A 115,343-nucleotide genomic window follows, 5' to 3' on the forward strand; every position below is an offset into this window, starting at 1 on the left:
CCGTCTCGCAGATCTCACGCTGGACATCAACGGTGTCGAGCGAGCAGGGCGATGACGAGGCGGCACCTCGGGCGCATCACCGACCCAACCAAGATCGGTGACGGATGGATGGTGCACCAGTGAGCACGGACGGATCCGGTCGCCCGACCGTGTCCCCGGGCGGGTCCGGTCGCCCGGCCGTCTTCCTCGTCGACGACCACGCGATGGTCCGGACCGGCGTGCGGACCGAGCTCGGCGACGCGGTCACCGTCGTCGGGGAGGCCGCCGATGTCGCCGGCGCCGTCGAGGGCATCCGCGCCGCCGTGCCCGACGTCGTCCTGCTCGACGTGCACCTGCCCGGCGGCGGGGGCCGTGCCGTGCTCGAGGAGCTGCGGGCCGAGCTGCCGTCGGTGCGCTGGCTGGCGCTGTCGGTGTCCGACGCCGCCGAGGACGTCATCGCCGTGATCCGGGCCGGCGCCCGCGGCTACGTCACCAAGACCATCTCCGGGCCGGACCTGCGCGACGCCGTCCGGAGGGTGGCCGACGGCGACGTGGTGTTCAGCCCGCGGCTGGCCGGGTTCGTGCTCGACGCGTTCGCCGCCTCGTCGTCCCCCGCGCCCGAGGACCCGGCCACCGACCCCGGCCTGGACCTGCTCAGCGCCCGCGAGCGCGAGGTCATGCAGCTCCTGGCCCGCGGCTACACCTACCGGGAGATCGGCTCGCGGCTGTTCATCTCGGTGAAGACGGTCGAGTCGCACGCGTCGAACGTGCTGCGCAAGCTGCAGCTGTCCAACCGCAACGAGCTCACCCGCTGGGCGGCCACCAACCGCCTGCTGTGAGCGGGCGAGACCTGCCCGGGCCGATCTCGTGGGCTGGTCGTCGAGCACGGTGATGCGGACGGCGGGGTACCGGGGGCGACCCGCGCGAACTCCTCGACCGGCGCCCCCGGTGTGACCGGGCTGTGTGCCCGGGCTCCGGGAGCGCGCTCGGGGTGGTCCGGAGGACGGGGGCGCGAGGCCCGGGTCGGCCGGTGTCCGCGGTACAGCCAGCAGGGCTCCCCACGCTCGTGCTGCCGGAGTCCCGTGCGGTGGTCGTCGTCCGGGAGCCGCCTGGTGCGCCGGGGTCTGGGCTCGGCTCAGGCCGTGTGCACGACCTGGAAGGCCTCGGCCAGCCGACCGTCGGGGAGGCCGAACCGGCGGGCGGTCTGCCGCATCCAGCCGCCGACGAAGCCCTCGAGGTCGGGCATGTGGCTGACCTGGGTGACGTGGCTCTTGAGCGCGGCGAACTTCAGCTCGATGACGTCGGTGACGTCGACGGCGTGGTCCGCGCGGGGGCTGGCGCCCAGCCACACCTCGGACACCGTCCAGGCATCCAGGCCCTCCTCGGCGAGCAGCTCGGGGAAGGCGAACCGGTTGCGGGCGTCGGGGTAGACCGCCCGCAGCGTCGACTCGCCGACGGTCATGTGGTCGGGGTGGCTGGCCCCGATCCGGTCCCACCACCTCTCGGGCGAGCTGGTCAGCACCCGCTGCGGCCGCACCTGCCGGATCACCCGGCTGATGTCGCGGCGCAGGTCGAGGGTCAGCTCCAGCCGGCCGTCGGGGTAGCCGAGGAAGCGGACGTCCTCGACCCCCACGGCCCCGGCCGCCGCCTGCTGCTCGGCGCGGCGCAGCGGCCCCATCCGCTCGCGCGGCGTCTCGTCGAAGCCGCCGGCGTCGCCGTCGGTGACGATGAGGTAGGTGACCTCGGTGCCGGCCGCGGCCCAGGTGGCCACGGTGCCGGCGCTGCCGAAGTCGACGTCGTCGGGGTGGGCGAGCACGCAGAGGGCCCGCTCGACGTACTCGGCGGGCGTGCGAGGCTGCGGGGAGGTCACCCGGCGGAGCCTAGGCGCCGGACGTGACATCCGGTGGCCGGGCCTCAGAGCCGGCCGCGGCCCTGGCGCAGCAGCATCATGCCGAGGGCGGCGCCGTCCCGGCCGAGAGCGGTCTGGAAGCGGGTGAGCACCTGCTGCTCGCGGGCCAGCGAGAGCCGGGTGCCGCCGGCGGCCCGGCGCAGCTCGCCGATCTGCTGGGACACGGCCAGCCGGTGCTGCACCAGCCGGATGATCTCGGCGTCGCAGGCGTCGATCTCCTCGCGGAGCTCGGCGATGCGTTCGTCGGCGGGCGCGGCGGGGGTGTCGATCGTGGCGGTCATCGCGGGGTCCCTCCGGGGCGGGCTGTCGGGCCGTCGGACCCCGGAACGAGGAACGCCCCGGGCTCCTCGGGCCCGGGGCGTCGGTTTGCGGCGGATGCTCAGCCAGCGAGAACGGACACCGGGACCCGGTGGCCGTAGTAAAAGCTGGAGGCGGTGAGCACGGCATGCAGTCTGCCACAGCCGTGGTCGTGCGCGCGACCACCCAGCCGATGGACTCAACCGCCGGGGGCGCGGGGCAGGGGCGGGGTCACCCGACCGAACTACAGTGATGTCGTCATGAACCCACCCCACGAAAACGCTCCGCTGGCGCTCCACGTTTCCGCGGGGACCCCGGGATGAGCGTCCAGCAGGCCCTCCCCGGTACCGCCGCGCTCCAGCGCTCCGCCTCCGGCCAGGGGGGGCGGGAGCTGGACCGGATGCTCGCCGGTCTCAACGGGCCCCAGCGTCAGGCCGTCGTCCACGAGGGCGGGCCGCTGCTCATCGTGGCCGGGGCCGGCTCGGGCAAGACCCGGGTGCTCGCCCACCGCATCGCCTACCTGCTCGGCGCCCGCGGTGTGCAGCCGGGCGAGGTGCTGGCGATCACCTTCACCAACAAGGCCGCCGGGGAGATGAAGGAGCGGGTGGCCGCGCTCGTGGGCCCGCGTGCCCGGGCCATGTGGGTGTCGACGTTCCACTCGATGTGCGTGCGCATCCTGCGCGCTCAAGCCGCCGAGCTCGGCCTGAAGTCGTCGTTCACGATCTACGACCAGGGCGACTCGGTGCGGCTGATGACGATGGTGGCCCGCGACCTGGACCTCGACGCCAAGCGCTACCCGGGCCGCAGCCTCGCCGCGCAGGTGTCGAACCTGAAGAACGAGCTGGTCGACGAGGAGAGCTTCACGCCGCAGACGGCGCCGGAGAAGGTGCTCGCGGAGGCGTACCGGCTCTACCAGCAGCGGCTGCGCGAGGCGCACGCGCTGGACTTCGACGACCTGATCATGACCACGGTGCACCTGCTGCAGGCGTTCCCGGACGTCGCCGAGCACTACCGCCGCCGGTTCCGACACGTGCTGGTCGACGAGTACCAGGACACCAACCACGCGCAGTACGTGCTGGTCCGCGAACTGGTCGGCACCGGGGAGGGCGGCGTGCCCCCGGCCGAGCTGTGCGTGGTGGGCGACGCCGACCAGTCGATCTACGCCTTCCGCGGCGCGACCATCCGCAACATCGACGAGTTCGAGCGGGACTACCCCGAGGCGACGACGATCCTGCTGGAGCAGAACTACCGCTCCACCCAGCGGATCCTCCGGGCGGCCAACCAGGTCATCGCCAAGAACACCGGCCGCCGTCCGAAGAACCTGTGGACCGACGCCGGCGACGGCGAGCTGATCTGCGGCTACGTCGCCGAGAACGAGCACGACGAGGCTGCCTGGGTCGCCGAGCAGATCGACGAGCTGGTCGACGAGGGAAAGGCGCAACCCAAGGACATCGCCGTCTTCTACCGCACCAACAACGCCTCCCGGGTGTTCGAGGAGGTGTTCATCCGCGTCGGCATGCCCTACAAGGTGGTCGGCGGGGTGCGCTTCTACGAGCGCAAGGAGGTCCGCGACGCGCTGGCCTACCTCAAGGTGGTGGCCAACCCGGCCGACGTGGTCAGCCTGCGCCGGGTGATCAACACGCCGAAGCGGGGCATCGGCGAGCGCGCCGAGGCCTGCGTGGAGACCTTCGCCGAGCGGGAGCGGATCGCGTTCGCCTCCGCCCTGCGCCGCTGCTCGGAGATCGACTCGCTGGCCCCCCGTTCGAGAAAGGCCGCACTCGACTTCGTCTCCCTGCTCGAGGAGTTCGAGCAGCTGGTGGAGACCGGCTCGGGCCCGGCGGCGCTGCTGGAGAGCATTCTCGACCGGACCGGTTACCTGGCGGAGCTGCAGGCGAGCACCGACCCGCAGGACGAGGGCCGGGTCGACAACCTCAACGAGCTGATCTCCGTGGCCGCCGAGTTCGAGGCGGCCAACCCCGGGGGCTCGGTCCCCGACTTCCTCGAGCAGGTGTCGCTGGTCGCTGATGCCGACCAGGTGCCTGGTGGGGTGGTGGGGTCGGGTGACGACATGGCTGGGGACGAGGCGGGCGTGGTCACCCTGATGACCCTGCACACCGCCAAGGGCCTGGAGTTCCCGGTCGTCTTCCTCACCGGCCTGGAGGACGGCGTCTTCCCGCACCTGCGCGCGCTCGGTGACCCGCGGGAGCTGGAGGAGGAGCGCAGGCTGGCCTACGTCGGCATCACCCGGGCGCAGAAGCGGCTGTTCGTCTCCCGCGCCACGGTGCGCACCAGCTGGGGGCAGCCGGCCTACAACCCGCCGTCCCGCTTCCTCGACGAGCTCCCCGGTGACACCGTGCACTGGGCGGGCAAGGAGCCCACGCCGGCGCCGAGCACGTACTCCTCGGCGCAGTCGCGGGTGGCGGCCACGGGGCTGTCCACCGGCGGGCTGCGCGGCGGCGCCGGCAACCGCCCGGTCATCTCCGTCGAGGTCGGCGATCGGGTCAGCCACGACGCGTTCGGGCTGGGCACCGTCGTCGAGGTCAACGGGGTCGGCGACAAGGCCCAGGCGACGGTCGACTTCGGCTCCGGTGGCACCAAGCGCCTCGTCCTGCGCTACGCGCCCTTGGTGAAGCTCTGAACCACTGAGCCGAGGTCGCCCAGCGTCGTGATCCGGCACGGCTCGTCGTGCGGGCCTGCGGGTCAGATGGAGACGCCGCGTTCGGCGAGGAACTCCTCGGGGTCGATCGGCTTGCCGGTCATGCCGCTGCGGTGGATCTCGTAGTGCAGGTGCGGCCCGGTCGACTGGCCCTCGCTGCCGACCTTCGCGATCGGGTCGCCGGCGTGCACGATGTCCCCGGCGGCCACGGAGTAGTAGCGCATGTGCCCGTAGACGTGCACGTTGCCGTCGGCGTCCTGGATGTAGACGGCGTTGCCGTACCCGGAGGCCCGGCCGGCCCGGATGACCACGCCGTCGGTGGCCGCCACGATCGGGGTGCCGAGCGGCGCGGCGAGGTCGATGCCGTAGTGCATGGAGCCCCAGCGCATGCAGAAGCAGGTGGTCAGCCGGCCCTGGGCTGGCAGCACGGTCTTCGGCTCCCGTGCGGCGCGGGAGGCGGCGAGCACGTCGAGGCGGGCCTGGGCCTCGGCCTCGGTGATGCCCCGGCGCACGCCGGCGTCCTCCACGTCGCCGGTCAGGCCGATGTCGGAGGCGGCCCCCAGGCCGTAGTCGGCGGCGCTGACCGAGCCTGCCGCGGGTCCGGAGCCCAGCAGGCCGGGCAGAGCGGCGACCACGGCCCCGGCGACCAGTGCGGCCAGCCACAGCGGTCCGCGCCGGCCCGGTGGCCGGGGGAGGGCGCGGCGCCGGGGGGCCGGGCGGTCCTCGGCCGCGGGGGCGCCGGGATCCCGGACGGGGGCGTCGTGGGCGCTCCGGGCAGGGACGGCGTCGGTGGCCGGCTCGCGGTCGGTCCTCGGTCGCTCCAGCAGCGCGGGCCCGGTCGAGCGAGTCACGGAGCACCTTCTTCGTGAGCGACCCTCCGAGCGGACGCCGCGAGGGCGGTCCGTCGGGGGAGCGACGGCGGTGGAGGCGTCCGGGTGGACGCCCGCCGGCTGGTACCGGCGCCGTGATCGGACCGTAACGATCAGTCAGGTCGCCGTCCGCCCCGGACACCCCCGTGTCGCCGTGTCTGCAAGAGGTGGGACGGATGGGACGACTGGGGAGGTCCTCGAGCTCAGGCGACGGCGGCGGGCGCCGGGACCGGGGTGGCGGGCGTCCGGTGGCCGGCGAGGGTCGCGGCGATCTCGTCGACCACGCCCCGGTGGAAGGGCAGCGACATGTGGCCCACCCCGCGGACCAGCACGTTGCGGGTGCGCAGGTCGGCGTGGTCGCAGCGGGCGGCGTTGGTCGGGAGCACGACCTGGTCGAGGTCGCTGTAGATGGCGGTCACCGGGGTGCGGATGCCCGGCGCCGGCCCGGCCAGCTCCCGCAGCACCGTCGACCCGGGCCGCAGCTGGCGCACCAGCGGGGTGGGCAGCAGGTGGGCCAGCACCGAGCCCTGGTGCGGCGTCCCCAGGGTCACCAGCGACTCCACGCGCGCATCGCCCTCCTGGCGTTGCACGTGGTAGCGGGCGATGAGGCCGCCGAGGCTGTGGCCCACCACGTGCACCCGCTCGTGGCCGGTCTGCTCGCAGACACGCTGCAGGTGATCGCCGAGGTCGCGCGCCCCGCGGGCGATCTCGGCCAGCAGGGGGCTGTAGTTCCAGGAGCACACGTGGGCGAAGCCGCGGCGGCGCAGGCTGCGGCGCATCACCGCGAAGATCGAGTGGTTGTCCACCAGGCCGTGCACGAGGACGACGGGGATGCGGGCGGCCAGCGGGTCGGCGGCGAACAGCGCCCGGACCTCCGGCGGCTGCTCGCCGGGCCGGCAGCGCGGGTCGAGGCGCAGCGGCTCGGTGCGCGTGCCGAGGGGGTACATGAGCACGTGGGCCCCGACGAGAGCCAGTTCGGTGATCCCCCCGGTCAGCGTCGCGCGGGTCATCAGCGAGCGCACCGCGCCCCGTGGCGCTCCCGTCCGGCCGGCGCCGGTGTGCGACGCTGGGCCGGACTCCGGGTCGCTGAGTGGACGCATCGTGCCTCCCGGTTCGTGACCGCCGGTGCAGCCCTGGTCCGACCGTCCACCGGCTGTCAGGGACCTCCCAGGGGTGCCCCGGTTGACCGAACCGTAATGCCGTCGTGTGGTGGGCGTCACACAGGCTCGGGGTCCGGAGCCGATTCGAGGCCGGACCGTGACCTGTTCGACGAAGGGGGACCCGTGGCCGCCCGCGATGGCTCCACCCGCGACCGCGGCACCCCCCCCCGGGCACGCCGCCTCCGCGCAGGGTGCGGTGCGCACCTCGACCGCCCGCCGGAGTGCCGTCCGGCGCCTCTGCCCGCGCCGGCACCCGCCGGGCCGGTCGACGGGCTCGTGGTCGGCGCGGCGCCCCGGACCGCCCGGCTGACCGGCGTGCTGCTCGTCCTCGCCGGCCTGGCCGGTGCTGTCGGCGTCTTCCCGACCCACCTCGTCGTGGGCGGCGCAGCCGGCCGCTGAGGGGCGCGCTGTGACGCCGTGCACCCCGCCACGCCGGTGCGGCGACCCGGTCTCGCGGGGGATACGGTGCCTGTTCGTGGATCTCTTCGAGTACCAGGCCCGTGACCTGTTGGCCTCGCACGGAGTGCCGGTGCTGCCCGGCGGCGTCGCCGAGACGCCCGAGCAGGCCGAGGCGATCGCACGGGAGATCGCCGCGCCCGTCGTCGTCAAGGCGCAGGTCAAGACCGGTGGCCGCGGCAAGGCCGGCGGCGTGAAGCTGGCCGCCGACGCTGACGAGGCCCGCGCCCGGGCGCAGGACATCCTCGGCCTGGACATCAAGGGCCACACCACCCACCGCGTGATGGTCGCCCAGGCCAGCGACATCGCCGAGGAGTACTACTTCTCCTACCTGCTCGACCGCGCCAACCGCACCTTCCTGGCCATGGCCAGCGTCGAGGGCGGCATGGAGATCGAGGAGATCGCGGTCAGCAAGCCCGAGGCGCTGGCCCGCATCCCCGTCGACGCCACCGTCGGCGTCGACAGCGAAAAGGCAGCGGCCATCGTCGACGCCGCCGGCTTCCCCGCCGAGGTCCGCGACCAGGTCATCGCCGTCGCCGTCCAGCTGTGGGACGTCTTCAGCGGGGAGGACGCCACCCTCGTCGAGGTCAACCCGCTGGCCAAGGCGCCCGACGGCACGGTGCTCGCCCTCGACGCCAAGGTGACCCTCGACGACAACGCCCGCTTCCGGCACCCGGAGCACGCGGCGCTGGAGGACACCGCGTCGACCGACCCGCTCGAGGCCGCCGCCAAGGAGAAGGACCTCAACTACGTCAAGCTCGACGGCGAGGTCGGCGTCATCGGCAACGGCGCCGGCCTGGTCATGAGCACCCTGGACGTCGTCGCCTACGCCGGCGAGGAGTTCGGCGGGGTCCGCCCGGCCAACTTCCTCGACATCGGCGGTGGCGCCTCGGCCGAGGTGATGGCCAACGGGCTGCAGATCATCCTGTCCGACCCGGCCGTGAAGAGCGTGTTCGTCAACGTCTTCGGCGGCATCACCGCCTGCGACGCCGTCGCCAACGGCATCGTGGCCGCGCTGCAGCTGCTCGGGGACGCGGCGACCAAGCCGCTGGTCGTCCGGCTCGACGGCAACAACGTCGAGGAGGGCCGGCGGATCCTCGCCGAGGCCGGCCACCCGCTGGTCACCCTGGTCGACACGATGGACGGCGCCGCCCGCCGGGCCGCCGAGCTCGCCGCCGCCTGACAGAAGGACCCCCTTCCTCCCCACCACTCGCAAGCTCGCGGCGGGCCCCTGGAAGGGGGCCTCAGCTTCCATTCCTGAGAACAGGACTCCCGATATGTCGATCTTCCTCAACGAGAACAGCAAGGTCATCGTCCAGGGCATGACCGGGTCCGAGGGGCGCAAGCACACCCAGCGCATGCTCGCCTCCGGGACGGCGATCGTCGGTGGCGTCAACCCGCGCAAGGCGGGTCAGAGCGTCGACTTCGAGGGCGCCAGCGTCCCGGTCTTCGGCGGCGTCGCGGAGGCGATGAAGGAGACCGGGGCCGACGTCACGGTCGTCTTCGTGCCGCCGGCCGGTGCCAAGGACGCCGTCATCGAGGCCGTCGACGCCCAGATCGGGCTGGCCGTCGTCATCACCGAGGGCATCCCGGTGCACGACTCCACCTACTCCTGGGCGCACGCCCAGGGCGGTTCGACCCGGATCATCGGCCCCAACTGCCCCGGCCTGATCAGCCCCGAGCGGTCCAACGCCGGCATCATCCCGGCCGACATCACCAAGGCCGGCCGGATCGGGCTGGTCAGCAAGTCCGGCACGCTGACCTACCAGATGATGTACGAGCTGCGCGACATCGGTTTCTCCACCTGCGTGGGCATCGGCGGGGACCCGGTCATCGGCACCACGCACATCGACTGCCTGCAGGCCTTCCAGGACGACCCGGAGACCGAGGCGATCGTCATGATCGGCGAGATCGGTGGGGACGCCGAGGAGCGGGCCGCCGACTTCATCCGGGCCAGCGTGACCAAACCGGTCGTCGGCTACGTCGCCGGGTTCACCGCGCCCGAGGGCAAGACCATGGGCCACGCCGGCGCGATCGTCTCCGGCTCGGCCGGCACCGCGCAGGCGAAGAAGGAGGCCCTCGAGGCCGCCGGCGTCCGGGTGGGGAAGACCCCGTCGGAGACCGCCCGGCTCATGCGCGACATCGTCGGCGCCTGAGCATCGTCGGCGCCTGAGCGGACGGTCGCGCCAGGGACCGTCCGCACCGGCGGCCAACCCGCTGGGCGCGTGCTCCGACGATCTCGGGCACGGCTTGCGAGAGTGGAGCCGTGGTCTCCCTGCTCGCCCGCCTGAGCCTGCCCGGGCAGCGGGACCCGGCTGCCCGCCCGCGCCGGTACGCCCCCGTGCTGGCCGCCGCGGGCGCGGTCGCGGTCTCGGTGCTCGGACTGCTCGGGCTGGGGCTCGCGCTGGTCGTCGTGCAGACCCTCGACCCCGCCGGCGGGCTGCCGGTCGGCGGGTCGGCCCGGCTGGCGGGCCGGTTGTGGCTGCTGGCCCAGGGTGGCGGCCTGACCCTCGGCTCGGGGCCGCTCGTGCTGGCCCCGCTGGTGCTGACCCTCGCCGTCACCTGGGGGCTGTCCACCGTCGGCCGCGGCGTCGTCCGGGTGTGCGACGTGACCGGTCGCCGCGCCTCGGCCGCCGTCCTCGCCGGCGTGGCGGGCACGCACACGCTCGGCTCGGTGCTGCTGGCCCTCGCCGTCGACGCGCCGGGGGCCCGCGTCGACCTGCTGCGGACCGCGGTCGGCAGCGCGGTCGTCGGCCTGCTCGCCGCCGGGTGGGGGACGGCGCGCGAGTCCGGCCTCCTCGACCTGGCGCTCGATCGCCTCCCCCCGCCGGTCCGGCCGCTCCTGCGCGGCGTGCTGGCCGGGTTCCTGACCGCCCTGGCCCTGGGGCTGGCCGTGGTCGCCGTCGCGCTCGCCGCCGACGCCCGCGGCTACGCAGCGCTGTCCGGCGCCCTCGGCGGGGCCGCCGCCGGCGCGGTCGGGCTGCTCGCGCTCTGCGTCCTGCTGCTGCCCAACGCGGCGGCCGCGGCGCTCGGGCTGGCCGCCGGCCCGGGGTTCGCCGTCGGCAGCGGCACGTACGTCTCGGTGCACGGCGTCACCCTCGGGGCCGTCCCGGCCCTGCCGCTGCTGGCCGCGCTGCCCGACACCCAGGCGGTCCCGCTGCTGGCCTTCGCGTCGCAGGTGGTGCCGGCGCTCGCCGGCCTGGTCGCGGGCGCGGCCCTCGGCCGCCGGCTGGGCGACACCGACGGCGGCTCGGTCGTCGCCGCCCTGTGGGGCGTGCTGGCCGGCGTCCTGCTGGGGATCGCCTGCGGCGTCCTCACCTGGGTCGCCGGCGGTTCGCTGGGGGACGGCGAGCTCGCGCGGATCGGGGCGCCGCCCGTGGCGACCGGCCTGGTGGTCGCCGCCCAGGCCGGTGTCGCCGCGGCCGTGAGCGCCGCGGTGACCCGCTGGCGGTCCTTCGGCTGAACGGCCCGTCCGGAGGCTCGCGCCGAGCGGGTCACGTGCTGGAACGGCCCTCCTGCAGGGTCCCGCCGCCGGCCCCGTCCAGAGGCTCAGGCCCCTTGCAGGGGCCCGCCGCGAGCCTGCGAGCGGTGGGGCGAGGGGTCCTTCTCCGAGGGATGAGGAGGACGGGGTCCTCCGACGGTGGGGGGAACGGGGTCCTCATAGGATCGCGGACGTGCCCGCACCCGAGCCGATCCCGCGGGCGCGGGTCGTCGTCCTGCTGTCCGGGACGGGCTCGCTGAGCGCGGCGCTGCTCGAGGCGACCGACGACCCGACCTACCCGGCCACGGTCGTGGCGGTGGGCAGCGACCGGGACGCTCCCGGGCTCGAGCACGCCCGGCGCCGCGGGATCCCCACCTTCGTCCGCCGGCTGCGCGACGCCGCCGACCGCGCGGCCTGGGACCGCGCGCTGGTGGCCGCGATCGCCGAGCACCGGCCCGAGCTGGTGGTCTCCGCCGGCTTCCTGAAGATCGTCGGCCCGGCCGTCCTCGACGCGTTCGGCGGGCGGCTGGTCAACACCCATCCCGCGCTGCTGCCGGCCTTCCCCGGTGCGTACGCCGTCCGGGACGCCCTGGCCGCGGGGGTCGAGGTCACCGGCAGCACCGTGCACTGGGTGGACGCCGGCGTCGACACCGGCCCGGTGATCGCCCAGCGGGAGGTGCCGGTCCTGCCCGGGGACGACGAGGCGCGGCTGCACGAACGGATCAAGGTCGTGGAGCGCGAGCTCCTGGTGGAGGCGGTGGCGGAGCTGGCCGCCCAGATGACGAGGGAGACGTCCCGATGAGCGACCGCACCCCGATCCGCCGCGCGCTGCTGGGTGTCTACGACAAGACCGGCATCGAGGAGCTGGCCCGCGGGCTGGCCGACGCCGGAGTGGAGCTGGTCAGCACCGGCGCGACCGCCCGCCGGATCGCCGACGCCGGTGTTTCCGTGACCCCCGTCGAGCAGGTCACCGGGTTTCCCGAGTGCCTCGACGGTCGGGTGAAGACGCTGCACCCGGCGGTGCACGCCGGCATCCTCGCCGACCGCCGGCTCCCTGCGCACGTGCGGCAGCTCGAGGAGCTCGGCATCGCTCCGTTCGACCTGGTCGTGGTCAACCTCTACCCGTTCCCCGAGACGGTGGCCTCCGGGGCGGCCCCGGACGAGTGCGTCGAGCAGATCGACATCGGCGGCCCGGCGATGGTGCGGGCCGCCGCCAAGAACCACCCGTCGGTGGCCGTCGTCGTCGACCCGGCCTGCTACGGCGACGTCCTGGCCGCGGTCGCCGCCGGCGGCTTCACCCTGGCCGAGCGGCAGCGGCTGGCCGCCGCGGCGTTCCGGCACACCGCCACCTATGACACCGCCGTCGCCTCGTGGCTGGGCAACGTGGTCGCCCCGGACGACGACTCCGGTTTCCCGACCTGGGTCGGCGCCAGCTGGGAGCGCGCCGACGTGCTGCGCTACGGCGAGAACCCGCACCAGCGGGCCGCGCTCTACCGCAGCGGGCGGCCCGGCCTGGCGCACGCCGAGCAGCTGCACGGCAAGCAGATGTCCTACAACAACTTCGTCGACACCGACGCCGCCTGGCGGGCCGCTCACGACCACGCCGACCCCTGCGTGGCGATCATCAAGCACGCCAACCCGTGCGGCATCGCCGTCGGCACCGACATCGCCGCGGCGCACCGCAAGGCGCACGCCTGCGACCCGGTCTCCGCCTTCGGCGGGGTGATCGCCGCCAACCGCGAGGTGGACCTGGCCATGGCCGAGCAGGTCGCCGAGGTCTTCACCGAGGTGGTCGCCGCGCCGTCGTTCACCGAGGACGCGCTGCGGGTGCTCACCGCGAAGAAGAGCGTCCGGCTGCTGCACCTGCCCGACGCCGGCCGCCCGGCCACCGAGCTGCGGCAGGTCAGCGGCGGGCTGCTGGTGCAGACCGCCGACCGGATCGACGCCCCCGGCGACGACCCCACCACCTGGACCCTGGCCACCGGGCAGCCGCTGGACGCCGCCGGGCTCGACGACCTGGTCTTCGCCTGGCGCAGCGTCCGGGCCGTGCGCAGCAACGCGATCGTGCTGGCGCGCGACCTGGCCACCGTGGGGGTCGGCATGGGTCAGGTGAACCGGGTGGACGCAGCGAGGCTGGCCGTCGCCCGGGCGGGGGAGCGGGCCGCCGGGTCGGTCGCCGCCTCCGACGCGTTCTTCCCGTTCGCCGACGGGCTGCAGGCGCTGCTCGACGCCGGGGTGCGGGCGGTCGTGCAGCCGGGCGGCTCGGTGCGGGACGAGGAGGTCGTCGCCGCGGCGGCCGCGGCCGGCGTCCCGGTCTACCTGACCGGCACCCGCCACTTCGCCCACTGATGGAGGACCCCCTCGCCCCCCGCCACTCGCACGCTCGCGGCGGGCCCCTGCGAGGGGGCCGCGTGCCCCCCAGCACGGGGCCCCCTCACAGGGGCCGGCCGCACGTCCGCCCCCCCGAGCCCGGTGCCGAGGTCGAGGGCGGAGACTTCGCCCGGGTGGACTGGTGGGGCGGCGAGCTGGACGGGGTGACCTTCACCCGCTGCCGGTTCGACGACGCCGCGCTGGAGGAGCTGGTCACCCGACGGTGCGTCTTCGACTCCTGCGTGCTCACCGGGGTGCGCATGGCCGGGGCGCAGCACCTTGGGTCGGCGTTCCTGTCCTGCCGGTTCGACCGCGCCCGGCTGTTCGACGTCACGTGGCAGGGCTGCAAGCTGACCGGGTCGCAGTTCCCCGGCGTGGAGCTCAAGCACGCCACCCCGACCGAGTGCGACTGGTCGTGGACCTCCCTGCGCGGTGCAGACCTCTCCGGCCTGGACCTCTCCGGTCAGCGGTTCCGGGAGGCCGACCTCACCGACGCCGACCTGCGCGAGTGCGACCTCACCGGCGCCGACCTCGACCGCACCCGGCTCCAGGGCGTGCAGCTGCGGGGCGCGGACCTGCGCGGCGCGTCGACCGACGCCGTCGACTGGCGGGAGTTCGCGCTGACCGGCGTCCGGCTGGACCTGGCACAGGCGGTCCAGGTCGCCCGCGCCCACGGCGCCCTGGTCGCCGACTGAGGCGAGGACCCAGCGCGGGCCGGGACGGCTCCTGGCTGCGGTGGCCGGGAACAGTGGGGCCCGCAGAGTCCCCGACGAGCGGCCGGGGAGGCTCAGCTCACGTGGGGGACGGCACGTGGCCGCGGGGGCGGTCCCTGGGAGCGGGGGGCCGGAGGCTCCCCCGAGTAGGAACGGGCGTCCGGGGCTCAGCTCAGGTCGGGGACGGCACGTGGCCGCGGTGTCGGCCGGTAGGCCGACGGTGTCACCGCGTGCCGTACCGAGGAGTGGTGAGCATCGCCTTCAGCGCGCCCAGCAGGCCGAGCGCCGGGACGGCGACGGCGAACCAGAAGCCGGTGCCGAAGGCCGTGGTGTCCCAGCCGGTGTCCGCGAACGGCACCAGCACGCCGGCCGCCGCGACCAAGCTGACCAGCAGCGCCAGGACGCCGAGGAAGCGGTGTGTGCGGGCGGGCAGGACGACCAGCAGGCCCAGCACGAACAGCACCCCGCCGCCCAGGGTCACCGCCAGGGGCTGCCAGGACCCGGTGTCGAACAGCTCCGCGGCGCCGCCCCGCTGGGCGTCGTCGAGACCGCGGCGCACCAGCTCCCACCCGAACAGGTCGCTGCCGGGCAGCCAGCGCAACAGCAGGGTGACCGCCGCCGCGATGCCCGCGAGGACCAGCAGCAGGCCGGCGAAGGAGTCGGCTCGCCGCACCGTCACCGGCGTCGTCGAGTACACGGGTGCGGTGGCGCCGCCCCCGCCGACCGCGCCGTACCCGGCGTCCGGCCAGGTGGGGCCGGCCGCGGGCCGGGCGTACCCGGAGCCGGAGGCCGGTGAGCTGCCCGCCACCGGGATGCCGGGTGACGTCTGCTGCCGCCAGTCGGCGCCGCTCTGCGTGCCGGCGCCCGGGGACTGCTCGCGCTCGCTCATCTGCTCTCCTCGCGGGACGGCAGGCGGGGAGGCGCCCGCTCCCCGCGAGCCTAGGCCGCGGTCGCACCCCGTGGAGCCCTCTCGGGCAGACTGTCGGCCGTGCCCGCGACGATCCTCGACGGCAAGGCCACCGCAGCAGCCATCCGGACCGAGCTGACCGAGCGGGTCCTCGCCCTGACCGCGGCCGGCGTCCCCGGCCTGGTCACCAGGGACGTGGTCGAGCCGGGGGCCGCGGTCCTCGACGTCGGCGTGAGCCGGGTCGACGGCAGGATCGCCGGGGACGTCGCCACGGACGTCGGCGAGGTGGCCGGCTTCGTCGCCCCCAACCCCGGTGGGGTCGGGCCGATGACGCGGGCGATGCTGCTGCACAACGTCGTCCTCGCCGCCGAGCAGGCCGCCGCCGCGGACGTCCTCCCGGCCTGATGAGCCGCCCGCCGCTCTACACCCGCCGGCCCTTCCTCGCCGGCGTGCTGCGGCAGCTGCCGCTGCTGGTGGTGCTGGTCGCGGTGGGCACCGGCCTGTTCATGGTGGCCGTCGAGCACTGGCGGCGGGGGCTGGTCGTCGTCGGGCTGGCCCTGGTGGGCGGCGGGCTGCTGCGGCTGCTCCTCCCGGTGCGCCGGGTGGGCTTCCTCGCCGTCCGCAGCCGCCCGGTCGACGTCGTCCTGCTGGCCGGTGTCGGGGTGACCCTCACCGCCTTCGCCCTGGCCATCCCCGGCACCTGAGCAGGGCCCCCCACCGGAGGAGGACCCCGTCCTCCCCGACTCTCGCAGGCTCGGGGTACGCCAGGAGGGGGCCGGGGGAGGGGGCCGCGGCGGGACCCGGCGGGCCGCACCCGCTCGGGCGCTCCGGCGCGGCCAGCGATAGGTTGGCCGCCATGGCAGAGCAGCCCAGGAACGGTCGTTCACGCAGTGGCAAGGTGACCGTCGTCGGTGCCGGGTTCTACGGCTCGACCACCGCCCTCCGCCTCGCGGAGTACGACGTCTTCGAGACCGTCGTGCTCACCGACATCGTCGAGGGCAAGCCCGAGGGCCTCGCCCTCGACATCAACCAGTCCCGGCCGATCGAGGGCTTCGAGACGCAGGTCGTCGGGGTCGGCGGCGGTTCCTACGAGGGCACCGAGGGCTCCGACGTCGTCGTCATCACCGCGGGGCTGCCGCGCAAGCCCGGCATGAGCCGGATGGACCTCATCGAGACCAACGCCAAGATCGTCCGCCAGGTCGCCGAGAACGTCGCGCGGACCTCGCCCGACGCCGTGCTCATCGTGGTGTCCAACCCGCTCGACGAGATGACCGCGCTGGCCCAGCTGGCCACCGGGTTCCCGAAGAAGCGGGTGATGGGCCAGGCCGGCATGCTCGACACCGCCCGGTTCACCGACAACGTCGCCGAGGAGCTCGGCGTCCCGGTGGGTTCGGTGCGCACCCTGACCCTGGGCTCGCACGGCGACACGATGGTCCCGGTGCCCTCGCGCTGCACCGTCGACGGCAAGCCGCTGGCCGACGTCCTGCCCGCCGACCGCATCGAGCACCTCGTCGAGCGCACCCGCAACGGGGGCGCCGAGGTCGTGGCGCTGCTGAAGACCGGTTCGGCCTACTACGCCCCGTCGGCCGCCGCCGCCCGCATGGCCCGCGCCGTCATGGAGGACTCGGGCGCGGTCATGCCGGTCTGCGCCTGGGTGGACGGCGAGTACGGCATCTCGGGGGTCTACCTGGGCGTCGAGGCCGAGATCGGGCGCGAGGGCGTGCGCCGCGTGGTCGAGGGCGACCTGACCGACAGCGAGCTGGCCGGGCTGCGCGAGGCGGCCGAGGCCGTGCGCGCCAAGCAGGCCGACGTCGCCGATCTGTAGAAGGACCCCGTCCTCCTCACCCCTCGCAGGCTCGGGGTGAGGAGGACGGGGCCGTGAACTGACGAGGAGAACGCGTGAGCAAGATCAAGGTCGAGGGCACCGTCGTCGAGCTCGACGGCGACGAGATGACCCGGATCATCTGGCAGTTCATCAAGGACCAGCTGATCCTCCCGTACCTCGACGTGGACCTCGAGTACTACGACCTGGGCATCGAGAAGCGCGACGAGACCGACGACCAGATCACCGTCGACGCGGCCAACGCGATCAAGGAGCACGGCGTCGGCGTCAAGTGCGCGACCATCACGCCGGACGAGGCGCGGGTCGAGGAGTTCGGCCTGAAGAAGATGTGGCGCTCCCCGAACGGGACCATCCGCAACATCCTCGGCGGCGTCATCTTCCGCGAGCCGATCATCATGTCCAACGTGCCGCGGCTGGTGCCCGGCTGGACCAAGCCGATCGTCGTCGGCCGTCACGCCTTCGGTGACCAGTACCGGGCCACCGACTTCCGCTTTCCCGGTGAGGGCACGCTGACGATCACCTTCACCCCGAAGGACGGCTCCGCGCCGATCGAGCACGAGGTCTTCCAGTCGCCGGGCGCCGGCGTCGCCATGGCGATGTACAACCTGGACGAGTCGATCCGCGACTTCGCCCGGGCCTCGATGAACTACTCCCTGCAGCGCGGTTACCCGCTGTACCTGTCGACGAAGAACACGATCCTCAAGGCCTACGACGGCCGCTTCAAGGACATCTTCGCCGAGGTCTTCGAGACCGAGTTCAAGGACTCCTTCGAGGCCGCCGGCCTCATCTACGAGCACCGGCTGATCGACGACATGGTCGCCGCGTCCCTCAAGTGGGAGGGCGGCTACGTCTGGGCGTGCAAGAACTACGACGGCGACGTCCAGTCCGACACCGTGGCCCAGGGCTTCGGCTCGCTGGGCCTGATGACCTCGGTGCTGATGAGCCCCGATGGCCGCACCGTCGAGGCCGAGGCCGCCCACGGCACGGTGACCCGCCACTACCGGGCCCACCAGCGCGGCGAGCAGACCTCGACCAACCCGGTCGCGTCGATCTTCGCCTGGACCCGGGGCCTGGCCCACCGCGGCAAGCTGGACGACACCCCCGAGGTGACCCGCTTCGCCGAGACGCTGGAGCGCGTCTGCGTCGACACCGTCGAGGGCGGTCAGATGACCAAGGACCTCGCGCTGCTGATCAGCAGGGACCAGCCGTGGCTGAACACCCAGGACTTCCTGGCGGCCATCGACGGCAACCTGCAGAAGGCCATGGCCTGAGCGCCTGACCCAGCACAGCGGCCCCTCACCCGACCCGGGCGGGGGGCCGCCGCGTACGTCCGCCGCGGTCGCCGGCGCCGACTGCGGGGAGACCGGGCTCCGCCCGGCTCGTCGGGACCGCGACCTCCCTGCAGTCGGGGGCCTGTGGACGGCCTCAGCGGCAGAACGGCCGGGCCCGTCATCGGCGCCGGCCTGCTGACCGCCGACGCTCTCCGCAGCACCGCCTGGCGTCGCCTCTACCGAGGTGTGCACGCGGATGCCCCCTGCCCGACTCCCCGGCAGTCGGGGGACGCTCCGACTGCCGGGACCCCGGGGCTCCCGACCGGCAGGGACGGGTCAGGCGCCGAAGAGCTGGGTCCACCAGGGGCCGCCGGCGCCCTCGGCGACGCCCACGCCCAGCCTGGTCAGCGTGCAGTCGAGGATGTTGGCGCGGTGGCCCGAGCTGCTCATCCAGGCGTCCATCACCGCGGTGGCGTCGGGCTGGCCGTAGGCGATGTTCTCCGCCCGCGCGTAGGTGATCCCCGCCGCCTCGGCCCGGTCGAACGGCGAGAGGCCCTCGGAAGTGGTGTGCGAGAAGTAGCCGCGGTCACGCATGTCGGCGCTGTGCGCGCGGGCGACCGCGGCCAGCGCCGCGTCGGCCGCCACCGGAGCGCAGCCGGCGGCGGCGCGGGCCTCGTTGACCAGGGTCAGCACCTGCGCCTCCGCGCCGGAAGCGGCCGGCGCCGTCGTCCGCGGTGCCGTGGCGGTCGGCGTCGCCGAGGGGACCGGCGCCGGGGCCTGCGCCGTCGTGGTCCGGGAGGCGCGGGACGACGGAGCCGCCGAGGGTGCCGTGGCGGAGGGCGTCGCGGCGGGCGAGGAGGTCGACCGCGAGGACGTCGATTGCGATGAGGCGGCCGAGGTGGACGCCGGCAGGGAGGCGGGGGGCGAGGAGGCAGTGGGCGAGGACGCGGTGGGGGACGCCGTGCCGGTCGTGGCCGCCGGGGTGGTGGTCCGCGGGGCGGGGCGCCCGTCGACCCCCCACTGCACCACGCTCTCCCGCGACCCGGTGCGTGCCGCGGTCGACCCGGCCGCCTGCGTGGTGCGGGCGGAGGCCCGAGCCGAGGAGGCGCTGGACTCCAGGGCCACCGGCTCGGAGGAGCTGCTCACCGCGCCGGACACCACCGGGACGCCCACCAGCGCACCGGCGACCAGGAGCAGGGGCAGCACCCGCCGCGGCCCGAGGGCCCGTCGCAGCCGGCGGCCCGAGCGGGAGAGAGCGGCGGGGATGCGGGAGGACGGCGGACCCGCCGGCATGTGGTGCACGGAATCGACCCTCACCAGTTGCTAGATCACGAGTCGTTACTCTGGCGAGAGTAGCCGTGAGCGCAGCGTGATCAGTAGTCGGCCAGGGGAGCGCTCGTCGTCCCCGGTGCACCGCGGGTGGGTGGTGTCCGGGGCAGCGGCAGCGGGCAGCATGGACCGTGTCCGACAGCCGTCGACACGGAGGAGCACGCGGCCGGTGAGCGACGTCTGGCTCAACATCGTGATGGTCGTCGTCTTCGTCCTGATCGGCGGCGCCTTCTCCGGAGCGGAGATCGCCCTGGTCTCGCTGCGCGAGTCGCAGGTGCGGGCGATGGCCGAGAACGGCGGACGGCGCGGCAAGGCCGTGGCCAGGCTGCTCAGCGACCCCAACCGCTTCCTCGCCGCCGTCCAGGTCGGCGTCACCCTGGCCGCCTTCTTCTCGGCCGGCTTCGGTGCGAGCACGTTGTCCCCGCCGCTGGCCGACCGGCTGGTCGGGCTCGGGATGAGCGAGGGCCTCGCCGGCACGCTGGCGTTCGTGCTGGTGACGATCGCGACCAGCTACCTGTCGCTGGTCGTCGGTGAGCTGACCCCCAAGCGCCTGGCGCTGCAGCGCGCCGAGGGCTTCTCGCTGCTCGTGGCCGCGCCGCTCAACGCGATCGCCAAGCTGTCCCGCCCGGTCATCTGGCTGCTGTCGCAGTCGACCAACCTGCTGGTGCGGCTCCTGGGCGGCGACCCGAAGGCCAGTGGCGAGGCGATCAGCCAGGAGGAGCTGCGCGATCTGGTCACCGCGCACGAGTCGTTGAGCACCGACGAGCGCCGGCTCATCGGCGAGGTCTTCCGCGCCGGCGACCACGAGGTGCGCGAGGTCATGACGCCGCGCACCGAGGTCGACTTCCTCGAGGCGTCGATGACCGCCAGCCGCGCGGCCAAGCAGGTGCACGAGTCCAGCCACTCGCGCTTCCCCGTCGTCGGCCGGGACGAGGACGACGTCATGGGCTTCGTGCACGTGCGCGACCTGTTCCTGCCCAACCACCCGGCGGGGCGGGCGGCGACCGTCGGCGACCTGGTCCGCGACGTGAAGCGGCTGCCGGGCACCGCCGGCGTCCTCAACGCCCTGTCGGAGATGCGGCGGGAGAACCACCACCTGGCGATCGTGGTCGACGAGTACGGCGGCACCGACGGCATCGTCACCCTCGAGGACCTCATCGAGGAGGTCATCGGGGAGATCTACGACGAGTACGACGAGGACGTCGCCGAGGGTGGCGAGGAGGAGCCCGGGGGCCCGCACGAGGTCGACGGCCTGCTCAACCTGGACGACTTCCGCGAGGTCACCGGGCTGGAGCTGCCCGAGGGACCGTACGAGACGGTCGCCGGCTTCGTGCTCGCCGAGCTCGGCCGGCTCCCCCAGCCCGGGGACGCCGTCACCGTCGACGGGCGCACCATCACCGTGCTCGAGCTCGACGGACGCCGGATCGCCCGGCTGTCGGTCACCCGGGCCCCCGAGCCGGAGATCGACCCGGCGACGGTCCCCACCGGCACCATCGGCGCCTGACCCCCCCCCCGGGCATGGGAAGCGATACCTGCGTTCTGAGCGCCAGGACACACGTATCGCTTCCCATGCCCGGGGGACGCGTGGACGGGGACGGCGTCAGGCGCGCTTCTGTGCGGTCTCCCAGGCGTCGCGGACGATCCCGGCCAGGTCGGTGTGCGCAGGCCGCCAGCCGAGGTCGGCGCGGATCCGGTCGCTGGAGGCGACCAGCCGCGCCGGGTCGCCGGCCCGCCGCTGGCCGATCTCGACCGGCACCGGGTGACCGGTGACCTGGCGGACGGCGTCGACGACCTCCTGCACCGAGAAGCCGGTGCCGTTGCCCAGGTTGTAGACGCGGTGCTCGCCCGGCGCCGGGGCGGTCAGCGCCAGCAGGTGCGCGTCGGCCAGGTCGGCGACGTGGATGTAGTCGCGGATGCAGGTGCCGTCCGGCGTCGGGTAGTCCTCGCCGTAGACGGTCAGCGACTCGCGGGTGCCCGCCGCGACCTGCAGCGCGATCGGGATGAGGTGGGTCTCGGTGGTGTGCCGCTCGCCGAGGCCGTGGGCGGCGCCGGCGACGTTGAAGTAGCGCAGGCTCACCGCGGCGAAGTCGTAGGCGGTCGCGTAGGAGGTGAGCATCGCGTCGACGGCGAGCTTGGTGGCGCCGTAGGTGTTGGTCGGCCGGGTCGGGGCGTCCTCGCGGATGGGCACCTGCTCGGGTTCGCCGTAGGTGGCCGCGGTGGAGGAGAAGACGATCCGGCGGCAGTCGACCGCGCGCATGGCCTCCAGCAGCGCCAGCGTGCCGGCGACGTTGGTGTCCCAGTAGACCTCCGGCCGCACCTGCGACTCGCCGACCAGGCTCTTCGCGGCGAAGTGCAGCACCGCCTCGGGCCGGACGTCGGCCAGCACGGGTGCGCAGTCGTGCAGCGAGGCCTGGACGAACCGCGCGCCCTCGGGGACGGCGTCGGCGTGGCCGGTGGAGAGGTCGTCCAGGACGGTCACCTCGTGGCCGCCCTCCAGGAGGGCGGCGGTGACTACGCTGCCGATGTAGCCGGCGCCACCGGCGACGAGAACCCGCATGCGCCCACCCTAGGTCCGCGCGCGGTCGCTCACCGGCGCGGCGCGGGGGAGCGCGGTGAGGAGGACGGACCAGTGGTCAGCGCACGACCGGCGGTGCAGCAGCTCCCCGCGTACAAGCCGGGCCGCAACCCCGCCGACCTCGCCCGAGAGATCGGCGTGGCGCAGGCGGTGAAGCTGGCCAGCAACGAGGTCGCCTTCCCGCCGCTGCCCGCCGTCCTCGAGGCTCTGGCCGCCGCGGCGGGGGAGACCCACCGCTACCCGGACAACGGCGCCGTCGTCCTCACCGCCGCGCTGGCCGAGCGCTACGGGGTCGACCCCGCCCAGGTCGTGGCCGGCTGCGGGGCGGTCATGCTCTGCCAGCAGCTGGCCCAGGCCTTCAACGACCCCGGCACCGGGCTGGCCCACGCCTGGCGCTCGTTCGAGATCTACCCGTTGCTGGCCCGGGTCGCCGGTGCCCGCAGCATCCAGGTGCCGCTGGTCCCCGGCCGCCCCGGCGGCCCGGTGGACACCCACGACCTCGAGGCCCTGGCCGCGGCCGTCGACGACACCACCCGCCTGGTCTTCGTCTGCAACCCGAACAACCCCACCGGGACGGCGGTGCGCCGGGCGGCGCTCGAGCGCTTCCTCGACGCCGCGCCCGAGAGCGCCCTCGTCGTCCTGGACGAGGCCTACCGCGAGTTCGTCACCGACCCCGACGTCCCCGACGGGCTGGAGCTGATGCGCGGGCGCCCCAACGTCGCGGTGCTGCGCACCTTCTCCAAGGCCTGGGGGCTGGCCGGCCTGCGGGTGGGCTACCTGGTCGCGGAGGACCCGGCGGTCGCCGACGCGGTGCGCAGGACGCACGTGCCCTTCAGCGTGTCCACCCTCGCCCAGGCCGCGGCGGTCGCCGCGCTGGGCAGCGAGGACGAGGTGCGCCGCCGGGTCGCCGCGGTGGTCGCCGAGCGCGCGCGGCTGACCGCGGCGCTGCGCGAGCGCGGCCTGGACGTCTCCGACAGCCAGGCCAACTTCGTCTGGCTGGCGGTCGGGGAGGACGCCGCCGACCTGGCCGCCGCCCTCGAGGCGCGCGCGGTGATCACCCGTCCGTACGCCGGCGGGGGGATCCGGGTGACCGTCGGCACGCCGTCGGAGGACGACGTCTTCCTCGCCGCCCTCGACGCCGTCCGGGACGGGGCGCGGGTGACCACACCCACGTGACCCGCCGGTGACGAGGCCGTTCGGGACGTGTGGCGCCGCGGCCCCGGGCGGCTGGTTTGATGGCCGGCGTGGCTCTTCCCCGTGTGCTCTCCGGCATCCAGCCGACGGCGGGTTCCTTCCACCTCGGCAACTACCTGGGGGCGCTGCGTCAGTGGGTGGCCCTGCAGGAGACGGCGCAGGCGTTCTACTGCATCGTCGACCAGCACGCCATCACGCTGGACTGGGACCCGGCCGAGCTGCGGCACGACACGCTGGCCTCGGCCGCCCAGCTGCTCGCGCTCGGGGTCGACCCGGCGCGGAGCACGCTGTTCGTGCAGAGCCACGTGCCCGAGCACGTGCAGCTGTCCTGGGTGCTGGAGTGCATCGCGCGCTTCGGCGAGGCCAGCCGGATGACCCAGTTCAAGGACAAGAGCCAGCGCGAGGGTGCCGCCGGCTCGTCGGTCGGCCTGTTCACCTACCCGGTGCTGATGGCCGCCGACATCCTGGTCTACCGGGCCGACCAGGTCCCCGTCGGCGACGACCAGCGACAGCACCTGGAGCTCACCCGCGACCTGGCGACCCGCTTCAACGGCCGCTTCGGGGACACCTTCCCGCTGCCCGAGGCGCTCATCCCGGAGGGCGCCGCGCGGATCATGGACCTGCAGTCGCCGGACCGGAAGATGAGCAAGAGCCTGCCGCCGGCCGGGTGCGTGTTCCTGCTGGACGACCCCAAGGTGACCGCCAAGAAGATCCGCTCCGCGGTCACCGACACCGGCCGTGAGGTGGTCGCCGACCCGGTGCACAAGCCGGGCGTCACCAACCTGCTCACCATCCACGGCGCGCTGTCGGGGACGCCGGTGGCCGAGCTCGAGGAGCGCTTCGCCGGCCGCGGCTACGGCGACCTGAAGAAGGAACTGGCCGCGGTCGTCGCCGACTTCGTGACGCCGATCCGCCAGCGCACCCAGGAACTGCTCGACGACCCCGCCGAGCTGCAGCGCATCCTGGCCGACGGTGCAGCCCGCGCGCGGCAGGTCGCCGGGCGCACCGTCGCCGACGTCTCCGACAAGGTCGGCTTCCTGCCACCGGCCGGAGCGCGCGCGTGAACGACGACACGTTCGTGCTGCGCAGACCCAGCGCGACGCCGGAGACGGCCGTCATCGGCGTCGTGGTGCCCGTACCCGAGCCCTGGGCGCAGCTGTTCGTCGACTGGCGCACCAAGGTCGGCGACGTGCAGGCCGACCTCGTGCCGCCGCACGTCACCCTGCTGCCGCCCACGGAGGTCGCCGCCGCCGACCGGCCGGCGATCACCGCGCACCTGTCGGCCGTGGCCCGCGCCCACCCCCCGTTCGACATGCACCTGTCGGGCACCGGCACGTTCGCGCCGGCCTCGCAGGTGGTCTTCGTCGCCGTGGCCCGCGGCATCGGCAACTGCGAGATGATCGCCCACGACGTCCGCTGCGGTCCGCTGACGCGGTCGCTCACCTTCCCTTACCACCCGCACGTGACCGTCGCCCACGACGTCCCACCGGACATGCTCGACGTCGCCTACTGCGGCCTGGCCGACCTCTCGGCCGAGTTCCGGGTCGAACACTTCACCGAGTTCGAGCAGACCCCCGACGGCGCCTGGACCGTGGCCCGCGAGTACCCCCTCACCGGCCCGCCGCACTGACCGTCGCCCCAGGCGCCGGGCACGGCCTGCCCCCAGGCTGGGGCGGATGGGTGCTCCACGGGCCGAGCGGGACACCGCCGTGCGCGAGGAGGCGCCCGCGGGCCGGCTGACCGCCGGCGGCCGGGCGCTGGTCGCCGGCCCACGGTGGTGCCCTCGACGGCGTGCCCGCTGCAGCGGCTGCTGCCGGGGGCGCTGTTCGGCGCGGCCGGCTTCGAGGTGGTGAAGCTGGCGGGCAGCGTCTACCTCTCGCTGACCTCGGTCAGCGTGACCGCGTCGGCGTTCGGCGGGGCCGCGGGCATCCTGGTCTGGCTCAACCTGGTGTGCCGGTTCGCCTTCTCCACCGCGGCCTGGACGGCGACCCTGCCCCGGGTGCAGGGGGGTGCGCACGTGGTGGCCGACTCCACCCGGCCGGTCGTGCCGCCGGCGGCTCCGGAGCGGTCGGGTACACCACCTGCACCGCCCGGCGGCACCCGACCACCGTCGCGACGACGATCCCCACCGCGGTGACGGCCAGCCCGGCGGGCACCAGGGGCGAGCGCGCGTCGTCCCCGGCCGCCGCCGCGGTCCCGGGCGCGGCGGCCACCCGAGGTGCCGCCCGCGACGCCGGTGCCGCGGTGGGGGACGGCGCGGACGGGAGGTCGTCGGCCGAGTCGACGAGCCGGCCCACGCCCTCGGTCGCGGCGGGGACGGCGAAGCCCCAGTCGAGCAGCCGCGCGGCCTGGTCGGCGGCGCGCAGCGGCCGGTTCTCGGTGCCCATCACGCTGACCACCAGGCGGCGCCCGTCGCGCTCGGCGGCCGTGACGAAGGTGTGCCGGGCGGCGTCGGTGAAGCCGGTCTTGCCGCCGAGGTCGCCCGGGTAGTCGGCGAGCGGGTTCTGGTTCTGGATCTGGTAGCCCGGCGATCGGCCGTCGACCGCCGGCACCTGCGCGGTCGGCGCCCGCAGGACCGCGACGGCCCGCGGGTCGTCGAGCAGGCGGCGGAAGACCAGCGCGAGGTCGTAGGGGGAGGAGGACTGGCCGGCCACGTCGAGCCCCGACGGCGTCCCGACGACGGTGTCGTACGCGCCGATCGCCGCCGCCGTCTCGTTCATCGCCCGCACCGTCGGCTGCACGCCGCCCGCGGCGCGGGCCAGGGCGTTGGCCGCGTCGTTGCCCGACTGCAGGACCAGCGCCTCGAACAGGAAGGACACCGGGTAGCGCCCGCCGGCGACCAGACCGACCCGGCTGCCCTCGGCCCGCTCGTCCTCGGCCGTGCCCTCGACGACGGTCGCCGGGTCCAGCCGCGGCAGCAGCGTCAGCAGGGTCAGCGTCTTGAGCGTGCTCGCCGGGTAGTAGCGGCCGTGCGGGTCGTGGGCGGCCAGCACCCACCCGCTGTCGGCGTCGGCCACCAGCCACCCGGGGGCGGCGAGCCCGTCCGGGAGCGGAGGAGCCCCGTCGGTGACGACGGTGCCGCGGGTGTCCAGCGCCTCCCCGCCGACGGGGACCCCGTCGGGGCCGCTGCCCTGCGGGGGCCCGCCCGGCAGCGGCGCGGTCGGCGTGGGGGCGGAGGGGTCCAGGGTGGGCCGGGGGTCCTCGGCCAGGGCCGGCCCGGCGCCGAGCAGCACCAGCCCCGCCGCGAGCAGTGCGGTGACCAGGCGGGGTGCCGCCGGCCGTCGTGGCATGCGCAGGACGCTAGCCGCCGTACCGGCCGCCCCGGTCGGCGGCGCGCGGGTGGCGCACGCCACCGGCGGCAGCCGCCAGGCAACGATCCCATCTCGGTCTCCGGCGCGGGGGGCGGCGCGGCCGCCGGGCGCGGTTAGCGTGCCCAGGTCGCGCGCTGCGGGAACCGGCCCGCCGGTCCGGCGGCGCGCGACCCACGACCCACCGGGGCGGCCACCTCTCCCGTGTCGTCCGTCCCCCCAGAGAGGAGAGCGCCTTGCGCCGGAGGATGAAGGCCAACGCACGGGTCATGGCGGTGCTGCTGGCCGGCAGCACGGCCCTGGCGGCCTGTGCCAGCGACGAGAGCAGCGGCGGCAGCAGCAGCGGGAGCGGTGAGAACGGCGGCGACCTGCAGATCGGCCTGGCGTTCGACACCGGCGGCGAGGGCGACCGCTCGTTCAACGACGCGGCGGTGGCCGGTGTCGACGCGGCGATCAAGGAGCACGGTGGCACCGTCACCAAGCTCAGCCCGAACGCCGACGCGTCCAACCGCGCCGACCTGCTGACCCAGCTGGCCGACCAGGGCTTCGACCCGGTCATCGCCGTCGGCTTCGCCTACAGCGAGGTCATCGGCGACGTCGCCCAGCAGTACCCCGACGTGACGTTCGCCCAGGTGGACGGGCACGTCGCGGACGCCGGCAACCCGAGCAACCTCACCGGCCTGGTGTTCGCCGAGGAGCAGGGCTCCTTCCTCGCCGGGGCCGCCGCGGCGCTGAAGACCGAGGCGAACCACGTCGGCTTCGTCGGCGGCGTGCAGACCCCGCTGATCCAGAAGTTCGAGGCCGGCTACGTCGCCGGCGCCAAGGCGGTCAAGCCGGACATCACCGTCGACGTCCAGTACATCTCCCCGGCCGGTGACTTCACCGGCTTCAACGACCCCGCCCGCGCCCAGATCGTGGCGCAGGGCATGTACGACGGCGGCGCCGACATCGTCTACCACGCCGCCGGCGGCTCGGGCATCGGCGTGTTCCAGGCGGCCGCCGCGTCGGACGAGCGGGCCATCGGCGTCGACTCCGACCAGTACCAGACGGTCGACGACCCGGCCCTCAAGGCGGTGATCATGACGTCGATGCTCAAGCGCGTCGACGTCGCCGTGGACAACTTCATCGGCGAGTACGTCGACGGCAACGTCACCGGCGGCCAGGACGAGGTCTACGACCTGGCGCGCGACGGCGTCGGCCTGGCCACCTCCGGCGGGCAGATCGACGACATCCAGACGCAGCTGGACGACTACGAGCAGCAGATCACCAGCGGGCAGATCACGGTCCCCACGACCCCGTGACACCGCTCGGCCGACCGACGACGGCGGGCCCGGGGGCGTACGCGCCCCCGGGCCCGCCGTCGTGAGCGAGGTGGAACCACCCGGCCGCGCCCCGGTGCGCGATCACGCGGCGGGCCGGTGGACCCGGACCGGGGAGGTGGCGGCGGTCGATCCCGCGCTCCGGATGCAGCAGAGTGGACGTGCCCGGCACCCCCGCTGGGCGCAGCGAGGGAGAGGGTCGTGCGATGCCTCCAGGACCCAGGGCCACGGCGGGCGAGCCGCAGGCCGACCCCGGCAGCGGGGCGGCGCCGCTCGCGGTCGAGCTGCGCGGGATCACCAAGCGCTTCCCCGGCGTGGTGGCCAACCGGGACATCGAGCTGCGGGTCCGCCGCGGCGAGGTGCACGCCGTCGTGGGCGAGAACGGCGCCGGCAAGTCGACGCTGATGAAGACCCTCTACGGCGAGCACCGCCCGGACGAGGGACAGATCATGCTCGACGGCCGGGAGGTGACCTTCCGCAGCCCGGCGGACGCGATCGCGGCGGGGATCGGCATGGTGCACCAGCACTTCATGCTCGCCGACAACCTCACCGTCCTGGAGAACGTCGTCCTGGGCAGCGAGCCCACCCGCGGCGGCCGGCTCGACCACGCCGAGGGCCGCCGCCGGATCGCCGAGCTCTCCGACCGCTACGCCCTCGGGCTGCGGTCCGACGTCCTCGTCGAGGACCTCGGCGTCGGCGACCGGCAGCGGGTGGAGATCGCCAAGGTGCTCTACCGCGACGCGCGCACGCTGATCCTCGACGAGCCCACCGCCGTCCTCGTCCCGCAGGAGGTCGACGAGCTGTTCGGCAACCTCGCCGAGCTCAAGCGCGAGGGCCTGACCGTCATCTTCATCTCGCACAAGCTCGACGAGGTGCGCAAGGTGGCCGACTCGATCACCGTCATCCGGCGCGGCACCACCGTCGGCACCGCCGACCCGAGGACGACGTCCACCCGCCAGCTGGCCGAGATGATGGTCGGCGCCCAGCTGCCCTCGCCGCAGACGCGCACCTCCACCGTCCGCCCGACGCCGGTGGTCGAGCTGCGCGGGGTGACCGTCACCGACGCCGACGGCCGGGCGCTGGTCGACGCGGTCGACCTGACCGTGCACGAGGGCGAGGTGGTCGGCATCGCCGGCGTCGAGGGCAACGGCCAGGCCGAGCTGGTGGACGCCGTCATGGGCCTGCGCCCGACCACCTCCGGCGCCGTGCTGCTGGGCGGCGAGGACGTCACCGCCTGGAGCACCCGCGCCCGCCGGGAGGCCGGCGTGGGTTTCATCCCCGAGGACCGGCACCGGCAGGGGATGCTGCTCGACGCGCCCCTGTGGGAGAACCGCATCCTCGGCCACCAGACCCGCCCGCCCGCGGTCAAGGGCCCGTTCATCGACCGCCGGGGCGCCCGCGCCGACACCGCGCGGATCATGCGCGACTACGACGTCCGCGCCCCCGGGCCGGACACGCTGGCCGTCGCCCTCTCCGGCGGCAACCAGCAGAAGCTGATCGTCGGGCGCGAGATGAGCGCGCGGCCGCGGCTGCTGCTGGCCGCGCACCCCACCCGCGGGGTGGACGTCGGCGCGCAGGGGTCGATCTGGCGGCTGCTCGAGGACGCCCGCGCCGAGGGCATGGGCATCCTGCTGGTCTCCGCCGACCTCGACGAGCTCATCGGCCTGTCGGACACGCTGCACGTCATGCTGCGCGGCCGGCTGGTCGCCACCCTCGACCCGGCGACGGTCACCCCCGAGGAGCTCGGCGGGTACATGACCGGCGCGCGGACGACGGCGGGTGCGGCATGAGAACTCCCCACGAAGCCACCCCACAACGCCACCCCACGACGTTGCTCCGCTTCGCTCCACAACGTCGCAGGGACCCCGGCCGTTGCTCCGCTCCGCTCCACAACGCCGCGGGGACCCCGGCAGACGCTCCGCTGGCGCGCCACGTCCCCGCGGGGGCCCCGAGATGAGGGTGCTGCGCCGTCTCGGGCCGACCGTCCTGGCCCCGGTGCTGGCCGTCGTCGTCGCGGTCGTCATCTCCGCACTGGTCATGGCCGCCCTGCGGGTCGACCCGCTGCGGGTGTTCGCGGTGATGGTCGACTTCGGCGACACCCCCACTCAGCAGATGACCGCGGTCGTGGTGGTCCTCAACCGGGCGGTCCCGCTGTTCCTCGCCGGCCTGGCGGTCGCCGTGGCGTTCCGCATGGGCCTGTTCAACATCGGCGTCGAGGGCCAGTACCGGCTGGCGACGGTCATGGCCGCCGCGGTCGGCGCCGCGGTGGCGCTGCCCGGCCCCCTGCACGTGCTGCTCATCGTCGTCGTGGCCATGGCCGTCGCGGCGATCTGGGCCGGCATCGTCGCCGTCCTCAAGGTGACCCGCGGGGTCAGCGAGGTCATCAGCTCGATCATGCTCAACTTCATCGCGCTGGGCATCGCGTCGTTCCTGCTCACCGGGCCGTTCCGGGGCAGCCCCGAGGGCGCGTCGATCATCAGCACCGCGGAGATCCCCCGCTCCGGGTGGATGCCCGGCCTCAACGGGGTGTTCGGCCTGCTGGGCCTGGCCGACCCGCCGCGGCAGCTCTACGGCTTCCTGCTGGTCGCGATCGTGGTCGGCGTCGGCATCGCCGTGCTGCTGGGCCGCACCCGCTTCGGCTTCGACCTGCGGGCCACCGGCCTGTCGCCCTCGGCGGCGCAGGCCAGCGGCGTCGACTCCCGCGGCATGGTGGTCAAGACGATGCTGCTCTCCGGCGCCGTCGCCGGGCTGATCGGCATGCCCGACCTGCTGGGCGCGACGCACGCCTACACCACCGACTTCACCTCCGGCCTGGGCTTCCTCGGCATCGCGGTGGCGCTGCTGGGCCGCAACTCACCCGTGGGCATCGCGCTGGCCGCGCTGCTGTTCGCCTTCCTCGACCGGGCGCTGGTGCCGCTGCAGATCGCCCAGTACCCGGCCTCGGTCATCACGATCATCCAGGGCACGATCGTGCTCGCCGTCGTGGTCTCCAACGAGGTGGCCCGCCGGATCGCGCTGCGCTCGGCCGAGCGGGGCGGCGCGGCACCGGCCGTCGCCGCGGCGACCGGGGACGGCAGCACCGGTCCCGGCCAGACGGCGGACGGCGCGGCGGTGGGCACCGGCGCCGGCGTCGGCCGCACCGCGGGCGCCGGGCAGCAGACGACGACCGACGCGCGGCAGGAGACCGGGGCATGAGCCCGATCCACGACGACGCCCCGCCGGCACTCCACGTCCCCGCGGGGGCCCCGGCATGAGCACGCTGGCGACGACCCCGGCGACCCGGCCGGCCCGCGGCCCCCTCGGCGAGCTGTTCCTCGGGGGCAGCCGGGCCCGCCGGGCCACCTGGCTGCTGGTGGCGGCGGTCGTGCTGGTCTCCGCCGTCCGGGTGGTCAGCGGCGAGCAGGCGCTGACCTCGTCGTCGACCATCTCGGCCGCGCTGCTGCTGGCCGTGCCCATCGGGCTGGCCGCCCTCGGCGGCCTGTTCTCCGAGCGGGCCGGCGTAGTGAACATCGGCCTCGACGGGATGATGACCCTGGGCACCTGGGGCGCGGGCTTCGCCGGCTACCAGTGGGGCTGGGCGGCCGCGCTGGTCGGCGGCGTCCTGTTCGGCGCCCTCGGCGGGCTGCTGCACGCGGTGGCCACGGTGACCTTCGGCGTCGACCACGTCGTCTCCGGCGTGGCGATCAACATCCTCGCCGCCGGCCTGGTGCGCTTCCTGTCCGAGCTGTTCTACACCGACAACCCGGCCGGCGGCGGCGTCACCCAGTCACCGGCGCTGACCAGCGACCCGCCGTCCTTCTCCGTGCCGGTGCTCTCCTCGGGGCCGGACCTGCTGGGCGACCTCGAGGGGCGGCACTGGTTCCTGGTCAGCGACGTCGCCGGCATCCTGCGCGGGCTGACCAGCGACGTCGGCCTGCTCACCGCGCTCGCCGTCCTGCTGGTCCCGGCGTCCTACCTGCTGCTGTGGCGCACCGCCTTCGGCCTGCGGCTGCGCTCCTGCGGGGAGAACCCGGCCGCCGCGGACTCCCTCGGCGTGCCGGTGTACCGGCTCAAGTACGTCGCGGTCGTCGTCTCCGGTGCCCTGGCCGGCATGGGCGGGGTGTTCCTCGTCTTCATCGCCGGCATCTACCGCGAGGGGCAGACCAACGGCCGCGGCTTCATCGGCCTGGCCGCGCTGATCTTCGGCAACTGGCGGCCCGGCGGGCTGGCGGCCGGCGCCGGCCTGTTCGGCTACGCCGACGCCCTGCAGCTGCGCAGCCGGTCGGCGGTCGTGGCGCTGTTCCTGCTGCTCGCCGTCCTGCTGGCCGGGGTCGCGGTCTGGCAGGCAGTGCACCGCCACGTCGTCCGGGCGGTGGTGGCCGGCGTGTCCGCCGCGGGCTCGCTGATCGCCTTCCTGACCATCCACGAGCTGGCGCCCGGCCTGGTCTCGTTCACCCCGCACCTGACCACGCTGCTGGTGCTGTCGCTGGCCTCCCAACGCCTGCGCATGCCCAAGGCCGACGGGCTGGTCTACCGACGAGGAGAGCACTAGTGGACGGCCGGGGGACGGTGGGGCGGGTGGACGATGCTGCCTGGGACGCCCTGCGGACGGCGGCCCGGGAGGCGATGAGGCACGCCTACGCCCCCTACTCGCGCTTCCCGGTGGGTGTGGCCGGGCTGGTCGACGACGGCCGCGTCGTGACCGGCTGCAACGTGGAGAACGCCTCCTACGGGCTGGGCCTGTGCGCGGAGTGCGGGATGGTCAGCGACCTGGCCCGCACCGGCGGCGGCCAGCTGGTCGCGGTCGCCTGCGTCGGCGGCGACGGGCAGCCGCTCATGCCCTGCGGCCGCTGCCGGCAGCTGCTGTGGGAGCACGGCGGCCCGGAGATGCTGATCGAGACGGTCTCGCTGGGGATCGTCCCGATGCGCGAGGTGCTGCCCGACGCGTTCGGCCCCGAGGACCTCGAGGCGGCCCGGTGACCTTCGACGCGATCGACGTCATCCGCACCAAACGGGACGGCGGGGCGCTGCGCCCCGACCAGATCCGCTGGGTGATCGACGCCTACACCCGCGGCGCCGTCCCTGACGAGCAGGTGAGCGCGCTGCTCATGGCGGTGTTCTTCCGCGGTCTGGACGCCGACGAGCTCGCCGTCTGGACCCGGGCGATGACCGACTCCGGCGAGCGCAAGGACCTCTCCGCGCTGGGCCGGCCGACCGCCGACAAGCACTCCACCGGCGGGGTCGGCGACAAGACCACCCTCCCGCTGGCCCCCCTGGTGGCCGCCTGCGGGGTGGCGGTGCCGCAGCTGTCCGGCCGCGGGCTGGGCCACACCGGCGGCACGCTGGACAAGCTCGAGTCGATCCCCGGCTGGCGGGCCTCCCTGACCGACGCCGAGTACGTGCGCCAACTGCGCGAGGTCGGCGCCGTCATCTGCGCGGCCGGCGACGACCTCGCCCCGGCGGACCGGAAGCTCTACGCGCTGCGCGACGTCACCGGCACGGTCGAGTCGATCCCGCTGATCGCCAGCTCGATCATGAGCAAGAAGATCGCCGAGGGCGCCGGCGCGCTGGTGCTCGACGTCAAGACCGGCTCGGGAGCGTTCATGAAGGAGCCCGACGCCTCCCGCGAGCTGGCCCGCACCATGGTCGGGCTGGGGGAGGCGGCCGGGGTGCGCACGGTCGCCCTGGTGACGGCGATGGACCGCCCGCTGGGCCGCGCCGCGGGCAACGCCGTGGAGGTCGCCGAGTCGGTCGAGGTGCTCGCCGGCGGCGGGCCGGCCGACCTGGTCGAGCTGACCCTCGCGCTGGCCCGGGAGATGCTGGCCGGCGCCGGGCGGGACGACGTCGACCCCGCCGACGCGCTGCGCGACGGCCGGGCGATGGACGTGTGGCGCCGGATGATCACCGCCCAGGGCGGCGACCCGGACGCGCCGCTGCCGTCGCCGGCGGAGAAACACGTGGTGACCGCCCCGGCCACCGGCACGCTCACCCGGCTGGACGCCTACGCCGTGGGCATCGCCGCGTGGCGGCTGGGCGCCGGGCGGGCCCGCAAGGAGGACCCGGTCTCGGCCGCAGCGGGCGTCGTCTGGGCCGCCGGCGTGGGGGAGCGGGTGACCGCGGGGCAGCCGCTGCTGGAGCTGCACACCGACGACCCGGACCGCATCCCGCGGGCGCTCGAGGCGCTCGACGGCGCGGTCGGCGTCGACACCGACGACGTCCCCCTCCCGCTGGTGCTCGACCGGATCACCGCCTCCTGAAGGACTGCCCCCACCCCTCGCGAGCTCGGGGCGGTGCCCTGGAGGGCGCCGCACTCCTCCCCGTCGGGGGGAGGGGGGCGCCTCGCCAGCGCGACGGGGGAGACTGTCTGCTCGTGACGAGTGCGTCTGCGGCCGTCGCGGCCGATCTGCGACCCCACCCGGGGGACCCGCTCGACCCCGAGGCGGCGATCTCCGTCCGCGGCCTGGTCAAGCGCTACGGCGAGTCGGTCGCCGTCGACGGCGTGGACCTCGACATCCGCCGCGGCGAGATCTTCGCCCTGCTCGGCCCGAACGGCGCGGGCAAGACGACGACCGTGGAGATCTGCGAGGGCTTCCGCAGCCGGGACGGCGGTGAGGTCCGCGTGCTCGGCGCCGACCCCGCCGGCGCACGGCGGTGGTGGAAGGCGCAGATCGGCATCGTGCTGCAGTCCGGCGCCGGCGACAGCCAGCTGACCTGCCGCGAGCTGCTGCGTGCCCAGGCGTCCTACTACCCGGACCCGCGCGACCCCGACGAGGTGCTCGAGCTGGTCGGCCTCACCGAGAAGGCCCGCGCCCGGGGCCGGGCGCTGTCCGGTGGGCAGCGGCGCCGGCTGGACGTCGCCCTCGGCATCGTCGGCCGGCCCACCCTGCTCTTCCTCGACGAGCCGACGACCGGCTTCGACCCCGAGGCGCGGCGGCAGTTCTGGTCGCTGATCCGGTCGCTGCGCGACCTGGGCACCACGATGCTGCTCACCACGCACTACCTCGACGAGGCCGAGGCGCTGGCCGACCGGGTCGGGGTCATCACCCGCGGGCGGCTGGTGGAGGTCGCCGTCCCCTCCGCGCTCGGCGGTCGGGGACAGGCCCCGGCCGTGGTGACCTGGACCGAGGACGGCGTGCGGCGCACCGAGGCCACGAGCACGCCGACCGCCCTCGTCCGCGAGCTGACCGCGCGGTTCCCCGGAGAGGTGCCCGACCTGGCGGTGACCCGGCCCACCCTCGAGGACGTCTACCTGCGGATGATCGGGGAGTCCGGCCGATGAGCAGCACGCTCGGCACCCGGCCCCAGGCGGCCCTGCCCTCGCTCGGCCGGGTCTACCGCACCCGGTCGTCGGTGGAGCTCAAGGAGTTCTTCCGGCAGCGCGAGTCGGTCGTCTTCACCCTGGCCTTCCCGGTGATCCTGCTCGTCGTCTTCGGCGCCGTCCTCGACTACGACATCGGGTTCGGCATCACGTTCACCCAGTACTTCATGGCCGGGATCATCGCCGCCGGCATCCTGGGCGCCAGCCTGCAGAACATGGCCATCAGCATCGCCACCGAACGGTCGGACGGGACGCTCAAGCACCTCGTGGGCACGCCGATGCCCAAGAGCGCCTACTTCGTCGGCAAGGTCGTGCAGGTCCTCGCGGTCACCGTGTGCACCGTGGTGATCCTGCTGGCGGTCGGGCGGCTGGCCTACGGCGTCCCGCTGCCCACCGGCGCCGACTGGTTCACCTTCGCGTGGGTGGCCGCCCTCGGGTCGTCGGCCTGCACCCTGCTGGGCATCGCCGTCTCCAGCCTGCCGAAGAACGGCCGCTCGGCCTCGGCGATGGTCACCCCGATCGCCCTGGTGCTGCAGTTCATCTCCGGCGTCTTCTTCCAGTTCAGCCAGGTGCCGACGTGGATGCAGACGGTCGCGGCCCTCTTCCCGCTCAAGTGGATGGCGCAGGGGCTGCGGTCGGTGTTCCTGCCCGACGTGCTGGCCGCCCAGGAGCCGGCCGGCACGTGGGAGCTGGGGCGGGTCGCGCTGGTGCTGGCCCTGTGGTGCGCCGCCGGGCTGGTGCTGTGCGTGCTCACCTTCCGCTGGCAGGACCGCGGCACCGACTGACCCGGCGTCGCTTCCCACGAGGACCGGTGCCGCGCCGTACCGCACCGGTCAGCTGACCCTCAGCGCAGCACGACGGCTCATGCGCAGGTGGGGACGGTCCCTGAACGCGCTGTACTCCGGTAGGAGCACGATGTCACGGTGTCCGCACCGCTGACGTCCGAAGACCTCCGCCGCGCTCCGAAGGTCCTGCTGCACGACCACCTGGACGGCGGGCTGCGGCCGCAGACGGTGCTCGAGCTCGCCGACGAGTGCGGCTACCGCGGCCTCCCGACCGGCGACCCCGACGAGCTGGGCCGCTGGTTCCGCGCGGCCGCCGACTCCGGCTCGCTGGTGCGCTACCTGGAGACGTTCACGCACACCGTGGCGGTGATGCAGCGCCCGGAGGCGGTCCGGCGGGTGGCCCGCGAGTGCGCGCTCGACCTGGCCGCCGACGGCGTCGTGTACGCCGAGGTGCGCATGGCCCCGGAGCTGCTCACCGCGGCGGGCACGCCGATCGAGGAGGCGGTCGAGGCGATGCTCGACGGCTTCGCGCAGGGCAGCGCCGAGGCGGCCGCGGCGGGCACGCCGATCACCGTCGGCACGCTGCTGTGCGCCATGCGGCAGCACGACCGGTGGGACGAGGTCGCCGGGCTCGTCGTCCGCTACCGGGACGCCGGGGTGGTCGGCTTCGACCTGGCCGGCCCGGAGCTCGGCTTCCCGCCGGACCGGCACCCCTCGGCGATCGCCCTGCTCGACCGGGCCGGCGCGCACCGGACCGTCCACGCCGGGGAGGCCGCGGGCGTCGACAGCATCGTGGCCGCGCTGGACGGCGCCCGCGCCGAGCGGCTGGGCCACGGGGTCCGCATCGCCGACGAGGTGGGCGCCGACGGATCGCTGGGCCCGGTGGCCAAGCGGGTCCGCGAGGACCAGGTGACGCTGGAGGTCGCGCCGTCGTCCAACGTGCAGACCGGCGCCTACCCGTCGCTGGCCGAGCACCCGGTCGACCGGCTGCACCGGCTGGGCTTCGCGGTCACCGTCAACACCGACAACCGGCTGATGAGCGGGGTCTCGGTCACCAGCGAGCTCGCCGCCGTCGCCGCCACCTTCGGCTGGGGCTGGGACGACGTCCAGACGGTGACCGAGCGCGCGCTGGCCGCCGCGTTCGTGCCCGAGGACGAACGGGCCCGGCTGCTGGCCGACGTCGTCCGCCCGGGGTACGCGCTGCTGCGAGGCTGATCACGGCAGGAATGCCGAGGCGGCCTGCGCTGCTAACCTGGGTGGACCGGCACTCGCCGGTCATCCTCCCGGACGGTCCGTCCGGGCATGAGCGCATCCGTGCAGATCCCAGCGCGTCTCCTGACGTCGGTGATCGCCAGTGAGGACGCCGGTCGACGGTGTCCGCGCACCACCACGGGACGCGCCCGAGAAGCATCGGAGTCCCACACCCGCATGACCACGTTCGACACCGTCGACGTCCAGACCACCACGGACACCCCCACCGCCACCGGCCCGACGTTCGCCCAGCTGGGCCTGCCCCAGCAGCTGGTGACCGCCCTGGAGCGGCGCGGCATCCGCACCCCCTTCGCCATCCAGGCCTCCGCCCTGCCCGACGCCCTCGCCGGGCGCGACGTGCTCGGCAAGGCCGCGACCGGCTCGGGCAAGACGCTGGCCTTCGGCCTGCCGCTGCTCGCCCGGCTCGGCGAGGACGTGCGGCGCGGCCCCCGCGCTCCGCGCGCGCTGGTCCTCGTGCCGACCCGCGAGCTCGCCCAGCAGGTGCACGACGCCCTCGCCCCGCTGGGCCAGTCCGTCGGCGTGCACCTGACCACCGTCTACGGCGGCGCCTCGATGTACCGCCAGATCCAGCAGCTGCGCCGCGGCGTCGACGTCGTCGTCGCCACCCCCGGCCGGCTGCAGGACCTCATCGGCCAGGGCGAGTGCACCCTCGACGAGGTCTGCGTGACCGTCGTCGACGAGGCCGACTTCATGTCCGACCTCGGCTTCCTGCCGGACGTGCAGGAGCTGCTCGACCAGACCCGCCCCGACGCCCAGCGGCTGCTGTTCTCGGCCACGCTGGACGGCGAGGTCGACGCCCTGATCCGCCGGTACCTGACCGACCCGGCCCGGCACGAGGTCCAGCGCCCCGGGGACGCCGCCCCGCCGGCCGAGCACCTGGCCTACAGCGTCGCCTTCCGCGACAAGGTGTCGGTGACCGAGCAGCTGGCCGGGCGCCCGGGCCGCACGCTGATCTTCGTGCGCACCCAGCTCGGCGCCGACCGGCTGGCGGAGAACCTGCAGAACGCCGGGGTGAAGGCCGCGGCCATCCACGGCGGGCTGCCGCAGGGGGCCCGCCGCCGGGCGCTGGAGGCGTTCAGCGACGCCCGCAGCCCGGTGCTCGTCGCCACCGACGTCGCCGCCCGCGGCATCCACGTCGACGACGTCTCGTTGGTGCTGCACTACGACCCGCCGGCCGACCACAAGACCTACCTGCACCGCTCGGGCCGCACCGCCCGCGCCGGCGCCGGGGGCGTGGTGGTCTCGCTGCTGCTGCCCGACCAGGTGGGCCAGGCCAAGCGCCGGTTCCGCCAGGCCCGGGTCGAGCCGACCGTGACCCGCATCCGCCCGGGTGACGCCCCGATCGCCGAGCTGGTCGCCAGCGGCGTGCCGGTCGAGCCGGTTCAGCGGCCGGCGCGCGAGCCGCGCCGGCCGGTCGGTGCCCACGCGGGCCGGCGTCCGCGGCGGGACGGCGACCGGCCGCGCCGGCCCTACGGGGACCGTCCGCGTCGGGACGGCGACCGCCCGGCCGCCGAGCGCGCGTACGGCGACCGGCCCCGCGGGTCCCACGGCGAGCGGTCGGGGGCCGACCGCCGGGGCGGGGAGCGGCGCACCGGCCCGTACCGGGGTCAGGGGCGGCGACCCCGCTCCTGGGCGGACTCCTCGGACTGAGCACACGACACCGACGGCAGCGGCCGGCTCCGGGTCTCCCGGCGCCGGCCGCTGCCGTCCGTGGGTCGTGCACCGCTCCCGTCCCCGCCCGTCTTGATGTTGATCATGGGGTTGTCGCCGCCAGACACGCCGGCGCACGCGTGTCGTACGACGACAACCCCATGATCAACCCGGGGAGGAGGGGCGACCCCCCTACAGGGCCCCGCCGCGAGCCTGGTGACGTACTGGAACGGCCCCCTGCAGGGCCCCGCCGCGAGCTTGCGAGCGGTGGGGGCAGGGGGTCCTTCTTCAGTCGCGGAAGACCAGCGCCCCGCCGACCTGGGTGACGACCTCGTCCCACGCGCGCCGCAGTTCGGCGGCGTCCTCGGCGCGCAGCGGTGCGTCGGGCTCGCGCTCGGCGCGGGCGACCGCCCGGCCCAGCGGGGTGCCCGGATGCAGCAGCTCGTCGACGCGGGTCAGCCCGGCGTACTCGGCGACGTCCCGCACGCCCTCCACCGGCTGGGTCAGCGCCCGGTGGGCGACCAGCCCGGCCGCGCCGTCGGCGACCTCGGTGAGCACCTCGGTGAGCTCGGCGAGGTCGTAGCGGTCCTGCTCGGCGGGCAGCGGCGGGGTGTCGGTGTCGGCCACCTCCGCCCACGAGGCGATCTCGGTGAGGTCGTGGTCCTCGTCGCCGGCGCAGAAGCGGGTGAGGTCGGCGGGGGAGGCGAACAGGTACACCTCGCCGTCCCGCCCGAGGAAGCGGGCCCGGTCCTCGACGTAGCAGCGCAGCGTCACACCGGCGCCCTCCGGGACGACGACCTCGACCGGCAGGATGCCGACGGCCTCCCAGAAGGCGGCGGCCCTCGCCACCTCGGCCGGCGGTGCGCTGACCCGGCCCGGGTGCGCGATGGTGCTCACGCCGGGGGACGCCGGGGTCTGCGCCGCGGAGGCCGCCGTCGCACCGCCGGCCGGTCGGGCCGCCGGGGCAGCCCCCACGACGTCGTCCGCCGCGTCGTCCTCGTCCTCCTCGGCCGGGGGGTAGTCGTCCAGGCCGACCGTGCCGCCGCCGGTCCAGTCCAGGTGGACGCCGAGCTCCTCGAGGACGTCCTCCCACAGGTCGTCGAGGGCCGCGCCGACGCCGGCCCACGCGTCTTCCCCGGAGCGGCCGACGAACGCCTCCACCCCCAGACCGAGCGAGCCGACCTCCGGGCGGGCGACCAGCTCGGCCAGCGCCGCGAACTCCCCACCCCGTACCACGTCGGCCGGACGGCGGTCCAGGTCGACGTCGGCGTCGACGTCGCGCTCCTCATCCTCGTCGGTCAGGTCCTCGTCGGTCAGCTCGTCGTCGACGTCCTCGTCGACGACGTCCGCGCCGCCGGTGTCCTCGTCACCGCTGTCGTCGTCGAGGTCGAGGCACTCGGCCAGCCGGGTGACGACGTCGATGGTCGCGGCCAGCTCCTCGACCGCCCACCGGTCCGGGTCCTCCGCGGCGACGTCGTAGACGCCGTCGAGGTCGTAGCGGTGGTCGTCGTCGGGGGTCAGGTCGGCCGCGCCCAGGCCGACGACGACCGGCCAGACCGGGTGGTCGGCCAGGTCGTGGTCGGTGCGGGTCCGGCAGAACGCCGCCAGCGCCGCCGGGGTCGGGAAGAGGTGGACGCGGGCCCGGTCGTCCTCGGAGGTGCCGAGGAAGGCCTGCCACTCCTCGCCGTCCTCCTCCCAGGGCGGAGCCCACAGGGTGAAGCCGGTGCGGTCGTCGACGGTGAGGGCGATGGGGACGATGCTGGGCCGGGCCACGGGGCTCATCCTGCCCGGTCCCGCCGCGGTCGCGCCTCGGGGTTCAGGCCGGGACCGGGCGCCTCGACGTCCCCGGCGTCCCCGGCGTCCCCGGCGCGCTTGCCGCGGCGGACGACCGCCTCGACCCTCGGGTGGCGGTCCTGGACCCCCATCGGGTGCCAGGTGGAGGACCCCGTCCTCCTCACCGCTCGCAAGCTCGCGGCGAGCCTCTGGACGGGGCCGGTCTACAGCCCGATCGGATGCCAGACGGTCTTTGTCTCCAGGAACGGCGTCAGCCGGGACAGTCCCGGGTCCGCGGTCCAGTCCGGCTCCTCCGCGGGTGGGCGCAGCACCCGCTTGACGCTGCCGGCGGCCAGGCGTTCGAGCTCCATCGCCTGCCCGGCGGGGGCGCCGGTGAGGTCGACGGCGTCGACGTCGTCGTGCTCGGCCAGCCACGGGCCGATCTCGCCGGCGTCCCCGGTGAGCAGGTTGGCCACCCCGCCGGGGACGTCGCTGGTGGCCAGCACCTCGCCGAGGGTGACCGCGGGCAGCGGCCGGTTCCGCGACGTGACGACGACGGCGGTGTTGCCGCCGGCCAGCACCGGGGCGAGCACGCTGACCAGGCCGAGCAGCGAGGAGCGCTGCGGCGCGAGGACGGCGACGACGCCGGTGGGCTCGGGCAGCGAGAAGTCGACGTACGGGCCGGCGACCGGGTTGACCCCGCCGAGGACCGCGGCGAGCTTGTCGGTCCACCCGGCGTACCAGACCCAGCGGTCGACGGCGGCGTCGACGGCGGCGCGGGCCTTCGACGTCGACAGCCCCTCCAGCGCCGCGACCTCCTCGCAGAACTGCGCGGACCGGCCCTCCATCACCTCGGCGACCCGGTAGAGGACCTGGCCGCGGTTGTAGGCGGTGGCTCCCGACCACTTCGGGAACGCGGCGCGGGCGGCGACGACGGCGTCCCGGGCGTCCTTGCGGGAGGCGCGGGCGACGTTGGCCAGGAAGGAGCCCCGGGCATCGGTGACCTCGTAGGTGCGCCCCGACTCCGAGCGCGGGAAGGCCCCGTTCACGTAGAGCTTGTAGGTCTTGCGGACCGAGAGCCGCTCGCTCACCGGGCCTCCTTCAGGTAGGCGGCCAGCCCGACTCGTCCGCCCTCGCGGCCGTAGCCGGACTGCTTGTAGCCGCCGAAGGGCGACGTCGGGTCGAACCGGTTGAACGTGTTGGCCCACACCACCCCGGCGCGCAGCCGGTCGGCGATCGCCAGGATCCGCGAGCCCTTCTCGCTCCAGATGCCGGCCGACAGCCCGTAGGTGGTGTTGTTCGCCTTGGCCACCGCCTCGTCGGGCGTGCGGAAGGTGAGCACCGACAGCACCGGCCCGAACACCTCGTCGCGGGCGATGCGGTGCGCGGGGGAGACGTCGGTGAACACCGTCGGCGGGAACCAGAAGCCGCGCTCGGGCAGCTCGCAGGCCGGCTGCCAGCGCTGCGCGCCCTCGGCCTCGCCGATGTCCACCAGCTCCCGGATCCGCGCCAGTTGCAGGTGCGAGTTGATCGCGCCGATGTCGGTGTTCTTGTCCAGCGGGTCGCCCAGGCGCAGCGTGCCGATCCGCCGCTGCAGCGAGGCGACCACCTCGTCGTGGACGTCCTCCTGCACCAGCAGCCGGGAGCCGGCGCAGCACACGTGCCCCTGGTTGGAGAAGATGCCGAGCACGATGCCCTCGACGGCCTGGTCGATCGGGGCGTCGTCGAAGACGATGTTCGCCGCCTTGCCGCCCAGCTCGAGGGTCAGCTTCTTCCGGGTGCCCGCGACCGCGCGGGCGATGGACTTGCCGACCTCGGTGGAGCCGGTGAACGCCACCTTGTCAACGTCCTCGTGCTCGACGACGGCCCGGCCGGTGTCGCCGGCGCCGGTCACGATGTTGACCACGCCGGGCGGCAGGTCGGCCTGCCGGCACACCTCGGCGAACAGCAGCGCGGTCAGCGGGGTGGTCTCGGCCGGCTTGAGGACCACGGTGTTGCCGGTCGCCAGCGCCGGGGCGACCTTCCAGGCCAGCATCAGCAGCGGGAAGTTCCACGGGATGACCTGCCCGGCCACGCCCAGCGGCCTCGGGCCCGGCCCGAGGCCGGCCCAGTCGAGCTTGTCGGCCCAGCCCGCGTGGTAGAAGAAGTGCGCCGCGGCCAGGGGGACGTCGACGTCGCGGGACTCCCGGATCGGCTTGCCGTTGTCCAGCGACTCGAGGACGGCGAACTCCCGCGCCCGCTCCTGCAGCAGCCGGGCGATGCGGAACAGGTACTTGCCGCGGTCGGCCGGGCGCATCGGGCCCCAGGTCCTGGTGAACGCGCGGCGGGCGGCCTTGACCGCACGGTCGACGTCCTCGGCGGTGCCGGCGGCGACCTCGGAGAGGACCTCCTCGGTGGCCGGGTCGACCGTCGTGAACGGCGTCCCGGAGCCGTCGACGAACTCGCCGTCGACGAACAGGCCGTAGGACGGCGCGATGTCGACGATCGAACGCGACTCGGGGGCGGGGGCGTACTCGAAGGGGCTGGGCGGGGCGGTCGTCACGTCAGTCCACCGTCACGTGGTCGGGGGCGGAGGGGTGGGGGGCGGCCGTGACCGCGGGCCCGGCCATCAGTCGACACTCACGTGGTCGGGGGCGGAGGGGTGGGGGACGGCCGTGACCGCGGGCCCGGCCATCAGTCGACACTCACGTGGTCGGGGCCGGAGGGGTGGGGGACGGCCGTGACCGCGGGCCCGGCCATCAGTCGACACTCACGTGGTCGGGGCCGGAGTAGTGGCCGCTGTGCAGCTTCTGCCGCTGCAACAGCAGGTCGTTCAGCAGGCCGGACGCGCCGAAGCGGAACCGCTCGGGGGAGAGCCAGTCCGGGCCGGCGACCTCGTTGACCAGCACCAGGTGCCGGATCGCGTCCTTCGTCGTCCGGATACCGCCGGCGGGCTTGACGCCGACCTGGCGGCCGGTGGCGGCGCGGAAGTCGCGGACCGCCTCCATCATCACGAGGCAGACCGGCAGGGTGGCCGCGGGCGAGATCTTGCCGGTGGAGGTCTTGATGAAGTCGCCGCCGGCGAGCATCGCCAGGCAGGAGGCCCGCCGGACGTTGTCGAGGGTGACCAGCTCGCCGGTCTCGAGGATCACCTTCAGGTGGGCGTCCCCGCAGGTCTCCTTGACCGCGACGATCTCGTCGTACACGTCGAGGTACCTGCCCGCGAGGAAGGCGCCGCGGTCGATGACCATGTCGATCTCGTCCGCGCCGCCCGCCACGGCGTCGCGGACGTCGGCGAGCTTCACCGCCCGGCTGGCCCGGCCGCTGGGGAACGCGGTGGCGACGGCGGCGGTGTGGATGCCGGTGCCCTCCAGCGCCTTGCGTGCGACGCCGGCCAGGTCGCCGTAGACGCAGACCGCGGCGACCTGCGGGCAGGACGGGTCGGTGGGGTCGGGCTGCTTCGCCTTCGCGGCCAGCGAGCGGACCTTGCCCGGGGTGTCCGCGCCCTCGAGCGTGGTGAGGTCGACCATCGAGATGGCGGTGTCGATCGCCCAGGCCTTGGCGGTGGTCTTGATCGACCGGGTGGCGAGCACGCCGACCCGCGCCTCGGCGCCGACCTGGTCGACACCCGGCAGGCCGTGCAGGAAGGCGCGGAGGGCGGCGTCGGACCGCGTCACGTCGCTGAACGGCGCCGGGGGCTCGGGCCGCAGCGGAGCCCCGGCGGACAGCGCGTCGGGGTCGAGCACGTGGGTCATGCCGGCCATTCTCGCCTGCCCGGATCCGGCGCCCGCGGGCCGCACACCCGTGCGGGTGGGGTGTCCGCCGGCCGGGAGGACGCCGACCGGAGGCGCAGCATGCTGCGGGCGCCGCGCTGGAACTCGTAGGGGACGTCGTCGACGCGGGCGCGCACCCCGGCGGCGTCGAGTCCGGCCAGCACGTGGTCGAGCAGCTGCGGCAGCGTCCGGCCCGCCTGGTCGACCAGCGGGTAGACGCGCACCTCGGCGCCGACGCGGGCCAGTTCGCGCAGGGCGGCGACGTGGGAGGCCGCGTCGAGCCGGTCGGCGTAGGTGAACAGCAGGTGCGAGGAGAGCACCAGGTCGAAGGCGCCGTCCCGGAACGGGAGGTGGGGCAGCGCCGCGGCCACGTACCGGCCCGGGGAGCCGAGCAGGTCGCGGGCGAAGGTCGCCGCCGAGTCGGCCCGCAGCCGGGCGTGGCCGGCGGGGTCGCCGTGGAAGCGCCAGACGTAGCGCTCGGCGTTGGCGGTGGCCCAGGCGCTGCCGCAGGCCAGTTCGGCGTCCAGGCGGGCCACCAGCTCGGGCGGTGGGGTCGCGTACGCGGGGTCGGCCGCGAACGCCGCGGTGCCGTGCGCGCGGGCCGCCGCGGTGAAGGAGGCGCCGCCACCGGGACAGTCGAGGACCCGTCCGCGCAGGTCGGCGTCGCTCAGCGCGAACATCGCGCGGTACTCGTCGGACGAACGGGTGCTGATGAGGTAGGCCCCGATGTCGGTGGCCCCGCGCAGCTCGCCCACCGCAGCACCTCGACCCGACCCGACGGACGTGGTCCACCCGGGCGCGGGGGGCCGGACGACGACGGGCAGGCCACTTCCCGCGCCCCCCACGGTCGTCGTCACGGGCCATCCTGCTCGGGCCGTGGGGTGGGGTCCACCCGGTCGATACGGTGTCGCGCGTGCAGCTCACCGTCGTCGACCACCCGCTCGCCCGCGCCCGGCTCTCCCGCATGCGGGACGAGCGGACCGACAACGCCAACTTCCGGGCGGCGCTGCGCGACCTGACGCAGATGCTGCTGTACGAGGCCACGCGGGACCTGCAGGTGGCGGAGGAGCCGATCTCCACCCCGGTCGCCGGCACCACCGGGTACCGGCTGGCCGCGCCCCCGCTGATCGTCCCGGTGCTGCGGGCGGGCCTCGGCATGGCCGACACCGCGCACCGGATGCTGCCGGAGTCGCAGATGGGCTTCGTCGGCCTGGCCCGCAACGAGGTCACCTTCCAGCCGGAGGCGTACATGGCCTCGCTGCCGGAGTCGCTGGTCGACCGGGAGGTGTTCGTCCTCGACCCGATGCTGGCCACCGGCGGTTCGCTGGTGCACTGCTGCGGCCTGCTCACCGATCGCGGAGCCGACTCGATCACCGTGCTCTGCGCGCTGGCCGCCCCGGAGGGGCTGCGCCGGCTGGAGGAGAGCGGTCTGCCGCTGCGGGTGTTCACCGCGTCGGTCGACGAGGGGCTCAACGAGAAGGCCTACATCGTCCCGGGGCTGGGTGACGCCGGCGACCGCCAGTTCGGGGCTGTCTAGACTGCTAGCGTTGCTGTCAGTCGACTCGAGGAGGCCGGTGTGGCGACGTTGACGATCCGGGGTCTGGACGACGCGGTGCGCGACCGGCTGCGGGTGCGCGCCGCACGGCACGGCCGGTCGATGGAGGCCGAGGTGCGCGAGATCCTCACCGCCGCGGTCGACGACCACGAGGACGAGCGGGGCCTGGGCAGCAAGATCCATGCCCTCTTCGCCGAGATCGGCGGCGTGGAACCCGATGAACTGGTGATCCCTGCTCGAACCGGGAAACCCCGGTACGTGGATTTCGACGAGTGATCGTCCTCGACACCAACGTCATCTCCGAGCTGGTGCGCCCCCGTCCGGCGGCCCGGGTCACGGAGTGGCTGGACGTACCGCTCGTGCGGGAGGTGCACGTGAGTGCGGTGACCGTGGCCGAGATCGAGTACGGGCTCGCTCGATTGCCCGATGGGCGCCGCCGTCGCGAACTCAGAACCCGTGTCGACCGACTGCTCGATCGCTACTTCCCACGCCGAGTGCTGCCGTTCGACAGCGCCGCAGCACAGCGGTACGGGACCGTCATGGCCTCCAGGGAGCGCCTCGGTCGACCGATCGAGATCGCCGACGCGCAGATCGCTGCCATCTGCCTGCACCACGACGCGGCGCTCGCGACGCGGAACACCCGTGACTTCGAGGACCTCGGCCTGACGCTGATCGACCCCTGGGAGGGCTGAGGCATGCGGTTCGGGGTGCTCGGCACCGGCCACTGGGCGCGGACGGTCCACGCGAGCGCGCTCGCCGAGCACCCGACCGCCGAACTCGTCGGCGTCTGGGGCCGCGACCTGGCCAAGGCCAAGGCGGTGGGCGCGGAGTTCGACGTCCCCGGTTTCTCCGACCTGGCGGCGCTGCTGGACCAGGTCGACGCCGTGGCGATCGCCGTTCCGCCGTCGGTGCAGGTGGAGCTGGCCGAGCAGGCCGCGGCGGCCGGCAGGCACCTGCTGCTGGAGAAGCCGATCGGGCTCTCGCTCGACGAGGCCGGCCGGGTGGTCGCCGCGGTGCGCTCGGCGGGCGTCGCCTCGGTCGTCTTCTTCACCTTCCGCTTCCAGGCCGGGACGTCGACCTGGCTGGCCCAGGCCGCCCGTACCCGGCTGGCCGGGGGCGCCGGGTCCTGGCTCAGCGCCCTGGCCGGCAGCCCCTTCGACTCGGCGTGGCGCCGTGAGCACGGCGCGCTGTGGGACATCGGCCCGCACGCGCTCTCGCTGCTGGTGCCCGCGCTCGGCCCGGTGGTCTCCGTGCTGGCTGGGGCCGGTACCGGCGACACCGTGCACCTGGTGCTGCAGCACTCGGCCGGGGTGGCGTCGACGGTGACGCTGTCGCACACCGTCGCGCCGATGTCGACGGGGATCGAGTTCTTCGTGCACGGGGACGCCGGCCGCGTCGTCCTCCTGCCCGACACCGAGCACCCGGTCGAGGCGTTGACCGTGGCGGTCGACGAGCTGACCGCGGCGGCGGTGACCGGCGGGACGCACCCGTGCGACGTCGGCTTCGCCCGGGACGTGGTGGCGGTGCTGGCGACGGCGCAGCGTGCGCTGGAGTCCGGCTGCCGCGAGCAGGTCGAGCGCTGAGGTCTCCTGGGTGTTGCCCTCGGCGGATTGCCCGCTCTTCTCCCGCATCGCCCGTTCCGCAGAGCGCGCAATGCACGAGATGAGCGGGCAATGGGCGTCGATCGGGTCAGTCGTAGGGGTCGGTCAGTACCGCGTGCGCCTGCAGGACGGTGAAGGTGACCGGCGGGCCGTCGGTGGTCGTGGTGCCGGGGACGTCGGCGCTGGCCCCGCCGTCGATGCTGAAGGTGCCGCTCCAGGTGGTGGTCAGCGAGGCGGTGTAGGTGCCGCTGCGGTAGTCGTGGCTGACCGTGTGGTTCGGGTAGGGCGCGCCGGGCTCGGTGCTGGTGAGGGTGGTGCCGTCGCCGGTGCGCCAGGTGAAGCCGGTGGCGGTGGCGACGATGTCGACGGTGAACCCGCGGATGTCGACGGTGAAGGTCTGGGTCGTCGGGCCGTCGGTGTAGAAGACCACCGGCAGGCCGACCAGCGCGTTGCCCGGCGGCTGCTGCTTGGTGGGCAACTGCGGCAGCGGCAGGGTCTGGAAGTAGCGGTACACCTCACCCGGGGACGGCGGCGGGTTGAGCGCCGTGATGTCCACACAGGCCCGGTTCAGTGAAGCCCACGAGCCCACAGGCGAGCCTAGCGCGGCTCCCCCTGGATCCGTGCCGTCGATGGTGGTTGTGCTTTCCGGTACCCCAGGATCGCCGGCGATGACCAGTCGTTGTTGCTCGATCACCACGTACCGAACGATGCGGTCCTGCGGTGCAGGACACAGCACGTCGTCATCGGGACGGCACACATCGCCCGCCGCTGTGTCGACTTCGCATGGTGTCCGTAACCGGTACCGGTAGGGCTGGGGAGCTGGTGAATCGTTGCTGGCTAGATAGGTGTTGCCCTGTGTTGACGTCAGGTAGCTCACGGACAATCCGTCATCAACGGCCCCAACGTCGGGGCATGCGCCGCGGCCACAATGGGGACGCGCATAAGCCTTCGTTGGCCAAGCCGTTGTGGCGGCGACCGCCGCCACAACGGCAAGCGCAACTACTTGTCTCATCCGAATGTCAGCTGCGTCATGAGCCACGTCTGGCGGTTGGCATCCCAGGTGAGAGCAGCACCGCCGTACACGTCGAAATACGCGGGGGAACCTCCTTCGGTGGGCTGACCCGTGGCGTCGAGGACGACGAATTGCTCTTGGTCGATGCCTACCGTCATCTCCGCGGTCGATCCCCTCATGAGCGGCTGTCCCAGATCCGTGATGATCATGTCGCCGCCCTCGAAGTCATTGCCAGCGGCCGCGGCTTCTTCCGTGGCCTGTGCAATTCGGTTGCAGTCTTCGCAGCGGTCGCTCAATTCCAGGAGGGGGGCGGCGTCCATGACGGTGGACGTCCGGTTGATGAGCTCGATGTAGTACCGGACGAAGGCCTCGGCGCCGGCGGCGTCCTGGGTGCGGGCCTCGTCGGGCATGGGCAGGTCCGGCGGGCCCAGCGGCGGTAGCTCCGCCTCCGACGGGCTGGGGCCGGCGCTCGCCTCGGGCAGGGTGTCGCTGGCCTCCTGCCGCTCCGAGCACCCGCTCAGCACGGCCACCCCGGCCGCGAGGCCCACCACGAGCAGGGTCCACCGCCGTGTCACGTCGTCCACCCCCGTGTCGATCACCGGACTCGGCGAGACTACGGACCACCGGCCAGACCAGGCACGTAGCCCTGTGGACAACCACCCGATCGCATTGCCGGCGTCTCCTGCGCCGTGCTGGTGCGATAGAGCCGGCAGTGCACGGAGAGAGCCGGCAGTGCACGGAGAGAGCCGGCAGTGCACGGAGAGAGCCGGCAAGGCAAGGGCAGCGGCCGCTCAGGCGCCGAGGCGGACGGCCAGCTCCTCGAACGACGACACCGACAGGTCGGCGTCCGGGTCCTCCGACGGCGGCACCACCTGCCCGCCGAACTCGTCGGGACGGTGCACGTAGGCCGTCCGCAGCCCGCGGGACCGCGCCGCCGCCAGGTCGTCGACGTGCGCGGCCACCATCAGCACCGAGGACGGCGGCAGCGCCAGCAGCCGCGGCGCCGAGTCGTACACCTCGGGGTCGGGCTTGTAGTGCTGCACGATCTCGGCGCCGAGCACGCAGTCCCACGGCAGCCCGGCCCGCCGTGCCATGTCCACGATGAGCGCCACGTTGCCGTTGGACAGCGGCGCGAGCACGAACGCGCGCCGCAGCCGGCCCATGCCGGGTAGCACGTCCGGCCACGGGTCGAGCCGATGCCAGGCGAGCACGAGTTCGTCGCGCACATCGGCAGGCGTGGCGGCCAGCCCGGCGTCGGCCAGCACGTCGTCCAGCGAGGAGCGGTGCAGGGCGTCCAGCGGCGTCCACGGCAGCTCGCCGGAGCGCACCCGGTCCATCGACGGCAGGTACCGGCCCCGCCAGTCGTCGGCCAGGGCCGATGCGTCGACCGACGGCCCCAGCAACCGGCGCACCTCACGGGTCACCCCGCCGCGCCAGTCGACCACCGTGCCGAACACGTCGAAGACCAGCGCGCGGACGTCCATCGGTGCAGGCTGGCACACTGCGCCGGTGACCGACGCTGTCGACCCCGCGCTGGCCGAGCAGGTCGTCGCGGAGCTCCGGCGGGCCGGGGCCCGGTTCGGGTTCGTGCACGGCAGCCGGGCGCGGGGCACGCACCGGCCCGACTCCGACCTCGACGTGGCCGCGTGGTGGGGGCGGAACGCGCCACCGTCGTTCGAGGTGGCGTCGCACCTGCCCGCGGACGTCGACCTCATGGTGCTCGACGGCGCTCCCCTGGAGCTGGCCGGACGGGTGGCGCTGGAGGGCGTCCTCCTCTTCGACGACGACCCACCCGCGCGCGTCCGCTGGCAGGCCACCACCCGCAAGGTCTACCTCGACGAGAAGCCCCGCTTCGACCGTGCGCACCGCGAGTTCGTGGAGACGGTGCTGCGTGGTGGATGAGCTGCGGGTGCACCGGCTGCTCCGCTGGCTGACCGACCGGATCGCCGACCTGTCCGCCGAGGCCGGCGCGGACGAGCAGCGCCGAGCGGACCCGATGTGGCTGCGTGGCGTGAAATACCTGTTCATCACCGCCGTCGAGGCAGGCATCGACGTCGCTCAGCACGTGTGCGCCGCCGAGGGGTGGGGGCCGCCGAACACCAACCGCGACGCCATGCTGGTCCTGGCTCGGCACGGGGTGGTGTCGCGCGAGCTGGGGCATCACATGGCCGACGCCGTCGGCTTCCGCAACGTCCTGGTCCACCGCTACGTCGACGTCGACGATGCCATCGTCGTCACGCAGCTCGGCGAGCTGCACGACCTCCGGGACTTCGTCCGGTCCGTCCTGGCCTTCCTCGAGAAGGCCTCAGAGGCCCAGGGCGGATGAGGTCTCCGCGCGCAGCCGCTCCAGCTCCTCGGCCCCCCGGCGCCGGGCCGCGGTCACGTCGCCCGCCACCGGGACGACGGCCTCCAGGTAGGCCTTGAGCTTGGGCTCGGTGCCGCTGGGCCGCACGATCACCCGCACCCCGTCGCCGGCCAGCCGGACGGCGTCCACGGCCGGCGTCCCGTCGAGCAGGTCGGCGAACGCCACCCCGCGGCCGAGGAGACACACGGGCGGCGCCGACCGCAGCTGCGCCATCGCCGCCGCGATCCGGGAGAGGTCCGACACCCGCACCGACAGCTGCCCGGTGACGAACAGCCCGTGCTCGACAGCCAGCTCGTCGAGCCGGTCGAGCAGCGTGCGACCGGACGCCTCGAGCTCCGCGGCCAGCAGCGCGACGGCGAGCGCGGCGGAGATGCCGTCCTTGTCGCGCACCACCTCCGGGGCGACCGCGTAGCCCAGCGCCTCCTCGTAGCCGAAGACCAACGGCTCGTCGGCCGTGCCGGCACGGACGATCCACTTGAACCCGGTCGGCGTCTCGGCGTACCGGACGCCGTGCGCCGCGGCCAGCGCACCCACCAGCGAGCCGCTGACCAGGGACGCCGCGTACGTCCCCCGCACTCCGCGGCGCAGCAGCCAGTCGGCCAGCAACGCGCCCACCTCGTCGCCGGTGAGCTGCCGACCGCCGCAGACCACCGAGCAGCGGTCGGCGTCGGGGTCCTCGGCGACGGCGACGTCGGCGGCGACCCGCGCGGCCAGCGCGGTCAGCAGGTCGACCGCGCCGGGCTCCTCCGGGTTGGGGAAGGCGACCGTCGGGAACGCCGGGTCGGGCTGCTCCTGCTCGGGCACGCCCACCGGCGGGGCGAACCCGGCCGCGGCGAAGACGGAACGTGTCGTCGCCGCCCCGACCCCGTGCATCGCGCTGTAGGCGACGACGAGGCGGTCGCGGCCGGGCACCCGGGCGGATCCCAGCGCCCGCACGACGGCGTCGACGTAGTCGGCCTCGACGTCGTCCCCGAGGGTCAGCCAGTCGTCGGACGTCGGTACCTCGCGGGCCGGGCCGACCCCCGCGATGGCCGCCTCGATCTCCCGGTCGGCCGGCGGCACCAGCTGGGCGCCGTCGCCGAGGTAGACCTTGTAGCCGTTGTCGCCGGGCGGGTTGTGGCTGGCGGTCACCACCACCCCGGCCGCGCAGCCCAGGTGCCGGACGGCGAAGGCCAGCACCGGCGTCGGCAGCGGCCGCGGCAGCACCTGGACGGCGAACCCGGCCCCGGTCAGCACCTGCGCCGAGACCCGGGCGAACTCGTCGGAGCGGCGGCGGGCGTCGAACCCGATGACGACGCCGTCCCCGGCGTGCCCGGCGTCGGCCAGCCACCGGCCCAGGCCGGCCGCGGCCCGGGTGACCACGGCGGCGTTCATCCCGGCGGGCCCGGCCCGCAGCGGCCCGCGCAGCCCGGCGGTGCCGAAGGTCAGCGGCCCGGCGAACCGGCGCTCGAGCTCGGCGGTGTTCTCCGCCTCGATGAGCGCCTCGATCTCGGCGCGGTCGCCGGGGTGCGGATCGGCGTCGGCCCAGTCGCGGGCCGTCTCCAGGATGCTCATCCGTCGGCTCCGCTGCCCGGTGCGGCCTCCGGGAGCAGCGCCGTCCGCGTCTCGAACCGGTCGGCGTCGAACTCCGCGGTCGTGTACTCGCCGCCGACCCGGGCGTGCACCGGGTCGGTCGGGTCGGGCTCGCCGTGCACCTCGACCAGCGCGTCGGCGAAGACCTCGGCGTCGTCGGCCGGGTCGTAGCCGAGGGCCCGGGCGGTGGTGAGGTCCCACCAGTTGCGGGTGTTGGCCGACACCCCCCAGACGACGGCGAAGCCGGGCGCCGGCGCCCGCAGCGCGGCGTCGACCAGCGACACCTGGTCGCCGGGGGAGAGCCAGGTGGCCAGCTGCCGGGTCGTCGTCGGCTCGGGGAAGGCGCTGCCGATGCGCAGGCAGACGACGTCCAGGCCGTACCGGTCGGCGTAGAGCGAGCCGAGCGCCTCGGCCGCCACCTTGGAGACGCCGTAGTAGGTGTCCGGCCGCGGCGGCGCGTCCTCCTCGCGCAGCAGCCCCTCGGCCGGCCGCGGCGTGAACCCGGTGGCGTGGTTGCTCGACGCCAGCACCACGCGGGGGACGCCGGCCCGCCGCGCCGCCTCCAGCACGCAGTAGGTGCCCTCGATGTTGGCGTGCGAGACCGCCGCCCAGGTCGACTCCCCGCAGACGCCGGCCAGGTGCACGACCGCGGCGGCACCGGAGACGGCGTCCAGCACCGCGGCCAGGTCGGTGACGTCGGCGACGACCTGCTCCTCGCCCGGCCGGGTGTCCACGATCGGGACGACGTCCAGCGAGCGCACCGCCCAGCCCCGCTCGGGCAGCCCGCCGCGCAGCACCGTGCCGATCCGCCCGGCCGCGCCGGTCAGCAGCACCGGCCCGCTCACGGCAGCCGCCCGACGAACTCGACCAGGAACTCGCCCAGCCGCCCGGCCGCGGCCTTGCCGGCGGCCAGCACCTCCTGGTGGTCGAGCGCCTCACCGGTGATGCCGGCCGCGGCGTTGGTCACCATCGACAGCCCCACCACCTCCAGGCCGGCGGCGCGGGCGGCGATCGACTCCAGCGCCGTCGACATGCCCACCAGGTCGGCGCCGAGGGCGCGCAGCATGCGGATCTCGGCCGGCGTCTCGTAGTGCGGCCCGGGCAGCGCGGCGTAGACGCCCTCGGTCAGCGTCGGGTCGATCTCGCGCGCGAGCGACCGCAGCCGCGCCGAGTAGAGGTCGGTGAGGTCGACGAACGTGGCGCCGACCAGGGGTGAGCGGGCGGTCAGGTTCAGGTGGTCGCTGATCAGCACCGCCTGGCCGACCCGGTGCTCCGGGGCCAGCCCGCCGGCGGCGTTGGTGAGGACGACGGTGCGCACCCCGGCCGCGGCCGCCGTCCGGACCCCGTGCACGACCGGCTCGACGCCCCGGCCCTCGTAGAGGTGGGTGCGGCCGAGGAAGAGCAGCACGCGGCGCCCGCCGACCCGCACCGAGCGGACCTCGCCGCCGTGGCCCACCGCGGTCGGCGCGACGAAGCCGGGCAGCTCGCTGACGGCGACGCTGCCCGTCGCGGGGCCGAAGGCGTCGGCGGCCGGCGCCCACCCCGACCCCATGACGACGGCCACCTCGTGCCCGTCGCCGAGCGCGGTGGTGAGGTCGTCGGCCGCCCGGGCGGCGAGGTCTGCGGAGTCGGTCACGGGGGGCTCGCTCACGCACGGACGCTAACCCAGCGCACCGAGGCCGACCCACGTCTGCCGGCGGCACGAGGGCACACCGACCCCAGCAGCCCCGCGGCGGGCGTGTCCTCCGGAGCCGCGGACGGCGCGGGTCCGAACCTGTCCCGGTGCAGCGCATCGACATCGACGGCGTCCCGGTCTTCGCCGCGGAGGGCTCGGGGCGGACCACCGCCGTCCTGGTCTTCGGTGTCGGGCTGCGCGACGAGACCTTCGCGATCACCGAGGTCACCCACCTCGTCGAGCACCTGGCGATGAGCGCGCTGCCCCGCACCCACCTGCGCTGCGACGCGGTCACCGACGTGGACACCACGACCTTCTCCGCGACCGGCCGGCCCGAGGCCGTGGGCGCCTTCCTCGAGGGGATCTGCCGCGCGCTGGGCGACCTGCCGACCGAGCGGATGGACCTCGAGGTCGGCGTCCTGCAGGCGGAGGGCTGCGCCAGGGGGTACTCCACCCTCGGCGCGCTGTGGGCCGCCCGCTTCGGCCTGGCCGGCCCCGGGCTGGTCGGCGCCGACGGGCCCGGCCCGGAGTACCTCACCGAGGAGACCGTGCGGGGCCACGCCCGCCGGTGGTTCGTCCGGGGCAACGCCGCGCTGTGGTGCTCCGGCCCGCTGCCGGCCGGGCTGCGGCTGCCGCTGCCGCCCGGCCCCCGTCCCGTCCGGGTCGTCCCGCCGGCCCGGCCGCAGACCGGCCCGGTGTGGACGGCGGGGCACGGCGGCGTCGGCCTGCTGCTCACCTGCGGCGGGGCGGGCGACCCGGCGCTGCGCGTCGGCGTCGACGTGCTCGAGCGGCGGCTGCGGGACGCCGCGCGGCACGCCCGCGGCCTGAGCTACGCCGTCGACTCGCGAGCCCTGGAGCTCTCCGCCGACCGGCGGGAGGTCGCCGTCGTCGTCGACGCGCGGCAGGGCTGCGAGGGCGCGGTGGCCGGCCTGCTCTGGCAGGCCTACGCGCAGCTGTGCGAGCAGGGCCCGACCGAGGCCGAGCTGGCGCACGCGGTGGCCGGCTTCGCGGAGGAGCTGGACGACGAGCGTGCCGTCGCCGAGTCGGAACTGGCCGACGCCGCCTACTGCGCGGTCAGCGGGCTGCCGTTCCGCCCGGTGGGGGAGGTCCTGGCGGGCTGGCGGACGACGACCGCCGAGCGGGTGGCCGCGGCGCTGCGCGACACGTGGGCCACGGCGATCCTCTCCGTGCCCGGGGACGCCGGCTACGACGGCCCCGGCGACCCGGTGCAGTGGCGCCCGGCCTGCGGCGTGCACACCTCCCTGCCCGCGGGGGAGACCTTCCGGCCGTCGCCCCTGGCGCGGCTGTTCGACCGGCAGCGCCGGGTCGCCCTCGTGGTCGGCGACCGGGAGCTGGCCTCCCGGGACGCCGACGGCGACGTCCACCGCATCCCGTGGGAGCTCGTCGAGGCCGCGCTGCCCACCGCGGACGGCCGCGCGGCCCTCGTCGTCGGCCGGGAGCGCTGCGGCGTGTTCGTGGACGAGGAGCGCTTCGGCCGCCGGGCCGTCGCGGCCGTGCGCGCCCGCGTGCCGGCCGACCGGTGGCTGCTCCGCCCGGCCGCGCGGGAGGGCGCGCTGGTCCCGGCGACCTGACCGCCGGCCGCCGGGGCAGGCGGCGGCCACCTCTCAGGGGCCCGCTGGCCTCCCTGCAGGGTCCCGCCGCGAGCGTGCGAGTGGCGGGGGGCAGGGAGGTCCTCTTCCGAGGCGTGGGGAGAGAGGTGTGGCCCCCTTGCAGGTAGAAGGACCCCCTCCTGCCCACCCCTCGCACGCTCGGGGCGGTGCCCGGGAGGGGGCCTGGCGCGAGCTCGCGAGCGGTGGGGGGCAAGCGGCCACCTCTCAGGGGCCCGCGCCGAGCTCGCGAGGCGTGGGAAGAGAGGTGTGGCCCCCTTGCAGGGTCCCGCCGAGAGCTTGCGAGCGGTGGGGGGCAAGGGGGTCCTCTTAGACTCCCCGAGGTGGAGATCCCCTTCCGCTCCTCCGAACGCGCCAGCCTCGGCGTCGAGTGGGAGCTGCAGCTGGTCGACCTGCAGACCCGGCAGCTGACCGCCGGCGCCGTCGAGATCCTCGAGGAGATCCGCCCCGAGGACGCCGCCGAGCACCCCAGGGCCAAGCACGAGCTGCTGCAGTCGACCATCGAGATCATCACCGGCATCTGCACCACCGTCGCCGAGGCCAAGGCCGACCTGGCCGGCACCCTCGCCGAGGTGCGGGCCGTCGCCGCCCGCCGCGGCCTGGGCCTGATGTGCGCCGGCACCCACCCGATCACCGACTGGCAGACCCAGCAGATATCGCCCAAGGAGCGCTACCACCGGCTCGTCGAGCAGATGCAGTGGCTGGCCCGCCGGTTGCAGATCTTCGGGGTGCACGTGCACGTCGGCGTGCGGGCGCCGGAGAAGGCCATCCCGATCGTCAACGCGCTCACCCAGTTCGTGCCGCACTTCCTGGCGCTGTCGGCGTCGTCCCCGTACTGGGTCGGCTGCGACACCGGCCTGGCCTCGGCCCGGTCGAAGGTGTTCGAGGGGATGCCGACCGCCGGGCTGCCCTACCAGCTGTCGGGTTGGGACCGCTTCGAGCAGTACATGGAGACGCTCATCTCCACGCACGCCATCGAGAGCGTGCGCGAGGTGTGGTGGGACATCCGCCCGCACCCGGACTTCGGCACCGTCGAGCTGCGCATCTGCGACGGGCTGCCCACCCTCGACGAGATCGGCGCGGTGGCCGCCCTCTCGCAGTGCCTGGTCGAGCAGTTCGACACCCAGCTCGACCGCGGCTACACCCTGCCGACGCCGGCCGGCTGGGTGCTGCGGGAGAACAAGTGGCGGGCGGCCCGCTACGGCCTGGACGCCGAGATCGTGGTCGACGAGAAGGGCACCGTGCAGCCGGTCCGCCAGGCGATCACCGACCTGGTGGAGGACCTCGAGCCCACCGCCCGGCGGCTCGGGTGCGCGGCCGAGCTGGCCGACGTGGAGCGGATCCTCGCCGTCGGCGCCTCCTACGAGCGGCAGCGGGCGGTCGCGCTGGAGCACGACGGCGACCTGCGCGCCGTCGTCGACAGCCTGCTGGCCGAGCTGCGCGACGGCCTCCCCTCCAGCGGGCCCGCGGACCGTCCGCCGGGGCCGGTGCCCGGCCCGGCCGACTGCGCCGGGGGCCACGCCGCATGAGGCCGGCTGCATGACGCGGTTCCCGGAGGAGCTGGGGACGGCGGTCGACGAGTGGGTCGCCGAGCGGCACCAGCAGCTGGTCGCCGTCCGCCGGCACCTGCACGCCCACCCCGAGCTGGCCTTCGCCGAGTTCGAGACGACGTCCTTCCTCGAGCAGCGGCTGCGCGCCGACGGCCTGGACCCCAAGCGGCTGCCCACCGGCACCGGGCTGCTCGTCGAGGTCGGGTCGGGGGAGCCGGTCGTGGTGCTGCGCGCCGACATCGACGCGCTGCCGCTGCCCGACCTCAAGGACGTCCCCTACGCGTCCACCCGCGAGGGCCTGTGCCACGCCTGCGGGCACGACGTGCACACCGCCGTCGTCCTCGGGGCGGCGCTGGCCCTCGCCACCCTCGACGGCCTGCCCGGCACCGCGCGCTGCGTCTTCCAGCCGGCCGAGGAGACCGTGCCCGGCGGCGCCACCGAGGTGGTCGCCGCCGGGGGGCTGGCCGGCGCCTCCCGCGCCTTCGCGCTGCACTGCGACCCCTCCATCCCGGCCGGCACCGTCGGCCTGCGCACCGGGGCGATCACCGCCGCCTGCGACCGGATGGACGTCACCCTCACCGGCCCCGGCGGGCACACCGCCCGTCCCCAGCTCACCGTCGACCTGGTCGACGCCCTGGGCCGGCTGATCACCGACCTGCCGTCCCTGCTCTCCCGGCAGGTCGACCCGCGGGCCGGCATGTCCCTGGTGTGGGGCGCGGTCAACGCCGGGGTCGCGGCCAACGCCATCCCGCAGCGCGGCTCGCTGCGCGGCACCGTGCGGGTGCTCGACCGGGACATGTGGCAGGAGGCCGAGGCGGTGCTGCGCTCGCTGGTCGAGCGGGTGGCCGCCACCACCGGCGCGGGGGTGCAGGTCGACTACGTGCGCGGCGTCCCCCCGGTGGTCAACGACCCGCGGGCGGTCGCGCTGCTGCGCTCGGCGACGCTGGAGACGGTCGGCAGCGACGGGCTGCGGCTGTCCCCGCAGAGCATGGGCGGGGAGGACTTCGGCTGGTTCGCCGACGTGCTGCCCATCGCGCTGGCCCGGCTGGGCACCCACGGCGGCGGCGCCCCGCTGGACCTGCACCGGGGCACCTTCGACGTCGACGAGCGGGCGATCGGGGTGGGCGTGCGGCTGCTGGCCCGCGCCGCCCTGCACTCGCTGTCCGCCGACGCCGGCGGCGCGCCGCCCGGGCCTCCGCCGCACCCCGGCCGTTCCGGTCCCGGCGGTCGTCGGTAGAGACTGGCGCCCACCACCGACGACCCGGGGAGCCCGACGATGACCGCCGACCAGCCGACCGCCTCTCCCGGCGACGCCGAGGTGCCGGCCGAGCACCAGGTCCCCGACACCCTCGCCCTCGCCGGCGACTTCCCGGCCGTCTCCCGCGACCGGTGGCGGGAGCTGGTGGCCGGCGTCCTGCGCAGGTCCGGCCGCGAGGAGCTGCCCGACCCGGTCGAGGACGCGCTGCGGGTGCCGGTGGCCACCGGCGTCACCGTCGCCCCGCTCTACACCGCCGAGGACGCCGGCGACCTGCCCACCGCGGTCGGCGTCCCGGGCCTGGCGCCGTTCGTGCGGGGTGCCCGGGCCGGTGCGAGCCCGGACCCCGGCGGCTGGGACGTCCGCCAGCGGCACGCCTCCCCCGACGTGGCGGTCACCAGGGAGGCGATCGCCGCCGACCTGGAGAACGGGGTCACCTCGCTGTGGCTGGTGCTCGGCGAGGGCGCGGTCCCGGTCGAGGCGTTGGGTGAGGTCCTCGCCGACGTCTACCTCGACCTGGCGCCGGTGTCGGTCTCCGGCGGGCTGTCGGCCGCCGAGGCCCTCCTCGCGCACGTCTCCGGTCGCACCGACCTGGCGCCCGGCGGCTCGTTGGGCCTGGACCCGCTCGGCGTGCACGCCGCCTCCGGGCGGGAGCAGGACCTCTCCGGCCTGGCCGACGTCGCCCGCCGCGCGGCCGACCACCCGGGCCTGCGCACCGTCACCGTCGACGCGACCGTCTTCGCCGACGCCGGGGCCAGCGCCGTCGAGGAGCTCGGCTGCTCGCTGGCCGCCGGGGTCGCCTACCTGCGGGCACTCACCGCGGGTGGGCTGGCCGTCGACGACGCCTTCGCCGCGCTCGAGTTCCGCTACGCCGCCAGCGCCGACCAGTTCACGACGATCGCCGGGCTGCGCGCGGCCCGCCGGCTGTGGGACCGGGTCGGCGAGGTCAGCGGCGCCTCGCCCGACGCGCGTGCCCAGCGGCAGCACGCGGTCACCTCGTCGGTGATGACGACGCGGCACGACCCGTGGGTGAACATGCTGCGGACGACGGTCGCCTGCTTCGCCGCCGGCGTGGGCGGCGCCGACGCCGTCACCGTGCAGCCGTTCGACGCCGCGCTGGGGCTGCCCGACGCCTTCTCGCGGCGGATCGCGCGCAACACGCAGAGCCTGCTGGTGGAAGAGGGGCACCTCGCCCGCGTGCTCGACCCGGCCGGCGGCTCCTGGTACGTCGAGTCGCTGACCGACTCCCTGGCGCAGGCGGCGTGGAGCTGGTTCACCGAGATCGAGCGGGCCGGTGGGCTGGCCGCCGCGCTGGAGTCGGGGCTCGTGCGTGACCGCATCGCCGCGGCCTGGGGCGAGCGACAGGAGCGGCTGGCGCACCGGGAGGACGCGATCACCGGCGTCAGCGAGTTCCCCGACCCGGCCGAGGAGCTGCCGCGGCGGCAGCCGGCGGTCGATCCGCGCCCGACCGGCGGGCTGCCCCGGGTGCGGGCCTCGCAGGCCTACGAGGAGTTGCGCGACCGCGCCGAGTCCGCCGACCGCCGTCCGCGGGTGCACCTGGCCACGATCGGCCCGATCGCCCGCCACACCGCGCGGGCCACCTTCGCCGGCAACCTGTTCCAGGCCGGCGGCATCGAGACGCCGTCCGGCGAGGGCACCTCCGGCTTCGCCGACGCCGGGACGACGGTGACCTGCATCTGCGGCACCGACCGTGACTACGCGGAGTCCGCGGCCGCTCTCGCCGCGCAGCTGCACGCGGCCGGTGCCACCCAGGTGTGGTTGGCCGGCAAGCCGTCGCTGGGGGTGGACGGCGTCGACGGGTACGTGTACGCCGGGTGCGACGCACTCGACGTGTTGCGAGCGGTACACGAGCAGCTACTGGGCCAAAGTGGCCACTTCGGCCCTCGAGGGGAGCGGGCATGAGCGGGATCCCCGACTTCGGGTCGGTCGAGCTGGGCCGCCCGGCGGCGCACGCCGGCGGCGACGACTGGGCCAAGCGGTTCGAGGAGACCACCGGCCGATCGGTCGCCGACGCGACCTGGGAGACGCCCGAGGGCATCGCCGTCCCGCCGCTGTACACCCCGGCCGACCTCGCCGGGCTGGACTTCCTGTCCACCTACCCCGGCCTGCCGCCGTACCTGCGCGGGCCGTACCCGACGATGTACACGACCCAGCCGTGGACCATCCGCCAGTACGCCGGGTTCTCCACCGCCGCGGAGTCCAACGCCTTCTACCGGCGCAACCTCGCCGCCGGGCAGAAGGGGCTGTCGATCGCCTTCGACCTGCCCACCCACCGCGGCTACGACTCCGACCACCCGCGGGTCGTCGGCGACGTCGGCATGGCCGGGGTGGCGATCGACTCCATCCTGGACATGCGCCAGCTCTTCGACGGCATCCCGCTGGACCGGATGACGGTCTCGATGACCATGAACGGCGCGGTGCTGCCGGTGATGGCGCTCTACGTCCTCGCCGCCGAGGAGCAGGGCGTCGCGCCTGCGCAGCTGGCCGGGACCATCCAGAACGACATCCTCAAGGAGTTCATGGTCCGCAACACCTACATCTACCCGCCGAAGCCGTCGATGCAGATCGTCAGCGACATCTTCGCGTTCACCTCGCAGGAGATGCCGCGGTTCAACTCGATCTCCATCTCCGGCTACCACATCCAGGAGGCCGGGGCGACCGCCGACCTGGAGCTGGCCTACACGCTGGCCGACGGGGTGGAGTACGTGCAGGCGGGCAAGGACGCCGGGCTGGACGTCGACGCGTTCGCCCCGCGCCTGTCCTTCTTCTGGGCGATCGGCATGAACTTCTTCATGGAGGTCGCGAAGCTCCGGGCCGGGCGGCTGCTGTGGTCCCGGCTGATGGAGGAGGCCGGCGCGCAGAAGGACAAGTCGCTGTCGCTGCGCACCCACTCGCAGACCTCGGGCTGGTCGCTCACCGCGCAGGACGTCTTCAACAACGTCGTCCGCACCTGCCTGGAGGCCATGGCCGCCACCCAGGGGCACACCCAGTCGCTGCACACCAACGCCCTCGACGAGGCGCTGGCGCTGCCGAGCGACTTCTCGGCGCGGATCGCCCGCAACACCCAGCTGCTGCTGCAGCAGGAGTCGGGGACGACGCGGGTCATCGACCCGTGGGGCGGCTCGGCCTACGTGGAGAAGCTGACCTACGACCTGGCCCGCCGCGCGTGGGCGCACATCCAGGAGGTCGCCGAGCACGGCGGCATGGCCCAGGCCATCGACGACGGCATCCCCAAGCTGCGCATCGAGGAGGCCGCCGCCCGCACCCAGGCGCGCATCGACTCGGGCCGGCAGCCGGTGATCGGCGTCAACAAGTACCGGGTCGACGCCGACGAGGCGATCGAGGTGCTCCGGGTCGACAACGCCTCGGTGCTGGCCGAGCAGAAGGCCAAGCTGGAGGAGCTGCGCGCCTCCCGGGACGACGGCGCGGTCCGCGAGGCGCTCTCCCGGCTCACCGACGCCGCCCGCGCGGCCGCCGAGGGACGCCGTGGCCGCGAGCTGGACGCCAACCTGCTCAAGCTGGCCGTCGACGCGGCCCGCGCCAAGGCCACCGTCGGGGAGATCTCCGACGCGCTGGAGGAGGTCTACGGGCGGCACGCGGGCCAGGTGCGCACCATCTCCGGTGTGTACCGCGACGAGGCCGGCGCCTCCGGCCCGATGGAGGAGACCCGCCGCCTGGCCGAGGCGTTCGAGGAGGCCGAGGGACGCCGTCCCCGCATCCTGGTCGCCAAGATGGGCCAGGACGGCCACGACCGCGGGCAGAAGGTCATCGCCACCGCGTTCGCCGACCTCGGTTTCGACGTCGACGTCGGCCCGCTGTTCCAGACCCCGGAGGAGGTCGCCCGCCAGGCGGTGGAGGCCGACGTGCACGTCGTCGGCGTCTCCTCGCTCGCGGCGGGCCACCTGACGCTGGTGCCGGCGCTGCAGGAGGCGCTCGCTTCGTTGGGGGCGGACGACGTGGTGATCGTGGTCGGCGGCGTCATCCCGCCCGACGACGTCCCGACGCTCAAGGAGATGGGCGCGGCCGAGGTGTTCCTCCCCGGCACGGTGATCGCCGAGGCCGCGCAGGGCCTGCTGCGCACCCTGTCGGCCCGCACCTGATGCCGCGCCAGGTCGACGTCCCGGCGCTGGTCGAGGGGGTCCTGGCGGGGGACCGGCGGGCCGTGGCGCGGGCGATCACGCTCGTCGAGTCGCACCGCGCCGACCACCGGGAGCGGGCGCAGGAGCTGCTGGTCGAGCTGCTGCCGCACACCGGCGACGCCCGGCGGGTCGGCATCAGCGGCGTGCCCGGGGTGGGCAAGTCGACCTTCATCGACACGCTGGGGGTGTCGCTGACCGCGGCCGGGTCGAAGGTCGCGGTGCTCGCCGTCGACCCGTCGTCCGCCCGGTCGGGCGGGTCGATCCTCGGCGACAAGACCCGGATGGCCCGGCTGGCGGTCGACCCGCACGCCTTCATCCGGCCCTCGCCCACGTCCGGGACCCTGGGCGGGGTCGCCCAGGCCACCCGGGAGTCGATGGTGGTCGTGGAGGCCGCGGGCTCCGACGTCGTGCTGGTGGAGACCGTGGGCGTCGGGCAGTCGGAGACCACGGTCGCGGAGATGGTCGACTCGTTCCTGTTCCTCACGCTGGCCCGCACCGGCGACCAGCTGCAGGGCATCAAGCGCGGCATCCTCGAGATCGCCGACGTGATCGCGGTGAACAAGGCCGACGGGCCGGCCGCCGCCGACGCCCGCAAGGCCGCCCGCGAGCTGTCCGGGGCGATCCGGATGCTGCGCGGGCGGGGCCAGACCTGGGACGTCCCGGTGCTCACCTGCGCCGGGCTGACCGGCGAGGGGCTGGACGAGGTCTGGGGGAAGCTGGTCGAGCACCAGGAGCGGATGCGGGCCTCGGGGGCCTTCGAGGAGAACCGGCGGACCCAGCAGGTGCGCTGGACCCGGCAGCTGGTGCGGGACGGGCTCGAGCACCGGCTGCGCGCCCACCCCGGCGTGCGGGCGGCCGCCCCGGAGCTGGAGAAGGCGGTGCTGGCGGGCGAGCTGACCCCGGCGCTGGCCGCCCAGCAGCTGCTCGAGACCTTCCTCGCCACCCCCGACCTGCCGCGATCATGAAGTCCGGGAAGCGACACGCCGTCGACGCGCGGCGTGTCGCTCCCCGAACTTCATGATCGCGGGTAGGGGCGGGCGCCGGTGCAGCCTCCGGGCGTGTGGCGCGACCGACCCCGCGGGTCGCCGGACGGCGGCGGGGGCGACGGGGAGAATGGGTGTGCCCGACGCCCGCAGGAGCAGGAGCAGGAGAAGGACGCCTCATGACCCGCATCGTGATCATCGGCGGCGGCCCCGCCGGCTACGAGGCCGCGCTGGTGGCCGCATCGCTCGGTGCGCAGGTCACCGTGGTCGAGCGGGACGGCGTGGGTGGGGCCAGCGTGCTCACCGACTGCGTCCCCTCCAAGACCTTCATCGCCTCGGCCGGCGCGATGACCAACGTGCGCGACTCCGCCGCCCTCGGCGTGCAGGGCTCCGAGCTGGCGTCCGTGGGCATCGACCTGGCCGCGGTCAACCGGCGGGTCAGGACCCTGGCGGTGGCCCAGTCCGCGGACATCAAGGCGCGGCTGCTCGCCGAGGGCGTACGGGTGGCCGCCGGGTGCGGGCGGCTCTCCGACGAGGTCCGCGGCCTGGTCGAGCACCGGGTCGAGGTGGTCGACGCCGACGGCGCGGTCACCGAGACGCTCGAGGCCGACGTCGTCCTCGTGGCCACCGGCGCCGACCCTCGCGTCCTGCCCGGTGCCGAGCCCGACCACGAACGCATCCTCGACTGGCGCGACGTCTACGACCTGCGGGAGATGCCCGAGCACCTGGTGGTCGTCGGCTCCGGCGTCACCGGGGCGGAGTTCGCCTCCGGCTACCTGGAGGCCGGCGTTCCGGTCACGCTGGTCTCCTCCCGCGACCGGGTGCTGCCCGGCGAGGACTCCGACGCCGCCGAGGTGCTCGAGGAGGTCTTCCAGTCCCGCGGCGGCCGGCTCGAGCGCGGCCGGGCCGCCGGCGTGCGGCGCACCGAGAAGGGCGTCGCGGTCGAGTTGACCGACGGCCGCACCGTCGAGGGCTCGCACGCGCTGATGACCGTCGGCACCGTGCCCAACACCGCGGGCCTGAACCTGGACCGGTGCGGCGTGCAGCTCTCGCCGTCCGGCCACGTCGTCGTCGACCGGGTCTCCCGCACGAGCGTGCCCGGTGTCTACGCCGCCGGCGACGTCACCGGGGTGTTCCAGCTGGCCTCGGTGGCCGCGATGCAGGGCCGGATCGCCATGTGGCACGCGTTGGGTGAGGCGGTCACCCCCATCCGGCTCAAGACCGTGGCGGCCAACGTCTTCACCCACCCGGAGATCGCCACCGTCGGCGTCCAGGAGAAGACCCTGCCCGAGGGGGCCGACGTGGAGGTCGTCCGGCTGCCGCTGGCCACCAACGCCCGGGCGAAGATGGCCGATGTGCGCGACGGTTTCGTCAAGCTCTTCGCCCGCCAGGCCACCGGCGTGGTCGTCGGCGGCGTGGTGGTGGCCCCGGGCGCCTCCGAGCTGGTCCTGCCGATCGCGTTGGCGGTGACCAAGGGGCTGACGGTCAGCGACCTGGCCCACACCTTCGCGATCTACCCCTCGCTGTCCGGGTCGATCACCGAGGCCGGGCGCCGGCTGATGCGCGCCGACGCCCTGGCCTGAGGAAGGACCCCCTGCCCCCACCACTCGCAGGCTCGCGGCGGGACCCTGCAGGGGGCCGACGGGGTCGGGGTCCTGGGCGGTGGGTGAGGGCCACGGGGCGGGTGTGACGGGGCGTTCGACCCGATCCCCGGCGGCCGGTGTCGACGAGCCCCCGGGCCGCCGATGGCACAGGGGATGCCTGCCTCCCCGACGACCGTCCGCCGTCGCCCGCTCCGGGTGCTGGCCGGCCTGGCGGCCGCACTGGCGGTCTCGGTCGCGCTGCCCCCCGCGGCCGCGCAGGCCGACCGGCCCGACACCGTGGTGGGGGAGCTGGTGCAGGCCTGGCCGGAGGCCGGGCTCGCCGAGCACCCGGCCGCCGCCGAGGCCGCCGGAGCGCCGCTGTCCTGGGTCGAGACCGCGGACGGCGAGGCGGTGCGCGTGCCGACCGACGCGGTCACCGACCTGCCCGTCGGGTCCACCGTCGAGGTCACCGTGGGCGGGCAGCTGCCCGACACGGCCGGCGAGGACGGCTACGAAGCGGCCCACGACGTGCTCGCGGCCGAGGTGCTCCGGGCGGCGCCGGACCCCGCCCCGGTCCGGACCCCGGCACTGACCAACCAGGTCACCGTGGCGATGGTGGTGCCCGCCGGTGGGCAGCGTGACGGGACGACGCTCGCCCAGGTCGTGGCCGCCGTGGACGGCCCGGTCGCCCAGTTCTGGGCCGACCAGACCGACGGCGCGGTCGAGCTCGGCGTGACCGACCAGCACGACTGGATCGAGACCGCCGCCGGCTGCTCGGACCCCACCGCCCTGTGGGACGAGGTGGCCGCCCGCACCGGTTTCGTGCCCGGCCCCGGGCGGCACCTCGTCGTCTACGTCAGCAGCCTGCCGCGGGACCTACCGGGCTGCTCCTACGCCCTCGGCCAGGTCGGCGCCGCCCCCGCCGCCGGTGGCCGGGTCTACGTCCGCGACGTCCTGCCCTCGGTGATCGCCCACGAGCTGGGGCACAACTTCGGTCTCGGCCACTCCTCGGGCGCCCAGTGCGACGGCGCGGTGGAGACCGGCGCCTGCCGCACCGCGCCCTACCGCGACTACTACGACGTGATGGGCGCCTCCTGGAGCCGGGTCGGCTCGCTCAACGCCCCGCAGGCGGCGCTGCTCGGGGTGCTGCCCGCGTCGGCGCAGTTCGCCGTCCCGGTGGCCGGGCCGGCGACGACGGTGACCCTTGCGCCGCTGTCGGGGCGGACCGGCACCCGCGCCGTCCGCCTGTCCGACGCGGCGGGCGGCACCTACTGGCTGGAGTACCGGGCCGCCGCCGGCCGCGACGCCTGGCTGGGCACGAGCGACAACCGCTTCCGCCTCGACCCCGGCGTCCTGGTGCACCGCACCGGCGCGATGCCCGACACCGCGCTGCTGCTCGACGGCACGCCCAGCGCCGCCGCCGGGTGGGACGCCGACCTGCAGGCGGCCCTCCCCGTCGGTGTCCCGGTGCCGGTCGCCGGGGGCGCCGCCACGGTCACCGTGGACGCCGTCTCCGCGGCCGGGGCGACCGTCACCGTCACCCCCGTCGCCGGGGGCGCCGCCCCGGTGACTCCGCCGGAGCCCGCGGCCCCGGCGCCGCAGGTCCTCCCCGGGGCCGCGGCGGGGACTCCGCCACGTTCGGCGCCCACCGCCGAGGAGCTCCCCGCGGTCGGGTCCGAGCCCGCCGTGACCGGCCCGGGAGCTGCCGCGGTCGGCTCCGAGGCCGCCGCCGCCCCTGCCGCCGCGACCGGGTCCGGGACCGCCGCGCCGACCTCGACGGCTCCGGCCGTGACCGGACAGGAGCCGGACGGCGTCCCGGTCACCACGGCGGCGCAGGCCCCCACCTCCACCCCCACCCCCGGCCGGCCGACCCTGCCGGTGCTCGCCGCCACGGGGCTGGGCGTCACGGCGCTCGCCGGGTGCGCGGCCGGCCGGGTCCGCGCCCGCCGGCGCGGCTGACCGCACCCCGATCGGAGGACCCGGCTCCAGGTCGACCGCTCACCGGCCGATGGGGACCTGATCGACGCCGGCGGTTGATCGACCCCTCAGCCAGGGGCTACCCGGCGTCGGCGATCGTGCAGATGACCGCGCCGCTGCTGACGGTGGCGCCGACCTCGGCGGACAGGCCGGACACGGTGCCGGCCTTGTGCGCGGTGATCGGCTGCTCCATCTTCATCGCCTCGAGGACGACCACCAGGTCGCCCTCGGCCACGCTGTCGCCGTCGGAGACCGCGACCTTGACGATCGTCCCCTGCATCGGGCTGGTCAGCGCGTCCCCGGAGGTACCCGACGCGCCGTGCCCGCCGCCGCGCCTGCGCGGCTTGGCGCCGGGAGCCGCGGCCGGGGCGCCGCCGCCGACGGCGAGGCCGGCGGGCAGGGAGACCTCGAGCCGGCGTCCGCCGACCTCGACGACGACGGTCTGCCGCGGCTCTGGGTCCGCGTGCTCGGCCGGGGCGGCGGAGTACGGCGGGACCCGGTTGTCCCACTCGGTCTCGATCCAGCGGGTGTGCACGCGGAACGGCTCGCTGGTGAACGCCTCGTCGCGGACGACGGCGCGGTGGAACGGGATCACCGTGGGCATGCCCTCGACGACCAGCTCGTCCAGCGCCCGGCGGGCCCGCTCGAGCGCCTCCCGCCGCGTCGCGCCGGTGACGATCAGCTTGGCCAGCATCGAGTCGAACGCCCCGACCACCTCGCCGCCGGTCTCGACGCCGGAGTCCCAGCGCACGCCCGGACCCTGGGGGATCTCCAGGAGGGTCACCGGGCCGGGCGCCGGCATGAAGCCCCGGCCGGCGTCCTCGGCGTTGATCCGGAACTCGATGCTGTGCCCGCGCGGGGTCGGGTCCTCGGTGATCTGCAGCGGCAGGCCCTCGGCGATGCGGAACTGCTGGCGGACCAGGTCGATGCCGCTGGTCTCCTCCGAGACCGGGTGCTCGACCTGCAGCCGGGTGTTCACCTCGAGGAAGGAGATCGAGCCGTCGGTGCCGACCAGGTACTCCACCGTGCCGGCCCCGGTGTAGCCGGCCCCCCGGCAGATCGCCTTGGCCGAGGAGTGGATCCGGGCCCGCTGCTCGTCGGTGAGGAACGGCGCGGGCGCCTCCTCGACCAGCTTCTGGTTGCGCCGCTGCAGCGAGCAGTCGCGGGTGCCGACGACGACGACGGTGCCGTGCGTGTCGGCGAGCACCTGCGCCTCGACGTGCCGCGGCCTGTCGAGGAACCGCTCGACGAAGCACTCGCCCCGGCCGAAGGCCGACACCGCCTCGCGGACGGCGGAGTCGAACAGCTCGGGGATCTCCCCGATCGTGCGGGCCACCTTCAGGCCGCGGCCGCCGCCGCCGAACGCCGCCTTGATCGCGACCGGCAGGCCGTGCTCCTCGGCGAAGGCGACGACCTCCGCGGCGCCGCTCACCGGGTCCGTGGTGCCGGGGACCAGCGGGGCACCGGCCGCCATCGCGATGTGGCGGGCCCGGACCTTGTCGCCGAGCGCGACGATCGCCTCGGGGGAGGGGCCGATCCAGGTCAGCCCGGCGTCGATGACCGCCCGCGCGAACTCGGCGTTCTCGGAGAGGAAGCCGTACCCGGGGTGGACCGCGTCGGCGCCGGACCGCTCGGCGGCGTCGAGGACCTTGTCGATGACCAGGTAGGAGTCGCCGGGCGTCGTCCCCCCGAGGGCGAACGCCTCGTCGGCCACCCGGACGTGCAGCGCGTCCCGGTCGGGCTCGGCGTACACCGCCACGCTGGTCAGCCCGGCATCCCTGCACGCGCGGGCCACCCGCACGGCGATCTCACCGCGGTTGGCGATCAGGACCTTCTGCACCGGTTCGTCCTCCTCCGGGTCCATGGGGTCGACAACGGGCTCCTCAGCGGCGCCAGAGGTCGGTGATGGTCAGTCCGCGCCTGCCCAGCTGGGTGCGCAGCGTGGCCAGCGAGAGCCCGACGACGGCCGCGGGGTCGCCGTCCACCCGGCGGACGAACGGCGCGCCCAGCCCGTCGAGGGTGAAGGCGCCGGCGACGGCCAGCGGTTCGCCGGTGGCGAGGTAGGCCTCGATCTCCTGCGGCGTCGGGGTGGCGAAGTGCACCACGGTGGAGACGACGGCGACGTCCCGCGCGACCACCTCGCCGTCCCGGACGTCGAAGAGCGCCTGGCCGGTGTGCAGCACGCCGCTCCTGCCGCTCATCCGCTGCCAGCGGTCGCGGGCGTCGTGCGCGTCGGCCGGCTTGCCCAGGGCCTGCCCGCGGAACTCCAGCAGCGAGTCGGCGCCGACGACCAGCGCGTCGGTCTCCCGCTCGGCCACGGCGGCGGCCTTCGCCGCCGCCAGCAGCGCGACCTGCTCGCCGACCCGCGGCGCGCGCACGGTCGACTCGTCCACGTCGCTGACCACGACCTCGGGCGTCAACCCGGCCTGGCGCATCAGCGCCAGCCGGGCCGGCGACGCCGAGGCCAGCACCAGACGGCGGTCCACGCTCATGCCTCCTCGCCGGCGCTCGTCGTCCGCGTGCGCGGCTCTGCTGTGCTGTCGCACGAACTCGTACGCTCGGTCACGCGAACCGCCCGGACGCGCGCCAGCCACCGGGGCCGGGGCGCAGTGCTGTGCGGTGGGCGTCGCCGAACGAGGCCCAGGTCCCGACCGGGGTGGGCCGGCGGTGCGGGCGACGCTGCGCGAGCGCGGCCACGACGACGGTGAGGGCGGCGAGCTCCTCGGGCGTGGGGCCGCCCCGGACCACCCGCACGAGAAGGACCCCGTCCTCCCCACCCTTCGCACGCTCAGGGTGGGACCCGGGACGGGGCCGGGGCTCGCTCACAGCGGGATGTTCCCGTGCTTCTTCGGCGGCAGCGTCTGGCGCTTGTTGGCCAGCAGGCGCAGCCCCTTGGTGACCTCGATGCGGGTCTCCGAGGGCCGGATCACCTGGTCGACGTACCCGCGGTCGGCGGCGACGTAGGGGTTGAGCAGGGTGTCCTCGTACTCGGTGATCAGCTCGGCGCGGCGGGCGTCGGGGTCGGCGGCGTCGGCCAGCTCCCGCCGGTAGAGGATGTTCACCGCGCCCTGCGCGCCCATGACGGCGATCTGCGCCGTCGGCCAGGCGAGGTTGAGGTCGGCGCCGAGGTGCTTGGAGCCCATGACGTCGTAGGCCCCGCCGTAGGCCTTGCGGGTGATCACGGTGATCTTCGGGACGGTGGCCTCGGCGTAGGCGTAGATCAGCTTGGCGCCGCGGCGGATGATCCCCTCCCACTCCTGGGAGGTGCCGGGGAGGAACCCGGGGACGTCGACGAAGGTCAGCACCGGGACGTTGAAGGCGTCGCAGGTGCGCACGAACCGGGCCGCCTTTTCACTCGCTGCGATGTCGAGTGTGCCGGCGAACTGGGTGGGCTGGTTGGCCACCACCCCGACCGGGCGGCCCTCGACCCGGCCGAAGCCGACGACGATGTTGGGTGCGAACAGCGGCTGCACCTCGAGGAACTCGCCGTCGTCGAGCACGTGCTCGACGACGGTGTGCATGTCGTAGGGGGTGTTGGCCGAGTCGGGGATGAACGTGTCGAGCTCGCGGTCGACGTCGGTGACGGCGTCCGGCGTGGTGTCGACCGGCGCTCCCTCGAGGACGGGCAGCGGGTCGAGGTTGTTGCTCGGCAGGTAGGACAGCAGCGCCTTGACGTAGTCCAGCGCGTCGGCCTCGTCCGAGGCCAGGTGGTGGGCGACGCCGGACCTCGTGTTGTGGGTGCGCGCCCCGCCGAGCTCCTCCAGCGTGACGTCCTCACCGGTGACGGTCTTCACCACGTCGGGGCCGGTGATGAACATCTGGCTGGTCCGGTCGACCATCACGACGAAGTCGGTGAGCGCGGGGGAGTAGACGTGGCCGCCGGCCGCCGGGCCCATCACCAGCGAGATCTGCGGGACGACGCCGGAGGCGTGCACGTTGCGCCGGAAGATCTCCGCGTAGAGACCGAGGGAGACCACGCCCTCCTGGATGCGCGCGCCGCCGCCCTCGTTGATCCCGATGACCGGGCAGCCGTTGCGCATCGCCAGGTCGAGGACCTTGACGATCTTCTCGCCGTAGACCTCGCCGAGGCTGCCGCCGAAGACGGTGACGTCCTGGGAGAAGACGCACACCGGGCGGCCGTCGACGGTGCCGTAGCCGCTGACGACGCCGTCGCCGAAGGGACGCCTGGCGTCCATGCCGAAGGCGGTGGAGCGGTGCCGGGCGAACTCGTCGAGCTCGGTGAACGACCCCGGGTCCAGCAGCGCCTCGATCCGCTCGCGGGCGGTCATCTTGCCCGCGGCGTGCTGCTTCTCGACGGCGCGCTGCGAGCCCGCGTGCGTGGCCTCCTGGACCCGGCGCTCGAAGTCGGCCAGCTTGCCGGCGGTCGTGTGGACGTCGATCCCGCCGGACGCGGGCTCGCCCGCGCTCTCCAGTTCAGCCGCGCTCACAGGTTCCGTAGCGTAGGGGAGTGCCCGGACCGTCGCCGTCCCCCTCCGCGGACCCCGCCCGCGCCCCCCTCGACGGGGCGGCGCTGGCAGCCGCGCTGACGGCCGGCAGCTCGCTGTGGCGGTCGGTCGAGGTGGTCGGCGAGGTCGGTTCCACCAACGCCGTGCTCCTGGCCGGAGCAGCCGACGGCGCCGCCGAGGGAACCGTGCTGGTCGCCGAGCACCAGGCGTCCGGCCGCGGGCGGCTGGACCGGACCTGGACCTCGCCGCCGGGCGCGGGGATCACCGTCTCCTTCCTCCTCCGCCCCGACGTCCCCGCCGCCCGCCGCGGGTGGCTGCCGCTGCTCACCGGCGTGGCGCTGGCCGAGGCCGTCGGCGAGGTGCCCGGGGTGCGGACCTCGCTCAAGTGGCCCAACGACCTGCTCGCCGCCGACGGCGCCAAGCTGGCCGGCATCCTCGCCGAGATGCGCGACGGCGCGGTCGTCGTCGGGGTGGGGCTGAACGTCTCCACCCGCGCCGACGAGCTCCCCGAGGCCGGTACGTCCCTCGTGCTGGCCGCCGGGCGCCCGGTCGACCGGGCCGCGGTGCTGCTGCAGTTCCTGCGCGGCTTCGAGCGGCGCCACCTGTCCTGGGCGCAGACCCTGGGCGACCCGGTGGCCAGCGGTCTGGCCCGCGACTACCTGGCCTGGTGCTCGACGGTCGGGGCGACGGTCGCGGTCACGCTCCCGGACGGCTCGACCCTCGAGGGGGTGGCGGAGTCGGTGGACTGGGACGGCCGGCTCGTCGTCCGGACGGCGGAGGGGACGGTGGAGCTGGCCAGCGGCGACGTGCGACACGTCCGGACACCCGCGGGCGGACCGTGATCGCGAGCTCACCCTGAGCCATCCTGGGGCGGTGCCCTACCCGGACGAGCTGCTGGCCGAGGACGAGGAGGTCGTCCGCCACCTGCACCCGCACTGGCTGACCGTCTCCGGGCCCGTCCTCGCCCGTCTGCTCGTGGTCGGCGCGGCCGCGACATCGCCCTGTCCCGCATCGGCGACGTCTCCTACCGGCAGACGCTGTGGGAGCGACGGGTCCGTCCCCGGCGTGCCTGGACCGCCCTGTCGGTAACCCGACCTACCCTGCGCGCCCATGCGGCTGCTGCACACCTCGGACTGGCACCTCGGCCGCTCGCTGCACGGCGCGGACCTGCTCCGCGAGCAGGAGGCGGTGCTCGGCCGCCTGGTCGACGCGGTGGTGGCCGAGTCGGTCGACGTGGTCGTGGTGGCCGGTGACGTCTACGACCGCGCGGTGCCCTCGGCCGACGCGACCGCCGTCCTCGACCGGGTGGTCGGCCGGCTGCTGCGGGCCGGGGCGAGCGTCGTCCTGACCCCGGGCAACCACGACTCCGCGCGCCGGTTGGGCACCTTCTCCGGCCTGCTGTCGGTCGCCGGTCTGCACGTGCGCGCCGCGACCGCCCGCCTGGACGAGCCGGTGCTGCTGCACGACGAGCACGGCGAGGTGGCCGTCTACGGGCTGCCCTACCTGGAGCCGGAGATCGCCCGCCACGAGCTCGGCGTGCTGGGCGCGCGCAGCCACGAGGCGGTGCTGACCGAGGCGATGCAGCGGGTGCGCGCCGACCTGTTCCTGCGGCCCGGCGCGCGCTCGGTCGTGCTGGCGCACGCGTTCGTCGGCGGCGGGGTGCCCAGCGACAGCGAGCGCGACATCTGCGTCGGCGGGGTCGACCTGGTGCCCGCCCCGGTGTTCGACGGGGTCGACTACGTGGCCCTGGGCCACCTGCACCGGCCGCAGACGATCACCCCGCGGCTGCGCTACAGCGGCTCGCCGCTGGCCTACTCCTTCGGGGAGGCCGGACAGGACAAACAGGTCTGGCTGGTCGACCTGGACGCCGCCGGGCTGGCCGACGTCCGAGCCCTCCCGCTGCCGACGCCGCGCCGGCTCACCGTGCTCACCGGCACCCTGGCCGAGCTCCTCGCCGACCCGGCCCACGCGTGCGTCGAGGGGCACTTCGTCTCCGTCCGGCTGACCGACGCCGTCCGTCCCTCCGACCCGATGCGCCAGCTGCAGACCCGCTTCCGCCACTGCGTGCACCTGGAGTGGACCGGCGGCGGGGGCGGGAACGGGCGCAGCTACCAGGAGCGCATGCGCGGCCGCAGCGACCTCGAGGTCGCCGGGGAGTTCGTCACCCACGTCCGCGGCGGGGCCGCCGCCACCGCGGCGGAGCGGGAGCTGCTGGTCCGCGCGCTGGGTGCCCAGTACCGGGAGGAGCTGGCCCGGGAGGAGCTGACCCGGTGAGGCTGCACCGCCTCTCGCTCACCGCGTTCGGGCCGTTCGCCGGCACCGAGGCCGTCGACGTCGACGACGTCGCCCGCGACGGGTTGTTCCTCCTCTGGGGGCCGACCGGCGCCGGCAAGACCACGCTGCTCGACGCCGTCGTCTTCGCCCTCTACGGCACCGTGCCCGGCGCCCGCGGCGAGGAGAAGCGGCTGCGCAGCGACCACGCCGACGCCGCCACCCGCACCGAGGTCTGCTGCGAGCTGACCCTCGCCGGCGAACGGCTGCTGGTCACCCGCCGGCCCGAGCAGACCCGGCCGAAGAAGCGCGGCGCGGGGGAGACCACCGAGCAGGCGCGGCTCACCGTGCAGCGCCGGGACGGCGCCGGGTGGGTGCCGGTCAGCACCCGCATCGACGAGGGGTCGGAGTACCTGCGGGTGCGCCTGGGCCTGACCGCGGAGCAGTTCTGCCAGGTCGTGCTCCTGCCGCAGGGCGACTTCGCCCGGTTCCTCCGCGCCGAGCCGGAGGACCGCGCCCGGCTGCTGCGCACCCTCTTCGACGTGGGCCGCTTCGCCCGGGCCGAGGAGTGGCTGGCCGGCGAGCGGCGCGCCGCCGAGGAGGAGCTGCGCGCCGACCGGCACCGGATCAGCACGCTCGTGCACCGGGTCGCCCAGATCGCCGACGTCCGGGTGCCCGAGGAGCTGGCCCCCGAGCTGGTGGGCGCCCAGCCGGGGACGTCGGTGGACGCCTGGGTCGGCGCGGTGCGCGCCCGCGCCGCCGACGACCTCGCCCGCGCCGTCGCCCTCGCCGAGGACGCCGCGGCGCACAGCGCCCGGTCCGACGCCGAGCTCGCCGCCGCCCGCGCCCTGGCCGACCGGCACGCCCGCCGGGACCGCGCCCGCGAGGAGCTGGCCCGGCTCGGCGCCCGGGAGGAGCAGCTCGCTCCGCTGCGGGCCCGCGCCGACGCCGGACGGCGGGCCGAGGCGCTGCGCGACGTCCTGGAGACCGCCGACCGCACCGCGCTCGCCGTCGAGGCCGCGGCGGCGACCCTGGACGCGGCGCGCACCGCCTGGGCGCAGGTGGCCGGGAGCCGGGTCGCCGACGGGGTGGTCGCCCGCGAGCTGCGCGACTCCGCCGCCGCGGCCCGGGCCCTGGTGCCCGAGGCCGACCGGGCCCGCGGGCTGGACCGCGAGGCGACCCGGCTCGCCCGGGAGGTCGAGGAGCTCACCGCCCGCTGCGCGGAGGGTGCCCGCGCCGTGCAGACCTGGCCCGACCGGGTCGCCGAGGCCCAGCGGCGGCTCGACAGCGCCCTGGCCGCCGCCGCCCGGCTGCCCGGCGTGACCGCGGCCGAGGAGACCGCCCGGACGGCGCTGGCCGCGGCCGTCCGCGCCGGACGGGTCGCGGCCGACCTCGACGCGGCGCGGGCCGCGGCCGACACCGCCCGCACCGCCTGGCTCCAGGCCCGCGAGACCCTCGTCGAGCTGCGCGCCGCCCGGCTCGACGGCATGGCCGCCGAGCTGGCCGCCGGGCTCGTCCCCGGCGCCGACTGCCCGGTCTGCGGGGCCACCGAGCACCCGCGGCCGGCCACGCACGACGGGCCGCGGGTCGGCGCCGACGACGAGGAGCGGGCCCGCGCCGCCGTCGACGCGGCCGAGGAGCGGGCCACGGCGACCCGCCGGTCCGTCGAGGAGGCCGAGCGCGAGCTCGCCGTCCTGCGCGCCCGGGCCGGGGAGCTGCCGCCGGACGAGCTGGCCGCCCGTGCCGAGCGGGCCCGGGCCGAGCGGGACGACGTCGCCGCACTCGCCGGCGCGGTGGACGCGGCCCGCCGCCACCTGGCCGAACGTGGGGCCGGCCGGGACGCCGCCGCCGCGGCGCTCACCGCCGACCGGGAGGAGCTGCAGCGGCGCACCGCCGAGCAGGCGGCCCGGCAGGAGGCGCTGCGCGAGCTCACCCGGCGGCTCGACGCCGCCCGCGGGGAGGACGCGGACCTCCCGGCGCGGGTGCGGCGGCTGACCACCGCCGCCGAACGCTGCGAGGCCGTGGTGGCGGCCGAGGTCGAGCGGCTGCGCGCGCGGGCCGCTGCCGACACCGCCCGGGCGGCGGCCGAGGAGCGCGCCGCCGCCGCGGGCTTCGCCGACCCCTCCGCCGCCGGCGCCGCGCTGCTGGGCAGCGGCGAGCTGACCGGCCTGCAGCAGCGGCTGCGGGAGCACGACGAGGCCCGCTCCGTCGTCGCCGTCACCCTCGCCGACCCCGACCTGACCGACCTGGCCGACCGGCCGGACGTCGCGGCCCTGCAGGAGCGCTGCGCGCGGCTGACCGCCCGGCGGGAGGAGGCGGTCGCCGCTCTCGGCCAGGCCCGCCGCTGCTCGGCCGCCCTCGACGCGCTGGCCGGCGAGGTCGTCGCCGCCGAGACCGAGCTCGCCGAGCGCCGCGCCTGGGCCGGGCAGGTCGCCGGCCTGGCCGACCTGGTCAACGGCCGCGGCGCCAACACGCTGCGCATGCGGCTGCAGTCCTTCGTGCTCGCCGCCCGGCTGGAGCAGGTCGCCGAGGTCGCCAGCCGGCGGCTGCAGGAGATGTCGGGCAACCGCTACACGTTCTGGCACAGCGACGCCCAGGCCCGCCACGGGGCCCGCGGCGGGCTGGGCCTGGACGTGTTCGACGAGTACACCGGCACCCGTCGCCCCACCAAGACCCTCTCCGGCGGGGAGAGCTTCATGGCGTCGCTGGCGCTCGCCCTCGGGCTGGCCGACGTCGTCACCGCCGAGGCCGGCGGCGTGCAGATGGACACCCTGTTCGTCGACGAGGGGTTCGGCACCCTCGACGCCCAGGCCCTCGACGCGGTCATGGACGTGCTCGACGAGCTGCGCCGCGGCGGGCGCACGGTCGGCGTCATCAGCCACCTCGAGGAGCTGCGCATCCGCATCCCCACCCGGCTCGAGGTCGTCGCCGGTCGGCACGGGTCGCGCCTGGCCGGCTGAGCCCCGCCTGCCGAGCCTCGCCTGCCGAGCCCCGCCTGCCGACCCCGCCTGCCGAGCCCTGGTGGACGCCCGGTCCGCTGCGGCTGACGCCACGGGGACGGGTGGGACGGGCGGGGACCGTGGTACCGCGTCCTCCCGTCGGACCACCCCGAGTGCCGTCTTGCACACTTAGAGTGACCCAGTGGCCCTTCCTCTCGCTGTGGAGCCGGGGAGCCCACCCGGCCTGCAGGCGGACCGCGCGGGCATCGGCGTCCGCCCCGACCACCGGGGCGGGCTCCCCGATGTCATCGACGTCCTGCTCGAGGGACGCCGCATGGTGTCCCTGCGCACCGACGCGGGAACCCGACGCCCGGACGGGACCGTGTGGTTCCACTGGCCGGCAGCGCTCTCGGCCCGGCTGGCGGGAACTGCCTCGGTCGTGGTGCGGGACCCGCTGTCCCGGCGGGTCCTCGGCTCCGGGGAGGCGACCTTCGGCGGCACGTCCGCCCGCCTGGACCTGCGCAACCACCAGGGACGCTGGCTCTCGGTGAACAAGTGGAGCCGGCTGGCACCCAGCTTCGACGGCCTCGACGCGGCTGCCCGGCACGCCCTGCAGGACCGGCTGCTGGACCGCCTCGGTGCCGTGCAGGACGTCCTCGAGGACCTCGGCCTGCGGCCCTTCGTCTGCTACGGCACGCTGCTCGGGGCCGTGCGTGAGGGAGACCTCATCGCGCACGACGACGACGCCGACCTCGGCTACCTCTCCTCCCACGAGCACCCGGCGGACGTCGTCCGGGAGAACCTCGAGCTGGAGCGGGCGCTCCGGGCGCGCGGCTTCCCCCTCGTCCGGCACAGCGCCGGCCACCTGCAGCTCGTCTTCGACGACGGGGAGGGGACGCAGGACCACTACATCGACGTCTTCACCGCCTTCGTGGTCGAGGGCCGGACGTACCTGTGCTTCCAGGTCGGCTGCGACGACCTGGACCTGCGGTCCCTGTCCGAGGTGACCGTCCGGGGACGCCGGTTCCCCGCGCCGACCGCGGCCGAGCAGCTGCTGGCCGCGACCTACGGGCCGGGCTGGCGGACCCCCGACCCCTCCTTCTCCTTCACCACGCCGCACGCCGTGCGGTCTCGACTGCGGACCTGGATCGGAGAGTTCAACGTGCACCGGAACCACTGGCAGGACTTCTACTCCAGCCCCGACGTCGACAGGGTCCCGGCGGCGGAGTCCGCCTTCGCCGGGTGGGTCGCCGAGCGCCTGCCCGCCGGTGCCGGCGTCCTGGACGTCGGCACCGGAACGGCCAGGGACGCCCGCTTCTTCGCGCGCGCCGGGCGTCCGGTGCACGCCGTCGACTACTCGGCAGCGGCCGTCGAGCGCGGCCGGGCCCGCGCGCGGACCGAGGGCTGGGCAGCCGACTTCGACGTCGTCAACCTCGCCGACCTGCACCAGGTCGGCGAGCTGGTCGCCCGGCTGGACCCCTCGGTCGGCTGGCACCTGTACGCACGCTTCCTCCTGCACGCGATCGACGACCAGGCGCGGGGCAACCTGTGGACGCTCGCGGCCGCGGTGGCCCGTCGCGGCGGCGAGTGCTGGTTCGAGTTCCGCACCGCCCGCGACGAGCGGGCAGAGCACGCCTTCGGGGAGCACTTCCGCCGGTACCTCGACCTCGAGGAGGTCGTGATCGAGGCCAAGGAGCGGGAGCTGCAGGTCGTCGACTCCCACGAGGGCCGAGGCCTGGCCGTGTACGGCGACGAGGACCCCTGGGTGGCCCGCCTGCGCCTGGGAGCCGTGTGATGCCAGCCCGACGGCTGGCCGGGGCCGCGGTGCGCCGCCTGGCCCCGCGCACGGTGCAGGCGCTGGAGACGGTGCCGGTCCTGGCGGAGGAGGTGCGCGCACTGCACGCCGAGCTCACCGAGCTCCGCCGGCGGACCGAGGAGGTCCGCGCGGAGGTGCAGCGCGGCGCCGGCCGCGTCGACGGCCTGGACCAGGCGCTGGCCGAGCTCGACTCGGACCTGGCCGAGTCGCGGCGGCTGTCCTTGCGCGTGGCGCAGGTGACCGACCTGGTGTTCGAGCGGCTCCTGGCCACCCCCGAGCGGGCGGAGAGCTCCTGACGGTCCGGTGGGCCCGGCCCCGACGGGCCGGGTCCGACCGTCCGATCAGGCGGCGGAGCGGGCTCCCCTGGCCGGGCTCGAGGGAGCCGCCAGGGCCACCGCCGGGAAGACCCACCGGCGGTAGGCGAGGTACCGGATCACCGTGCCGAGCGCGATCGACGCGACGTTGGCGACCTGCAGCACCAGCGGGCTCTCCTGGCCGAGCCCGTGCCGGACGAACGCCACCATCGCCAGGCCCTGGAGCAGGGTAGCGCCGTTGACGACGGCGAAGACCGTGTACTCCCGGCGCAGCCCGGTCCGGGCCCGGTGGGAGAACGACCAGTAGCGGTGCCCCAGGTAGGCGAGGGTCATCGAGACCAGCGTCGAGACCAGCTTGGCCGTCACCGCGGGGACGCCGGCCCGGGCGTAGAGCACCTGGAACAGGCCGAGGTCGATGACGAAGCAGACCGCGCCGACGACCCCGAAGGCACTGACCTCCTTCAGCAGGAGGCGCCAGGTCGTGCCGACCCGCCGACGCAGCGTTGCGATGAAAGGCACGACAACCGACTGTACGGACCCTTCCTGGTCCCTGCCGGCCCTCTCCGGAGGGTGCGCGTGTCGGTCGGGGGTCTGGCTACCCTCGGTCCACCATGGCGACCTCCCTCGACCCGCGCACCGGACTGCCCGTCGTCGCCATGGTGGGCGGCGGGCAGCTGGCGCGGATGACCCACCAGGCGGCGATCGCCCTCGGCCAGTCGCTGCGGGTGCTCTCCACCGGTCCCGACGAGTCCGCGGCGCTCGTGGCCGCCGACGTCGTGCTCGGCGACCACCGCGACCTCGACGCCCTGCTGGCCCTCGCCCACGGCGCCACGGTCGTCACCTTCGACCACGAGCACGTCCCGCTCGCGCACCTGCACGCGTTGCAGGCCGCCGGTTCCCGCGTGCACCCCGGGCCGGACGCGCTGGTGCACGCCCAGGACAAGCTCGTCCTGCGGCGGGCCCTGCAGGAGGCGGGCGATCCCCAGCCGGCCTGGGCGGAGGTCGCCACGGCCGCCGACGTCACCGCGTTCGCCGCGGCGCACGGCTGGCCCGTCGTCCTGAAGACGCCGCGCGGCGGGTACGACGGCCGGGGCGTCTTCGTGGTGGACGACGCCGCCGCGGCCACCGAGTTGCTCGAGCGGCACGGCACGCTGCTGGCCGAGCAGCGGGTGGCGATGCGGCGCGAGCTGTCGGCGCAGGTCGCGCGGTCCCCGTTCGGACAGGTCGCGGTCTGGCCGGTGGTCGAGACGGTGCAGCGGGACGGGATCTGCACCGAGGTGCTCGCCCCGGCACCCGGCCTCGCCGAGGAGCGGGCCACCGCCGCCCAGGAGCTCGCCGTCCGCATCGCCGACCGGCTCGGCGTGGTCGGCATGCTGGCCGTCGAGCTGTTCGAGACCGCCGACGGCGTCCTGGTCAACGAGCTGGCGATGCGCCCGCACAACTCCGGGCACTGGACCATCGAGGGCGCGCGCACCAGCCAGTTCGAGCAGCACCTGCGCGCCGTCCTCGACTACCCGCTCGGCGCCACCGCGATGACCGCACCGGTGGCGGTGATGGCCAACGTGCTCGGCGGCCGCACCGCGGTGGAGGGCTGGGCCGGCCCGGGCCTGGATGAGCGGGTGCACCACCTCATGGCGCACTGGCCCGACGTCAAGCTGCACTGGTACGGCAAGGGCCAGCGCCCCGGGCGCAAGCTCGGCCACGTCACCGCGCTGGGGTCGGACCTCGCCGAGGTCCGCGCCCGGGCGGTCGCCGCGGCCCGCTACCTGGCCGACGGCGAGCTCGACCCGGCGTTCGCCTTCCTCCCCGCCGAGCACTGAGGAGCCCGCGTGAGCGCCCCCGTCGTCGGCATCGTGATGGGCAGCGACTCCGACTGGCCGGTGATGGAGCCCGCGGCGCAGGCGCTGACCGAGTTCGGCGTCCCCTACGAGGCGCACGTGGTCTCCGCGCACCGCACCCCGCGACGGATGCTCGACTACGCCGAGTCTGCGGCAGCACGTGGGCTCAGGGTGGTCATCGCCGGGGCTGGAGGAGCGGCGCACCTGCCCGGGATGGTCGCCGCCGCCACCCCGCTGCCGGTGATCGGCGTCCCCCGGCCGCTGGACCGGCTCGACGGGCTGGACAGCCTGCTGTCGATCGTGCAGATGCCGGCCGGCGTGCCGGTGGCGACGGTGTCCATCGGCGGCGGCCGCAACGCCGGGCTGCTCGCCGTCCGCATCCTCGCCGCGGCCGACCCCGAGCTGCAGGCCGCCATGGCCCGGTTCCAGGCCGACCTCGCCGACTCGGTCCTCGCGCGGGACGCCGTGCTGCAGGAGCGGCTGTCCTCCCCCTGAGCGGCCCGCCGCGGCCCCGTCCCGGGCAGGCCCCGTCCAGAGGCTCGCCGCGAGCCTGCGAGGGGTGGGGGGCAAGGGCGGCCCCCGTGCAGGGTCCCGCCGCGAGCTTGCGAGGGGTGGGGGGCAAGGGCGGCCCCGTGCAGGGTCCCGCCGCGAGCCTGCGAGGGGTGGGGGGCAAGGGGGTCCTTCTACTAGCATCTACCCGTGAGTAGCAACGCCGGCGGGCTGTACGCGCTGACCGAGGAGCACGAGGAGATCCGGGCGGCGGTCCGGGAGATCTCCGAGCGCGAGATCGCTCCGCACGCCGCCGAGGTGGACGCGCAGTCGCGGTACCCGGTCGAGGCGCACAAGGCGCTGACCGCCGCCGGTTTCCACGCCACCCACATCCCCGAGGCCTACGGTGGCGAGGGCGCCGACCCGATCGCGACCTGCATCGTCATCGAGGAGGTCGCCCGGGTCGACGCCAGCGCCTCGCTCATCCCGGCGGTCAACAAGCTGGGCTCGATGCCGATCATCCTGTCGGCGTCGGAGGAGCTCAAGCAGCGGGTGCTGCCGACCATCGCCTCGGGGGAGGCGATGATCAGCTACGGGCTGTCGGAGCGGGAGGCCGGCTCGGACGCCGCGGCGATGCGCACCCGCGCGCGGCTCGAGGGCGACACCTGGGTGCTCAACGGCACCAAGGCCTGGATCACCAACTCCGGCGTCTCCGAGTGGTACACGGTCATGGCCGTCACCGACCCGGAGCGGGGGGCCAGCGGCATCTCGGCGTTCGTCGTCCACCGCGACGACCCCGGCTTCGCCGTCGGCCCCAAGGAACGCAAGATGGGGATCAAGGGCTCGCCGACCTGCGAGCTGTACCTCACCGACTGCACCATCCCGGCCGACCGGGTCATCGGCGAGCCCGGCACCGGCTTCAAGACCGCGCTGCGCACGCTGGACTTCACCCGCCCCACCATCGGCGCGCAGGCCGTCGGCATCGCCCAGGGCGCCCTCGACGCCGCCGTCGCCTACACCAGGGACCGCAAGCAGTTCGGCAAGAGCGTCGCCGACTTCCAGGGCGTGCAGTTCATGCTCGCCGACATGGCCATGCAGATCGAGGCCGCCCGGCACCTGGTCTACGTCGCCGCCGCCCGCGGCGAGGTCGGCGGCCCCGACCTGGGCCGGCTGTGCGCCTCCGCGAAGGCCTATGCCTCGGACGTGGCGATGAAGGTGACCACCGACGCCGTCCAGCTCTTCGGCGGGGCCGGCTACACCCAGGACTTCCCGGTCGAGCGGATGATGCGCGACGCCAAGATCACCCAGATCTACGAGGGCACCAACCAGATCCAGCGGTTGGTGATCGCCCGCAGCCTGCTGCGCTGACTGCGCTCTCCGCAGCCGGTGACGGCCGGACGGCGACCGCGGACGGACAGGCGATGTGGGACGGACCGGTCTCGCTCCCCTCGCAGCTTGTGACAGCTCCGACACGCCGAGGACGTGGCCCGCGCGACGAGGTGAGCGTCTGGCCGCGACGAGAGCACGGGTCGCGGATGTGCGCGGACCCAGGCGTGTTGACTCGCGTCCGTGGGCGCATCGAGCACGGTTGCCGAGCGGACCGGACTGCGACCGACCGCGGGGAGTTCCAGGGCGGACAGCCCGCGCCGCCGTCGGCCGCTGGAGCCGGCCATCCTGCTCACTGCCGTCGTCGCCCTGCTCTGCGCGGCGCTGATGCCGCTGGCGCCGGTCTCGGTGAGCACCCCGACGGTCTCCTGGCCGCAGGACCCCACGAGCCCCGTCTCCACCGCGCTCCAGCTCACCGCTCTGCGGCCGGCGTCCCTGGAGGCCCGCTTCGGTTGCGGTGCCCTGACCGCCGCCCGCAACAGCGGCGACGGCGTCCTCCTGACCACCGTGGTCACGGGCCGACTCGCCGAGACCGAGGGCTTGCAGGTCCGCATGGCAGACGACGCCACCATGACCGTGACGAGCAACGGCACGGAGGTCTACCGCGGCGCCGTCCCGGGTGGAGCTTGTGGCTACCTGCTGCAGATGGACGCCACGTCCACCCGGTTGCTGCGGGACGGCCAGGTGCTCGCCGAGACCGGCGGTGCGCTGCCCGAGGTCGATCTGCTCGCCACCTCGGTGACCACCCTCCCCGGGGCGACCGCCGACGACTTCGGCGTCTCGGTGCAGGTCGACGACCAGTTCTCCACCAGCCCGACCCCGGTCAAGTGGGCCCTGACCGTCGTGCTGGTCGCCTCGTCACTGGCCTGCCTGGGACTGCTCGCCGCGCGGGACCGTCACCGGCGCGGCGACCGGCGGCAGACCGCGGCCGGTCGGCAGGACGAGGGCAGCGCCGCCCCCGCCGGCCGTCGCTGGTGGCGCACGCTCTCCGTGGTCGACGTCGCCGTCGTCGCCCTCATGCTGCTCTGGCTGTTCATCGCCCCGTCCACCGACGACGACGGCTACTACCTGGCGATGGCGCGCAACTCCGTCATCAACGGCTATGTCGGCAACTACTTCCAGCTGTTCAACCAGGGGTACCCGCCCTTCAGCTGGTACTACCAGCTGTTCGGGTACTGGGACCTGCTCGGCTCCTCGCCGGTGTTCCTCCGGATCCCGTCGATGATCGCCGGGCTGACGACCTACGGGGTGTCCCGGGCGGTCGTGGAGTCCGTCGGTCTCCCGCCGGCCCGGACCTCGCTGCACCGGTTGGTCCGCCACGGCGTGGTGGTCGTGGTGTTCGCCGCGGCCTTCCTGCCCTACAGCATGGGTGTGCGGCCGGAATCGATCTCGGCGGTGTTCGCGGTCCTGTCGCTCGGCGCCGTCGTGGTCGCCCGTCGGCGCTCCAGCCTGGCCTGGTACGCGGGCGCCCTGGTGATCTCCGGCGTCGGGATCACCTGTCACCCGACCGGCCTCGTCGCTCTGGCGCCCTGGCTGCTGAGCATCCCGGCGATGTGGCCCCTGATCCGCTCCACCAGCGTCTGGCGGACCCTCGCCGTGGCCGCCGGCGTGCTCGGGCCCGCCGCCCTCTGCGCGGTGCCGGGCTTCCTCGACGGCTCGCTGCGCGACTTCACCTACTCCCAGGAGATCTACGCGCAGCTCTGGCCGCAGGAGGACTGGTACGACGAGTGGCTGCGCTACTCGTTCCTCCTCAACGACCACATCGCGATGGGCTCCTACGCCAAACGGCTCACCGTCCTCGTGGGGATCGTCGTCTTCGTCTGGTTCGCCGTGCTGCAGCTGGCCGCCGGCGGCCGCCGCCGGCGTGCCTTCCCGCCGCTCGTGGCGTTGACCGGCTGGTCGTTCGGGCTGGCGCTGCTCCTGCTGTGGCCGACCCCCAGCAAGTGGACCCACCACTTCGGTGCCCTCGCCGGGCTGACCACCGTCTTCCTCAGCTGCGTGCTGCTCTACGGCGTGCGCGTGGTGGTGGCCACCCAGCGCGGCCGGCGCAGCATCGTCCCCGCCACGGTGCTCGCCGGCCTCTCCCTCGTGCTGGTGTTCGCGCTGGCCATGCACGGCCCCAACGACTGGCTCTACACGTGGCTGCTCGGGATGCCGCACGCGCTCGAACCGCCGTTCGTCGGCGTCGTGTCGTTCGACAGCCCGGCCGTGTGGCTGATCGTCGTCACGGCCGTCGGGGTGGTCACCTGGCTGCGGCTGCCGCGCCGGCGACGCAGTCGGGCCCGGGTCGTCGGCGCTGCCTTCCCCGCGGCCGTCGTGGTGTTCCTCAGCGTCGGACTCGTCTACCTCGTCGGCAGCTTCTCCCTGGCCACCGTCCACACGTGGGACACGTACTCGCAGCAGGCCGACGCCCTGCAGGACCCACTGGCCCGCAACGGCGGGGCCGAGGGCGCCATCTACGCCGCGGACCCGCGGACGGCGACGGTGCTGCCGCTGCAGGACGGCGCCGGCGCGACCTCGAGCGGGTTCACCAGCCAGGGCGGCTACCTGCCGTCCTCGCCGCCCACCCGGACCGCCGACCCGGAGCCGACGGTCTGGGGCAGCTACCCCCGGCTGGGCGCCGAGGCGAACACCGGTGCGCTGACCACCGGCTGGTACGCGTTGCCCAGCAGCGCGCCCGACCTGCGGCTGCTCGTCGAGTCCTCCGGTCGCGCGGGCGGCGACAACTCCCTGGTCGCCGAGTACGGCGAGCTCTCCGGTGGCGAGGTCGTCGCACTGGGGTCGCAGGACCTCGACGACGGCGCCGACAGCCCCTTCTGGCGACAGCGGACCCTGGTGCCCAGCCCCGGCGCCGACGTCGTCCGCCTCGTCGCCGCCGACGGCAGCAACGGCCCCGGTGGGTGGCTGGCGTTCACCGCGCCGATGCGGGCGCAGATGCGACCGCTGATCGACGTGGCGCCCGACGGTGCACGCACTGCGGTCACCTGGGAGATGCCCTTCCTGTTCCCCGCTGCCCACCTGCCGGCCACCGTGTACGGGATCACCGAGCCCGTCGACTGGATCTTCGCCTACGGGAAAGGCGCCCTCGGCGGCCTCGACAACGAGTCGTTCTACCGAGGACGAGCCGGGCTGTGGTACTCGACGGTGCGCTCCTCGACGCTGACGCAGGTGATCACGGAGGTGCCCGGCCAGCCGGACCTCCGGACCTTCAGCGCCTACCAGGTCCGCAACCCGTACCCCGACGCGGCGTACGACCTCGACCGCGACCGGACCGTCCGGTGGGGGTGGGAAGCGCCCTGAGCCGGCGAGAACGGGACGGGGCTCTCTCCCTCGTCCCACCCGGCCCCATGGGCGCCGTCCCTTGCGTGCACCTGCGTCAGGCCGGTCGGATCGCAGCGACGACCCAGGGACCCACCTCGGTGGTCACGAAGTCGTCCCGGTCGAACAGTGCGCGCGGTAGCCGGATCGACCAGCGCGTCGACAGCCCGGACGTCGGAGCCCAGTCGACGGACGTGAACCCGAGCTGGTCGGGGTCTCCCGGGGCGGGCCGCAGGACGAACGCGGTCGGCGCCTCGGGGTCCCCGCGCAGGAGCCGGACGGTCTCGGCGGCCGACGCGTCCTGGAGGTCCTCGAGGAAGGCTCGCCGTCGCGAGTACTCGCCGAGCGGGTTGGCGTAGAGGGCCCACCACTGCTGGTAGGCGTGGAAGGGCGTGGTCGCCAGCAGCGGGATGGCGTCGGTCAGGACGACCATCCCGGCCGGGTCCTGGCCGGCGGCGCGGGCGGTGTCGCGGACGGCTGTGGCGATGTCGTCAACCGAGGGCTCGCCGGCCAGGCTCTCCCGCGCCTGGCTGGATGCGAGCACCGGGAAGGAGCCGTCGGGGTGAGGGACGTCGAGGGCTTGCCGGCGCAGGTTCTCGTCCCGGATCACCCACTCGCTGGCGTGACCGCTCAAGCCGATGAGGAGTGCGACGGCCAGCACCGCGGCGGCCGTCCGCCGGGGACCGACGCCCGTTCCGGTGCCGGCCAGTCGAGCCCGCACGTGCGGCCATGCCGTGGTGACGACCAGCGTCCCGGCCGCCAGGAGCGTGATCCCCAGGATGAGCATCAGCCGGTGGAAGAGGACACCGCCGCCGATCTGGCCGGCCAGCAGTTGCACCACCCCGAGGAGCACGACCGCCGCGGCGATCGACTGCAGGCCACGGACCCGGCGGTGGACCTCGCCGTCGACGACCAGCACGCCCACGGCGCCCAGCAGTGACAGCAGCGCCCACGGGGAGGGCGACGGGGTGAACAGGCGGACGTAGGAGTCCTCCTCGACCCAGGTGGTGGCGGCCGACGGCGGCATCCCCGCGGCCAGCCACGCCACCAGGAAGCGGCCGAGCCACGGCGCGACGAGGACCATCGACGTCAGTCCGGCGACGGCGACCTCCCCCAGCCGCCCGCGGACGCGCCACCGCCACCCGGCCACCACGACCACCGACACCGCCAGCACGACGGCGTAGAGCAGGTACAGCCACGCGGCCAGCCCCACGGCCAGCCCGAGGGCAAGGGCCCGGCGCCAGGAGAAGGGGCCCCGGGCGGAGGCGAACCAGGCGAGCAGGGCGGGGAGGGGGAGGGCGATCAGCCACCCGTACGGCTCGTAGGCGCCGGCGAACAGCAGCGTCTCGTCGCCCAGCCAGCCGCTCCCGGCGAAGGGCAGACCGATGACCGTCGTGGCGAGCAGGATCGCGGACAGGCGGGTGTCACAGGTGCGCCGCCACAGCAGGAAGGCGATCGCGGCCGCCACGTACAGCGAGGCGACGGCCACGTACTTGTAGGCGTGCCAGGCCGGTTCACCGGTGAGCCGCGCCACCAGGCCCACCACCCAGAACCAGCCGGGCGAGTAGAACGCCGGGACGTCCCGGTAGGTGTAGTCGGCCAGGCTCAGATCGTCGGCGAACCGGGTGGCGTACTCGAGGCGGAAGGACTGGTCCCCGTAGGGGCCGGAGAAGAACCAGCCGGAACCGTGCAGCGCGATCAGCGTGAGACCCGGGAGCAGGCCGGCGACGAGTGCGCCGGCGCAGTGGTGGGCCAGCTGGGAACGGCGGGTCAGCAGCCAGGCGAGCAGGGGCGCGCTCAGCAGGGCGACCGCGGAGCTCTGGTACTGCGACCGCAGGTTGCTCGGCGCGGGCAGCAGCAGGGCGGCGACCGTGACCAGCACCGGCACGAGCACCCACGGCAGCAGGTGGCGGGCCCGGGTGGCCCGACCCCCGGCGGTGACGGGTACCGGCTCGGCCGACGCACCGGCGGGGCGGGCCCCGGTGCGGGGACGTGGGGTCACGCCGGCGGGGACGAGCGGTTCGGGGCCGGTTCGGGCTGCCACACCATCGCCTTCCGGATCCCGGACGTGCACCTGTCCCCGACGACCCAGTGCCCGTGCGATCGTCGCACCACCGGCCGAGCGCCGCTCGGGGGGCTGCCAGGGGGAGGCCCAAGGCCGCAGCGACCTGGCACGACGACCACACCGGCCACCCCGTCCGGCGATCTCCTCGTGCGCTGACCGGTCACGGCCGTCTCTGGCTCCCGGTCGGCGGCGCCAGCGGTCCGCCCGGGCGGAAGACCACCAGCCGCAGCACCACGAAGTTGACCGCCGTCCCGACGCCCTGGGAGACGACCCACGCCGCCGTCGTCGTCCACGGCGTGCGCGGCAGCAGCGCCAGGGCCGCGGCGTTCACCCCGAGGACGACGACGAACGTGGTGCCGTAGAGCAGGACGAAGGCGGCGGCCCGCCGCGGGCTGCCCTCCACGCCGAAGGACCACCGCCGGTTGAGCACGTACGCCACGGTGGTCCCGCACACGAAGCTCACCGCACGGGCCAGGTAGGTCGGCAGGCCGGCGTGCAGGCCCAGCAGGTAGACGGACAGGTCGACCACGGCGCCGAGGAGGCCGACGGCGACGAAGCGCACCAACTGGCCCAGCAGCCCCCCGCGGCCGGGCCGCTCCGGGACACCCACCACGCCGGCTCAGTCCAGCAGCCGCGAGACCGCGGCCACGCGCAGGTCCCCGGCCATGGCCGCCAGCCACGCCGACCACCCCGGCCGGGCGCGCATCGCCTCCAACGCCGCCCGTGCGCTCTCCCGGTCGCCGCGCCGGGAGGCGGCCAGCGCGGCGTAGAGGTCCCGCGCGCCCTCGGGCGCGAAGAGCGCGAGGGTCTCGTAGTCGCGTTCGTCGTAGGCCCGCTGCAGGTTGCGCAGCAGCCGCAGCTGGGCGACCGGGTCGGCGGAGTCGTCGACCCGCAGGTCCGTCCGCACCCCGTCGTCCTCGTCGGTGGCCGGCGTGCCGCTGACGACCAGCAGGGCGGCGGACTGCCGGCCGCGGAGGTCGCCGCCGGCGTCCTGGCCGGCGGTCAGCGCGGCCAGGAGCCGGTCGGGGAGGTCTCCGCAGGCGTCGGCGAAGGCCCGCGTCATCGCCGGCAGCACCTCGGGGGAGGCGAGCATGTTGCCCTGCACGCTCATCTGCTCATCGAGCAGGTGGCCGCTGACCGGGAAGGAGCCCCGGCCGGTGTCCGCGGCGACCCTCCCGTCGGCGGCGAGGACGGCGATCTGCCGGTCGACGTCCTCGGCCGCGTGCGCCGCGGCCCGGACGAGGTCGGCCGGGTCCGCCCCCTCCTCGAGCCCGGCCAGCAACGACCGGCCGAGCCCGCGCCGGCTGCGGGCCTGGACGGCGACCACCCCGACCCCCGGCCGAGCGCTCGGCACCGCCCGGCCGACGGCGAGGATGCACGAGGAGACGGCGATCCCCAGGTCCCCCGTCGCCGGGTCGCGGGCGATGACGGAGAAGGTCACACGCTCGCCGGCAGGGCCATGGTGGCGACGTCGTCGGGGACGGTGAGGGAGGCGCCGGTGGCGGCGACGACCTCGTCCGGGGTCACGCCGGGGGCGGTCTCGCGCAGGGTGAAGCCGTCGGCGGTGACGTCGACGACGGCGAGGTCGGTGATCACCCGGTCGACGCAGGCCCGCCCGGTCAGCGGCAGGCTGCACTCGGCGACCAGCTTGGACGACCCGTCGCGGGCGACGTGCTCCATCATGATGACCACCCGCCGGGCGCCGTGGACCAGGTCCATCGCGCCGCCCATGCCGTTGACCATCTTGCCGGGGATCAGCCAGTTGGCCAGGTCGCCGCGGGGGTTGACCTGCATCGCCCCGAGCACGGCCACGTCCAGGTGGGCACCGCGGATCATGCCGAAGCTCAGCGAGGAGTCGAAGAAGGACGCCCCCGGCAGGATGGTGACGGTCTCCTTGCCGGCGTTGATCAGGTCCGGGTCCTCCTCGCCCTCGAACGGGTAGGGGCCCACGCCGAGGACGCCGTTCTCCGAGTGCAGCACCACGTGCACGTCGTCGGGGACGAAGTTGGGCACCAGGGTCGGCATCCCGATGCCGAGGTTGACGTACTGGCCGTCCTCGAGCTCGGCCGCCACCCGGGCGGCGAGCTGGTCGCGGGTCAGGCTCATCGGGCGTCCTCCTCGGTGGTCTCGTCCTCGGTGGTCTCGTCGCCGGCGGCGGCCGGTGCGGCGGAGGTGTCGGTGCGCGGTCGCGTGGTGCGCTTCTCGATCTTCTTGCCCTCGGTGCCGACGACGACCACCCGGTCGACGAAGACCCCGGGCAGGTGCACGTCCTCAGGTGCGATCTGCCCGGGCTCGACGAGCTCCTCGACCTCGGCGACGGTGATCCGCCCGGCCATGCCGGCCAGCGGGTTGAAGTTGCGCGCCGACTCGGCGAAGACCAGGTTGCCGTGCCGGTCGCCGACCGCGGCGCGGACCAGGCCGAAGTCCGCGGTCAGGGCCGTCTCCAGGACGAACTCCTGGCCGTCGAACTCGCGCACCTCCTTGGGTCGGGAGGTCTCCACCACGGTGCCCTCGGCGTCGTAGCGGATCGGGATGCCGCCCTCGGCGACCATCGTGCCCACCCCGGTGGGGGTGTAGAAGGCCGGGATGCCACAGCCACCGGCGCGCAGCCGCTCGGCCAGCGTGCCCTGGGGGGTCAGCTCCACCGTCAGCTCCCCGGACAGGTACAGGCGGGCCAGCTCCTTGTTGCCCCCGACGAACGAGCTGATCGTGCGGCTGATCCGCCCGGCGTAGAGCAGCACGCCCAGGGCCTGGTCGTCCACGCCGCAGTTGTTGCTGATCGTCGTCAGCCCCGAGACGCCCTGCGCCAGCAGGGCGTCGATCAGCTTGATCGGCACGCCGCACAACCCGAACCCGCCGACGGCCAGCACCGCGCCGTCGGGTACGTCCGCCACCGCCTCAGCGGCGCTGCTCACGACCTTGTCCATGCAGGGGTCCACCGTTCCCGTCCAGGCGGCCGGGCTGCTGCCTCAGGCGGGGCGGCCCAGCTCGCGGATGCCCTCGATCGTCCGGCCGAGCGTAGCGGTGACCCGCTCGTCCGCCGCGCGCCGAGGCAGCCGTGCGGGGTCGGGGGAGCGGACCAGCACGATCGACGCGCCGGCCGCCAGCGGTGCCAGCAGCCAGGCGACGGGGCCGGCCTCCGCGGCGGTGCGTTCGTCGACCAGCACCCGGTCGCCGGCGGCCACGCCGAGCCGGCCGGCCAGCTCCCGGGCGGTGTCGACCAGGCCGCCGAGGGTCAGCTCCAGCCCGCCGAGGCGCAGGCCGGGGGCGGCCGGGTCCGGCGGCTGCCAGGGGACGAAGACGTCGCCGTGCGCCCGCACCTCGACCGCGAAGTCGCGCGCCGGGCCGGCGTACCCGGTCATCCCCGTCCCCAGCGGGTGCAGGGAGAGGCCGAGCAGCTCGGGCAGGTCCTGCTCCTCCAGGGGCGCCAACCGGTCCTGCGCGGCCAGGACGACGTCGGCACCGGCCAGCCGCCCGTCGTCCTCGGCGGCGGTGTCGAGCACGGTGGCGCCGCAGCTCCACACCGCGAGCAGCACCGCCGCGGTCTGCCAGTGCACCGGCAGCGCGACCGCGACGGTGCTGCCGGCGGTGACGTCGAACTCGTCCTGCAGCAGGTTGGCCGTCTTCGCCACCCAGTTGGCGAGGGTGGTCGCCGACAGCTCCACGCGCTCGCCGCTCGCGTCGTCGTACTGGGTCAGCAGCGGTGCGGCGGGGGTGCGGCGCAGTGCCGCGTCGAGCAGCGCAGCGGGGTCGGTGGGACGGGTGTGGGCCACGGGGACAGGGTGACACCGGACGCCGACCGGTTCGGCCCTCGGCCCGGACGGCGCGGATAGAGTCGCCCTCCGTGCGCTCACGACCATCCACCGTGTCGACGCGCCGAGAGGTGCGGTCGGTGCCGCGGCCCAGCCCGCCGGGCGCGATGAACGGGGAGGCCGAGAACGCATGACGACGGACACGGGCTCCCGCGCCGCCGTCCTCGAGCGCCCCCTGCCGCCGGTGCGGGACCGCAGCGCGGGCCCGCCGCTGCGCCGCTGGGCCCTGCTCGCCCGTACCGGGGTGCCGGCGCTGGTGGCCTACCTCCTCGTCCAGGGTCTGCAGCTGCTGCTCGTCCGCCGCTGGGCGCCGCGGTTCTTCTGGTTCGACGACTCGCAGGCCCAGTTCGGTCCCATGGCCTGGTGGCTCGGGCAGCACCTCGAGCGCGGCCGCCCGCCGCTCATGGACCCCGACCTGGGCATGGGCGGCAACGTCGTGGCCGACATGCAGTACGGCGTGCTGGACCCGCTGCACTGGGCCGTCCACGCAGCCGTCGCGAGCTCCGACGACCTCCTCGCCGTCTCGTGGGCCTACGGCGCGACGACGATCCTGCTGCTCGGCGCCGGGTCGCTGACCGTGCTGCTGCAGTACCGCGTGCGGCCCGCGCTCGCCGTGGCCGCTGCCGTCGGGATCGGCTCCAGCGGCTTCCTCGTCTGGTACGGCAGCTCCTGGTGGCCGCTGCTGTGGGCCACCGCCAGCCTGCCGTGGCTCTGGGCCGGGCTGCGCAGCCGGTCGGCGGTCGGCGTCCTCGTCACCGGGCTGGCCAGCTGGGCGCTGATGACCTCGGGCAACCCCTACGCCTTCCCGTTCGCCGGGCTGCTGGTCGTCGGACAGCTGGTCGAGTACCGCGCCGAGCACGGCTCGTGGGCCGCGGCGCTGTCCGCCCCCCGAGCCCTCTCCCGGGCCGCGGCCTGCGTCGGTGCCCTGGTCGTGGCGCTGCCGACCTTCCTCTCCACGCTGCAGCTGTCGGAGGTCATGGGCCGCCAGCAGCCCGACCCGCTGGTCGGCAACACCGGGTTCGGGGTGCCCAACCTCGCCGACGTGCTCCTCGGCGGCACCACGCTGCTGGGCCAGACCAACGCCTGGACCGGGTCCGTCGGGCTGGTCCCGGCCACGGCCACCGCGCTCGTCGCGGTGCCCGCCGCCGCCCTCGTCGACTGGCGCACCGCGTGGCGCCGGTCCGGCGTCCCGACGGCCGGGCTGGTGTGGCTCGCCGCGGTGGTGGCCACCCAGCTGCCCACCACGGTCGCGGTCTTCCGCTATCCGCTGCGCTACCTCGTCTACGTCGAGGTCTTCCTGCCGCTGCTGGTGTTCGTCGCGCTCGCCGCCGCGCCACGGGTGAGCCGCCGTCGGGTCGCGCTCGCGGCCGGACTGGCCCTCGCCCAGGCCGCGCTCGCGCTGTCCCGGGCTCCGGTGCTGGTCAAGTGGCACCTGCTGGGGCTGGCCGTCGCCCTGGTGGCGCTGACCGCCCTCGTCGTCCTGCTGCGCGCCCGGCCCACCGGGGAGCAGCGGGACGACGCGCCCGACCGGCGCGGGCTGCCCGGCCACCGGAGCACTCCTCGGCCGCTGCCCGCCCTCGCCGGCGTGGTCCTCGTCCTCGCGGTCGCCTCCGGCTTCCCGATCGGTGAGCAGATGATGGTCGCCGTCCAGGAGCGGGCCGACGCCATCGCCGGCACCCCGGACAGCCACGGCGCGCCGCTGCGCGCTCTCGACCCGGGCCGCGACGTCGGTACCACCGTGGCCCAGTACCGTGCGCACTCGGTCGCCCCCGACGAGCAGCTCACCGTCGTCACCTGGGGCTTCGACCCCGACCGCGGCTGGGACGACGGCGTGGTCAACGGCAGCGGGAACGTGCTCGCCGGCCTGGAGCCGGGGTTCGCCTCACTGGCCGTGTGGCAGGCCGCCCTCAACGGGCACTGGTGCCGCACGGTCTGGGGCGCCACCTGCTCGCCGCCGGAGGCGCTGCTCGCCGAGGCCGGGGACACCGGGCTGCCCTGGCTGGACCTCATGTCCTCCGACACGGTGCTGCTGTCCACCGGCGCCCCCGAGGCGGTCCGGGCCCACTTCGACCAGACCTGGCGGCAGGTCGCGGCCAACGACACCTGGCTGCGCTACCAGCGGGCCGACGGCCTGCCGGGCCGGGTCACCGGCGTCGCGGGCGACGTGGTCGTCTCCGAGGAGGGCTGGCGCTCGGGGCCGGCGCGGGCCGGGGAGCCGATGGACAGCTACCTCGTCTCCACCGGTGCCCGGGGTGGCAGGCTGGCCACCCGCATCCCCTACTACCCGGGGATGAGCGCCACCCTCGACGGGCGGCCGCTGCCGGTGACCCCGGTGGACGGGGCGGCGCTCGCCGTCGAGCTGCCCCCGGACGTCGACGCCGGCCGGCTGGAGCTGTCCTACGCGCCGGCCGGGGCGGGGGCGGTCGTCCCCGCGGCGGTCGCCGGGGCGGCGCTCATCGTCCTCGCCGCGCTGGCCGACGCGGCCCTCCGTCGGCGGGCGGGCCGGTGAGCGGCCGCTGGCGAGCGCTCGTGCACCAGGCGACCCGCTTCCTGCTGGGTTCCTGCCTGGGGCTGGCCGTCGACCTCGGCGTCTTCGCGCTCGGCGTGCGGCTGGGCGCGTCGCCGGGCGCGGCCAACGTGCTGAGCGCGGCCTGCGCGGTCGTGGTGGTGTACCTGTTCGTCACCCGGTACGCGTTCGCCGCAGAGCGCTCGCGGACGTCGTTCCTGCTCTTCGTCGCCTGGTACGTCGTCTCCATCGTGGTCTTCTCGGTGCTCATCGAGGTCCTGCACGACCGGACCGGGTGGGCGCCGCTGGTCTGCAAGTCGCTGTCGCTGCCTCCGTCGTTCGCGGCCAACTTCCTGGCCAGCAAGCTCCTGTTCCGCCGACGGCCGGCCGCGGCCGCAGCGCCGCGGCCCGTGCGCGACCCGGCGGGAGCCTGACGTGGGACGCAGCGCCGGACGTCACCGGGTGACCGAGGTAGTGGGGGAGCAGTTCGACATGGCACGACCGGACGGGTCGCTGCGGGCCCTCCTCTTCGACCTCGACGGCACGCTCGTCGACACCCGGGAGGCCAACTACCTGGCCTACCGCGACGCCTTCGCCCAGTCGGGCCACGAACTCACCCCCGAGCGGTTCGCGACCACCTGGGGGCGGGACTCGCGGGACTTCATCCCCGACCTGCTGCCCGGCATCGACCCTCTCGGGGTCGACACGATCCGCGCGGCGAAGAGCCGCCTGTACGCCGACCAGCTGCACCGCACGACGGCCAACGCGGCGCTCGTCGCCTTCCTGCGGCTGGTCGCGCCCACCCACCGCACGGCGCTGGTGAGCACCGCCAAGTCCGGCAACGGCCGGCAGATCCTCGACGCCCACGGCCTGACCCCGCTGTTCGACGTCGTCGTGTGGGGGGACGACGTGACGCGCAGCAAGCCGGACCCGGAGGGCTACCTGCGGGCGCTGCACCTGCTGGGCGTCGACGCCGCGGCCGGCCTGGCGTTCGAGGACTCCGAGACGGGGCGGCTGGCGGCTCTCGCCGCCGGGCTCACGGTCCTCGAGGTGCCGCACCTCTGATGCCCTCGCTCCGGTACTCGCGCGGTCGTCTCGTGCTGATCGTCGCCGCGCTGCTCTCGCTGGCCGGCTTCGCCGTCCTCACCCGGCCGTCGCTGACCGAGCTGTGGTCCCGGCTCTCCTCGGGCCTGGACGGCGGCGACTGGGCGGCGGTCGGCGCCGCCTCGCTCGTGCAGCTCGGCGGCCACGTGCTGCGCGCCGCGCGGACCAAGGTCCCCGTCGACAACGTGCGCCGGGGCAGCCTCGCCGGCCAGTTCCGCCACCTGTCCATCGGCTACCTGTTCAGCCTGGTGTGGCCGCTGCGGATCGGCGAGGTCGTGCGGTCCTACCTGGTGGCCAAGACGCTGCGGATCAGCTTCCTCTACACCCTGCTCGCGGTGGTGCTCGAACGGCTCATCGACGTCGTCCTGGTGTCGGTGGCCTTCCTCGTCTTCATCGCGGTCGTCGACGGGCCGGTGGGCGGCATCGTGCCCGCCGCGGCCGTCGTCGCACTGGGGGTCTCGGTCCTGCTCATCGCCGCGTTCGCCGCCTTCGTGCGGGAGAACCCGGTCCTCATGCAGCTGGCCTGGCGGGCCACCGCCTGGCTGAACACCGACCTGGAGAACCGCGCCCGGTTCAAGCTGTGGTCGGTGATCTTCGGCTTCCAGCGCTTCTTCCGGCAGCGCCGGCAGCTGGTCCGCTACGGGGGGCTGGCCCTGGCCTCCTGGGGCTGCTACGTCACGGCGGCGGCACTGACGGTCGCCACCGTCTTCCCGGTGCTCGCCGCCCGCGAGGCGTTCGTCGCCACGGCCGCCCCCGCCGGCGTGGTGAGCCCCAGCCTGGGCAACGGTGCCCCGGGCGCCTACGTGGACGGCATCCGGGCCTTCATCGAGGGCAGCACCACCCTGGGCGGGCCGACGGTGGTCCTGTTCGCGGCCGCCACGTGGGCGGTGGTCAACGTCCCGGTGCTGCTGGTCGCCGTCGTGGCGCTGTTCGTCAACTGGGCGCGGCAGACCAGCGACCCGCTGGCCGGCGCGCAGCTGAGCCCGGCCGACCGCTACGTCAACAAGCTGGGCCGCGACCAGGACATCTCCGGGTCGATGACCCACTTCCTGGACGCCTACTTCCAGCGCCAGCACCTGTCCCAGGTGATGCACCGCCTGGAGGTCGAGGGCAACGTCAGCCTGGTCCGCTTCTTCAAGGGCGGGTCCAACGCGGTGACGCTGCTGGCGACCAACGGCTCCGGTGAGCTGTTCGTCAAGAAGATGGTGCCGCTGGAGTACGCGCACCGGCTGAAGAACCAGCACGACTGGCTGGCCGGGCGCGCCGACCACTGCCAGCTGGTCACCGTCCTGCGCGAGCAGCGCGCCGAGGACCACTACGCGATCGACCTCGAGTACCGGCCCAGCAGCGTGCCGCTGTTCGAGTACGTGCACGAGAGCCCCCTCGCCGAGGGCGCGGCGAAGCTCGCCGAGGTCTGGGACTACATGTACGAGCGGGTGTACGACGTCGGCCCGCTCGAGGCGCACCCCGACCTGCGCGACGACTACGTGACCGAACGCTTCGTGCTGCGCGTGCGGGCCGCGGCCGAGTCGCACCCGGCCCTCGCCGAGGCGCTCAAGGCCGAGCGGATCGTGGTCAACGGCCGGGAGCTGGACAACTTCGACCGCGTCCTGCGCAGGATCCAGGCCACCGAGGAGGCGTGGGAGGACCTCGCCACCTTCCGGGCGTCGGCGCACATCCACGGCGACCTGACCGTGGACAACATCCTGGTCGACCTGCCCTCGCGTGACGTGCTGGTCATCGACCCGTCGGACGACAACCAGGTGCGCGGGCCGGTCATCGACTTCGCCCGGCACATGCAGTCGCTCGCGTACGGCTACGAGTTCCTCAACGAGGACGAGGACCCCGTCGTCCTCGGAGCGCAGGACGGCGTCCCGGAGATCGCCTACCGCGACGCCCGCTCCGCGCGGTACGCCGAGCTGGCCGAGTTCGTGACCACCCAGGTCATGCCGCGCCACCTGTCCTCGGCCGAGCAGCGCTCGGTGCTCTTCCACGTCGGCCTCTTCTACGGCCGCATGCTGACCCACCGGGTCGCCATCAACCCCGGCACGGTGCTCAAGTACTACGGCGTCTGCATCCAGGCGCTCAACCGCTTCCTCGAGCAGTACGACCTGTCCGTGGAGGCCCAGGACGACGTCTTCGGCACCGAGCCGAGGGAGGAGCTCGCCCGGTGAACCCGGTCGACACGAGTGTGGTCATCGCCATACCGGCCTACAACTGCGCGCCCCAGATCGGTCGGGTGCTCGACGAGGTCACCGACGAGGTGGCCGCGCGGGTCACCGAGATCTGGGTGATCGACAACCGGAGCACCGACGACACCCTCGAGCGGGCGGTGGAGTACCGGCGCTCCGGACGGCTGCCCGGCCTGCGGGTCTTCTGCAACCGGCAGAACAACAGCCTCGGCGGCACGCACAAGGTCGCCTTCGAGCACGCCCGCGCCGCGGGCCACACGCACGTGGTCGTCCTGCACGGCGACAACCAGGCCAGGAGCGACGAGGTCGGCCTGCTGCTCGACCACGCCGAGGCCCACCCCGCGACCCAGACCGTGCTGGGCTCCCGGTTCAGCCGCCGCTCGCGGCTGCACGGCTACGACGCCAAGCGCGTCTGGGGCAACCGGGTGCTGGGCGCCGTCTACAGCGCGGTGGCGCTGCGCCGGCTGGAGGACCTCGGCTCCGGCCTCAACCTCTTCGCGCTGCACGACCTGGATCCGGCGACCTACCTGCGCTTCGCCAACGGGCTGACGTTCAACTACGAGCTGATCCTCGACCTGGTCCGACGCGGGGTGCGTTTCGCCTTCGTGCCGATCACCTGGCGCGAGGAGGACCAGGTGTCGAACGCCCGGAACTGGAACGTCTTCCGGACGGCGCTGCGCAACCTCGCGCTGTGGCGCACCGGGCGACCCGGCCCGGGCGCCGACCCGGCCGCCGACTACGAGTGGGACGAAGTGCGGTGATGGCGACCCTGCAGGTGCTGATGCCCATGGGCGGTCTGGGGACCCGCTTCCGCAGGGTCGGGATCACCACCCCCAAGCCGCTCATCGAGGTCGACGGCGCGCCGATGTTCCAGCGCGCGCTGCGCTCGTTCGACCCGTGGCCGGGGGAGAAGACGGTGACCGTCGTCGTCCGCGCGGACGACGACGCCGAGCACGGGCTGGCCCGGCAGGTCCTGGCCGCCGAGCCGACCGCCACCATCGTGCGGCTGGACCACGACACGCGTGGGGCGGTGGAGACCTGCCTGGAGGCCCGGGACCGGCTCGACCCCGACCAGCCGCTGGTGGTCATGGACTGCGACATCGCCTTCGACAGCCCCGAGTACTTCCGGGTGCTGGCCACCGCAGTCGACCGCCGGGACGTCGACGGCCTGCTGCTGTCGTTCGCCTCCACCGAGCCGCGCTACAGCTTCGCCGAGGTGGGCCCGGGCGGCCTGGTCGTCCGCACGGCGGAGAAGCAGGCCATCTCCTCCGACGCGCTCATGGGCGTGTACTCGTTCCCCCGGGCACGGGTGTTCCTCGAGGCCGCCGACCGCCTCATGGCCCGGCAGATCGACGCGGCCATGCCGGAGTACTACGTGTCGCTGGTCTTCAACGAGCTGATCGACTCCGGCCGCCGGGTGGGCCTGGTCCGCGGCGACTTCTACTGCTTCGGGACGCCGGAGGAGCTCGCCGCCTACCGGGCGACCGGTCTGCCCGTCTGACGGTCAGCACGCGACAGCGCCCCCCGGCTCGCCAGGCAGGGGGCGCTGTCGTGCGGTCCGGCTACAGCCGGGCGGTGATGTGCCGGCCCAGCGTGCGGGAGAAGGTCGCGGTCAGGTGGCTGCCGTCGAAGTAGACGATCACCCCGCCGACCAGCTCGTGGCAGGTCTGCCCGTCGCAGAAGGCGTCGGTCAGGTCGAGCACCGAGATGCGGTCGTCCCGCAGGGCGCTGGCGGCGTCGGCCAGCCGGTCGGGGGTCAGCCGCACGCCGCGGGGGCCGGCGCACGGGTCGTGCACCTCCCCGGCGCGGGCGATGCAGTCCGGTGCGCTGGACTCCAGGTTGACCAGCTCCGGGCCCAGGTGCACCCCGCCGGTCGTCGGGACGGCGCGCAGCACGGTCACCCGCTTGCCGGCGTCGGCGAGCCGCTGCAGCGGGGCCTGCACCAGCTCGGCGGGGAACTCGTCGTGCAGGACGCCGGCGTCGTCGGCATACTTGTAGACGTCGGACCGGTAACTGGTGAACACCCGGCTGATCGACCGGTCCCCGGCGATCTCGGCGAGAGCCTGCTGCCCCCACTGCGCGCAGGCCGGTCGCTCGTCGGCCGGCTGACCGGCGGCGGGCAGCATCGCGCTGCCCAGGCCGGGGCACCCGGCCTTCAGGTAGGTGACGACCGCCCAGTCGCGCTCGCGGGCGACCTCCTCCATCGCCTCGTAGAGGCTGGCGGTGTGCGAGTCGCCCAGGAGGGCGACGGTCTCCACCGGGTCCTCGCTGCCGAACCGGCAGGTCACCACGTCGGTCTGGGCGAGCACCGACAGGCAGGACAGACCGCGGGACACGTCCGACTTGGCGAAGATGGGGTTGGCCGCGTCACCGGCGTACGCCCATGGGTCACCGCAGGCGTGGCCGGGCAGGGTGGCGCCGGTGCCGAAACAGGGGTCCCCGCCCGCGGCGGCGGCCGCGGCGGCCTCCCGGGCCCGGTCCACCTGCTCCTCGACGTAGAACCAGCCCCCGGCGACGCAGCCGACGACCAGGGCCGTGGCGACGGCGGTGGCGAGCAACGTGCTGCCGCTCCCGCGCCGGGCCAGCGGGGTGCCGGTCCGGACCGGGTCCTCCACCCAGACCTTGGTGGCCCACGCGGCGGCCACGGTGGCTCCCAGGATGCCGACCTTCGACGTCGTCCCGAGCTCGTGGCCGAGCGCGAACGGCAGGACGACGACGAGCGGCCAGTGCCACAGGTAGGCGGAGTAGGAGACCTCGCCGAGGAAGCGGACCGGGCCGAAGTCGGCGACCGCCGTCGGGCTCCAGTCGGAGCGCGGCGCGCCCGCCCAGATGACCGCGACCGTGCCCAGCACGGGCAGCAGCGCCGCCGTGCCGGGGAACGGCGTGGCGCCGGTGAAGGTGGACGCCGCGTACCCGACGGCGCCGAACCCGGCCCAGGAGACCAGCGACCGCAGCCGCTCGGCACCGGCCGGCGGGGTGGCCGCCCACAGCGCGAGCAGGCCGCCGAGGCCGAACTCCCAGGCGCGGGCCGGGGTGGTGAAGTAGGCGTCGGGCGGGCTGACCGCCGTGGTGTGCAGCGACCAGGCGAACGACCCGACGGTGAGGACGCCGAACAGCGCGCCGACCACCGTGCGCCGGCGGGTCCCGGCCCGGACGGCGACCCAGGCGGCCAGCACCACCAGCAGCGGCCAGGCCAGGTAGAACTGCTCTTCGGTCGACAGCGACCAGTAGTGCTGCGCCGGGGAGGCGGCGTTGGTGTGCGCCAGGTAGTCGACGGCGTCGCCGGCGAGCAGCCAGTTCTCCGCGTACAGCGCCGAGGCGCCGATCTCGCGCAGCCAGCCCTGCCAGTAGGTCTGCGGCACCCAGACGACGGTGGCGGCGGCGCTGACAAGGAGCACGAGCAGGGAGGCGGGCAGCAGGCGGCGGGCGCGGCGGGCCCAGAACCGCGCAAGACGGATGCGACCGGTGCGCTCGACCTCGCGGAGCAGGTGGCCGGTGATCAGGAAGCCGGAGACGACGAAGAAGACGTCGACGCCCACGTAGCCGCCGGGCAGGCGGAGCGGGACGACGTGGTAGAGGACGACGAGGGAGACCGCAAGCGCGCGCAGCGCCTGGATCTCCACCCGGACGCCGGAGTCGCGGCGGGCGGGTGGTGGGGTCCTCGCCGAGGGACGGGAGAGGGGCGAGGAGCGCAGCAGCGCCATCTGTTCGGTGCGGTCGGGCAGCGCCGGGCGCGGGACGACCGCCGTCGTCCGTTCCAGCGTGCTCCGCTGTCCCGCCATGCTTCTCCCCTCTCGCGCACCGGGCCGCGCGGCCCCGGTGTCCACTGCCGCCCATCGGCGGCGAGGTCCCCGTCGTGCGCCCGCGGCCTGGACGGACCTGCGCTCGACACCGGGCGCTCGGCCGGGTCGCTCGGATCTACACTCGCAGTCTGTAACGAGGCAGCCACGAAGAGGTATGGCAACAACTGATCAGGAAGAGCTGGCGCTCTGTGTTCCGCACCGTCCGTCACACCCGTCCCGTCACCGCCGTGGCCGTCCTCGGACTGACCCTCGCGACGTCCGGGTCCGCCCTGGCCGGCTGCGGCCGCGAATCCGCAACGACCGGCCGAGCCGAGCCCCGTCCGCCTGGCCGCCGTCGGCGACTCGATCACCCAGGCGGACGGCGACGTGCCGGCCGGGGTCCTGGGTCCGGCGTCGTGGCTGTCGACGGCGGCGACCGATGGCGTGGTCTTCACCGGCGGCTGGGCCCGGGCGGGGGCCACGACGGCGGACATGCTGGCCGCGGTGCAGCCGGTGGACGCCGACGTGCTGGTGGTCCTCGCCGGAACCAACGACCCCGTGCACGGGCTGCCCGGCGAGCAGACCGCGGCCGACGTCCGCGGGATCGTCGAGCGGGTCGGGGTCGACGAGGTGGTCCTCTGCGCAGTCCCGCCCCTCGACGCGGACCCGGCGGTGGCCGTCGCGACCAACGCGGTGCTCGAGGAGCTCGCCGGCGACGAGGGCTGGGTCTACGCCGACGCCATGGCCGGGATCCGCCGGGACGACCGGTTCGCGCCGGGGATGAGCGCCGACGGGGTGCACCCGACCGGGGAGGCGGCCGCTGTCATCGGCCGGTCACTACGGGAGGCCGTGCTCGAGGTGGCCGACGGCTGACCGCGTGCTCGCTGCGCCGACGCCGTAGGCTCGGGGCACATGGGAGCGAGGGCATCGGGACTGGGTCGCGCGGAGGCGACGGTGCTGGGGGTGACCCGGCGCGCGCTGGGCGGGACGCCGGCGGTGCCGTGCGCCCGGGTGCTCTCGCTGTTCGGCGAGCACGCCGCCGGGTGGCTGCTGCTCGGCGCGGGGGGCTGGCTGGTCGGGCGGCGCCGCCGGGAGTGGGCGACCGCGGCGGCGGGCGTCCTGCTCGCCCACGGCAGCGCCGTGGGGGTCAAGCGGGTGGTGCGCCGCGTGCGCCCGGTGCTCGACGCCGTCCCGGCGCTGGTCGCCACGCCGAGCCGGCTGTCGTTCCCCAGCGCGCACGCCGCGTCCACCGCGGCCGCGGCCTACGGGTACGGTCCGCTCCTCGGCCGGCGGCTCCTGACGACGGCGCTCGGCGCGATGGCCGTGTCGCGCGTGCTGCTGGGTGTGCACTGGCCGACCGACGTGCTGGCCGGCGCGCTGCTGGGCCGCGGGGTGGCCGCCGGCGTCCGCTGGACCGCGGCCCGGAGGGACGCACGATGACGACCTCGCACACCTCTCCGCTGCACGGGGACCCGGAGCACGAGGCCCGGCCCGTGGCGGCGGCGCCGCCGGTCGACACCGGCGTGGCGCTGCGCCCGACCGGGTTCCGCGGGTCCCTCCCCTGGGGGCTGGTCCGCGCCGTGCGCCCCCGGCAGTGGGTGAAGAACGTGCTGGTGCTGGCCGCGCCGCTGGCGGCCGGGCGGATCTTCGATCCCGACGTCCTGCGCGCCACGCTCGTGGCCCTGGTCCTGTTCTGCCTGGTCTCGGGCGGCATCTACCTCGTCAACGACGTCATCGACGCCGAGGAGGACCGGCGCCACCCCCGCAAGCGCTTCCGGCCGATCGCGGCCGGCATCGTCCCCCGGTCGCTGGCCCTGGCCCTGGCCGCGGTGCTGTTCGCAGGCGCGGTGACCACCGCGGCCCTGCTCACCCGCCCCGAGCTGGCCTGGGTGCTGGGGGTCTACGTCGTGCTGCAGCTGTCCTACTGCCTGTGGCTCAAGCAGCAGCCTGTCATCGACCTGGCGATCGTGGCCTCGGGCTTCCTGCTGCGCACCGTCGCCGGCGGCGTGGCCGCCGGCATCGCCATCTCGCAGTGGTTCCTGCTGGTCGCCGCGTTCGGGTCGCTGTTCATGGTGGCCGGCAAGCGCTACTCCGAACTGGTGGTGATCGGCGACGCGGCGGCCACCCGCAAGACGCTGCGCGAGTACTCGGCCAGCTACCTGCGCTTCGTGTGGAGCATGTCGGCCGGCGTGACGGTCACCGTCTACAGCCTGTGGGCCTTCGAGATGGGGGAGTCCCGGGACGGCGTCCCCTGGTCGACGATCTCCATCGCCCCGTTCGTGCTCGGTCTGCTGCGCCATGCGGTGGACCTCGACCGCGGCGCCGCCGGTGCGCCCGAGGAGGTCGTCCTGAAGGACAAGGTGCTGCTCACGTTCGGCTGCCTGTGGCTGCTGACCATGGGGCTGGGGGTCTTCCTTGGCTGACGTGCTGTCCGGACGGCGGGAGTGGCTGACCGGCTGGGGCCGCACAGCGCCGACGCCGGCGACCGTGACGACGGTCGGCTCGGTCGAGGACGTCTGTGCGGTGCTGCGCTCGGGCGCCCCGCGCGGCGTGCTGGCCCGGGGCCTGGCCCGCAGCTACGGCGACGCGGCCCAGAACGCCGGTGGCGCGGTCCTCGACACGACCGCGCTGGACCGCGTCCTCGACGTCGACCTGGCCACCGGGAGCGTCGAGGTGGAGGCCGGCGTCTCGCTGGACCGGCTGATGACCCTGTTCGTCCCGCTCGGCCTGTTCGTCCCGGTGACCGCCGGCACCCGGTACGTCACCGTCGGCGGGGCGATCGCGGCCGACATCCACGGCAAGAACCACCACCAGGCGGGCAGCTTCTCCCGGCACGTGCAGTGGCTGGACCTGCTCACCGCGGACGGCCAGGTGCGCCGGATCGGCCCCGACCGGGACCCCGAGCTGTTCTGGGCCACCGCCGGCGGCATGGGCCTGACCGGGGTGGTCCTGCGCGCCCGGGTGCAGATGAAGCCGATCGAGACCTCGCGGTTGCTGGTCGACACCGACCGGACCCCGGACCTCGACGCGCTCATGGACCTGTTGACCACCACCGACCACCTCTACGACTACTCGGTGGCCTGGATCGACTGCGTCGCCCGCGGCGCGCGCATGGGCCGTTCCGTGCTGACCCGCGGCCGGTTCGCCCGCCGCGACGAGCTGCCCGCCGAGCACCGCGACGATCCCCTGCGCTACTCGGGGTCGGTGCGGCTGTCGGCGCCCGACGTCTTCCCGCCCAAGCTGCTCAACCTGGCGACGGTCGCGGCGTTCAACGAGCTCTGGTACCGCAAGGCGCCCAAGCGCAAGCGCGGCCAGGTGCAGTCGATCCCGACGTTCTTCCACCCGCTGGACGGCGTGGGCGGGTGGAACCACGTCTACGGCCCGCGCGGCTTCGTCCAGTACCAGTTCGTCGTCCCCTTCGGGCAGGAGGACGCCATGCGGACGGCGATGCAGCGGATCAGCTCCTCGGGGACGGCGTCCTTCCTCGCGGTCCTCAAGCGCTTCGGCGACGGCGACCCCGGTCTGCTGTCGTTCCCGCAGCCGGGGTGGACGCTGGCCCTGGACATCCCCGTGGTCGAGGGTCTGGCCGGCCTGCTCGACGAGCTCGACGAGCTGGTCGTCGCGGCCGGCGGGCGGATCTACCTGGCCAAGGACTCCCGTGTCCGACCGGACCTGTTCGAGCGGATGTACCCGCAGCTGGACCGGTTCCGCGCGGTGCGGGCGCGCATCGACCCCGACGGGGTCTTCACCTCCGACCTCGCGAGGAGGCTCTCCCTGTGATCGACGCCCTCGGCTCCGTCGGCACCCTGTTGCTGGTCGGTGGCACGTCGGACATCGCGGTCGCGACCGCCCGCCGCTACCTGCGGGAGCGACCGCTGCGCGTCGTCCTCGCCGCGCGGGACACGCCGCGGCGGGCGGCGGTCGCCGACGAGCTGCGGACCGCCGGGGCGACGGTCGAGGTGGTCGACTTCGACGCCGACGACCCGGGCTCGCCGCGGCGGATGGTCGAGCAGGCCACCGCCGGCGGTGACGTCGACGTGGCGGTCGTGGCCTTCGGTCAGCTCGGCGACCAGGAGCGGCTGCGCGGCGACGCGGACGCGGTCGCCGGCCTGGCCCGGGTGAACTACGTCGCCCCGGTGGTCGTCGGCACGCTGCTGGCCCAGCGCATGCGGCAGCAGGGGCACGGGGTGATCGTCGCGCTGTCCTCGGTGGCGGGGGAGCGGGCTCGGGCGTCGAACTTCGTCTACGGCTCGACGAAGGCCGGGATGGACGCCTTCTACTCCGGCCTGGCCGACTCGCTGGCCGGCACCGGTGTCTGCGTGCTGGTCGTCCGGCCGGGGTTCGTCCGGTCGAAGATGACCGAGGGGCTGCCCGACGCGCCGCTGTCGACCACGCCCGAGGCGGTCGCCGAGGCGATCGTCGAGGGTGTGCGCAAGGGCCGGCACACGGTGTGGGTGCCCGGCGCGATGCGCGGGGTGATGAGCGCCCTGCGGCACGTGCCGCGTCCGGTGTTCCGGCGCCTGCCCATCTGAGAAAGGGCCTCCCTGCAGGTAGAAGGGCCTCGCCCGGAGGCTCAGCCCGAGCTCGCGAGGGTTGAGAGGGGCGAGGTTCTTCTACCTGCAAGGGGGCCGTCAGGGCTCGGGGCGGGACCCGGGACGGGCCGTGGGGGGCAGGGGGTCCGTCAGTTGATGCAGGTGGTGTCGGCGGCGGTGCGGGCGTCCTCGCCCTCCGCCGGTGCCGACGACGCCGCCGCCGGAGCCGGGGGGGTGACGGCCTGGCCGACGCCGTTGAAGTCCGACCCCAGCACCAGCTGCACGGTGCCCGACGTCGCGTCGTCGCTGGCCTCGACGACCGCGCCGGGGACGGCGGCGGCGAGCGTGGCGGCCAGGGCCTCGTCGCCGGCGGCGTGCCGGACGACGGTCTGCCCGTAGTCGGAGGAGTCGGCGTTGCCGGTGTCGCCGACGGCGAAGCCGGCCGTCTCCAGGGCGTCGGCGGCCTCGGCGGCCAGTCCGGGCTGCCCGGAACCGTTGTAGACGTCCACCGTGACCGCCGGCGGGTCGACCGTCGCGGGGGCCTCGGAGGTCGCGGGGGTCGCCTCCCCGGCCGGGGCCTCGGGCTCGGCGGAGAGCTGGGCGAAGAACTCGTGCAGGGTGTCCTCGTCCTGCAGCCGGAGGATGTAGCGCCCCTGGTCGTCCTGGTCGTCGCCGAGGTAGGGGATGGTCTGGAAGTCGATGCTGCCGGCGGTCACCGACTGCATCTGCTCGGCCAGCGAGAACAGGTCCAGGCTCTGGTCGACGGTGAGCGCGGAGGACGCCGCCTGCACCAGCTCGCGCTGCTTGCCCAGGTCGAGCAGGACGTCCTCGGAGAGCATCTTGCGCAGCACCCCGGCGATGAACACCTGCTGGCGGACGATCCGGTCGAAGTCGCCGCGCGGCAGCCCGTGGCGCTGGCGGACGAACTTCAGCGCGTCCGCGCCGCTGACCGTCTGCACCCCGGCCGGGAAGACCGCCCCGGACCAGCGCGAGTCGTCCACGGCCTGGCACAGGTTGACCTCGACGCCGCCGACGACGGAGCTGAGCTCGAAGAAGCCGAGCAGGTCGACCTCGGCGTAGTGGTCGATCTGCAGGCCGGTGAGCCGGCTGATGGTCTGCACGAGCAGCTGCGCGCCCGCCGCCTGCCGCTGCTGGCCGGAGGCGTTCTCGGGGGCGTCGGCGTACCCGTAGGCGTAGGCGGCGTTGAGCTTGTCCCAGCCGTGGCCGGGGATCTGCACGTAGGAGTCGCGCGGGAAGGAGACGAACGAGGCGCGCGCACCGTCGGCCGGGACGTGGGCCAGGATCATCGTGTCGGTGTTGATCCCGGAGTCCTCGCCGGCGTTGAGCTCGGCGAGCTGCTCCTCGGTCAGGTCGGCGCGGCTGTCGTTGCCGACCAGCAGCAGGTTCATCGCGTCGCCGCCGCCCTCGTTGCCTGAGTCCGGGATGGCGTCGGTGCGGTTGACCGTGGCCTCGGCGACCTGACCGAGGTACCAGCCCCACCCGGCCCCGGCGAGCAGCAGGGTCGCCAGCACGCCGGCCACCGCCCGCGCCACGACGGCTCTGCGACCGGTCCGCCGCCCGGGCTGCTCGGCCCCGCGGGCGCCGTCCTCGGCGCGCTCACCGACCCGATCCGCGGTCGGGCGGGCACGGGTGGGACGCCCGGCCCGCGGATCGAGCCGCGCGGGCAGCGAGCGACCGGTCGGGCCCGGCTCGGAGCGGTCTCGGCTCACGGGTGTCCTCACTGCGGGATGCGGTCCGCCGGACCGGGTCGGCCGGTGGGTCGGCCGGAGCGGCCGGACGGCGCCGACGCGAGAGGGGCCGGCGCCCGCCAGGGTAGCCACGCGCGGCCAGCACGGGAGGCGTCCGACACGGGAGGGGCCGCCCCACCGGGAACCGCCGTCCCCCCGTCGTCCACGCTCCTCACCGGCCGCAGACGTCACACCGCGGGAGGATGCCCGGGACCCACCGTGACGGGATGATCCGGGTCATGCGCGTCTTCGTCACCGGGGGAGCGGGCTTCATCGGCTCGCACTACGTCAGGACCATGCTCACCGGCGGCTATCCGGGCTTCGAGGACGCCGAGGTGACCGTCTTCGACAAGCTGACCTACGCCGGCAACCTCGCCAACCTGGCCCCGGTCGCCGACAGCCCGCGTCACCGCTTCGTCCGCGGCGACATCTGCTGCGCCGCCGACCTGGACGCCGCCCTGCCGGGCCACGACGTGGTCGTCGACTTCGCCGCCGAGTCGCACGTCGACCGGTCGATCACCGGGGCCTCGGAGTTCGTGCTCACCAACGTGCTCGGCACCCAGCAGGTCCTCGCCGCCGCGCTGCGGCACGGCGTCCGCCGGGTCGTGCACGTCTCCACCGACGAGGTCTACGGCTCGATCGAGCAGGGCTCGTGGACCGAGGAGCACCTCCTCGAGCCCAACTCGCCGTACTCGGCGGCCAAGGCCGGTGGTGACCTGATCGCCCGCGCCTACGCCCGGACCTACGGCCTGGACGTCTCGATCACCCGGTGCAGCAACAACTACGGGCCCTACCACTTCCCGGAGAAGGTCATCCCGCTGTTCGTCACCAACCTGCTCGACGGGCAGCGGGTGCCGCTCTACGGCGAGGGCGCCAACGTCCGCGACTGGCTGTTCGTCGACGACCACTGCCGCGGCATCCAGCTGGTGCTGGAGAAGGGCCTGCCCGGCGAGTTCTACAACATCGGTGGCGGGCGGGAGCTGTCCAACCGGGAGCTCACCGAGAAGCTGCTGGCGGCCACCGGCCGCGACTGGAGCTACGTGGAGGAGATCGTCGACCCGCGCGGCGGCGGTCACGACCTGCGCTACTCGGTGGACTGGTCGAAGACCGCCGCCCTCGGCTACGCCCCGCGGATGCCCTTCGAGGAGGGGCTGGCCCTGACCGTGCAGTGGTACCGGGACAACCGGGCCTGGTGGGAGCCGCTCAAGGCCGCCCGGGTCGAGGCCGCCGTCCGGGCATGACCGACACCCTGCGCACGGCCTGGCTGGTCACCGGCGCGCGCGGCCAGCTCGGCGCAGAGCTGCTCGCCGTGCTCGGCCGCCGCCCGGGCGACACGGTCACCGGGGTGGGCCGGGCCGAGCTGGACCTGACCGACGAGAGCCGGGTCCGCGCGGTGGTCCGGGACTGGCTGGCCGCGGCCACCGGCCGGGGCGAGCGCCCCGTCGTCGTCAACGCCGCCGCCTACACCGCCGTGGACGCCGCCGAGACCGACGAGGAGACCGCGTTCGTGGTCAACGGCCGCGCTCCCGGCTGGCTCGCCGAGGAGCTGACCGGGCGGGGCCGGTTGGTGCACGTCTCCACCGACTACGTCTTCGACGGCACGGCGTCCGAGCCCTACCCCGTGGACGCGCCCACCGCCCCCCGGTCGGCCTACGGGCGCACCAAGGCCGCCGGGGAGTGGGCGGTCGCGGCGGCCGGCGGCGACGTCACCGTCGTCCGCACCTCCTGGGTCCACGGCGCCCACGGCGCCAACTTCGTCCGCACGATGGCCGCCCGCGCCGCCGGCGGCTCGCCGGTCTCCGTGGTCGACGACCAGGTCGGCTCGCCCACCTGGTCGGCCGACCTGGCCGCGGGCCTGGTCGCCCTGGGCGCCCGGCCCGAGCCGGTCCCGCCGGTGCTGCACCGCACCGACGCCGGCGCGGTGAGCTGGTACGGCCTGGCCCGCGCCGTGTACGAGGAGCTGGGTGCAGACCCGGACCTGGTCGGTCCGACCACGACCGCGGCCTTCCCCCGCCCGGCGCCCCGCCCGGCCTACTCGGTCCTGGACGGCGCCGCGTGGCTGGCCGCCGGCCTGCCCGCACCCCGGCCCTGGCGGACGGCGCTGCACCTGGCCCTCCACGACCCGGCTTTCCACGACCCGGCTCTCCACGACCCGGCCCTCCACGACCCGGCCCTCCACGACCCGGCCCTGCACGGCCGGTTCCGGGGCTGACCAGCGCCCTTCCCCGCAGGTGACCGGTGGGCCCCGAGGGCCACGGCACCGCGGACGGAGGGAATCCACCGCGGGACGGGCCGCTCGGCTCAAGACCGGCCTCCCCGGTGCCGATGTCCCCCGGTGGACAGACGTGCCCTCACCGGTGAGGGCACAGCAGCCACGGCCCCACCGGAGGACCACTTCGTGCGCCGATCGATCGCGGGATCCGCCGCCTTCGTCGTCCTGACCGGGACCTTCCTCGTGCTCCCGGTCTACGCCGCGCCGGCGCCCGAGCCGGTGCCGGTCGAGACCACCGCCGAGGAGGTGTCCCTCGGCTCGGTCGAGCAGCCCGCGCCCGAGGCCGAGGTGCAGGAGGGGACGACCGAGCCGGTGGCCGGCGTCCCCGACACCGCCCCCGCGCTCACCGTCTCCCGCACCGGCACCGACGAGTTCTCCCTGGTGGGCGTCACCTGGGCCGCCGACCCGGCCGTGGCCGACGTCCGCGTCCAGGTGCGGGTCCAGGACGCCGGCGGCGCGTGGGGGGAGTGGACCGAGGTCGGCCCCGAGGACGCCGACCAGAACCCGGACGCCGACTCCCGCGCCGAGCTGCGCGGGGGCACCGCACCGCTGTGGACCGGGCCGAGCACCGGCGTGGAGGCGGAGGTGGTGACCCGCTCGGGCGCCGCGCCGACCGACGTCCAGCTCGATCTCATCGACCCGGGGGAGAGCGCGGCCGACGACGCGCTGGGGACCCCTGACATCCAGGACACCGCGGACGCCGCGCTGGCCATGCCCGACGTGTACTCGCGGGCCCAGTGGGGCGCCGACCCGGCGCTCATGACCTGGGGTGCGGAGTACGCCCCGACGATCAAGGCGGCCACGCTGCACCACACGGCCGGCGCGAACGACTACACGGCCGACCAGGTGCCGGCGATCCTGCGCGGCATCTACACCTACCACGCGCAGACGCGGGGCTGGGGCGACATCGGCTACAACGTGCTCGTCGACAAGTTCGGCCGACTCTGGGAGGGCCGCGCCGGCGGTCTGGCCAGCACCGTCATCGGCGCGCACGCCGGCGGCTTCAACACCGGCACCTTCGGCGTCTCGATGCTCGGGACCTACGACGCGCTCACCCCGCCGCCGGCCACGGTGGACTCCGTCGCGGCGATCATCGCCTGGAAGTTCTCCCTCTTCGGCGTCGACCCCAACGGCACCACCGTGCTGACCTCCGGCGGCGGTGGCACGGCCAAGTACGCTGCCGGGACCCGCGTCACCCTGCCCACGATCTTCGGGCACCGCGACGTCGGGAACACGACCTGCCCCGGCAACGCCGGTTACGCACGGCTGGGCGAGATCCGCGGCAAGGTCGCCGCCGCGCTCACCTCGGCCGTGCCGCTGGTGCAGAAGCGCTACGACTCCGACGCCGCCGTGCGGTCGCAGCTCGGCGCGGTCACCACGGCGCCGACCCGCACCCCCGACGGCACCGGCGCGTACGCGCACTACGCCGGCGGTTCGATCTACGCCACGGCCGCGACCGGAGCCCACGTCGTCCGCGGGGCCATCCGGGACAAGTGGGCGTCGTTGGGGTGGGAGCGCGGCGGGTTGGGTTACCCGACCTCGGACACCGGGTGCGGGCTGGCCGGGGGCGGCTGCTTCCAGCACTTCACCGGCGGGTCGATCTACTGGTCGCCGGCCACCGGGGCGCACACCGTGGGTGGGGCGATCCGGGACCGGTGGGCCGGGCTGAACTGGGAGTACTCGGCGCTGGGCTATCCGACGTCGGACTGGACCACCACGCCCGACGGCGCCGCCCAGTACGTGCACTTCCAGACCGGGTCGATCTACTGGTCGGCGGCCACCGGCGCCCGGGTGCTCTCCGGTGCGGTGTACGACAAGTGGGCGTCGACCGGGTGGGAGACCAGCCCGTTGGGCCTGCCGACCTCCGATGTGACCGCGACTCCGGACGGGCGGGGCCGCTACGCGCACTTCCAGCGCGGGTCGGTGTACTGGTCGGCCGCGACCGGGGGGCACACCGTGGGCGGGGCGATCCGGGAGCGGTGGGCGGCGACCGGCTGGGAGGGCGGCGCGCTGGGTTATCCGACCTCGGACTGGACCACCACGCCGAACGGTCAGGCCCAGTACGTGCACTTCCAGGGCGGGTCGGTGTACTGGTCGCCGGCCAGCGGGGCGCGGTGGCTGACCGGCCGGGTGTACGAGGCGTGGGCGGCCGGTGGCTGGGAGAGCGGCCCGCTGGGCCTGCCGACCACCGACACCGCGACCACGCCCGATGGCCGGGCGCAGTACGCCCACTTCCAGCAGGGCTCGGTGTACTCCGCGCCCGACCTCGGCACGCACGTGCTGCCCGCGGACGTGGTGGCCGTCTGGTCGCGCACCGGCTGGGAGCGCGGGCCGCTGGGCTACCCGACCTCGGCGGCAGCCGCTGCCACCGGTGCCGCCACCACGGGGACGGCCACGCCCGCCGGCATGCGGGTGCAGACCTTCCAGGGCGGCGTCGTGTACACGTCGCCGAGCACCGGCGCGCACGCCGTCTCGGGGACCTTCCGCACCGCGCTGACCACCGCCGGCGGCCCGGTCGTGCTCGGCTACCCCACCACCGACGTGCTCACCACCCCCGACGGCACGGGGCAGTACCAGCACTTCACCGGCGGGTCGGTCTACTCGTCGGCCGCGACCGGGACGCACGTCCTGCGCGGCGCGGTGCTCGAGCTGTGGGCGCGCACCGGCTGGGAGACCGGTGTGCTGCGCTACCCGACCACCGACGTCACCACCACCCCGGACGGCCAGGGCCGCTACGCCCACTTCCAGGGCGGCTCGGTCTACTGGACCAGGGCCACCGGGGCCCACCTGCTGCGCGGCGCCGTCTACGACGTCTGGGCGCGCACCGGCTGGGAGACCGGCGTGCTCGGCTACCCGACCACCGACGTCACCGCGACCCCGGACAGCAGGGGCGCGTACGCCTACTTCCAGGGCGGCGCCGTCTACTCCAGCACCCTCGGCGGGAGCCGGGTGCTGCGCGGCGCCGTGCTCGACGCCTGGGCGCGCACCGGCTGGGAGCAGGGAACCCTCGGCTGGCCCACCTCCGACACCGTCGCGGTGTCCGGTGGCGGCACCCGGACCGACTTCGAGCACGGCTCGATCACCGTCTCCGCCTCGGGCGTCGCCACCGTCACGCCCCGGTGAGCGCCCGTCCCGTCCCGCTGACCGCCACGCCCGTCCTCCGGGGCCGGCCCGGAGGTGTGCTGCCATGACCCGCCCTGTCCGGTGCCGCCGGCTGCTGCCCGCCGCAGCCGCCCTGCTGGTGCTCGCCGCCTGCTCCGCCGACCGCGGGACGTCCCCGGCCCCCGCGTCGGCCCCTCCGCCGGCCGGCGAGGACGCCACCGGCGCCGCGACCGGCACCGGTGGCGCCCCCGTCCCGTCGACCGCGGCCGCCCCGGACACCGGTGCCGACGACGCCGACGAGGCCGACGAGGCCGACGACGCCGACGGGGACGCCGAGGCCGGGGCCGCCGACGCCGGGGAGGACACCGAGGCCGAGCCGGTCGCCACCGACCCGCCGCGCCCGGCGGCCACCGACGTCGTCCTCACCCTGGCCGGGTGGGACCCGGCGTCCGGGGCGGTCCTCGCCTCCGGCTACGTCAGCCCGGTGGTGGAGGACGGCGGCACCTGCACCCTCGAGCTGCGCCGGGACGACGAGGCCGTCACGGCCACCGGTGAGGGCCTCGCCGACGCGACCACGACCGTCTGCGGCGACCTGCGGGTGCCCGGCTCCGACCTCGCCGCGGGGGAGTGGTCGGCGGTGCTCCGCTACGAGTCGGACACCGGGGTCGGGGAGTCGGCGGCACTGACCGTCGAGGTCCCGGCATGAGCGGCCTGCGCCGGCTGACGACCGGCCTGCTGCTGGCCGTGTGCGCGGCCGCGGCCCTGACCGGAGTCGTGTCCGGGCCCGCGGCGACCACCGACCTCGCCGAGGCCGCCGACACCGGCCAGTTCCGCGCCGGCAACATCATCAGCGACCAGCTCTTCTTCGACGGCGCCGCGATGTCGGCCGGCGACGTGCAGGCGTTCCTCGACAGCAGGAACCCCGCCTGCGTCGCGGGCAGTGACGGGACACCCTGCCTGAAGAACTACCGGCAGGACACCTGGACCCGGGCGGCCGACGGCAGCTGCGCAGGCACCTACCGGGGCGCCGCCCAGGAGACCGCGGCGACGATCATCGCGAAGGTCGGCCAGGCCTGCGGCATCAGCCAGCGGGTGCTGCTGGTCCTCCTGCAGAAGGAGCAGAGCCTGGTGACGGCGTCCGGGTCCGGGCTCACCGCCACCCGGTACCGCAGCGCGACCGGCTACGGGTGCCCGGACACCGCGGCCTGCGACAGCCAGTACTACGGGTTCTTCAACCAGGTCTACAGCGCCGCGTCGCGGTACCGCTACTACGCGAGCAACCCGACGCGGTTCAACCACCGGGCCGGCGTGGTCAACCAGGTGCGCTACCACCCGGACGCCGCCTGCGGCAGCTCGGCCGTGCTCATCGAGAACCAGGCCACCGCCGGGCTCTACAACTACACGCCCTACCAGCCCAACGCCGCCGCTCTGGCGGCCGGCAAGGGCACCGGCGACAGCTGCTCGGCCTACGGCAACCGGAACTTCTGGATCTACTTCACCGACTGGTTCGGCTCGACCCAGGTCCCGGGCGCCAGCCAGGTGGCCACCCGGTACGCCGCGACCGGCGGGGTGAGCGGCCCGTTGGGCGGCGCCACCGCGAACGTGGTCTGCGGGCTGCGCGACGGCGGGTGCTTCCAGTCCTACGCGAAGGGGGCCGTCTACTGGTCCCCGGCGACCGGGGCCCGCGTCGTGTCCGCCGGGCCGGTCTACGACAAGTGGGCGTCGTTGGGGTGGGAGCGCGGCGGGTTGGGTTACCCGACCTCGGACACCGGGTGCGGGCTGGCCGGGGGCGGCTGCTTCCAGCACTTCACCGGCGGGTCGATCTACTGGTCGCCGGCCACCGGGGCGCACACCGTGGGTGGGGCGATCCGGGACCGGTGGGCCGGGCTGAACTGGGAGTACTCGGCGCTGGGCTATCCGACGTCGGACTGGACCACCACGCCCGACGGCGCCGCCCAGTACGTGCACTTCCAGACCGGGTCGATCTACTGGTCGGCGGCCACCGGCGCCCGGGTGCTCTCCGGTGCGGTGTACGACAAGTGGGCGTCGACCGGGTGGGAGACCAGCCCGTTGGGCCTGCCGACCTCCGATGTGACCGCGACTCCGGACGGGCGGGGCCGCTACGCGCACTTCCAGCGCGGGTCGGTGTACTGGTCGGCCGCGACCGGGGGGCACACCGTGGGCGGGGCGATCCGGGAGCGGTGGGCGGCGACCGGCTGGGAGGGCGGCGCGCTGGGTTATCCGACCTCGGACTGGACCACCACGCCGAACGGTCAGGCCCAGTACGTGCACTTCCAGGGCGGGTCGGTG

General features: G+C 74.8%; 99 protein-coding genes and 1 pseudogene (1 of these 100 running past the window's edge). 68 read left to right on the forward strand and 32 right to left on the reverse strand.

The window, feature by feature from the left end:
- Positions 1–119 precede the first annotated feature (119 nt).
- Positions 120–818, forward strand: a complete 699-nt coding sequence (locus DQ238_RS13665; RefSeq protein WP_305037568.1) for a response regulator transcription factor — start codon at positions 120–122, stop codon at positions 816–818.
- Positions 819–1,114: 296 nt separating this feature from the next.
- On the opposite strand, the gene DQ238_RS13670 is transcribed toward DQ238_RS13665, so the two are convergent.
- Together DQ238_RS13670 and DQ238_RS13675 are read right to left on the reverse strand one after the other, a co-directional pair.
- Positions 1,115–1,849 carry a PIG-L deacetylase family protein gene (locus DQ238_RS13670; protein WP_199506344.1) on the reverse strand — a complete coding sequence of 245 codons (735 nt, stop codon included), beginning with the start codon at positions 1,847–1,849 and terminating at the stop codon, positions 1,115–1,117.
- Between the two features lie 44 nt (positions 1,850–1,893).
- Positions 1,894–2,169 carry a chorismate mutase gene (locus DQ238_RS13675; RefSeq protein ID WP_113781826.1) on the reverse strand — a complete coding sequence of 92 codons (276 nt, stop codon included), beginning with the start codon at positions 2,167–2,169 and terminating at the stop codon, positions 1,894–1,896.
- 335 nt (positions 2,170–2,504) lie between these two features.
- Here DQ238_RS13675 and pcrA point away from each other — a divergent pair, with 335 nt between their 5' ends.
- Positions 2,505–4,823: a DNA helicase PcrA gene (gene pcrA, locus DQ238_RS13680; protein WP_113781827.1), complete on the forward strand. Its 2,319-nt coding sequence runs from the start codon at positions 2,505–2,507 to the stop codon at positions 4,821–4,823.
- 62 nt (positions 4,824–4,885) lie between these two features.
- Here the strand turns inward: pcrA and DQ238_RS13685 are convergent, their stop codons facing one another.
- The gene (locus tag DQ238_RS13685; RefSeq protein WP_113781828.1) at positions 4,886–5,692 is read right to left on the reverse strand and encodes a M23 family metallopeptidase; all 807 of its coding nucleotides are present in this window, start codon (positions 5,690–5,692) and stop codon (positions 4,886–4,888) included.
- 221 nt (positions 5,693–5,913) lie between these two features.
- Positions 5,914–6,810, reverse strand: coding sequence for a triacylglycerol lipase (locus DQ238_RS13690; protein ID WP_113781829.1), 897 nt, complete (start codon positions 6,808–6,810; stop codon positions 5,914–5,916).
- Between the two features lie 336 nt (positions 6,811–7,146).
- Between DQ238_RS13690 and DQ238_RS24125 the strand changes: the two genes are divergently transcribed.
- The 7 genes from DQ238_RS24125 to DQ238_RS13725 all read left to right on the forward strand — a co-directional run bounded on the left by DQ238_RS24125 (position 7,147) and on the right by DQ238_RS13725 (position 13,872).
- The gene (locus DQ238_RS24125) at positions 7,147–7,269 is read left to right on the forward strand and encodes a hypothetical protein (RefSeq protein WP_255418056.1); all 123 of its coding nucleotides are present in this window, start codon (positions 7,147–7,149) and stop codon (positions 7,267–7,269) included.
- 76 nt (positions 7,270–7,345) lie between these two features.
- On the forward strand, positions 7,346–8,509 hold the full coding sequence (gene sucC / locus DQ238_RS13700; protein ID WP_113781831.1) for an ADP-forming succinate--CoA ligase subunit beta: 1,164 nt from the start codon (positions 7,346–7,348) through the stop codon (positions 8,507–8,509).
- Between the two features lie 94 nt (positions 8,510–8,603).
- Positions 8,604–9,482: a succinate--CoA ligase subunit alpha gene (sucD, locus tag DQ238_RS13705; protein ID WP_113781832.1), complete on the forward strand. Its 879-nt coding sequence runs from the start codon at positions 8,604–8,606 to the stop codon at positions 9,480–9,482.
- A gap of 110 nt (positions 9,483–9,592) precedes the next feature.
- Entirely contained in the window at positions 9,593–10,789 is a 1,197-nt protein-coding gene (locus DQ238_RS13710; protein WP_113781833.1) for a DUF6350 family protein, read from the forward strand.
- A gap of 211 nt (positions 10,790–11,000) precedes the next feature.
- On the forward strand, positions 11,001–11,609 hold the full coding sequence (gene purN, locus DQ238_RS13715) for a phosphoribosylglycinamide formyltransferase (protein ID WP_199506345.1): 609 nt from the start codon (positions 11,001–11,003) through the stop codon (positions 11,607–11,609).
- Positions 11,606–13,156: a bifunctional phosphoribosylaminoimidazolecarboxamide formyltransferase/IMP cyclohydrolase gene (gene purH, locus DQ238_RS13720; protein WP_113781834.1), complete on the forward strand. Its 1,551-nt coding sequence runs from the start codon at positions 11,606–11,608 to the stop codon at positions 13,154–13,156. The genes purN and purH overlap by 4 nt, the downstream gene beginning before the upstream one ends.
- 155 nt (positions 13,157–13,311) lie before the next feature.
- Entirely contained in the window at positions 13,312–13,872 is a 561-nt protein-coding gene (locus DQ238_RS13725; protein ID WP_233495948.1) for a pentapeptide repeat-containing protein, read from the forward strand.
- Between the two features lie 241 nt (positions 13,873–14,113).
- Here DQ238_RS13725 and DQ238_RS13730 read toward each other — a convergent pair whose 3' ends face one another.
- Positions 14,114–14,779, reverse strand: a complete 666-nt coding sequence (locus tag DQ238_RS13730) for a hypothetical protein (RefSeq protein ID WP_113781836.1) — start codon at positions 14,777–14,779, stop codon at positions 14,114–14,116.
- A gap of 99 nt (positions 14,780–14,878) precedes the next feature.
- Here DQ238_RS13730 and DQ238_RS13735 point away from each other — a divergent pair, with 99 nt between their 5' ends.
- The 4 genes from DQ238_RS13735 to DQ238_RS13750 all read left to right on the forward strand — a co-directional run bounded on the left by DQ238_RS13735 (position 14,879) and on the right by DQ238_RS13750 (position 17,911).
- The gene (locus tag DQ238_RS13735; protein WP_233495949.1) at positions 14,879–15,202 is read left to right on the forward strand and encodes a hypothetical protein; all 324 of its coding nucleotides are present in this window, start codon (positions 14,879–14,881) and stop codon (positions 15,200–15,202) included.
- Positions 15,202–15,501 carry a DUF3017 domain-containing protein gene (locus tag DQ238_RS13740; protein ID WP_113781837.1) on the forward strand — a complete coding sequence of 100 codons (300 nt, stop codon included), beginning with the start codon at positions 15,202–15,204 and terminating at the stop codon, positions 15,499–15,501. Before DQ238_RS13735 ends, DQ238_RS13740 begins: the two co-directional genes overlap by 1 nt.
- Before the next feature lie 194 nt (positions 15,502–15,695).
- Positions 15,696–16,622, forward strand: a complete 927-nt coding sequence (mdh, locus tag DQ238_RS13745; protein ID WP_233495950.1) for a malate dehydrogenase — start codon at positions 15,696–15,698, stop codon at positions 16,620–16,622.
- 74 nt (positions 16,623–16,696) lie between these two features.
- A complete protein-coding gene (locus DQ238_RS13750) occupies positions 16,697–17,911 on the forward strand; it encodes an NADP-dependent isocitrate dehydrogenase (protein WP_113781839.1) in 1,215 nt (404 codons plus the stop codon).
- Between the two features lie 336 nt (positions 17,912–18,247).
- Here the strand turns inward: DQ238_RS13750 and DQ238_RS13755 are convergent, their stop codons facing one another.
- A complete protein-coding gene (locus tag DQ238_RS13755; protein ID WP_113781840.1) occupies positions 18,248–18,604 on the reverse strand; it encodes a CAP domain-containing protein in 357 nt (118 codons plus the stop codon).
- Between the two features lie 46 nt (positions 18,605–18,650).
- Here DQ238_RS13755 and DQ238_RS13760 point away from each other — a divergent pair, with 46 nt between their 5' ends.
- A complete protein-coding gene (locus DQ238_RS13760) occupies positions 18,651–19,238 on the forward strand; it encodes a hypothetical protein (protein WP_147263075.1) in 588 nt (195 codons plus the stop codon).
- Between the two features lie 171 nt (positions 19,239–19,409).
- Positions 19,410–20,744: a hemolysin family protein gene (locus DQ238_RS13765; protein WP_113781842.1), complete on the forward strand. Its 1,335-nt coding sequence runs from the start codon at positions 19,410–19,412 to the stop codon at positions 20,742–20,744.
- A 96-nt stretch (positions 20,745–20,840) separates the two neighbouring features.
- Here DQ238_RS13765 and galE read toward each other — a convergent pair whose 3' ends face one another.
- Positions 20,841–21,797, reverse strand: a complete 957-nt coding sequence (gene galE, locus DQ238_RS13770; RefSeq protein ID WP_113781843.1) for a UDP-glucose 4-epimerase GalE — start codon at positions 21,795–21,797, stop codon at positions 20,841–20,843.
- Between the two features lie 72 nt (positions 21,798–21,869).
- Between galE and hisC the strand changes: the two genes are divergently transcribed.
- From hisC to DQ238_RS13790, 4 genes and pseudogenes are all read left to right on the forward strand, one after another.
- A complete protein-coding gene (gene hisC / locus DQ238_RS13775; protein ID WP_113781844.1) occupies positions 21,870–22,991 on the forward strand; it encodes a histidinol-phosphate transaminase in 1,122 nt (373 codons plus the stop codon).
- 59 nt (positions 22,992–23,050) lie between these two features.
- The gene (gene trpS, locus DQ238_RS13780; protein ID WP_113781845.1) at positions 23,051–24,073 is read left to right on the forward strand and encodes a tryptophan--tRNA ligase; all 1,023 of its coding nucleotides are present in this window, start codon (positions 23,051–23,053) and stop codon (positions 24,071–24,073) included.
- Complete coding sequence (locus DQ238_RS13785; RefSeq protein WP_113781846.1) at positions 24,070–24,639, forward strand: 2'-5' RNA ligase family protein; 570 nt, start codon at positions 24,070–24,072, stop codon at positions 24,637–24,639. The genes trpS and DQ238_RS13785 overlap by 4 nt, the downstream gene beginning before the upstream one ends.
- Positions 24,640–24,786: 147 nt before the next feature.
- A pseudogene (locus tag DQ238_RS13790) lies at positions 24,787–24,948 on the forward strand (YihY/virulence factor BrkB family protein); the annotation flags it as partial.
- A gap of 1 nt (position 24,949) precedes the next feature.
- Here the strand turns inward: DQ238_RS13790 and DQ238_RS13795 are convergent.
- Positions 24,950–26,299, reverse strand: a complete 1,350-nt coding sequence (locus DQ238_RS13795; protein WP_113781847.1) for a D-alanyl-D-alanine carboxypeptidase family protein — start codon at positions 26,297–26,299, stop codon at positions 24,950–24,952.
- A 254-nt stretch (positions 26,300–26,553) separates the two neighbouring features.
- Between DQ238_RS13795 and DQ238_RS13800 the strand changes: the two genes are divergently transcribed.
- The 10 genes from DQ238_RS13800 (at position 26,554) to DQ238_RS13845 (ending at position 38,640) form a co-directional block, all read left to right on the forward strand.
- Entirely contained in the window at positions 26,554–27,618 is a 1,065-nt protein-coding gene (locus tag DQ238_RS13800; protein ID WP_233495951.1) for a BMP family protein, read from the forward strand.
- A 224-nt stretch (positions 27,619–27,842) separates the two neighbouring features.
- A complete protein-coding gene (locus DQ238_RS13805) occupies positions 27,843–29,426 on the forward strand; it encodes an ABC transporter ATP-binding protein (RefSeq protein ID WP_113781848.1) in 1,584 nt (527 codons plus the stop codon).
- 163 nt (positions 29,427–29,589) lie between these two features.
- Positions 29,590–30,831, forward strand: coding sequence for an ABC transporter permease (locus DQ238_RS13810; protein WP_113781849.1), 1,242 nt, complete (start codon positions 29,590–29,592; stop codon positions 30,829–30,831).
- Positions 30,832–30,886: 55 nt separating this feature from the next.
- Positions 30,887–32,167 (forward strand): ABC transporter permease, encoded by a 1,281-nt coding sequence (locus tag DQ238_RS13815; protein ID WP_113781850.1) that lies wholly within the window; start codon positions 30,887–30,889, stop codon positions 32,165–32,167.
- Between the two features lie 26 nt (positions 32,168–32,193).
- Positions 32,194–32,595, forward strand: a complete 402-nt coding sequence (locus DQ238_RS13820) for a cytidine deaminase (protein ID WP_113781932.1) — start codon at positions 32,194–32,196, stop codon at positions 32,593–32,595.
- Positions 32,592–33,872, forward strand: a complete 1,281-nt coding sequence (locus tag DQ238_RS13825) for a thymidine phosphorylase (protein WP_113781851.1) — start codon at positions 32,592–32,594, stop codon at positions 33,870–33,872. Before DQ238_RS13820 ends, DQ238_RS13825 begins: the two co-directional genes overlap by 4 nt.
- 113 nt (positions 33,873–33,985) lie before the next feature.
- A complete protein-coding gene (locus tag DQ238_RS13830; RefSeq protein ID WP_113781852.1) occupies positions 33,986–34,894 on the forward strand; it encodes an ABC transporter ATP-binding protein in 909 nt (302 codons plus the stop codon).
- Positions 34,891–35,718, forward strand: coding sequence for an ABC transporter permease (locus tag DQ238_RS13835; RefSeq protein WP_113781853.1), 828 nt, complete (start codon positions 34,891–34,893; stop codon positions 35,716–35,718). The genes DQ238_RS13830 and DQ238_RS13835 overlap by 4 nt, the downstream gene beginning before the upstream one ends.
- Positions 35,719–35,856: 138 nt before the next feature.
- Positions 35,857–36,933, forward strand: coding sequence for an adenosine deaminase (locus tag DQ238_RS13840; RefSeq protein ID WP_113781854.1), 1,077 nt, complete (start codon positions 35,857–35,859; stop codon positions 36,931–36,933).
- Between the two features lie 213 nt (positions 36,934–37,146).
- Positions 37,147–38,640, forward strand: a complete 1,494-nt coding sequence (locus DQ238_RS13845; RefSeq protein ID WP_113781855.1) for a DEAD/DEAH box helicase — start codon at positions 37,147–37,149, stop codon at positions 38,638–38,640.
- A 288-nt stretch (positions 38,641–38,928) separates the two neighbouring features.
- On the opposite strand, the gene DQ238_RS13850 is transcribed toward DQ238_RS13845, so the two are convergent.
- From DQ238_RS13850 to DQ238_RS13870, 5 genes are all read right to left on the reverse strand, one after another.
- Positions 38,929–40,413, reverse strand: a complete 1,485-nt coding sequence (locus DQ238_RS13850; RefSeq protein WP_113781856.1) for a hypothetical protein — start codon at positions 40,411–40,413, stop codon at positions 38,929–38,931.
- A gap of 224 nt (positions 40,414–40,637) precedes the next feature.
- A complete protein-coding gene (locus DQ238_RS13855) occupies positions 40,638–41,504 on the reverse strand; it encodes an aldehyde dehydrogenase family protein (protein ID WP_113781857.1) in 867 nt (288 codons plus the stop codon).
- Positions 41,501–42,955, reverse strand: a complete 1,455-nt coding sequence (locus tag DQ238_RS13860; RefSeq protein ID WP_113781858.1) for an aldehyde dehydrogenase family protein — start codon at positions 42,953–42,955, stop codon at positions 41,501–41,503. The genes DQ238_RS13855 and DQ238_RS13860 overlap by 4 nt, the downstream gene beginning before the upstream one ends.
- 196 nt (positions 42,956–43,151) lie before the next feature.
- A complete protein-coding gene (deoC, locus tag DQ238_RS13865; protein ID WP_113781933.1) occupies positions 43,152–44,147 on the reverse strand; it encodes a deoxyribose-phosphate aldolase in 996 nt (331 codons plus the stop codon).
- Positions 44,144–44,920, reverse strand: a complete 777-nt coding sequence (locus DQ238_RS13870; RefSeq protein WP_199506346.1) for a methyltransferase domain-containing protein — start codon at positions 44,918–44,920, stop codon at positions 44,144–44,146. Before DQ238_RS13870 ends, deoC begins: the two co-directional genes overlap by 4 nt.
- A gap of 158 nt (positions 44,921–45,078) precedes the next feature.
- Between DQ238_RS13870 and upp the strand changes: the two genes are divergently transcribed.
- Genes upp through DQ238_RS13890 form a run of 4 tightly spaced genes read left to right on the forward strand, consistent with a single transcriptional unit; the run spans position 45,079 to position 47,303 of the window.
- Positions 45,079–45,702, forward strand: coding sequence for a uracil phosphoribosyltransferase (upp, locus tag DQ238_RS13875; protein WP_113781935.1), 624 nt, complete (start codon positions 45,079–45,081; stop codon positions 45,700–45,702).
- Positions 45,703–45,741: 39 nt separating this feature from the next.
- Complete coding sequence (locus DQ238_RS13880) at positions 45,742–45,996, forward strand: Arc family DNA-binding protein (protein ID WP_113781859.1); 255 nt, start codon at positions 45,742–45,744, stop codon at positions 45,994–45,996.
- Complete coding sequence (locus DQ238_RS13885) at positions 45,993–46,412, forward strand: type II toxin-antitoxin system VapC family toxin (protein ID WP_113781860.1); 420 nt, start codon at positions 45,993–45,995, stop codon at positions 46,410–46,412. Before DQ238_RS13880 ends, DQ238_RS13885 begins: the two co-directional genes overlap by 4 nt.
- Positions 46,413–46,415: 3 nt before the next feature.
- Complete coding sequence (locus DQ238_RS13890) at positions 46,416–47,303, forward strand: Gfo/Idh/MocA family protein (protein ID WP_113781861.1); 888 nt, start codon at positions 46,416–46,418, stop codon at positions 47,301–47,303.
- Between the two features lie 106 nt (positions 47,304–47,409).
- Here the strand turns inward: DQ238_RS13890 and DQ238_RS23780 are convergent, their stop codons facing one another.
- The 3 genes from DQ238_RS23780 to DQ238_RS13905 all read right to left on the reverse strand — a co-directional run bounded on the left by DQ238_RS23780 (position 47,410) and on the right by DQ238_RS13905 (position 49,817).
- The gene (locus tag DQ238_RS23780) at positions 47,410–47,877 is read right to left on the reverse strand and encodes a hypothetical protein (RefSeq protein ID WP_233495952.1); all 468 of its coding nucleotides are present in this window, start codon (positions 47,875–47,877) and stop codon (positions 47,410–47,412) included.
- Between the two features lie 452 nt (positions 47,878–48,329).
- Complete coding sequence (locus DQ238_RS13900) at positions 48,330–48,932, reverse strand: DUF6318 family protein (RefSeq protein WP_113781862.1); 603 nt, start codon at positions 48,930–48,932, stop codon at positions 48,330–48,332.
- A gap of 192 nt (positions 48,933–49,124) precedes the next feature.
- Complete coding sequence (locus tag DQ238_RS13905; protein ID WP_113781863.1) at positions 49,125–49,817, reverse strand: haloacid dehalogenase type II; 693 nt, start codon at positions 49,815–49,817, stop codon at positions 49,125–49,127.
- A 25-nt stretch (positions 49,818–49,842) separates the two neighbouring features.
- Here DQ238_RS13905 and DQ238_RS13910 point away from each other — a divergent pair, with 25 nt between their 5' ends.
- A complete protein-coding gene (locus DQ238_RS13910; protein WP_113781864.1) occupies positions 49,843–50,235 on the forward strand; it encodes a nucleotidyltransferase domain-containing protein in 393 nt (130 codons plus the stop codon).
- A complete protein-coding gene (locus DQ238_RS13915) occupies positions 50,225–50,659 on the forward strand; it encodes a DUF86 domain-containing protein (RefSeq protein ID WP_113781865.1) in 435 nt (144 codons plus the stop codon). Before DQ238_RS13910 ends, DQ238_RS13915 begins: the two co-directional genes overlap by 11 nt.
- Here the strand turns inward: DQ238_RS13915 and DQ238_RS13920 are convergent.
- The 3 genes from DQ238_RS13920 to DQ238_RS13930 are packed head-to-tail and all read right to left on the reverse strand — an operon-like array spanning position 50,639 to position 53,921.
- Positions 50,639–52,252, reverse strand: a complete 1,614-nt coding sequence (locus tag DQ238_RS13920) for a phospho-sugar mutase (RefSeq protein ID WP_113781866.1) — start codon at positions 52,250–52,252, stop codon at positions 50,639–50,641. The genes DQ238_RS13915 and DQ238_RS13920 overlap by 21 nt on opposite strands.
- The gene (locus tag DQ238_RS13925) at positions 52,249–53,115 is read right to left on the reverse strand and encodes an NAD(P)-dependent oxidoreductase (protein ID WP_113781867.1); all 867 of its coding nucleotides are present in this window, start codon (positions 53,113–53,115) and stop codon (positions 52,249–52,251) included. Before DQ238_RS13925 ends, DQ238_RS13920 begins: the two co-directional genes overlap by 4 nt.
- Positions 53,112–53,921, reverse strand: coding sequence for a purine-nucleoside phosphorylase (locus DQ238_RS13930; protein ID WP_113781868.1), 810 nt, complete (start codon positions 53,919–53,921; stop codon positions 53,112–53,114). Before DQ238_RS13930 ends, DQ238_RS13925 begins: the two co-directional genes overlap by 4 nt.
- A gap of 131 nt (positions 53,922–54,052) precedes the next feature.
- On the opposite strand from DQ238_RS13930, the gene DQ238_RS13935 reads away from it, so the two are divergent.
- The 8 genes from DQ238_RS13935 to DQ238_RS24130 all read left to right on the forward strand — a co-directional run bounded on the left by DQ238_RS13935 (position 54,053) and on the right by DQ238_RS24130 (position 67,063).
- The gene (locus DQ238_RS13935; RefSeq protein ID WP_113781869.1) at positions 54,053–55,537 is read left to right on the forward strand and encodes a hypothetical protein; all 1,485 of its coding nucleotides are present in this window, start codon (positions 54,053–54,055) and stop codon (positions 55,535–55,537) included.
- Positions 55,538–55,896: 359 nt separating this feature from the next.
- Positions 55,897–57,102: a glutamate--cysteine ligase gene (locus DQ238_RS13940; RefSeq protein WP_113781870.1), complete on the forward strand. Its 1,206-nt coding sequence runs from the start codon at positions 55,897–55,899 to the stop codon at positions 57,100–57,102.
- 10 nt (positions 57,103–57,112) lie between these two features.
- On the forward strand, positions 57,113–58,360 hold the full coding sequence (locus tag DQ238_RS13945) for an amidohydrolase (RefSeq protein WP_113781871.1): 1,248 nt from the start codon (positions 57,113–57,115) through the stop codon (positions 58,358–58,360).
- Positions 58,361–58,399: 39 nt separating this feature from the next.
- Positions 58,400–60,301, forward strand: coding sequence for a methylmalonyl-CoA mutase subunit beta (locus DQ238_RS13950; protein WP_113781872.1), 1,902 nt, complete (start codon positions 58,400–58,402; stop codon positions 60,299–60,301).
- The gene (gene scpA / locus DQ238_RS13955; RefSeq protein ID WP_113781873.1) at positions 60,298–62,499 is read left to right on the forward strand and encodes a methylmalonyl-CoA mutase; all 2,202 of its coding nucleotides are present in this window, start codon (positions 60,298–60,300) and stop codon (positions 62,497–62,499) included. The genes DQ238_RS13950 and scpA overlap by 4 nt, the downstream gene beginning before the upstream one ends.
- Positions 62,499–63,503: a methylmalonyl Co-A mutase-associated GTPase MeaB gene (meaB, locus tag DQ238_RS13960; RefSeq protein ID WP_113781874.1), complete on the forward strand. Its 1,005-nt coding sequence runs from the start codon at positions 62,499–62,501 to the stop codon at positions 63,501–63,503. Before scpA ends, meaB begins: the two co-directional genes overlap by 1 nt.
- Before the next feature lie 197 nt (positions 63,504–63,700).
- Positions 63,701–65,104: an NAD(P)H-quinone dehydrogenase gene (locus tag DQ238_RS13965; protein WP_113781875.1), complete on the forward strand. Its 1,404-nt coding sequence runs from the start codon at positions 63,701–63,703 to the stop codon at positions 65,102–65,104.
- Positions 65,105–65,278: 174 nt separating this feature from the next.
- Positions 65,279–67,063 carry a reprolysin-like metallopeptidase gene (locus DQ238_RS24130; RefSeq protein ID WP_147263076.1) on the forward strand — a complete coding sequence of 595 codons (1,785 nt, stop codon included), beginning with the start codon at positions 65,279–65,281 and terminating at the stop codon, positions 67,061–67,063.
- A 97-nt stretch (positions 67,064–67,160) separates the two neighbouring features.
- On the opposite strand, the gene DQ238_RS13975 is transcribed toward DQ238_RS24130, so the two are convergent.
- The 4 genes from DQ238_RS13975 to DQ238_RS13990 form a co-directional block, all read right to left on the reverse strand.
- Entirely contained in the window at positions 67,161–68,921 is a 1,761-nt protein-coding gene (locus tag DQ238_RS13975; RefSeq protein WP_199506347.1) for a biotin carboxylase N-terminal domain-containing protein, read from the reverse strand.
- A 43-nt stretch (positions 68,922–68,964) separates the two neighbouring features.
- The gene (locus tag DQ238_RS13980) at positions 68,965–69,573 is read right to left on the reverse strand and encodes a nucleoside triphosphate pyrophosphatase (RefSeq protein WP_113781878.1); all 609 of its coding nucleotides are present in this window, start codon (positions 69,571–69,573) and stop codon (positions 68,965–68,967) included.
- Positions 69,574–69,643: 70 nt separating this feature from the next.
- Positions 69,644–69,835, reverse strand: a complete 192-nt coding sequence (locus DQ238_RS13985) for an acyl-CoA carboxylase subunit epsilon (protein WP_233495954.1) — start codon at positions 69,833–69,835, stop codon at positions 69,644–69,646.
- 68 nt (positions 69,836–69,903) lie between these two features.
- Complete coding sequence (locus tag DQ238_RS13990) at positions 69,904–71,529, reverse strand: acyl-CoA carboxylase subunit beta (protein ID WP_113781880.1); 1,626 nt, start codon at positions 71,527–71,529, stop codon at positions 69,904–69,906.
- Positions 71,530–71,549: 20 nt separating this feature from the next.
- Between DQ238_RS13990 and DQ238_RS13995 the strand changes: the two genes are divergently transcribed.
- The 5 genes from DQ238_RS13995 to DQ238_RS14020 all read left to right on the forward strand — a co-directional run bounded on the left by DQ238_RS13995 (position 71,550) and on the right by DQ238_RS14020 (position 78,869).
- Positions 71,550–72,389 (forward strand): biotin--[acetyl-CoA-carboxylase] ligase, encoded by an 840-nt coding sequence (locus DQ238_RS13995; protein WP_113781881.1) that lies wholly within the window; start codon positions 71,550–71,552, stop codon positions 72,387–72,389.
- A gap of 268 nt (positions 72,390–72,657) precedes the next feature.
- Positions 72,658–73,821 (forward strand): exonuclease SbcCD subunit D, encoded by a 1,164-nt coding sequence (locus DQ238_RS14005; protein ID WP_113781882.1) that lies wholly within the window; start codon positions 72,658–72,660, stop codon positions 73,819–73,821.
- Positions 73,818–76,778, forward strand: a complete 2,961-nt coding sequence (locus tag DQ238_RS14010) for an AAA family ATPase (protein WP_113781883.1) — start codon at positions 73,818–73,820, stop codon at positions 76,776–76,778. Before DQ238_RS14005 ends, DQ238_RS14010 begins: the two co-directional genes overlap by 4 nt.
- A gap of 181 nt (positions 76,779–76,959) precedes the next feature.
- A complete protein-coding gene (locus tag DQ238_RS14015) occupies positions 76,960–78,552 on the forward strand; it encodes a class I SAM-dependent methyltransferase (protein ID WP_147263077.1) in 1,593 nt (530 codons plus the stop codon).
- Complete coding sequence (locus tag DQ238_RS14020; protein ID WP_147263078.1) at positions 78,552–78,869, forward strand: DUF6752 domain-containing protein; 318 nt, start codon at positions 78,552–78,554, stop codon at positions 78,867–78,869. Before DQ238_RS14015 ends, DQ238_RS14020 begins: the two co-directional genes overlap by 1 nt.
- Before the next feature lie 45 nt (positions 78,870–78,914).
- Here DQ238_RS14020 and DQ238_RS14025 read toward each other — a convergent pair whose 3' ends face one another.
- Entirely contained in the window at positions 78,915–79,406 is a 492-nt protein-coding gene (locus tag DQ238_RS14025; RefSeq protein WP_113781886.1) for a GtrA family protein, read from the reverse strand.
- A 92-nt stretch (positions 79,407–79,498) separates the two neighbouring features.
- Here DQ238_RS14025 and DQ238_RS14030 point away from each other — a divergent pair, with 92 nt between their 5' ends.
- The 4 genes from DQ238_RS14030 (at position 79,499) to DQ238_RS14045 (ending at position 85,900) form a co-directional block, all read left to right on the forward strand.
- Complete coding sequence (locus DQ238_RS14030; RefSeq protein WP_113781887.1) at positions 79,499–80,707, forward strand: 5-(carboxyamino)imidazole ribonucleotide synthase; 1,209 nt, start codon at positions 79,499–79,501, stop codon at positions 80,705–80,707.
- 36 nt (positions 80,708–80,743) lie between these two features.
- The gene (gene purE / locus DQ238_RS14035) at positions 80,744–81,220 is read left to right on the forward strand and encodes a 5-(carboxyamino)imidazole ribonucleotide mutase (protein ID WP_113781937.1); all 477 of its coding nucleotides are present in this window, start codon (positions 80,744–80,746) and stop codon (positions 81,218–81,220) included.
- 204 nt (positions 81,221–81,424) lie between these two features.
- A complete protein-coding gene (locus DQ238_RS14040; protein WP_113781888.1) occupies positions 81,425–82,582 on the forward strand; it encodes an acyl-CoA dehydrogenase family protein in 1,158 nt (385 codons plus the stop codon).
- A gap of 201 nt (positions 82,583–82,783) precedes the next feature.
- Positions 82,784–85,900: an arabinosyltransferase domain-containing protein gene (locus DQ238_RS14045; protein WP_113781889.1), complete on the forward strand. Its 3,117-nt coding sequence runs from the start codon at positions 82,784–82,786 to the stop codon at positions 85,898–85,900.
- Positions 85,901–85,976: 76 nt separating this feature from the next.
- On the opposite strand, the gene DQ238_RS14050 is transcribed toward DQ238_RS14045, so the two are convergent.
- The 6 genes from DQ238_RS14050 to DQ238_RS14075 form a co-directional block, all read right to left on the reverse strand.
- Positions 85,977–87,920, reverse strand: coding sequence for an arabinofuranosyltransferase (locus DQ238_RS14050; RefSeq protein WP_147263079.1), 1,944 nt, complete (start codon positions 87,918–87,920; stop codon positions 85,977–85,979).
- A 223-nt stretch (positions 87,921–88,143) separates the two neighbouring features.
- Entirely contained in the window at positions 88,144–88,596 is a 453-nt protein-coding gene (locus DQ238_RS14055; RefSeq protein ID WP_199506348.1) for a GtrA family protein, read from the reverse strand.
- Between the two features lie 6 nt (positions 88,597–88,602).
- On the reverse strand, positions 88,603–89,424 hold the full coding sequence (locus DQ238_RS14060; protein ID WP_113781891.1) for a DUF1028 domain-containing protein: 822 nt from the start codon (positions 89,422–89,424) through the stop codon (positions 88,603–88,605).
- A complete protein-coding gene (locus DQ238_RS14065) occupies positions 89,421–90,089 on the reverse strand; it encodes a CoA transferase subunit B (RefSeq protein ID WP_113781892.1) in 669 nt (222 codons plus the stop codon). Before DQ238_RS14065 ends, DQ238_RS14060 begins: the two co-directional genes overlap by 4 nt.
- On the reverse strand, positions 90,086–90,910 hold the full coding sequence (locus DQ238_RS14070; RefSeq protein WP_113781893.1) for a CoA transferase subunit A: 825 nt from the start codon (positions 90,908–90,910) through the stop codon (positions 90,086–90,088). The genes DQ238_RS14065 and DQ238_RS14070 overlap by 4 nt, the downstream gene beginning before the upstream one ends.
- A 42-nt stretch (positions 90,911–90,952) precedes the next feature.
- Positions 90,953–91,756 carry a TIGR03089 family protein gene (locus DQ238_RS14075; protein ID WP_233495957.1) on the reverse strand — a complete coding sequence of 268 codons (804 nt, stop codon included), beginning with the start codon at positions 91,754–91,756 and terminating at the stop codon, positions 90,953–90,955.
- Between the two features lie 169 nt (positions 91,757–91,925).
- Here DQ238_RS14075 and DQ238_RS14080 point away from each other — a divergent pair, with 169 nt between their 5' ends.
- Genes DQ238_RS14080 through DQ238_RS14105 form a run of 6 tightly spaced genes read left to right on the forward strand, consistent with a single transcriptional unit; the run spans position 91,926 to position 99,098 of the window.
- Positions 91,926–94,304, forward strand: coding sequence for a hypothetical protein (locus DQ238_RS14080; protein ID WP_113781895.1), 2,379 nt, complete (start codon positions 91,926–91,928; stop codon positions 94,302–94,304).
- Positions 94,305–94,324: 20 nt separating this feature from the next.
- Positions 94,325–94,735 carry a GtrA family protein gene (locus tag DQ238_RS14085; RefSeq protein WP_158550785.1) on the forward strand — a complete coding sequence of 137 codons (411 nt, stop codon included), beginning with the start codon at positions 94,325–94,327 and terminating at the stop codon, positions 94,733–94,735.
- A 58-nt stretch (positions 94,736–94,793) separates the two neighbouring features.
- Positions 94,794–95,366, forward strand: coding sequence for an HAD family phosphatase (locus DQ238_RS14090; protein ID WP_147263080.1), 573 nt, complete (start codon positions 94,794–94,796; stop codon positions 95,364–95,366).
- Complete coding sequence (locus tag DQ238_RS14095) at positions 95,366–97,579, forward strand: lysylphosphatidylglycerol synthase domain-containing protein (RefSeq protein ID WP_113781898.1); 2,214 nt, start codon at positions 95,366–95,368, stop codon at positions 97,577–97,579. Before DQ238_RS14090 ends, DQ238_RS14095 begins: the two co-directional genes overlap by 1 nt.
- Positions 97,576–98,358 carry a glycosyltransferase family 2 protein gene (locus DQ238_RS14100; RefSeq protein ID WP_158550786.1) on the forward strand — a complete coding sequence of 261 codons (783 nt, stop codon included), beginning with the start codon at positions 97,576–97,578 and terminating at the stop codon, positions 98,356–98,358. The genes DQ238_RS14095 and DQ238_RS14100 overlap by 4 nt, the downstream gene beginning before the upstream one ends.
- The gene (locus DQ238_RS14105; protein ID WP_147263081.1) at positions 98,358–99,098 is read left to right on the forward strand and encodes a glycosyltransferase family 2 protein; all 741 of its coding nucleotides are present in this window, start codon (positions 98,358–98,360) and stop codon (positions 99,096–99,098) included. The genes DQ238_RS14100 and DQ238_RS14105 overlap by 1 nt, the downstream gene beginning before the upstream one ends.
- A 61-nt stretch (positions 99,099–99,159) precedes the next feature.
- Here DQ238_RS14105 and DQ238_RS14110 read toward each other — a convergent pair whose 3' ends face one another.
- On the reverse strand, positions 99,160–101,379 hold the full coding sequence (locus tag DQ238_RS14110; protein ID WP_113781901.1) for an acyltransferase family protein: 2,220 nt from the start codon (positions 101,377–101,379) through the stop codon (positions 99,160–99,162).
- A 345-nt stretch (positions 101,380–101,724) separates the two neighbouring features.
- Between DQ238_RS14110 and DQ238_RS14115 the strand changes: the two genes are divergently transcribed.
- The 5 genes from DQ238_RS14115 (at position 101,725) to DQ238_RS14135 (ending at position 105,911) form a co-directional block, all read left to right on the forward strand.
- On the forward strand, positions 101,725–102,252 hold the full coding sequence (locus DQ238_RS14115) for an SGNH/GDSL hydrolase family protein (protein ID WP_113781902.1): 528 nt from the start codon (positions 101,725–101,727) through the stop codon (positions 102,250–102,252).
- Between the two features lie 90 nt (positions 102,253–102,342).
- Positions 102,343–102,819, forward strand: a complete 477-nt coding sequence (locus tag DQ238_RS14120; protein ID WP_233495958.1) for a phosphatase PAP2 family protein — start codon at positions 102,343–102,345, stop codon at positions 102,817–102,819.
- Entirely contained in the window at positions 102,816–103,802 is a 987-nt protein-coding gene (locus DQ238_RS14125) for a decaprenyl-phosphate phosphoribosyltransferase (RefSeq protein WP_113781904.1), read from the forward strand. The genes DQ238_RS14120 and DQ238_RS14125 overlap by 4 nt, the downstream gene beginning before the upstream one ends.
- Before the next feature lies 1 nt (position 103,803).
- Positions 103,804–105,159, forward strand: coding sequence for an FAD-binding protein (locus DQ238_RS14130; RefSeq protein WP_233495959.1), 1,356 nt, complete (start codon positions 103,804–103,806; stop codon positions 105,157–105,159).
- Positions 105,156–105,911: a decaprenylphospho-beta-D-erythro-pentofuranosid-2-ulose 2-reductase gene (locus DQ238_RS14135; protein WP_113781906.1), complete on the forward strand. Its 756-nt coding sequence runs from the start codon at positions 105,156–105,158 to the stop codon at positions 105,909–105,911. The genes DQ238_RS14130 and DQ238_RS14135 overlap by 4 nt, the downstream gene beginning before the upstream one ends.
- 149 nt (positions 105,912–106,060) lie before the next feature.
- On the opposite strand, the gene DQ238_RS14140 is transcribed toward DQ238_RS14135, so the two are convergent.
- Complete coding sequence (locus DQ238_RS14140; RefSeq protein ID WP_233495960.1) at positions 106,061–107,641, reverse strand: LCP family protein; 1,581 nt, start codon at positions 107,639–107,641, stop codon at positions 106,061–106,063.
- 245 nt (positions 107,642–107,886) lie between these two features.
- Between DQ238_RS14140 and rfbB the strand changes: the two genes are divergently transcribed.
- From rfbB to DQ238_RS14165, 5 genes are all read left to right on the forward strand, one after another.
- A complete protein-coding gene (rfbB, locus tag DQ238_RS14145; protein ID WP_233495961.1) occupies positions 107,887–108,900 on the forward strand; it encodes a dTDP-glucose 4,6-dehydratase in 1,014 nt (337 codons plus the stop codon).
- Positions 108,897–109,871 (forward strand): dTDP-4-dehydrorhamnose reductase, encoded by a 975-nt coding sequence (gene rfbD / locus DQ238_RS14150; RefSeq protein WP_113781907.1) that lies wholly within the window; start codon positions 108,897–108,899, stop codon positions 109,869–109,871. The genes rfbB and rfbD overlap by 4 nt, the downstream gene beginning before the upstream one ends.
- A gap of 186 nt (positions 109,872–110,057) precedes the next feature.
- Positions 110,058–113,054, forward strand: a complete 2,997-nt coding sequence (locus tag DQ238_RS14155; RefSeq protein ID WP_113781908.1) for an N-acetylmuramoyl-L-alanine amidase — start codon at positions 110,058–110,060, stop codon at positions 113,052–113,054.
- Positions 113,055–113,118: 64 nt separating this feature from the next.
- Entirely contained in the window at positions 113,119–113,739 is a 621-nt protein-coding gene (locus DQ238_RS22840; protein ID WP_158550788.1) for a hypothetical protein, read from the forward strand.
- On the forward strand, positions 113,736–115,343 hold the 5' portion of the coding sequence (locus DQ238_RS14165) for a hypothetical protein (protein ID WP_113781909.1). It continues 1,014 nt past the right edge of the window; 1,608 of the gene's 2,622 nt are visible here — the first part of the coding sequence; its start codon is at positions 113,736–113,738; its stop codon lies beyond the right edge, outside the window. The genes DQ238_RS22840 and DQ238_RS14165 overlap by 4 nt, the downstream gene beginning before the upstream one ends.

The organism is Geodermatophilus sp. TF02-6 (assembly GCF_003319115.1).
Taxonomy (GTDB): domain Bacteria; phylum Actinomycetota; class Actinomycetes; order Mycobacteriales; family Geodermatophilaceae; genus Geodermatophilus.

Excerpts from the sequence above, each read along its gene's own strand:
- DQ238_RS13675 (WP_113781826.1), bottom strand. The coding sequence starts at position 2,169 with ATGACCGCCACGATCGACACCCCCGCCGCGCCCGCCGACGAACGCATC.
- pcrA (WP_113781827.1), top strand. The coding sequence starts at position 2,505 with ATGAGCGTCCAGCAGGCCCTCCCCGGTACCGCCGCGCTCCAGCGCTCC.
- DQ238_RS13690 (WP_113781829.1), bottom strand. The coding sequence starts at position 6,810 with ATGCGTCCACTCAGCGACCCGGAGTCCGGCCCAGCGTCGCACACCGGC.
- sucD (WP_113781832.1), top strand. The coding sequence starts at position 8,604 with ATGTCGATCTTCCTCAACGAGAACAGCAAGGTCATCGTCCAGGGCATG.
- purH (WP_113781834.1), top strand. The coding sequence starts at position 11,606 with ATGAGCGACCGCACCCCGATCCGCCGCGCGCTGCTGGGTGTCTACGAC.
- DQ238_RS13730 (WP_113781836.1), bottom strand. The coding sequence starts at position 14,779 with ATGAGCGAGCGCGAGCAGTCCCCGGGCGCCGGCACGCAGAGCGGCGCC.
- DQ238_RS13740 (WP_113781837.1), top strand. The coding sequence starts at position 15,202 with ATGAGCCGCCCGCCGCTCTACACCCGCCGGCCCTTCCTCGCCGGCGTG.
- galE (WP_113781843.1), bottom strand. The coding sequence starts at position 21,797 with ATGCGGGTTCTCGTCGCCGGTGGCGCCGGCTACATCGGCAGCGTAGTC.
- trpS (WP_113781845.1), top strand. The coding sequence starts at position 23,051 with ATGGCCGGCGTGGCTCTTCCCCGTGTGCTCTCCGGCATCCAGCCGACG.
- DQ238_RS13795 (WP_113781847.1), bottom strand. The coding sequence starts at position 26,299 with ATGCCACGACGGCCGGCGGCACCCCGCCTGGTCACCGCACTGCTCGCG.
- DQ238_RS13805 (WP_113781848.1), top strand. The coding sequence starts at position 27,843 with ATGCCTCCAGGACCCAGGGCCACGGCGGGCGAGCCGCAGGCCGACCCC.
- DQ238_RS13810 (WP_113781849.1), top strand. The coding sequence starts at position 29,590 with ATGAGGGTGCTGCGCCGTCTCGGGCCGACCGTCCTGGCCCCGGTGCTG.
- DQ238_RS13815 (WP_113781850.1), top strand. The coding sequence starts at position 30,887 with ATGAGCACGCTGGCGACGACCCCGGCGACCCGGCCGGCCCGCGGCCCC.
- DQ238_RS13835 (WP_113781853.1), top strand. The coding sequence starts at position 34,891 with ATGAGCAGCACGCTCGGCACCCGGCCCCAGGCGGCCCTGCCCTCGCTC.
- DQ238_RS13845 (WP_113781855.1), top strand. The coding sequence starts at position 37,147 with ATGACCACGTTCGACACCGTCGACGTCCAGACCACCACGGACACCCCC.
- deoC (WP_113781933.1), bottom strand. The coding sequence starts at position 44,147 with ATGACCCACGTGCTCGACCCCGACGCGCTGTCCGCCGGGGCTCCGCTG.
- DQ238_RS13890 (WP_113781861.1), top strand. The coding sequence starts at position 46,416 with ATGCGGTTCGGGGTGCTCGGCACCGGCCACTGGGCGCGGACGGTCCAC.
- DQ238_RS13905 (WP_113781863.1), bottom strand. The coding sequence starts at position 49,817 with ATGGACGTCCGCGCGCTGGTCTTCGACGTGTTCGGCACGGTGGTCGAC.
- DQ238_RS13920 (WP_113781866.1), bottom strand. The coding sequence starts at position 52,252 with ATGAGCATCCTGGAGACGGCCCGCGACTGGGCCGACGCCGATCCGCAC.
- DQ238_RS13945 (WP_113781871.1), top strand. The coding sequence starts at position 57,113 with ATGACGCGGTTCCCGGAGGAGCTGGGGACGGCGGTCGACGAGTGGGTC.
- DQ238_RS13950 (WP_113781872.1), top strand. The coding sequence starts at position 58,400 with ATGACCGCCGACCAGCCGACCGCCTCTCCCGGCGACGCCGAGGTGCCG.
- scpA (WP_113781873.1), top strand. The coding sequence starts at position 60,298 with ATGAGCGGGATCCCCGACTTCGGGTCGGTCGAGCTGGGCCGCCCGGCG.
- meaB (WP_113781874.1), top strand. The coding sequence starts at position 62,499 with ATGCCGCGCCAGGTCGACGTCCCGGCGCTGGTCGAGGGGGTCCTGGCG.
- DQ238_RS13965 (WP_113781875.1), top strand. The coding sequence starts at position 63,701 with ATGACCCGCATCGTGATCATCGGCGGCGGCCCCGCCGGCTACGAGGCC.
- DQ238_RS24130 (WP_147263076.1), top strand. The coding sequence starts at position 65,279 with ATGCCTGCCTCCCCGACGACCGTCCGCCGTCGCCCGCTCCGGGTGCTG.
- DQ238_RS13980 (WP_113781878.1), bottom strand. The coding sequence starts at position 69,573 with ATGAGCGTGGACCGCCGTCTGGTGCTGGCCTCGGCGTCGCCGGCCCGG.
- DQ238_RS14005 (WP_113781882.1), top strand. The coding sequence starts at position 72,658 with ATGCGGCTGCTGCACACCTCGGACTGGCACCTCGGCCGCTCGCTGCAC.
- DQ238_RS14020 (WP_147263078.1), top strand. The coding sequence starts at position 78,552 with ATGCCAGCCCGACGGCTGGCCGGGGCCGCGGTGCGCCGCCTGGCCCCG.
- DQ238_RS14030 (WP_113781887.1), top strand. The coding sequence starts at position 79,499 with ATGGCGACCTCCCTCGACCCGCGCACCGGACTGCCCGTCGTCGCCATG.
- purE (WP_113781937.1), top strand. The coding sequence starts at position 80,744 with ATGGGCAGCGACTCCGACTGGCCGGTGATGGAGCCCGCGGCGCAGGCG.
- DQ238_RS14065 (WP_113781892.1), bottom strand. The coding sequence starts at position 90,089 with ATGAGCCTGACCCGCGACCAGCTCGCCGCCCGGGTGGCGGCCGAGCTC.
- DQ238_RS14070 (WP_113781893.1), bottom strand. The coding sequence starts at position 90,910 with ATGGACAAGGTCGTGAGCAGCGCCGCTGAGGCGGTGGCGGACGTACCC.
- DQ238_RS14080 (WP_113781895.1), top strand. The coding sequence starts at position 91,926 with ATGACGACGGACACGGGCTCCCGCGCCGCCGTCCTCGAGCGCCCCCTG.
- DQ238_RS14090 (WP_147263080.1), top strand. The coding sequence starts at position 94,794 with ATGGCACGACCGGACGGGTCGCTGCGGGCCCTCCTCTTCGACCTCGAC.
- DQ238_RS14095 (WP_113781898.1), top strand. The coding sequence starts at position 95,366 with ATGCCCTCGCTCCGGTACTCGCGCGGTCGTCTCGTGCTGATCGTCGCC.
- DQ238_RS14105 (WP_147263081.1), top strand. The coding sequence starts at position 98,358 with ATGGCGACCCTGCAGGTGCTGATGCCCATGGGCGGTCTGGGGACCCGC.
- DQ238_RS14110 (WP_113781901.1), bottom strand. The coding sequence starts at position 101,379 with ATGGCGGGACAGCGGAGCACGCTGGAACGGACGACGGCGGTCGTCCCG.
- DQ238_RS14125 (WP_113781904.1), top strand. The coding sequence starts at position 102,816 with ATGACGACCTCGCACACCTCTCCGCTGCACGGGGACCCGGAGCACGAG.
- rfbB (WP_233495961.1), top strand. The coding sequence starts at position 107,887 with ATGATCCGGGTCATGCGCGTCTTCGTCACCGGGGGAGCGGGCTTCATC.
- rfbD (WP_113781907.1), top strand. The coding sequence starts at position 108,897 with ATGACCGACACCCTGCGCACGGCCTGGCTGGTCACCGGCGCGCGCGGC.
- DQ238_RS22840 (WP_158550788.1), top strand. The coding sequence starts at position 113,119 with ATGACCCGCCCTGTCCGGTGCCGCCGGCTGCTGCCCGCCGCAGCCGCC.